The organism is Rudaea sp. (assembly GCF_047601565.1).
Lineage (GTDB): Bacteria > Pseudomonadota > Gammaproteobacteria > Xanthomonadales > Rhodanobacteraceae > Rudaea.
Genome location: NZ_JASGIY010000001.1, coordinates 114,279 through 229,621, shown reverse-complemented (window position 1 = coordinate 229,621; position 115,343 = coordinate 114,279). Strand labels below are relative to the sequence as shown.

97 protein-coding genes, 1 tRNA gene, 1 other RNA gene and 1 pseudogene (1 of these 100 only partly in view) are annotated in these 115,343 nt (G+C 66.1%); 42 read left to right on the top strand and 58 right to left on the bottom strand.

The features are described from left to right. On the bottom strand, positions 1-119 hold the 5' end (the start) of the coding sequence (locus tag QM741_RS00970; protein ID WP_415205894.1) for an outer membrane protein. 535 nt of this gene lie to the left of the window's left edge; only the first 119 of its 654 coding nucleotides appear in the window; its start codon is at positions 117-119; its stop codon lies beyond the left edge, outside the window. A gap of 363 nt (positions 120-482) precedes the next feature. On the opposite strand from QM741_RS00970, the gene QM741_RS00965 reads away from it, so the two are divergent. The 11 genes from QM741_RS00965 to QM741_RS00915 all read left to right on the top strand — a co-directional run bounded on the left by QM741_RS00965 (position 483) and on the right by QM741_RS00915 (position 16,866). Beyond that, entirely contained in the window at positions 483-1,724 is a 1,242-nt protein-coding gene (locus tag QM741_RS00965; protein WP_415205893.1) for a lipoprotein-releasing ABC transporter permease subunit, read from the top strand. A gap of 4 nt (positions 1,725-1,728) precedes the next feature. Continuing rightward, positions 1,729-2,418: a lipoprotein-releasing ABC transporter ATP-binding protein LolD gene (gene lolD, locus QM741_RS00960; RefSeq protein WP_415205892.1), complete on the top strand. Its 690-nt coding sequence runs from the start codon at positions 1,729-1,731 to the stop codon at positions 2,416-2,418. Positions 2,419-2,603: 185 nt separating this feature from the next. After that, positions 2,604-4,898 carry a DNA internalization-related competence protein ComEC/Rec2 gene (locus tag QM741_RS00955; protein ID WP_415205891.1) on the top strand — a complete coding sequence of 765 codons (2,295 nt, stop codon included), beginning with the start codon at positions 2,604-2,606 and terminating at the stop codon, positions 4,896-4,898. Between the two features lie 200 nt (positions 4,899-5,098). After that, positions 5,099-6,103, top strand: coding sequence for an aldo/keto reductase (locus QM741_RS00950; RefSeq protein ID WP_415205890.1), 1,005 nt, complete (start codon positions 5,099-5,101; stop codon positions 6,101-6,103). Further along, a complete protein-coding gene (locus QM741_RS00945) occupies positions 6,100-6,966 on the top strand; it encodes an amidohydrolase family protein (RefSeq protein ID WP_415205889.1) in 867 nt (288 codons plus the stop codon). The genes QM741_RS00950 and QM741_RS00945 overlap by 4 nt, the downstream gene beginning before the upstream one ends. Beyond that, positions 6,963-7,709 (top strand): SDR family oxidoreductase, encoded by a 747-nt coding sequence (locus tag QM741_RS00940; protein WP_415205888.1) that lies wholly within the window; start codon positions 6,963-6,965, stop codon positions 7,707-7,709. The genes QM741_RS00945 and QM741_RS00940 overlap by 4 nt, the downstream gene beginning before the upstream one ends. A 10-nt stretch (positions 7,710-7,719) precedes the next feature. Next, positions 7,720-8,568, top strand: coding sequence for a fumarylacetoacetate hydrolase family protein (locus QM741_RS00935; protein ID WP_415205887.1), 849 nt, complete (start codon positions 7,720-7,722; stop codon positions 8,566-8,568). A 53-nt stretch (positions 8,569-8,621) separates the two neighbouring features. Then, complete coding sequence (locus QM741_RS00930) at positions 8,622-9,920, top strand: L-fuconate dehydratase (RefSeq protein WP_415205886.1); 1,299 nt, start codon at positions 8,622-8,624, stop codon at positions 9,918-9,920. Positions 9,921-9,971: 51 nt separating this feature from the next. Further along, on the top strand, positions 9,972-11,420 hold the full coding sequence (locus QM741_RS00925; RefSeq protein ID WP_415209050.1) for an alpha-L-fucosidase: 1,449 nt from the start codon (positions 9,972-9,974) through the stop codon (positions 11,418-11,420). A gap of 28 nt (positions 11,421-11,448) precedes the next feature. Then, on the top strand, positions 11,449-13,857 hold the full coding sequence (locus QM741_RS00920; RefSeq protein ID WP_415205885.1) for a hypothetical protein: 2,409 nt from the start codon (positions 11,449-11,451) through the stop codon (positions 13,855-13,857). A 174-nt stretch (positions 13,858-14,031) separates the two neighbouring features. Next, entirely contained in the window at positions 14,032-16,866 is a 2,835-nt protein-coding gene (locus tag QM741_RS00915) for a TonB-dependent receptor (RefSeq protein WP_415205884.1), read from the top strand. A gap of 128 nt (positions 16,867-16,994) precedes the next feature. On the opposite strand, the gene QM741_RS00910 is transcribed toward QM741_RS00915, so the two are convergent. Then, positions 16,995-17,360, bottom strand: coding sequence for an L-rhamnose mutarotase (locus QM741_RS00910; RefSeq protein ID WP_415205883.1), 366 nt, complete (start codon positions 17,358-17,360; stop codon positions 16,995-16,997). 4 nt (positions 17,361-17,364) lie between these two features. Then, positions 17,365-18,654: an L-fucose:H+ symporter permease gene (fucP, locus tag QM741_RS00905; RefSeq protein WP_415205882.1), complete on the bottom strand. Its 1,290-nt coding sequence runs from the start codon at positions 18,652-18,654 to the stop codon at positions 17,365-17,367. Positions 18,655-18,820: 166 nt separating this feature from the next. Between fucP and QM741_RS00900 the strand changes: the two genes are divergently transcribed. From QM741_RS00900 to mgtA, 6 genes are all read left to right on the top strand, one after another. After that, complete coding sequence (locus QM741_RS00900; RefSeq protein WP_415205881.1) at positions 18,821-19,573, top strand: IclR family transcriptional regulator; 753 nt, start codon at positions 18,821-18,823, stop codon at positions 19,571-19,573. Between the two features lie 97 nt (positions 19,574-19,670). Further along, positions 19,671-20,330 carry a MotA/TolQ/ExbB proton channel family protein gene (locus tag QM741_RS00895; protein WP_415205880.1) on the top strand — a complete coding sequence of 220 codons (660 nt, stop codon included), beginning with the start codon at positions 19,671-19,673 and terminating at the stop codon, positions 20,328-20,330. 1 nt (position 20,331) lies between these two features. After that, positions 20,332-20,772, top strand: coding sequence for an ExbD/TolR family protein (locus QM741_RS00890; RefSeq protein ID WP_415205879.1), 441 nt, complete (start codon positions 20,332-20,334; stop codon positions 20,770-20,772). Beyond that, on the top strand, positions 20,769-22,550 hold the full coding sequence (gene msbA / locus QM741_RS00885) for a lipid A export permease/ATP-binding protein MsbA (protein ID WP_415205878.1): 1,782 nt from the start codon (positions 20,769-20,771) through the stop codon (positions 22,548-22,550). Before QM741_RS00890 ends, msbA begins: the two co-directional genes overlap by 4 nt. Positions 22,551-22,688: 138 nt before the next feature. Continuing rightward, a complete protein-coding gene (lpxK, locus tag QM741_RS00880; RefSeq protein WP_415205877.1) occupies positions 22,689-23,681 on the top strand; it encodes a tetraacyldisaccharide 4'-kinase in 993 nt (330 codons plus the stop codon). A gap of 267 nt (positions 23,682-23,948) precedes the next feature. Further along, positions 23,949-26,666, top strand: coding sequence for a magnesium-translocating P-type ATPase (gene mgtA / locus QM741_RS00875; protein WP_415205876.1), 2,718 nt, complete (start codon positions 23,949-23,951; stop codon positions 26,664-26,666). A gap of 147 nt (positions 26,667-26,813) precedes the next feature. Here the strand turns inward: mgtA and QM741_RS00870 are convergent, their stop codons facing one another. Together QM741_RS00870 and QM741_RS00865 are read right to left on the bottom strand one after the other, a co-directional pair. Then, positions 26,814-27,962, bottom strand: coding sequence for an alpha-hydroxy acid oxidase (locus tag QM741_RS00870; protein WP_415205875.1), 1,149 nt, complete (start codon positions 27,960-27,962; stop codon positions 26,814-26,816). Positions 27,963-28,183: 221 nt separating this feature from the next. After that, positions 28,184-28,726: a hypothetical protein gene (locus tag QM741_RS00865; protein ID WP_415205874.1), complete on the bottom strand. Its 543-nt coding sequence runs from the start codon at positions 28,724-28,726 to the stop codon at positions 28,184-28,186. Between the two features lie 311 nt (positions 28,727-29,037). Here QM741_RS00865 and QM741_RS00860 point away from each other — a divergent pair, with 311 nt between their 5' ends. Both QM741_RS00860 and QM741_RS00855 read left to right on the top strand, forming a co-directional pair. Beyond that, complete coding sequence (locus QM741_RS00860; protein ID WP_415205873.1) at positions 29,038-29,322, top strand: type II toxin-antitoxin system RelE/ParE family toxin; 285 nt, start codon at positions 29,038-29,040, stop codon at positions 29,320-29,322. Positions 29,323-29,334: 12 nt separating this feature from the next. Beyond that, complete coding sequence (locus QM741_RS00855; protein WP_415205872.1) at positions 29,335-29,697, top strand: HigA family addiction module antitoxin; 363 nt, start codon at positions 29,335-29,337, stop codon at positions 29,695-29,697. Between the two features lie 23 nt (positions 29,698-29,720). Here QM741_RS00855 and QM741_RS00850 read toward each other — a convergent pair whose 3' ends face one another. The 15 genes and pseudogenes from QM741_RS00850 to smpB form a co-directional block, all read right to left on the bottom strand. Further along, positions 29,721-30,065: a hypothetical protein gene (locus QM741_RS00850; protein WP_415205871.1), complete on the bottom strand. Its 345-nt coding sequence runs from the start codon at positions 30,063-30,065 to the stop codon at positions 29,721-29,723. Further along, positions 30,062-31,477 carry a replicative DNA helicase gene (locus tag QM741_RS00845; protein WP_415205870.1) on the bottom strand — a complete coding sequence of 472 codons (1,416 nt, stop codon included), beginning with the start codon at positions 31,475-31,477 and terminating at the stop codon, positions 30,062-30,064. Before QM741_RS00845 ends, QM741_RS00850 begins: the two co-directional genes overlap by 4 nt. Continuing rightward, positions 31,474-32,079 (bottom strand): hypothetical protein, encoded by a 606-nt coding sequence (locus QM741_RS00840; protein WP_415205869.1) that lies wholly within the window; start codon positions 32,077-32,079, stop codon positions 31,474-31,476. The genes QM741_RS00845 and QM741_RS00840 overlap by 4 nt, the downstream gene beginning before the upstream one ends. Positions 32,080-32,151: 72 nt before the next feature. Continuing rightward, positions 32,152-32,337, bottom strand: coding sequence for a hypothetical protein (locus QM741_RS00835; RefSeq protein WP_415205868.1), 186 nt, complete (start codon positions 32,335-32,337; stop codon positions 32,152-32,154). Next, complete coding sequence (locus QM741_RS00830) at positions 32,330-32,623, bottom strand: hypothetical protein (protein ID WP_415205867.1); 294 nt, start codon at positions 32,621-32,623, stop codon at positions 32,330-32,332. The genes QM741_RS00835 and QM741_RS00830 overlap by 8 nt, the downstream gene beginning before the upstream one ends. Positions 32,624-32,724: 101 nt before the next feature. Continuing rightward, the gene (locus QM741_RS00825; RefSeq protein ID WP_415205866.1) at positions 32,725-32,946 is read right to left on the bottom strand and encodes a hypothetical protein; all 222 of its coding nucleotides are present in this window, start codon (positions 32,944-32,946) and stop codon (positions 32,725-32,727) included. Next, a complete protein-coding gene (locus tag QM741_RS00820) occupies positions 32,946-33,200 on the bottom strand; it encodes a hypothetical protein (RefSeq protein WP_415205865.1) in 255 nt (84 codons plus the stop codon). Before QM741_RS00820 ends, QM741_RS00825 begins: the two co-directional genes overlap by 1 nt. Before the next feature lie 92 nt (positions 33,201-33,292). Beyond that, on the bottom strand, positions 33,293-33,598 hold the full coding sequence (locus QM741_RS00815) for a hypothetical protein (protein ID WP_415205864.1): 306 nt from the start codon (positions 33,596-33,598) through the stop codon (positions 33,293-33,295). Positions 33,599-33,745: 147 nt separating this feature from the next. Next, positions 33,746-34,159, bottom strand: coding sequence for a DUF6387 family protein (locus tag QM741_RS00810; RefSeq protein ID WP_415205863.1), 414 nt, complete (start codon positions 34,157-34,159; stop codon positions 33,746-33,748). Positions 34,160-34,425: 266 nt separating this feature from the next. Further along, positions 34,426-35,589: a Fic family protein gene (locus QM741_RS00805; RefSeq protein WP_415205862.1), complete on the bottom strand. Its 1,164-nt coding sequence runs from the start codon at positions 35,587-35,589 to the stop codon at positions 34,426-34,428. A 40-nt stretch (positions 35,590-35,629) separates the two neighbouring features. Next, positions 35,630-36,334, bottom strand: a complete 705-nt coding sequence (locus tag QM741_RS00800) for a tyrosine-type recombinase/integrase (RefSeq protein ID WP_415209049.1) — start codon at positions 36,332-36,334, stop codon at positions 35,630-35,632. Further along, positions 36,335-36,499 (bottom strand): annotated as a pseudogene (locus QM741_RS00795) (phage integrase central domain-containing protein); the annotation flags it as partial. Beyond that, entirely contained in the window at positions 36,468-36,800 is a 333-nt protein-coding gene (locus QM741_RS00790) for an Arm DNA-binding domain-containing protein (protein ID WP_415209048.1), read from the bottom strand. The pseudogene QM741_RS00795 and the gene QM741_RS00790, both read right to left, overlap by 32 nt. Positions 36,801-37,016: 216 nt before the next feature. Further along, positions 37,017-37,370: a transfer-messenger RNA gene (ssrA, locus tag QM741_RS00785) on the bottom strand. A 72-nt stretch (positions 37,371-37,442) separates the two neighbouring features. Then, positions 37,443-37,925: an SsrA-binding protein SmpB gene (gene smpB / locus QM741_RS00780; RefSeq protein ID WP_415205861.1), complete on the bottom strand. Its 483-nt coding sequence runs from the start codon at positions 37,923-37,925 to the stop codon at positions 37,443-37,445. Between the two features lie 144 nt (positions 37,926-38,069). Here smpB and QM741_RS00775 point away from each other — a divergent pair, with 144 nt between their 5' ends. After that, positions 38,070-38,501 (top strand): type II toxin-antitoxin system RatA family toxin, encoded by a 432-nt coding sequence (locus tag QM741_RS00775; protein WP_415205860.1) that lies wholly within the window; start codon positions 38,070-38,072, stop codon positions 38,499-38,501. A 25-nt stretch (positions 38,502-38,526) separates the two neighbouring features. Next, complete coding sequence (locus tag QM741_RS00770) at positions 38,527-38,796, top strand: RnfH family protein (RefSeq protein WP_415205859.1); 270 nt, start codon at positions 38,527-38,529, stop codon at positions 38,794-38,796. A 122-nt stretch (positions 38,797-38,918) separates the two neighbouring features. On the opposite strand, the gene QM741_RS00765 is transcribed toward QM741_RS00770, so the two are convergent. Next, positions 38,919-39,326, bottom strand: a complete 408-nt coding sequence (locus QM741_RS00765) for an outer membrane protein assembly factor BamE (protein ID WP_415205858.1) — start codon at positions 39,324-39,326, stop codon at positions 38,919-38,921. A gap of 149 nt (positions 39,327-39,475) precedes the next feature. Here QM741_RS00765 and fur point away from each other — a divergent pair, with 149 nt between their 5' ends. Continuing rightward, on the top strand, positions 39,476-39,886 hold the full coding sequence (gene fur, locus QM741_RS00760) for a ferric iron uptake transcriptional regulator (RefSeq protein WP_415205857.1): 411 nt from the start codon (positions 39,476-39,478) through the stop codon (positions 39,884-39,886). Positions 39,887-40,055: 169 nt separating this feature from the next. Continuing rightward, a complete protein-coding gene (gene tnpA, locus QM741_RS00755; protein ID WP_415205856.1) occupies positions 40,056-40,487 on the top strand; it encodes an IS200/IS605 family transposase in 432 nt (143 codons plus the stop codon). A gap of 106 nt (positions 40,488-40,593) precedes the next feature. Here the strand turns inward: tnpA and recN are convergent, their stop codons facing one another. Continuing rightward, positions 40,594-42,285, bottom strand: a complete 1,692-nt coding sequence (gene recN / locus QM741_RS00750; RefSeq protein WP_415205855.1) for a DNA repair protein RecN — start codon at positions 42,283-42,285, stop codon at positions 40,594-40,596. Positions 42,286-42,504: 219 nt separating this feature from the next. Here recN and hrcA point away from each other — a divergent pair, with 219 nt between their 5' ends. The 5 genes from hrcA to dnaJ all read left to right on the top strand — a co-directional run bounded on the left by hrcA (position 42,505) and on the right by dnaJ (position 48,192). Then, positions 42,505-43,566: a heat-inducible transcriptional repressor HrcA gene (gene hrcA, locus QM741_RS00745; protein WP_415205854.1), complete on the top strand. Its 1,062-nt coding sequence runs from the start codon at positions 42,505-42,507 to the stop codon at positions 43,564-43,566. 241 nt (positions 43,567-43,807) lie between these two features. Beyond that, a complete protein-coding gene (grpE, locus tag QM741_RS00740; RefSeq protein WP_415205853.1) occupies positions 43,808-44,347 on the top strand; it encodes a nucleotide exchange factor GrpE in 540 nt (179 codons plus the stop codon). Positions 44,348-44,433: 86 nt separating this feature from the next. After that, entirely contained in the window at positions 44,434-46,356 is a 1,923-nt protein-coding gene (gene dnaK, locus QM741_RS00735) for a molecular chaperone DnaK (RefSeq protein WP_415205852.1), read from the top strand. Between the two features lie 73 nt (positions 46,357-46,429). Then, positions 46,430-47,080: a TMEM175 family protein gene (locus tag QM741_RS00730; RefSeq protein ID WP_415205851.1), complete on the top strand. Its 651-nt coding sequence runs from the start codon at positions 46,430-46,432 to the stop codon at positions 47,078-47,080. After that, positions 47,077-48,192 (top strand): molecular chaperone DnaJ, encoded by a 1,116-nt coding sequence (gene dnaJ / locus QM741_RS00725; RefSeq protein ID WP_415205850.1) that lies wholly within the window; start codon positions 47,077-47,079, stop codon positions 48,190-48,192. The genes QM741_RS00730 and dnaJ overlap by 4 nt, the downstream gene beginning before the upstream one ends. 71 nt (positions 48,193-48,263) lie before the next feature. Here the strand turns inward: dnaJ and murB are convergent, their stop codons facing one another. The 5 genes from murB to QM741_RS00700 all read right to left on the bottom strand — a co-directional run bounded on the left by murB (position 48,264) and on the right by QM741_RS00700 (position 51,301). Further along, positions 48,264-49,331 (bottom strand): UDP-N-acetylmuramate dehydrogenase, encoded by a 1,068-nt coding sequence (murB, locus tag QM741_RS00720; RefSeq protein ID WP_415205849.1) that lies wholly within the window; start codon positions 49,329-49,331, stop codon positions 48,264-48,266. Continuing rightward, entirely contained in the window at positions 49,328-50,359 is a 1,032-nt protein-coding gene (locus tag QM741_RS00715; RefSeq protein ID WP_415205848.1) for a quinone-dependent dihydroorotate dehydrogenase, read from the bottom strand. The genes murB and QM741_RS00715 overlap by 4 nt, the downstream gene beginning before the upstream one ends. Before the next feature lie 51 nt (positions 50,360-50,410). Continuing rightward, positions 50,411-50,617, bottom strand: a complete 207-nt coding sequence (locus QM741_RS00710) for a hypothetical protein (RefSeq protein ID WP_415205847.1) — start codon at positions 50,615-50,617, stop codon at positions 50,411-50,413. Beyond that, a complete protein-coding gene (locus QM741_RS00705; RefSeq protein ID WP_415205846.1) occupies positions 50,614-50,910 on the bottom strand; it encodes a hypothetical protein in 297 nt (98 codons plus the stop codon). Before QM741_RS00705 ends, QM741_RS00710 begins: the two co-directional genes overlap by 4 nt. Positions 50,911-51,010: 100 nt before the next feature. Continuing rightward, positions 51,011-51,301 (bottom strand): DUF4190 domain-containing protein, encoded by a 291-nt coding sequence (locus QM741_RS00700; RefSeq protein WP_415205845.1) that lies wholly within the window; start codon positions 51,299-51,301, stop codon positions 51,011-51,013. Between the two features lie 456 nt (positions 51,302-51,757). On the opposite strand from QM741_RS00700, the gene QM741_RS00695 reads away from it, so the two are divergent. Next, entirely contained in the window at positions 51,758-54,007 is a 2,250-nt protein-coding gene (locus QM741_RS00695) for a heavy metal translocating P-type ATPase (RefSeq protein ID WP_415209047.1), read from the top strand. A 99-nt stretch (positions 54,008-54,106) separates the two neighbouring features. On the opposite strand, the gene QM741_RS00690 is transcribed toward QM741_RS00695, so the two are convergent. From QM741_RS00690 to QM741_RS00680, 3 genes are all read right to left on the bottom strand, one after another. After that, the gene (locus QM741_RS00690) at positions 54,107-54,877 is read right to left on the bottom strand and encodes a class I SAM-dependent methyltransferase (RefSeq protein ID WP_415205844.1); all 771 of its coding nucleotides are present in this window, start codon (positions 54,875-54,877) and stop codon (positions 54,107-54,109) included. Positions 54,878-54,911: 34 nt separating this feature from the next. Continuing rightward, the gene (locus tag QM741_RS00685; RefSeq protein ID WP_415205843.1) at positions 54,912-56,444 is read right to left on the bottom strand and encodes an aldehyde dehydrogenase family protein; all 1,533 of its coding nucleotides are present in this window, start codon (positions 56,442-56,444) and stop codon (positions 54,912-54,914) included. 201 nt (positions 56,445-56,645) lie between these two features. Then, complete coding sequence (locus QM741_RS00680) at positions 56,646-57,515, bottom strand: LytR/AlgR family response regulator transcription factor (RefSeq protein ID WP_415205842.1); 870 nt, start codon at positions 57,513-57,515, stop codon at positions 56,646-56,648. A gap of 156 nt (positions 57,516-57,671) precedes the next feature. On the opposite strand from QM741_RS00680, the gene QM741_RS00675 reads away from it, so the two are divergent. Both QM741_RS00675 and QM741_RS00670 read left to right on the top strand, forming a co-directional pair. Next, positions 57,672-59,234, top strand: coding sequence for a carboxylesterase/lipase family protein (locus QM741_RS00675; protein ID WP_415205841.1), 1,563 nt, complete (start codon positions 57,672-57,674; stop codon positions 59,232-59,234). 124 nt (positions 59,235-59,358) lie between these two features. Then, entirely contained in the window at positions 59,359-60,882 is a 1,524-nt protein-coding gene (locus QM741_RS00670; RefSeq protein ID WP_415205840.1) for a glycosyltransferase family 39 protein, read from the top strand. A 94-nt stretch (positions 60,883-60,976) separates the two neighbouring features. Here QM741_RS00670 and QM741_RS00665 read toward each other — a convergent pair whose 3' ends face one another. The 12 genes from QM741_RS00665 to kdpF form a co-directional block, all read right to left on the bottom strand. Next, positions 60,977-63,340: a DUF559 domain-containing protein gene (locus QM741_RS00665; RefSeq protein WP_415205839.1), complete on the bottom strand. Its 2,364-nt coding sequence runs from the start codon at positions 63,338-63,340 to the stop codon at positions 60,977-60,979. Positions 63,341-63,347: 7 nt separating this feature from the next. Continuing rightward, positions 63,348-66,140 (bottom strand): cyanophycin synthetase, encoded by a 2,793-nt coding sequence (gene cphA, locus QM741_RS00660; RefSeq protein WP_415205838.1) that lies wholly within the window; start codon positions 66,138-66,140, stop codon positions 63,348-63,350. Between the two features lie 85 nt (positions 66,141-66,225). Next, positions 66,226-67,074, bottom strand: a complete 849-nt coding sequence (locus QM741_RS00655) for a cyanophycinase (protein ID WP_415205837.1) — start codon at positions 67,072-67,074, stop codon at positions 66,226-66,228. Between the two features lie 20 nt (positions 67,075-67,094). Continuing rightward, a tRNA-Arg gene (locus QM741_RS00650) sits at positions 67,095-67,171 on the bottom strand. Between the two features lie 65 nt (positions 67,172-67,236). Then, the gene (locus tag QM741_RS00645) at positions 67,237-67,968 is read right to left on the bottom strand and encodes a YebC/PmpR family DNA-binding transcriptional regulator (protein WP_415205836.1); all 732 of its coding nucleotides are present in this window, start codon (positions 67,966-67,968) and stop codon (positions 67,237-67,239) included. Positions 67,969-68,110: 142 nt separating this feature from the next. Then, entirely contained in the window at positions 68,111-70,255 is a 2,145-nt protein-coding gene (fusA, locus tag QM741_RS00640; protein ID WP_415205835.1) for an elongation factor G, read from the bottom strand. 211 nt (positions 70,256-70,466) lie between these two features. Next, entirely contained in the window at positions 70,467-71,165 is a 699-nt protein-coding gene (locus QM741_RS00635; RefSeq protein ID WP_415205834.1) for a response regulator, read from the bottom strand. Then, complete coding sequence (locus QM741_RS00630; protein WP_415205833.1) at positions 71,162-73,885, bottom strand: DUF4118 domain-containing protein; 2,724 nt, start codon at positions 73,883-73,885, stop codon at positions 71,162-71,164. The genes QM741_RS00635 and QM741_RS00630 overlap by 4 nt, the downstream gene beginning before the upstream one ends. 32 nt (positions 73,886-73,917) lie before the next feature. Beyond that, positions 73,918-74,487 carry a potassium-transporting ATPase subunit KdpC gene (gene kdpC, locus QM741_RS00625; protein ID WP_415205832.1) on the bottom strand — a complete coding sequence of 190 codons (570 nt, stop codon included), beginning with the start codon at positions 74,485-74,487 and terminating at the stop codon, positions 73,918-73,920. A gap of 76 nt (positions 74,488-74,563) precedes the next feature. Next, a complete protein-coding gene (gene kdpB, locus QM741_RS00620) occupies positions 74,564-76,642 on the bottom strand; it encodes a potassium-transporting ATPase subunit KdpB (protein WP_415205831.1) in 2,079 nt (692 codons plus the stop codon). 171 nt (positions 76,643-76,813) lie between these two features. Further along, positions 76,814-78,619 (bottom strand): potassium-transporting ATPase subunit KdpA, encoded by a 1,806-nt coding sequence (gene kdpA, locus QM741_RS00615; protein WP_415205830.1) that lies wholly within the window; start codon positions 78,617-78,619, stop codon positions 76,814-76,816. Continuing rightward, on the bottom strand, positions 78,616-78,708 hold the full coding sequence (gene kdpF, locus QM741_RS00610; RefSeq protein ID WP_415205829.1) for a K(+)-transporting ATPase subunit F: 93 nt from the start codon (positions 78,706-78,708) through the stop codon (positions 78,616-78,618). The genes kdpA and kdpF overlap by 4 nt, the downstream gene beginning before the upstream one ends. Before the next feature lie 512 nt (positions 78,709-79,220). Here kdpF and QM741_RS00605 point away from each other — a divergent pair. Next, positions 79,221-81,992 carry a DUF1631 family protein gene (locus QM741_RS00605; protein WP_415205828.1) on the top strand — a complete coding sequence of 924 codons (2,772 nt, stop codon included), beginning with the start codon at positions 79,221-79,223 and terminating at the stop codon, positions 81,990-81,992. Between the two features lie 33 nt (positions 81,993-82,025). Here QM741_RS00605 and QM741_RS00600 read toward each other — a convergent pair whose 3' ends face one another. The 7 genes from QM741_RS00600 to ssb all read right to left on the bottom strand — a co-directional run bounded on the left by QM741_RS00600 (position 82,026) and on the right by ssb (position 88,064). Beyond that, positions 82,026-82,715, bottom strand: a complete 690-nt coding sequence (locus tag QM741_RS00600) for a UDP-2,3-diacylglucosamine diphosphatase (protein WP_415205827.1) — start codon at positions 82,713-82,715, stop codon at positions 82,026-82,028. 16 nt (positions 82,716-82,731) lie between these two features. Beyond that, positions 82,732-83,370, bottom strand: coding sequence for a peptidylprolyl isomerase (locus QM741_RS00595; protein WP_415205826.1), 639 nt, complete (start codon positions 83,368-83,370; stop codon positions 82,732-82,734). A 100-nt stretch (positions 83,371-83,470) separates the two neighbouring features. Continuing rightward, positions 83,471-84,229, bottom strand: a complete 759-nt coding sequence (locus QM741_RS00590) for a pseudouridine synthase (RefSeq protein ID WP_415205825.1) — start codon at positions 84,227-84,229, stop codon at positions 83,471-83,473. Positions 84,230-84,314: 85 nt separating this feature from the next. Continuing rightward, positions 84,315-85,331, bottom strand: coding sequence for a DUF4105 domain-containing protein (locus tag QM741_RS00585; protein ID WP_415205824.1), 1,017 nt, complete (start codon positions 85,329-85,331; stop codon positions 84,315-84,317). Further along, positions 85,328-86,203, bottom strand: a complete 876-nt coding sequence (locus QM741_RS00580; RefSeq protein WP_415205823.1) for a VacJ family lipoprotein — start codon at positions 86,201-86,203, stop codon at positions 85,328-85,330. Before QM741_RS00580 ends, QM741_RS00585 begins: the two co-directional genes overlap by 4 nt. Further along, entirely contained in the window at positions 86,200-87,528 is a 1,329-nt protein-coding gene (locus QM741_RS00575; RefSeq protein ID WP_415205822.1) for a hypothetical protein, read from the bottom strand. Before QM741_RS00575 ends, QM741_RS00580 begins: the two co-directional genes overlap by 4 nt. Positions 87,529-87,575: 47 nt before the next feature. Further along, the gene (ssb, locus tag QM741_RS00570) at positions 87,576-88,064 is read right to left on the bottom strand and encodes a single-stranded DNA-binding protein (RefSeq protein ID WP_415205821.1); all 489 of its coding nucleotides are present in this window, start codon (positions 88,062-88,064) and stop codon (positions 87,576-87,578) included. 186 nt (positions 88,065-88,250) lie between these two features. Between ssb and QM741_RS00565 the strand changes: the two genes are divergently transcribed. Further along, positions 88,251-88,823, top strand: coding sequence for an ECF-type sigma factor (locus tag QM741_RS00565; RefSeq protein ID WP_415205820.1), 573 nt, complete (start codon positions 88,251-88,253; stop codon positions 88,821-88,823). 257 nt (positions 88,824-89,080) lie between these two features. Here the strand turns inward: QM741_RS00565 and QM741_RS00560 are convergent, their stop codons facing one another. Then, on the bottom strand, positions 89,081-92,089 hold the full coding sequence (locus QM741_RS00560) for a protein kinase domain-containing protein (protein ID WP_415205819.1): 3,009 nt from the start codon (positions 92,087-92,089) through the stop codon (positions 89,081-89,083). Between the two features lie 155 nt (positions 92,090-92,244). Here QM741_RS00560 and QM741_RS00555 point away from each other — a divergent pair, with 155 nt between their 5' ends. The 6 genes from QM741_RS00555 to QM741_RS00530 all read left to right on the top strand — a co-directional run bounded on the left by QM741_RS00555 (position 92,245) and on the right by QM741_RS00530 (position 99,542). Then, positions 92,245-92,976: a hypothetical protein gene (locus QM741_RS00555; RefSeq protein WP_415205818.1), complete on the top strand. Its 732-nt coding sequence runs from the start codon at positions 92,245-92,247 to the stop codon at positions 92,974-92,976. Positions 92,977-93,127: 151 nt separating this feature from the next. Next, complete coding sequence (locus QM741_RS00550; protein ID WP_415205817.1) at positions 93,128-94,153, top strand: hypothetical protein; 1,026 nt, start codon at positions 93,128-93,130, stop codon at positions 94,151-94,153. A 12-nt stretch (positions 94,154-94,165) separates the two neighbouring features. Next, complete coding sequence (locus QM741_RS00545; protein WP_415205816.1) at positions 94,166-94,624, top strand: hypothetical protein; 459 nt, start codon at positions 94,166-94,168, stop codon at positions 94,622-94,624. Continuing rightward, positions 94,621-95,445: a hypothetical protein gene (locus QM741_RS00540; RefSeq protein ID WP_415205815.1), complete on the top strand. Its 825-nt coding sequence runs from the start codon at positions 94,621-94,623 to the stop codon at positions 95,443-95,445. Before QM741_RS00545 ends, QM741_RS00540 begins: the two co-directional genes overlap by 4 nt. A 58-nt stretch (positions 95,446-95,503) precedes the next feature. Then, entirely contained in the window at positions 95,504-97,051 is a 1,548-nt protein-coding gene (locus QM741_RS00535; RefSeq protein ID WP_415205814.1) for a tail fiber domain-containing protein, read from the top strand. Positions 97,052-97,469: 418 nt separating this feature from the next. Continuing rightward, complete coding sequence (locus QM741_RS00530) at positions 97,470-99,542, top strand: Ig-like domain repeat protein (RefSeq protein ID WP_415205813.1); 2,073 nt, start codon at positions 97,470-97,472, stop codon at positions 99,540-99,542. Positions 99,543-99,618: 76 nt separating this feature from the next. Here QM741_RS00530 and QM741_RS00525 read toward each other — a convergent pair whose 3' ends face one another. The 3 genes from QM741_RS00525 to QM741_RS00515 all read right to left on the bottom strand — a co-directional run bounded on the left by QM741_RS00525 (position 99,619) and on the right by QM741_RS00515 (position 104,592). Beyond that, a complete protein-coding gene (locus QM741_RS00525) occupies positions 99,619-101,535 on the bottom strand; it encodes a CocE/NonD family hydrolase (protein WP_415205812.1) in 1,917 nt (638 codons plus the stop codon). A 197-nt stretch (positions 101,536-101,732) separates the two neighbouring features. Beyond that, positions 101,733-102,671: a pseudouridine-5'-phosphate glycosidase gene (locus QM741_RS00520; protein ID WP_415205811.1), complete on the bottom strand. Its 939-nt coding sequence runs from the start codon at positions 102,669-102,671 to the stop codon at positions 101,733-101,735. Between the two features lie 22 nt (positions 102,672-102,693). Continuing rightward, positions 102,694-104,592, bottom strand: a complete 1,899-nt coding sequence (locus tag QM741_RS00515; protein ID WP_415209046.1) for an ABC transporter ATP-binding protein — start codon at positions 104,590-104,592, stop codon at positions 102,694-102,696. A gap of 100 nt (positions 104,593-104,692) precedes the next feature. Here QM741_RS00515 and QM741_RS00510 point away from each other — a divergent pair, with 100 nt between their 5' ends. The 3 genes from QM741_RS00510 (at position 104,693) to phbB (ending at position 107,153) form a co-directional block, all read left to right on the top strand. Then, on the top strand, positions 104,693-105,700 hold the full coding sequence (locus tag QM741_RS00510) for a polyprenyl synthetase family protein (RefSeq protein WP_415205810.1): 1,008 nt from the start codon (positions 104,693-104,695) through the stop codon (positions 105,698-105,700). A gap of 115 nt (positions 105,701-105,815) precedes the next feature. Beyond that, complete coding sequence (gene phaR, locus QM741_RS00505) at positions 105,816-106,307, top strand: polyhydroxyalkanoate synthesis repressor PhaR (RefSeq protein WP_415205809.1); 492 nt, start codon at positions 105,816-105,818, stop codon at positions 106,305-106,307. Positions 106,308-106,406: 99 nt separating this feature from the next. Next, positions 106,407-107,153 carry an acetoacetyl-CoA reductase gene (gene phbB / locus QM741_RS00500; RefSeq protein ID WP_415205808.1) on the top strand — a complete coding sequence of 249 codons (747 nt, stop codon included), beginning with the start codon at positions 106,407-106,409 and terminating at the stop codon, positions 107,151-107,153. Between the two features lie 23 nt (positions 107,154-107,176). Here the strand turns inward: phbB and QM741_RS00495 are convergent, their stop codons facing one another. Genes QM741_RS00495 through QM741_RS00475 form a run of 5 tightly spaced genes read right to left on the bottom strand, consistent with a single transcriptional unit; the run spans position 107,177 to position 115,240 of the window. Further along, complete coding sequence (locus tag QM741_RS00495) at positions 107,177-108,790, bottom strand: type I restriction-modification system subunit M (RefSeq protein ID WP_415205807.1); 1,614 nt, start codon at positions 108,788-108,790, stop codon at positions 107,177-107,179. Then, a complete protein-coding gene (locus QM741_RS00490; protein WP_415205806.1) occupies positions 108,787-109,887 on the bottom strand; it encodes an AAA family ATPase in 1,101 nt (366 codons plus the stop codon). The genes QM741_RS00495 and QM741_RS00490 overlap by 4 nt, the downstream gene beginning before the upstream one ends. Before the next feature lie 39 nt (positions 109,888-109,926). Continuing rightward, the gene (locus QM741_RS00485; protein ID WP_415205805.1) at positions 109,927-110,937 is read right to left on the bottom strand and encodes a virulence RhuM family protein; all 1,011 of its coding nucleotides are present in this window, start codon (positions 110,935-110,937) and stop codon (positions 109,927-109,929) included. Then, positions 110,934-112,229, bottom strand: coding sequence for a restriction endonuclease subunit S (locus QM741_RS00480; RefSeq protein ID WP_415205804.1), 1,296 nt, complete (start codon positions 112,227-112,229; stop codon positions 110,934-110,936). The genes QM741_RS00485 and QM741_RS00480 overlap by 4 nt, the downstream gene beginning before the upstream one ends. A gap of 2 nt (positions 112,230-112,231) precedes the next feature. Next, on the bottom strand, positions 112,232-115,240 hold the full coding sequence (locus tag QM741_RS00475; RefSeq protein ID WP_415205803.1) for a type I restriction endonuclease subunit R: 3,009 nt from the start codon (positions 115,238-115,240) through the stop codon (positions 112,232-112,234). Between the last annotated feature and the right edge of the window lie 103 nt (positions 115,241-115,343).

The window sequence follows — 115,343 nt, the reverse complement described above, 5'->3', positions numbered from 1 at the left end:
CCGCCGGCGTTGTTCGTGATGCCGGCATTGGGCGCGGGCGAAGTGTCGTCGGCGAAAGCACAAGGCGCGACAGCGGCGCCGACGGAGACGAGGGCGAGAACCAACAGCGTATTTTTCATCGTGTACTCCAATTGCTCATGGGTGTTGCCGTATCGAACGGCGCGGGTTTTTTCGGGACCTTGCGCCGTCCTGCGACGGTGACGTCGCCTGGATACGGACGAGGAGAAGGGACGGAAGGTTTCTTTCCAACACCAATTGGTTCTGTAATAGTTCACCTAGGTGAAGCGGCGTACAGGAACCTGTATGTCTTCGCGTGTGGCGAACTGACTCGCGTGCGTGCAGCACGTACAATTCGCGTTATTGCTGGCGCTGCGCGCAGCAATAACTGTCGCCGTTCAAGCGACCAGTGAACTGGTCGCTTAACGCCGACGAGGCGATTCTTTCGCGAGTTCGAGGTGTTTTCGTAAACGGATTTCCATTGCATGTTTTATCCGCTGCAACTGTTCATCGGCCTGCGCTATACGCGCGCGAAGCGCCGCAACCACTTCATCTCGTTCATCTCGCTGGTCTCGATGCTCGGCATCGCGGTCGGCGTGGCGGCGCTGATCGCGGTGATGAGCGTGATGAACGGTTTCCAGGGCGACATGCAGGAGCGCATCCTCGGCATGGTCGCGCACGCGTCGATCGAGAGCGTTGACGGCGGCGTCCCCGACTGGCGCGACACGGTGAACAAGGTCGACGCAAGCCCGCACGTCGTCGGCGCGGCGCCGTATCTCGACGCGCAGGCGCTGCTGCGCGGCAGGCGCACGAGCGCCGCCGTCGTGCACGGCCTCGTGCCCGAAGAGGAGCCGAAGGTGTCGAACGTCGGCGACAAGCTGCTCAGGGGCTCGCTTGCGGACCTCAAGCCCGGCAGCTTCAACGTCATCCTCGGCAACGAGCTGGCGATGCAGCTCGGCGTGCGCGTCGGCGACAAGGTCACGGTGATGGTGCCCGAGTTCAGCGTCACGCCGGTCGGCGCGGTGCCGCGTTCGAAGAACTGCGAGGTCGTCGGCGTGTTCGCGGTCGGCTTCGCCGAGTACGACACCGGCGTCGCGCTGATGAACCTCGACGATGCGGTGACGCTGTTGCGCGCCGACGGGCCGGGCGGTATCCGCCTCAAGCTCGACGACATGTTCGATGCGTACAAGATCGCCGTCGGCCTGCGCGACCGTCTCGGCCAGTACTTCAAGATCACCACGTGGGAGCAGAGCCACCAGAACTTCTTCAGCGCGGTGAAGATGGAGAAGACGGTGATGTTCATCATCCTATCGCTCATCGTCGGTGTCGCCGCGTTCAATCTCGTCTCGACGCTGATCATGCTCGTCACCGACAAGCAGGCCGATATCGCCATCCTGCGCACGCTCGGCATCTCGCCGAGCAAGGTCATGGGCATCTTCACCGTGCAGGGCGTAATCGTCGGCAGTTTTGGCATTCTGCTCGGCCTCGTCGGCGGCGTGCTGCTCGCATGGAACATCCCGGCCGTGGCGAAGTGGCTCGAGCACACGTTCCACTTCGAGATCCTGCCCGCCGACATCTACTACATCAACGAAGTGCCATCCGACCTGCACTGGGGCGACGTCGGCTGGGTTGCGGCGATCGCGTGGGTGTTCTGCCTGCTCGCGACTTTGTATCCCGCCTGGCGCGCGGCACGCACGCAGCCGGCAGCGGCGCTGCGCTATGAGTAACGCGATGAACAGCGATATCGTTCTGCGCGCGAGCCACGTCGCCAAGACCTATGCCGAGGGCAAACTGCGCACGCCGGTGCTGAACAACGTCAGCTTCGAGCTCGCGCGTGCGTCGACGCTCGCGATCGTCGGCGCGTCGGGCGCGGGCAAGAGCACGCTGCTGCACATCCTCGGCGGGCTCGATACCTTGAGTTCCGGCGAGGTCGAGGTCGAGGGCCGCGCAATGTCGAAGCTGTCCGACCGCGAGCGCGGCGAAGTGCGCAACCGCTCGCTCGGCTTCATCTATCAATTCCACCACTTGCTGCCCGAATTCACCGCGCTGGAAAACGTGGCGATGCCGCTGTTGATCCGCGGTACCAAGGTGGCCGAGGCGAAGCGGCAGGCGAACGAGTTGCTCGATCGCGTCGGCCTCGCGCACCGCACCGCGCACAAGTCGGGCGAGCTGTCGGGCGGCGAGCGCCAGCGCTGCGCGGTCGCGCGCGCGCTCGTCACGCGTCCGGCCTGCGTGCTCGGCGACGAGCCGACCGGCAACCTCGACGAGAAGAACGCAGCGCAGGTCTACGCGCTCATGCTCGAACTCAACCGCGAGATCGGCACGAGCTTCGTCCTCGTCACCCACGACCGTGCGCTTGCGCGGCGTATGGATCGCGTGCTCGAACTGCATGGCGGCGGTTTGGCCGAACCCGCGCCATAGCTCTTGATTTCCTTCTCCCGCCGGGAGAAGGTGGCGCGCAGCGCCGGATGAGGGAGAGGTTCTGCACGATGCAATCTCGTTTCATTCTGGCATGCTTCTCCCTCATCCGCCCCTTCGGGGAACCTTCTCCCGATGGGAGAAGGGAAGAAAAACGTGTCTGTTTCCTGCCGGGCGACCTTTTCAGCGTGGCGACGGCCGTTGCCCTGCTCGCGGGAGCCGTCGCGGTACAGGCGATGAGCGCGCTGCCTTCGCCGTGGATCACCGCGGGCCTGGCGGCCGTCGGCATCGGCATGGTTTTCCTGCGCAGCCGCTGGCGCTGGGCCGGTTTCGTCCTGCTTGGCATGGCATGGACGATCTGGCGCGCCGATCATGCGCTGTCGGCGCGGCTGCCTTCTTCGCTCGAAGGCGAGGACATCGTCGTCAGCGGCGAGGTGCTCGGGCTGCCACGCGCGCAGGATGAAGCGACGCGATTCGATCTGGCCGTCCATACGGCCGAACGCAACGGCGAGCCCGCACCGATTTTCGGCACGCTGCGCCTGCATTGGTACGCCAGCGAAAAGACCGTCGTTCCCGATATCGCGCCGTGCTCGCAGTGGCGCCTGCACGTGCGCTTGAAGCGGCCGCGCGGGCTGGTCGATCCGGGCGGTTTCGATTTCGAGCGCTACGCGCTCTCAGAAGGCATCACGGCGACGGGCTACGTGCGCGAGGATGCGATCGATCGAACCACCGGAACGCGGCGGTTCTGCGTCGAGGGATTGCGGCAGCGGCTCTCGCAGGGCATTGCCGACGCGCTTGGCCCGGGCGCGCAAAGCGACGTGCTGCGCGCGCTCGCGTTCGGCGACCAGCAGGCGATGGACGAGGGCGAGTGGAACGTCGCGCGCGCGACCGGCATTCCGCATCTGATCGCGATCTCCGGCCTGCATATCGCGCTGTTCGCCGGTTTCGGCGTGCTGCTGGTGCGGGAGTTATGGAAGATCGCGCCGCGACTGACTTTGCGCTGGCCGGCGCCGCTGATCGAGGCGTTGGTGAGCATCGTGTCCGGCCTCGCGTATGCGGCCATCTCCGGACTGGGCCTGCCGACCCGACGTGCGTTGGTGATGATCGGCATCCTGCTTGCGGCGAATCTCATTCGCCGCGCGCGTGCGCCCGTGCACGGGCTTGCGTTCGCCGTGATCGTCCTGCTTGCGCTCGATCCGCTGTGCGTGTTGAGCGCGGGATTCTGGCTGTCCTTCGTCGGTGTCGCGTGGCTGATGTTCTGCCTTGGCGGCCGCGGTGAACGCCGGCGCTGGTGGCAGGAGATGGGCAGCGCGCAATGGGCCGCGAGCCTGGGTCTGTTGCCGCTGACGATCTGGTTCTTCGGCCAGAGTTCGTTGATCGGGCCCGTCGCCAATCTGATCGCCGTGCCCGCAATCTGTTTTTTCATCCTGCCGGTGGCGGTGTGCGGGGCGTTGCTGCAACTCGCCTTGCCCCTCATCGGCGTGCCGTTGTTGAAGGCAGCGGGACTGGCCATGCAGGCGCTGTGGTGGCTGCTCGAACGCATGGCGAACTGGCCCGGCGCGCTCTGGTATTTCCCCGAGCCGAGCACGTGGGCGTTCGCGCTGGCCATGCTCGGCGCGGTGTGGCTGCTGATGCCGCGCGGCTTGCCGGCGCGCGGGCTGGGCCTTGCGTTGTTTCTCCCGCTGCTGGCTCCGGCGCGGCATACGCTCGCGGAGGGCGAATTCGAAGCGCTGATGCTCGACGTGGGGCAGGGGCTGTCGCTGGTCGTGCGCACGCGCGATCACGCTCTCGTCTACGATGCCGGCGCGCGGTTCCCGTCGGGTTTCGATCTCGGCGAGGCTGCCGTCGTGCCGGCCTTGAGAGCGCTTGGTATTGAAGATATCGACAGACTCGTCATCAGCCACGGCGACAACGATCATGCCGGCGGCGCGGCGGCGGTGCTTGCAGCGTTTCCGCATGCACGGGTGGCCAGCGGCGAGCCGGAACGATTGACGGTCCCGGCGTCGCAATGCCTTGCGGGCGAGGCATGGAACTGGAACGGTGTCGCCTTCCGCATCGTCCATCCGCACGAACCACTCGCGGCGAAGGACAATGACCGCTGTTGCGTGCTCGAAGTGCGCAGCGGCGACAGCGCGCTGCTGCTCACTGGCGACATCACCGCGGCCGTCGAAGGCGACGTCGCTGCCGCACTCGCACCGCCGGCGCCGCACACGATCGTGCAAGCCGCGCACCACGGCAGCAAGACCTCGTCGAGCGAGGCTTTCCTTGCCGCGGCGAAACCCGAGTGGATGCTGGTCTCGGCCGGCTATCGCAACCGCTTCGGCCATCCCGCACCGACGGTCGTGGCGCGCTATCGTGACGATGGGATCGGCATGTTCGACACCGCGCAATCGGGATTTGCCGACCTGCGTTTTACGCCCGATGCGCCGCCGCGCTTCATCGAGAAGGGAAGGGTGGACCGGCATCCGTACTGGCGCGAATAAAGCCGAACGGCATTTCCAGCCCTGCCCTGACGGCGTGCTTTCGCGCAGCGGCGGTAACGGGAGTGCCAATGGCCAGGCGGCAGGCGGACTCGAGCTTCAAACCGGATACTTACAAAGTTTTGCATGCACAATTGAAGTCCATATATGATACATTTCGGTTGGTGCCCTGATCGAACCGTCCGCTGTAGATAGCTGCAAAGATGTCGCGACCCCAAAGCACGGAATTCCCCGACCTGGGGCCTCTCGGTTTCGGCACGGCCCCGTTGGGGAATCTTTATGCCGCGGTCGATGAGAGAGAGGCGCACGCGACGCTCGCGGCGGCCTGGCAGCGCGGCATCCGCTATTTCGATACCGCGCCGTTCTACGGCCACGGCCTTTCCGAACAACGCCTCGGCGACGCCTTCGCGACGCGGCCGCGCGGGGAATTCGCCGTATCGACCAAGGTCGGCCGCCTGATCGAAGCCGATGCAGGGCGGAGCGGTCGGATCAACGACGGGTTTGCGGTGTCGGGCAGTCGCGCGGTCTTCGATTACAGCCGCGACGGCGTGCGCCGTTCGTTCGAGGCGAGCCTGCGGCGCCTGCGCCTCGACCGCGTGGACATCCTTCTGCTGCATGACGTCGGCCGGCTGACGCACGGCGAGCGCCACGCGACGATGCTCGCGCAGGCGCTGGCCGAAGCCTTGCCTGAGATGGCGCGGCTGCGCGAGGAAGGCCTGGTCGGCGCGATCGGACTCGGCGTCAACGAGCAGGAAGTGTGCCTCGAGATCCTGCCGCGCTTCCCGCTCGACTGCGTCATGCTCGCGGGCCGTTATACGCTGCTCGAGCAGCAGGCGTCGCGCGAGCTGATGCGCGAGGCGCAGGCGCGGCGCGTGAAGATTCTCGTCGCCGGCCCGTACAACTCGGGCCTGCTCGCCGATGCGCGCGGACCCGGCGCGACGTACGACTATGCGCCGGTCGATGCAGCCACGCTCGAACGCGCACGGACGATCTACGCGATCTGCGCGCAGGCGAGCGTGGACGTCGGCGCCGCGGCATTGCGGTTTCCGCTGGCGCATCCGGCCGTGGCGACCGTCGTTGCCGGCATGCGTTCGGTCGATGAAGTCGAAAGCGCGGCGGCGCGGCGCGATGCGGTCGTCCCCGCCGCGCTCTGGCAGCGCCTGCAGGATGCCGGCCTCCTTCCGTCCGACGTGGCGCTGCCGTCGTGACCCTCGTCGACGCCCACCAGCATTTCTGGCGCCTGTCGCGCGGCGACTACGCGTGGCTGACGTCCGGGCTCGGCGCGCTGTATCGCGATTTCGAACCGGCGGACCTCGCCTCGCTGCTTGTGCAGAGGAACATCGATGCGACCGTTCTGGTGCAGGCGGCGGCGACCGAGGCGGAAACCCGTTTCCTGTTCGACCTGGCGGACAAGCATGCGTTCATCAAGGGCGTGGTCGGCTGGACCGACTTCGCGGCCCCCGCCGCCGCACGGCGCATCGCCGCACTCGTCGAAGCCGGCAGGGGCAAGTTGAGAGGCCTGCGGCCGATGATCCAGGATCTCGCCGATCCGCAGTGGGTGTCGCGCCGCGAACTCGATGCCGCGTTCGTGGCGATGATCGAGCACGATCTGGCCTTCGATGCCCTCGTGAGGCCGCAGCACTTCCCCGCGCTGCTCGTCCGCTTGCGGCGGCATCCGCGGCTGCGCGCGGTGATCGATCACGCCGGCAAACCCGATATCGCGCAGGGCGAGTACGAAGCCTGGGCGCGGCAGCTCGAAACGCTCGCCGCTGAGTCGAACGCGAACTGCAAGCTGTCGGGATTGTTGACCGAAGCGAGAACCGGTGCCGCGATGGAGGATTTGGCGCCCTATGTCGAGCACATCTTCCATTGCTTCGGTGGCGGGCGCGTGATCTGGGGCAGCGACTGGCCGGTGCTGACTCTCGCATCCGGCTACGCGGCATGGTTCGACATGGCCCGCGACCTGGTCGCCCGTTGCGCGCGCGGCCATGAGTCGGCGGTATTCGGCGGCACGGCGACGAGAATATACCGGCTGGAATACCAGTCATTCGAAGGCGAGAGAACGACATGAGCGGAAGGCTGCAAGGAAAACATTGTCTGGTCACGGCGGCGGCGGCAGGCATCGGCCGCGCGAGCGCGCTCGCCTGCGCGCGCGAGGGCGCGCGCGTGCTCGCGACCGACGTCGACAAAGCGGCGCTCGACGCGCTGGCCGCGGACAAGCCGGCGATCCGCACGGCCGCGCTCGACGTGACCGACCCGGCGCAGATCGCCGCGCTCGTCGCGGCGAATCCCGACATCGACGTGTTGTTCAACTGCGCGGGCTACGTGCACGCGGGCAGCATCCTCGACTGCGACGAGGCTGCCTGGAAGCGCTCGTTTGCGATCAACGTCGACGCGATGTTCCACACCTGCAGGGCGGTCTTGCCGGGCATGCTCGAACGCGGGCGCGGCAGCATCGTCAACATGGCCTCGGTCGCGTCGAGCATCAAGGGCGTGCCGAACCGCTTCGCCTACGGTACGACCAAGGCGGCCGTGATCGGCCTGACCAAGGCGATCGCCGCCGACTACGTCGCGCGCGGCGTGCGCTGCAACGCGATCTGTCCCGGCACGGTGAAGACGCCGTCGCTCGCTCAGCGCGTCAAGGCGCTGGGCGGCGACGAGCGGCAGGCCTGGAAAAGCTTCGCCGACCGCCAGCCGATGGGCCGGCTCGGCGAGGCCGACGAGATCGCCGCGCTCGTCGTCTATCTCGCTTCGGACGAATCTTCGTTCACCACGGGCACCACGCACGTCATCGACGGCGGCTGGGCCAACTGAGGAGTACACGATGAAGCTGTTTCGATACGGCGAGCCCGGGTGCGAGAAGCCGGGCCTGCTCGATGCGCAGGGCACGCTGCGCGATCTGTCCGGCGTCGTCGACGACATCGCGGGCGATGTGCTCACGCACGCCGGGCTCGCGAAATTGCGCGCGCTCGATCCGGCGGCGCTTCCGGCCGTGGCCGGCAGTCCGCGCTACGGCGCCGCGGTCGGCTGCGTCGGCAAGATGGTCTGCGTCGGCCTCAACTACTCCGACCACGCGGCCGAGACGAACGCGAAAGTGCCCGAGATGCCGATTCTTTTCATGAAGGCGACGACCGCGATCGTCGGCCCGAACGACGACGTCATGATCCCGCGCGACTCGGTCAAGACCGACTGGGAAGTCGAACTCGGCATCGTCATCGGCGACGTCGCGCGCGACGTGTCGCGCGAACAGGCGCTCGACCACGTCGCCGGCTATCTCGTCGTCAACGACGTTTCCGAGCGCGAGTTCCAGCTCGAGCATTGCGGGCAGTGGGTCAAGGGCAAGAGCTGCGACACGTTCGGCCCGATCGGGCCCTACCTCGTCACGCGCGACGACGTGCCCGACGCGCAGAACCTGTCGATGTGGCTCGAAGTGAACGGCCACCGCTACCAGAACGGCAGCACGCGCACGATGGTGTTCGACGTGCCGACCCTGGTCAGCCACGTCAGCCGCTACATGACCCTGATGCCGGGCGACGTGATCTCGACCGGCACGCCGCCGGGCGTCGGCCTCGGCCAGAAGCCGCCCGTCTACCTGAAACCCGGCGACGTGATGGAGCTGGAAATCGAAGGCCTCGGCAGGCAGCGCCAGAACGTAGTTGCGTATCGCCGATGAATCGCGAAGCGAACGCGCCGCCGCGGCGCGAAATGGAACAAGGGAGAAAGGACGTGAGCAAGATCGTTGCCCTGGACGCGCTCGACGTGCGCTTTCCGACCTCGCGCCAGCTCGACGGATCGGACGCGATGAACCCGGACCCGGACTATTCCGCGGCGTACGTCGTGCTGCGCACCGACGCGGACGACGGTCTCGCCGGCTACGGGCTGGTGTTCACGATCGGCCGCGGCAACGACGTGCAGACCGCGGCGATCCATGCGCTTTCGCACCTCGTCGTCGGCCGCGACGTGGACGAGATCGTCGCCGACCTCGGCGCGTTCGCGCGCAGCCTCAGCGCGGATTCGCAGTTGCGCTGGCTCGGCCCCGAGAAGGGCGTGATCCACATGGCGATCGGCGGCGTGATCAACGCGGCTTGGGACCTCGCCGCGCGCCGCGTGGGCAAACCGCTGTGGCGATTCGTCGCCGAGATGAGTCCGGAGCGGCTCGTCGCGCAGATCGATTTCCGTTATCTCACCGATGCGCTGACGGCGGATGAGGCGCTCGATATCCTGCGCCGTGCGGAAGCCGGCAAGGCCGCACGCATCGACGAACTGGTCGAGAAGGGCTATCCCGCGTACACGACCTCACCGGGCTGGCTCGGCTACAGCGACGAGAAGCTCGTGCGCCTGGCGACGCAGGCCGTCGCCGACGGCTTCCGCACGATCAAGCTCAAGGTCGGCGCGAACGTCGAGGACGACGTGCGCCGTTGCGGCCTCGCGCGTGAAACCGTCGGCCGCGACGTCGCGATCGCGATCGACGCGAACCAGCGCTGGGACGTCGGCCCCGCGATCGACTGGCTGCGCCGCCTGGTCGAGTTCGACATCGCCTGGATCGAGGAACCGACGAGCCCCGACGACGTGCTCGGCCATGCCGCGATCCGCCGGGGCGTGGCGCCGATGCCGGTGTCGACCGGCGAGCACACGCACAACCGCGTGATGTTCAAACAGCTGCTGCAGGCGCAGGCCGTCGACCTGATCCAGATCGACGCGGCGCGCGTGGGAGGCGTCAACGAGAATCTCGCAATCCTGCTGCTCGCGGCGAAATTCGGCGTGCGCGTGTTTCCGCACGCGGGCGGCGTCGGCCTGTGCGAGCTCGTGCAGCATCTGGCGATGGCCGACTTCGTCGCGATCAGCGGCAGGATGGAGGATCGTGCGATCGAGTTCGTCGATCACCTGCACGAGCACTTTCTCGATCCGGTCCGCATCCGCAACGGCCGCTATCTCGCGCCGTCCGCGCCGGGCATGTCGGCGCAGATGAAGGACGCGTCGGTGCGCGATCACCTGTTCCCGGGCGGCGGCGTCTGGGCGAAATAGCTCTTCGTTGCCGTCGCAAACGATAACCAAGATGGGAGTGGAGCCGTGAAAATGACGACCAAGCTCGTATGCCGCGCAATCCTGATGTCGTTGATTGCGGGCTGCGCGACGATGCAGACGCAAGCCGCGGAACCCGCCGTGGCGCATTCCGCGGCCAAGGCCCAAAGCGCTGAAACGCCGGCGCAGCGCGACGCGCGCATGGCCTGGTGGCGCGAAGCGCGCTTCGGCATGTTCGTCCACTGGGGCCTGTACGCGGTGCCGGCCGGCGAGTGGAACGGGCGCAAGGATCTCGCCGAGTGGTTCATGGACGAGACCGGCATCTCGCGCGAGCAGTACGAAAAATTCGCCGCGCAATTCAACCCGACGAAATACGATCCCGACGAGTGGGTGCGCATCGCCAAGGATGCGGGGATGAAATACATCGTGATCACCTCCAAGCACCACGAAGGCTTCGCGATGTGGGACACGCAAGGCACCGACTACAACATCGCCAGGCGCACGCCGTATGCCAAGGGCGCGCTCAAGCCGCTGGCCGACGCGGCGCGCCGTGCGGGCCTGCATTTCGGCACGTATTACTCGATCATGGACTGGCACGATCCGTCGCAGTCGCCCGCGCAGCCCGGCAAGCACTACAACCCGACCAAGATGGACCCTTTGAGGAAGCGCGCCTACATCGAGGAGATGAAGACCGAGCTCGCGGAGCTGATCCGCGAGACGCACACCGAGGTGCTGTGGTTCGACGGCGAGTGGGTGGACTGGTGGACCGACGAGGACGGCCGCGAGCTGTACGCGTATCTGCATCGACTCGATCCGAACCTCATCGTCAACAGCCGCATCGGGCACACGCGCAACGACGGCGACGGAGAGAACAAGGGCAAAAGCCTCGGCGACTTCGGCACGCCCGAACAGAACATCCCGGCACGTGGCCTGGGTCCGGGCAGGTATTGGGAAACCTGCATGACTCTGAACGACCACTGGGGCTACAACAAGAACGACGACCACTGGAAATCGCCCGAACTCGTCGTGCGCAACCTCGTCGACATCGCGAGCAAGGGCGGCAATTACCTGCTCAACGTCGGCCCCGATGCGACCGGAACGATTCCCGCGCCGGCCGTGGCGATCCTCGGCGACGTCGGCAACTGGCTCAAGATCAACGGCGAATCGATCTACGGCACGGGGGGCACCCCGTTCGACGACGAGCACGGCGGCTACTCGACGAGCGAAAAGACGGTCGGCGCCAACAAGCCCAAGTGGATTCCGAAGTGGGATTGGCGCGCGACGAGCAAGAGCGGAAAAGTATACGTCCACTTGTTCGAATGGCCTGGCAGGAACTTCCGCATCGATGCGGGCGACGTCCGGGTGAAATCGGCGTACCTGCTCGCCGATCCGACGCATGCGCCGCTCGCGTTCTCGCAGCACGGCAAGACGCTCGAAGTGCAACTGCCGCAGGAGCCGCTCGATCCGATCGACACGGTGCTCGTGCTCGACACGGGAGCCTGAGGTGAAGCGCATGTGGCGCGATGCCGCCATGCGTGCACGGAGCGCCCGCATCGTCCTCGTTCTGGCGATGTCGGCGCCGGCGCTTCCCGCCCCGGCATCCGCTGCGGAAACGGCGTCGCAAGCAGCCGTCTATCGCGAATTCAGCGTGAGCGCGGCGAGCGAGTCCAGCGGCTTGCAGGCGGCGCTGCGCGAAGCGGCGGCGTTCCGCCGCGAACGGGCCTCGGTGCCGATCCGCATCCGCGTCGCGCCGGGCGACTACTATCTCGACGCGCCGCTCAGGATCGGGCCGGAGCTCTCGGGCACGCCGGCCGCGCCGACCGAAATCGTCGCCGCCGATGCGGACAGGCCGCCGCAGATCTTTGCCGGCCGCCGCTTGGACGTGCGCTGGAAGCCATACCGCAACGGCATCTGGCAAGCGACCGTGACGGGCCCCGCGTTCGACCAGATCTATCTCGACGGCAAGGCGCAGATCCGCGCGCGCTATCCGAACTTCGATCCGAACGCGACCGTGCTCGGCGGCTATGCGGCCGACGCGCTTTCGCCAGCGCGCGTCGCGCACTGGAAAAATCCGTCGGGTGCCGTCGTCCAGGCCCTGCACGAGAATCGCTGGGGCGGCATGCAGGTTCCGATCCTCGGCAAGAACCGCGAAGGCAGCCTGGTCTTCGGCAAAGCCGTCGGCAACAACCGGCCGTCGCCGCCGCACGCGACCTATCGCTACGTCGAGAACGTGTTCGAGGAACTCGATGCGCCCGGCGAATGGTTCTACGACGCGCCGCGCTCGATGCTGTATTTCCTGCCGCCCGCGGGCGTCGATTTGAATCGCAGCAGGATCGAGGTTTCCGGTCCCGCGCGGATCTTCGACCTGCAAGGCGCGCCGAATGCGCCGCTGCATCATCTGCGCATCGCTGGACTCGTATTGCAGCACGCCGGTGCGTCGTTCCTGCGCAACACCGAGCCGCTGCTGCGCAGCGACTGGATGATCGCGCGCGAAGGCGCGGTCTTTCTCGAACGCACCGAGGACGTGCGCATCGAAGACGACGAAATCCGCGACTCGGGCGGCAACGCCGTCTTCGTCAGCGGCTACAACCGGCGCGTGGCGATCGCCGGCAACCATCTCCACGATCTGGGCGGCGGCGGCATCGATTTCGTCGGCTCGGCCGACGCGGTGCGCTCGCCGAGCTTCCGCTACGAGGAATCGGTGGCGTTCGACCAGCTCGATCTCGCGCCGGGACCGAAGTCGGACAACTATCCGGCCGATTCGGCGGCCGAGGACAACTTGATCCAACGCATCGGCCGCATCGAGAAGCAGGTCGCCGGCGTCGACGTCGACATGGCGAGGAACATCCGCATCGCGCACAACAGCATCTACGACGTCCCGCGCGCCGGCATCAACATCGGCGACGGCACCTGGGGCGGCCACGTGGTCGAGTACAACGACGTGTTCGACACCGTGCTCGAAACCGGCGACCACGGCGCGTTCAACAGCTGGGGCCGCGACCGCTTCTGGCATCCCGAGCGCAAGACCATGGACGCGCTCGACGCCGCGCACCCGGATCTGTGGAAGCTCGACGTGCTCGCGCCGATCACGCTGCGCCACAACCGCTTCCGCTGCGACCACGGCTGGGACATCGACCTCGACGACGGCTCGTCGAACTACCGCATTTACGACAACGTGCTGCTCAACGGTGGCCTGAAATTCCGCGAGGGCTTCGATCGCGAAGCCTGGAACAACGTCCTCGTCAACAACAGCTTCCATCCGCACGTCTGGTTCGCCGGCTCGCGCGACCGCTTCGAGCGCAACATCGTGATGGCGGCGTACCAGCCGATCCTGCTCGATCACCGCGACGCGACGATCGACCGCAACCTGTTCCCCACGCCGCGCGCGCTCGCGGCGGCGCAGGCGCTCGGATTCGACGCGCATTCCGCGCAGGGCGATCCGCAGTTCCTCGATGCCGCGCGCGGCGACTACCGCGTGCGCGCGACGAGCCCCGCGCTGAAGCTCGGCTTCGAGAACTTTCCGATGGGCGAGTTCGGCGTCCGGCGCCCCGCTCTGAAGCGCATCGCGCGCCAGCCCGCGTTTCCCGGACTGCTGCCGCTCGACGGCGCCGCAGAGACGGACAAGACTTATCCGTTCCTCGGCGCGATGGTCAAGTCGGTGACGACAATGGGCGAGCAATCCGCGGCGGGGCTGGAGCGCGTCGCCGGCGTGCTCGTGCTCGCGGTGCCTGCGGATAGCGCCGCCGCCCAGGCCGGTCTGCTGCCGCGCGACGTCATCGTCGCCGCATCCGACGTGGAACGCCGCTCCGAGGGACCGGTCGACGGCGTCGCCGATCTCCTCGGCCTGACCTCGGCGCGCGCCTGGACGGGCGAACTCGAGGTCGTCGTGGTCCGCGACCAGCGCCGCCGCAAGATCGTATTGCCGCTGGGGACGCGATGATCGCGGCCGCCGCCAATTTCAAATTGCCATCGGCTTGATCCCGGTCCGTTCGAGCGGGCCGCGGAGAAGTGCTGTCTATTGACAAGTTTCAAATATGGTTCTAGTTTTCATATAAACAACTATAACTCGCGATGCCTCGGGCATCCGCCATTGCGCAACGTTTGGGAGGAGAGCATGAACAAGTCACTCTTGGTACGTTCGATCCGCGCCGTACTGTGGGTCGCCGCCTACGGCGCCTCGGGCCTGTGCGCCGCCGCCGCCGAGGCGACGCAGGAAAGTCAGCCGCCGGCCGATTCGCAGCCGGCCGCCAAGCCGGCGAAGAGCCAGGAGGATTCGGCGAAGCCGAAGGCTTCCGCCGCGCAGAAGCCTTCGGAACTGTCCGCGATCACGGTGACCGGCTACGCGGCCAGCCTCGGCCGCGCGATCGCGTTGAAGCAGAGCACGGACCAGGTCGTCGACGCGATTTCCGCCGAGGACGCCGGCAAGTTTCCCGACATCAACCTCGCCGAATCCCTGCAGCGCGTCACCGGCGTGCAGATCAGCCGGCTCAGCGCCGACGGCAGCACCGCGAACGAAGGCAAGTACATCAGCGTGCGCGGCCTGCCGACCGAGTTCAACTACGTCAGCCTCAACGGCTCGAGCATCGCCAGCGCGAGCGATAGCCTGATCAACCAGACCGCGAGCCGCAATTTCGACTTCGGCGTGCTCGCGCCCGACTTCATCTCCACGCTCGCGGTCTACAAGACGCCGAAGGCGGACCTGACCGAGGGCGGCGTCGCGGCGACGGTCGACGTGCGGACGATCACGCCGCTCGACCTCGGCAAGGAAGTATTCAAGGCCTCGTTCGGCGCGCAGCAGACGAGCGGGCTCGACAAGAAGACGCCGAACATCTCGCTGCTCTACAGCAACGCGTTCGCCGACAACACCTTCGGGGTCACCGCGGGCTTCGCCTGGAACCGGCGCCAGTATCTCAACTCGTCGTGGACCTCGGCCCAGCTCGATCCGCAGACGATCGACGACAAACCGTACTATGTGCTCGACAGCCTCGGCATCTCGCAGGTCAAGAACACGCTCGACACCAAGACCGGCTACGGCGCGCTGCAATTCCGCCCCGGCCCCAGCGTCGACGTGACCCTGACCGGGCTGCATGCGGAAACGCGCGATTCGCAGATCCAGTCGTCGTTCGACCTGCGCCCGCAATACGCCTCCGGCTACACCGATCTCGTCGCCGACGCGAACAACGTGCTGACGACGCAGATCGGCCAGGGCATCTACTACGAAGACCAGACCTTCCACACCTGGAACACGAACAAGCTCGACGTGCTCGCGCTCAAGCTGCAATGGCGCCCGGGCAACTGGGAGATCGGCGGCGGCCTCGACTACAGCCGCTCGCGCACCGCGTCGCGCCAGTTCGGCATCGACACGCTCGAGGCCGGCGTGTTCGACGTCGGCCCGTCCTACAGCGGCGGCTACCGCATCCTGCCGGGCGATCCGATCGCCAGCTTCGTGCTCGATCCGACGTTCAACGTCGCCGATCCGGCGAACTACTTTCTGAACTACGCGGGTGGCAATGTGCTGAACCGCGCGGACACGGTGCGCGCGGCGCGTGCGGACGCGACGTACCGCTTCGACGGCGGCATCGTCGAGGCGGTGAAGGTCGGCGTGCGCTACCAAGAGGAGACCAACGCGAACGCGAGCGCGTTCTACCAGGCGTTCGGCGAGTCCGGCACGTCGCCCGGCCGGATCACGATGGGACCGTACGTATCGCCCTGGTCGCTCGGCTCCATGCTCGGCGGCTACGACGGCGGCGCGTTCGTGCCGACGAATTTCCCGTTCATCGATCCGCAGCGCTTCCTCAACTATTACTACGGCGGAACGTTCGACGCATTCCTGCACAACGCCGCGACCACGGTCAGCGCGGACCCGACCAACCAATATTCGATCAAGGAAAAAGCGACCGCGGCCTACGCGATGGCCGAATTCCGCTTCGACGCCGGCATGCCCGTCCACGGCAACGCCGGCGTGCGCCTGGTGCGCACGCAGGAGAACGTGCTCGACAACACCTACGATGCGAACGACGTCGTCCTCGTCAACCCGCCGCCGCCGCAGGGTTCGCCGCTGCCTTCGGTGATCTATCCGCCGTTCGCGCCGATGCATTTCCACCACGACTACGACGACGTGCTGCCGAGCTTCAACGCGACGGCCGACCTGCGCGACGACCTGTTCCTGCGCTTCGCCGTCGCCGAGGTCATGACCCGGCCGACGCTCGACGCGATGGTGCCGCGCTATGCCTTCAGTTACACCGGGCCGACGGCGTCGAACGCGTTCAGCTCGGGCAATCCCTATCTCGATCCGTTCAAGGCGACCCAGTACGACCTTTCGCTCGAGTGGTACTACGCGCCGGGCTCGATGCTCTCGGCGGCCTATTTCTACAAGGACATCGCGAGCTTCATCCAGACCCGGCATTCGGCCTGCACGATCCAGAACATTGCGTTCGACTGCGCGATGCCGGTCAACAGCCCCGGCGGCCACGTCAAGGGCATCGAGGCGAACTATATCCAACTGTTCGATTTCCTGCCGGGACTCTGGTCGGGCTTCGGCGCGCAGATCAACGCGACCTGGGCGCTCGGTGTGGCCGATGCCGATCCGGTCGACAACATTCCCGCGCACACGTTCCAGAACCTGTCCAAGTGGACGGCGAACGCGACCGTGTTCTGGGAGAAGTACGACTGGAGCCTGCGCCTCGCCTACAACTACCGCGGACCGTACCTGGCCGATCCCAACGTGCGCGGCCAGGGCACCCAGGCCTTCGGCAACCAGTTCGCCACGCTCGATTTCCAGGCCAGCTACGCGCTCAATCCGCACGTGAGCTTGTTCCTCGAGGGAACGAACCTGCTCGCGCGCGAACAGACGTTCTCGATGAAGACCGCGAACGGCACGACGGCCTATCCGCAGACCTGGATCAGCGGCGACCGCCGCGTCTCGGTCGGCGCGAGGCTCAACTTCTAGGCACGGGACGGCTTGGCCGATCGTCCGCAGCAAGGATCCGTGCGAACTCGCTCATCGCCGCGTGCCGCACGGAGTCCCGCCAGGTCGCAATGATGCGCCACGCAGGCGCGCCCGCCGCGGCGGGCGAATCAACGGCGATTTTCGCGCGCGGCCAGGGCGGCGCTCAGCGAAAAGACCGGGTGCATCGCGAGCCACTTCTCGCCCGGCTTGGCGAACGGCAGCGCCTGCTGGAACTTCCACATCAGCGCTTCCCATTCCTGCACGCGCGGATTCGCCGCGTCGCTCGCGGCCTTGCGCTCGGCGGAAAAATCGTCGTCCACGTCGAGCACGAGGACGAGGCGGTTGCCGGCGCGGAAGATGTCGAGGTCGCGCACGCCCGCGCCGCGGATCGAATCGACGATGTCCGGCCAGACGTTCTCGGGCCGGTGCCAGCGCTCGTACTCGGCGATGAGCGCGGGGTCGTCCTTGAGGTCGAGCGCGTAGTAGAGGCGCACGGCGTCAGCCCACCGCGAGCCTGCGCGTGCGCAGCGCGTAGCCGAGGATCACGGCGAAGCAGACCGCCGGCACGGCCATCGCGCCATGGATGCCGAAACGGTCGGAGACCGCGCCCATCAGCGCGGTCAGCACCGCGCCGCCGATGATCGCCATCACGAGGAAGGAAGAAGCGAGCTTGCGGTCGTCGTCGCCGAGGCCGCCGAGGCCGAGGCTGAAGATCGTCGGGAACATCACCGACATGAAGAAGCTCGCGGCGACGAGCGCGTAGACCCCGGACTGGCCCGGGAACCCGATCGCGTAGGCGGGCAGCGCGATGTTGACCGCGGCGAACAGGGCGAGGAGGCGCGACGGCGCGAGCGCGCGCATCGCGGCGGTGCCGGCGAAGCGGCCGAGCATGAACACGACCAGCGAAGCGGTCAGGTAGTCGGCCGCGCTCTTCTCGGGCGTGCCCGGCACGGTGCCCTGGACGTAGCGGATCAAATAGCTCCAGATGCCGACCTGCGCGCCGACGTAAAAGAACTGCGCGACCACGGCAAGCAGGAAATTCGCGTTGCGGAACAGCTTGCCGAGATGCGCTGCCCCGCCGGCATGGTCGGACTCCTGCGCCGCCGTCGCCGGAAACCGCGTCAGCGCGATCAGCACCGCCCAGACGACCACGACGAGGCCGATCACGAGATATGGTGTCTGTACCGCGGCCGACTCCGCGGCGTAATAGGCCTGGCGCGCCGCGGCCGTCATCGCGCCGAGTTCGGCCGGCGTGTGCTCGATGCCGGAGAAGATGAAGTGCTGGCCGACGAGGACGCCGGTGATCGAGCCGAGCGGGTTGAACGACTGGGCGAGATTGAGCCGCCGCGTCGCGCCGTCGGCCGGGCCGAGCACGGTGACGAGCGGATTGGCCGAGGTTTCGAGGAACGCGAGGCCGCTGGCGATCACGAACAGCGCGGCGAGGAACAGGCTGTAGGCGTGCTGCGCGGCGGCCGGGTAGAACAGGAATGCGCCGGCCGCGTACAGCGCCAGGCCGATCAGCAGCGCGCCCTTGTAGCCGAAACGGCGCATGCAGACGCCGGCCGGGATCGCGAGCAGGAAGTAGCCGAGGTAGAACGCGCTCTGCACGAGGCCGGCCTGGAAATCGGACAGTTCGAACGCCTTCTTGAACTGCTTGATCAGGATGTCGTTGAGGTTGTTCGCCATGCCCCAGAGGAAGAACAGGCTGACGATCAGGGCGAAGGCGGCGAGGGCGGTGCGCGCGGCCCCTTCGCCGCGTGCCGCCGAGCCGCTGTCCACGTACTGCATGATGTCCCTCCCGGCGCGCTTGGATTGTGTTTCGGTACCGCGCGGATAGAATTTTTCCGGAAGTCTAGCAGCGACGTTCCCGATGTTGCAAATATAAAACGAAGTTTTTTCTTTTCTTCGTGGCAACATTCCGTCGATCCCGGCCCGGCCGCTCCAAGGAATACCCGTGACGAAAACGACCAAATACCGCGCTCCGGCGCTGGACAAGGGACTCGACATCCTCGAACTGCTCGCGCGCACGCCCGGCTCGCTCAACCTCACCGAGGTCGCGCAGGGCATCGGCTACTCCAAGAGCGAGATCTTCCGCATGCTGCAGGTTCTCGAAGCGCGCGGCTACCTCGCGCGCGGCGAGAACGACTCCTCGTACGTGCTGACCAACCGGCTGTTCCTGCTCGGCATGGAGCGGCCGCCGATCAAGGACCTGACCGAAGCGGCGCTGCCGGTGATGCATCGGCTGGCCGAGCAGACGCGCCATCCGTGCCATCTCGTCGTCAACTCGGAGGACCAGATCGTCGTCATCGCGCGCGTCGACGCGCCGAGCGACCTCGGCTTCGTCGTCCGCGTCGGCCACCGGCGTCCGCTCGCGCATTCGACCTCGGGCCTCGTGCTGTTCGCGTTCCAGGGCGGAGAGACGCAGGAACGCTGGCTGACGACGATGGAAGCGAGCGAGGCGCGCTTCAAGCGCAAGCCGTTCCTCGCCAGCGCCGCGCAGGTCCGCGAGCAGGGCTATGCGAGCCTGCCGAGCGAAGCGGTCGACGCGGTGACGGATTTGTCGGCGCCGATCCTGCAGCGCGAGCACGCGGTCGGCGCGCTGACCATTCCGTTCGTCGAGCGCCATCCGGCCACGGTGCAGGCCAAGCAGGCGATCGCCTATCTTTGCGCGGCAGTCGAAGGCATTTCGGCGGCATTGCTCGGATGATCCGCCCGCATCGGGCGGTGGCCGCATCCGGGAGCGATGCGCAGTCCGCCTCGCCGCGGCCTGTTATGATTGCGCGGACGAAACACGGAGATTGAGTGTGCTGGAAATCCTGATGGCCGGCGGCTGGGCGATGGTGCCCATCCTGATCTGCTCGGCGATCGCGATCGCGATCATCCTCGAGCGCTTCTGGACCCTGCGGCGCGGTTCCGTGATTCCGCCCGGCCTCGCCGCGCAGGTGCGCGAATGGGCGCGCAACCGCCAGCTCGACCCGCAGCACGTGGAGACGCTGCGCGAGAACTCGCCGCTCGGCGAGATCCTCGCTGCCGCGCTCGGGGTGCGCCTGCGCCCGCGCGAGATCATGAAGGAGCGCGTCGAGGACACCGGCCGCCACGTCGTGCACCGGCTCGAACGCTTCCTCAACACGCTCGGCACGATCGCGCTGATTTCGCCGCTGCTCGGCCTGCTCGGCACGGTGTTCGGCCTGATCCGCATGTTCTTCGCGGTGATGGTGTCCGGCGTCGGCGATCCGCTCAAGATGGCCGGCGGCATCGGCGAGGCGCTGGTATGTACGGCCGCGGGCCTGTGCGTGGCGATCCCGGCGTATTTTTTCCATCGCTATTTCCGCGGCCTCGTCGCCGATTACGTCGTCGACATGGAGAAGGACGTGATCGTGTTGATGGACGAACTCGCCGCGCATTCCGAAACCGCCGCGCCGGTGCGCGTCGCGCGTTCGCGCGCCGCTCAGGAAACCGCCTGAGATGCGGCTCGGCTCCGCCCGCCAGGACGACTTCGAGATCAACGTGATCTCGCTGATCGACGTGCTGCTGACGTTGCTGATGTTTTTCGTCATGACGACCACTTTCGTCCAGCATTCGGCGATGAAGGTGACGCTGCCCGAAGCCTCGGAGACCGCCGGCGAACCGCAGCGCGAGGCGCTCGTCGTCATGGTCGACGCGGACGGCCGTTACTTCGTGGACAACAACGAAGTGCTCAATCCCGCGCTCGACACGCTCAAGGAAGCGATCGCGCGCGTCGCCGGCGCCGACCGCGAGCGTCCGGTCGTGCTGCGCGCCGACGCGGCGAGCCGGCACCAGGCCGTCGTCACCGCGATGGACGCGCTCGGCCAGCTCGGCTTCACTCGCCTGTCGATCGCGACGACGCGCGCCAAGGATGCAGCGGGCAAGCCTGCCGGCCCATGAGCGACGCCGCGAAACCGTCGTTCCTCGCAACCTATCGGCGTTTGCTCGGCTATCTGTGGCCGTCGCGGCGCGTGGTCGCATTCGCGCTGTTCGGCATGACGCTCGACGCGGCCTGCTCGGCGCTGTTCGCCGATTCGATCCAGAAAATCGTCGACCAGGTGTTCACCGAACACGACGAGTTCTGGGTGTTCTGGATGCCGTTTTTCATCATCGCGATTTTCGCGGTGCGTGGCATCGGCACGTATCTCACCGACTATGGCATGGCGCGCGTCGCGCGGGGTATCGTGCATCGCCTGCGCAACGAGGTGTTCGCGCGCTATCTCGACCTGTCCGCCGCGCACTTCGCGAGCGAAACCTCCGGACATATGGTTTCGCGCCTGACCTTCACGGTCGAGCAGGTCGCGTCGGCCTGCACCGACTCGCTGAAAATCCTGATCCTGCATTCGCTGACGGTCATCGGTTACGTTGTCGTAATGCTCACGAAGAGCGTGCGCCTGACCGCCGCACTGTTCGTGCTCGCGCCGATCATCGCGCTGATCGTCTCCACCGTCAGCAAGCGCTACCGTCGCATCGCGCCGCGCATCCAGCACTCGATGGGCGAGGTCACCGGCACGGTGGACGAGGTCGTCAGCGCCCAGCGCGAGGTGAAAATCTATGGCGGCCAAGCCTACGAGCGCGAGCGCTTCGACCGCGTGGCGAACGAGAATCGCCGGCTCAACCTCAAGATTGCCGCAACGAATGCGCTGTCGACGTCGACGGTGCAGATCGTCGCCGCGTTCGCGATCGCGGCGGTGATCTTCGTCGCCACCCGCCCCGGCATCATCAAGCACATCACGGCCGGCGAATTCATGTCCATCATCGTCGCGATGAGCGTGATGCTGACTTCGATCAAGCAGCTCACCACGGTGCAGGCCAACATGCAACGCGGCATCGTCGCGGCGGAAGACCTGTTCGGCGTACTCGATGCGCCGGGCGAGCGCGATACCGGCACGCAACCGCTGGCGCTGTGCCGCGGCGAGATCGGTCTGCGCGGCGTTTCGCTGCGCTACGCGGGCCAGCATGCCGACGCGCTCGACGGCGTCGACCTGCATTGCGCGCCGGGCACGGTCACCGCACTGGTCGGACGCTCGGGCAGCGGCAAGTCCAGCCTGGTCGCCCTGGTGCCGCGATTCCATGAGCCGACGTCCGGCGAGATCCGCCTCGATGGAACGCCGCTCGCCGACTATCGCCTCGCCGACCTGCGTGCGCAGATCGCCTGGGTCGGCCAGCACGTCGTGCTGTTCAACGACACGATCGCGCGCAACATCGCCTACGGCGCGCTCGCCGACGCCTCGCGCGAGGCGATCGAGGCGGCGGCGCGCGCGGCGAACGCGATGGAGTTCATCGAACGCCTGCCGCTCGGGCTCGACTCGCCGGTGGGCGAGGGCGGCGCACAGTTGTCGGGCGGCCAGCGCCAGCGCATCGCGATCGCGCGCGCGATCCTCAAGGATGCGCCGATCCTGATCCTCGACGAGGCGACGAGCGCGCTCGACACCGAATCCGAGCGCCTGATCCAGGACGCGCTCGGGCGTCTGATGGCCCGGCGTACCGTGCTCGTCATCGCCCATCGTCTGTCGACGATCGAACATGCGGACCGGATCGCCGTGCTCGACGAGGGCCGCATCGTCGAGCGCGGCACGCACGCGGAGCTGATCGCGCGCAACGGCCGCTACGCAGCGCTGCATCGGTTGCAGTTCCACGAATCCTCTGCGGCAGCGGCACAGGAATCCTCGCCGTGACGCCTGTGCAGCATTGCCTTGCTCGTCATTCCAGCGAAAGCTGGAATCCAGCTTTTGCTCTTCCGTTGAAGAAGACAAAAGAAAGGGCTGGATTCCAGCTTTCGCTGGAATGACGATGAAACCGGGGCTCTGGATCGAATGAGTCTCTCGCAGCGCCTGCCCGAAATCTGGTACGGCGACGAGCCCCCGCCGCTCTGGCTGCGCGCGCTCGTGCCGGTTTATCGCGGTCTGCGCACCCTGCATCGCGCACCGTACACGTTCGGTTGGAAAACGCCGCAGCGTCTTGCCGTGCCGGTGATCGTCGTCGGCAATCTCACGGTCGGCGGCACCGGCAAGACGCCGCTCGTGATCGCACTCGTCGAGGCGCTGCGCGAACGCGGGCGCCGTGCCGGCGTGATCAGCCGCGGCTACGGCGGCGGCGTGTCGGCGCCGGAATTGCTCGGCGCGGACAGCGACGCCGCGTGCGTCGGCGACGAGCCCGTGCTGATCCATGCCGCGACGGGCGTACCGGTCGCGGTCGGCCGCGACCGGGTCGCGGCGGGGCGCCTGCTGCTCGGGCATCACGATTGCGACGTCCTCGTCGCGGACGACGGCCTGCAGCATCCCGGACTTTTCCGCGACGTGGAAATCTGCGTGATCGACGGCGAGCGCCACTTCGGCAACGGTCTGCTGCTGCCGGCCGGGCCGTTGCGTGAACCGCCGTCGCGTCTGGATTCGGTCGATTTCCGCGTCCGCAACGGCGGCGTCGCGCAGGTGGGCGAGGCGGCGATGCGGCTCGCCGGCGATACGGCGGTGTCGTTGTCCGATCCGACGTTGCAAAAACCGCTGCGCGATTTCGCCAGCCGCCGCGTCCACGCCGTCGCCGGCATCGGCAACCCCGCACGCTTCTTCGCGATGCTGCGCGCCGCGGGCATCGAGGTCGTCGAGCATGCGTTCGCCGACCACCATGTCTTCACCGCGTCCGACATCGATTTCGGCGACGACGCGCCCGTGCTGATGACCGCGAAGGATGCGGTCAAATGCCGCGCCTTCGCGCGCCCGGATTGCTGGCAGGTGCCGGTGCGGGCGGATTTGCCGGAAGCCTTTTTCGATGCGGTGCGTACGCGCATCGACGGTTTCAGAAAACCCTAACGATTTTTCCGTTGACAAGGGCCGGCTGCGCGACTAACTTGCGCGCACCTTTCCAGCCGAGGACGTCCGTCCGTGGACCCTTGCAGTAGAAACTCCACTGCAGCCAACCCGACTTTTCCACGCGGATAGTTCCCCTTGCGGTGCGCTATCCCGTTGCGGATAGCTTGCCGACGCCAGCGCCCTTTGCGGGCATCCCCGTCGCCGATCTGTCATGAAGTCGGGCCATGTTGCCTGATTTCGTGCGATTTGTTTGACGGGAAGCCCTTCATGCTGAAATTCTCGATCGCAGCGGTGTTGATCGGCGGCAACGGCCGCAACGGTGCCAAGAACGAAGCGGCGGCGCGCATCGCCGCCGAACTGACCGCGCTCGCTCATCTGAGCCCCGACGATGCTTTGAACAGGCTCAATCCGGGCGGGCAGCCGCTCAATGCGGAGCAGGTCGCCGAGCGGCTGGAGAAATACGGGCCCAACGTCGTCGCGCAGGAAAAGAAAAAACCTTTTCTGCTCGAAATCGGCGAACGCTTCGTCACCAATCCGATCAATATCCTGCTGACCGCGCTCGCGCTGATCACCTGGTTCACGGGCGAGGAGGCCAGCGACCGCATCGGCGCGGCGATCATGTTCGCGATGGTCGTCATGGCCGTGTTCGTCGCCTATTTTCAGGAAGCGCGCTCGGGCAACGCGGTCGAGCAGTTGCGCAAGATGGTCAGCAACACGGCGACGGCGAAACGCGAAGTCGAGGAAGCGCCGAACGATGGCGTGGTCGCGGACAGCGACGACGACATCGAGATGGTGCGCGCGGTCAGGAAGGTCGAAGTGCCGATCGACGGCCTCGTGCCCGGCGACATCGTGTTCCTCTCGGCAGGCGACATGGTGCCGGCCGACCTGCGCCTGATCGGCGCAAAGGATCTGTTCGTCAACCAGTCGGCGCTGACCGGCGAGTCGATGCCGGTCGAGAAGTTCGCTGCCGCCGACCCGAACGCGCCGAATGCGCTCGAGGCGAAGTCGCTGTGCTTCATGGGTTCGAACGTGGTCTCGGGCAGCGCGACGGCGGTCGTCGCCGCGACCGGCGCGAACACCTATTTCGGCGCGCTCGCGGGCTCGCTCGTCGGCCAGCGCGTGCAGACGAGTTTCGACAAGGGCGTGTCGCGCTTCGCCTGGCTGATGATCCGCTTCATGGCGGTGATGGTGCCGGTGGTGTTCCTGATCAACGGCGTCACCAAGGGCAACTGGTTCGAGGCGTTCATGTTCGCGGTCGCGGTGGCCGTGGGCCTGACGCCGGAAATGCTGCCGATGATCGTCGCGATCAACCTCGCCAAGGGCGCGCTGAAGATGGCGAAGAAGGACGTCATCGTCAAGCGCCTCAATGCGATCCAGAATTTCGGCGCGATCGACGTGCTGTGCACCGACAAGACCGGCACGCTCACGCAGGACAAGGTCATCCTCGAACGCCACACCGACATCTATGGTGACGAGAACACGCGCGTGCTCGAATACGCCTGGCTCAACAGCTACCATCAGACCGGCCTGCGCAACCTGCTCGACGAGGCGGTGCTCGACGCGGTCGATGCCGACACCGTGCAGCACCTGCACGCCGAGTACACGCTGGTCGACGAGGTGCCGTTCGACTTCACGCGCCGGCGCATGTCGGTGATCGTCAAGGACAAAGCCGGCAAGCACTTCATCATCTCCAAAGGCGCGGTCGCAGAAATGCTGGCCGTGTGTTCGAGTCTGGCGTTCGAAGACGACTACAAGCCGCTCACATCGCAGCACCTCGGCGAGGTGAAGGCCGTCGCGCAGGAAATGAACGAGGACGGCTTCCGCGCGCTCGCGCTCGGCGTGCGCGAGATCGAGGTGAAGGCCGCCTATTCGCGCGACGACGAGAAGGACCTGACGATGATGGGCTTCGTCGCCTTCCTCGACCCGCCGAAGGACTCGGCCGCGGCGGCGATCGAGGCGCTCAGCGCGAACGGCGTCGCCGTGAAGATTCTCACCGGCGACAACGACACGGTCACGCGCAACGTCTGCCGCCAGGTCGGCATACACGTGGACAAATGGCTGACCGGGCCCGCGATCGAGGCGATGAGCGACGAGGAGCTCATGCTTGCCACGCGCGACACGCCCGTGTTCGCGCGCCTCAACCCACAGCAGAAAGTGCGCGTGGTCGAGGCGCTGCATCGCGACGGCCACGTCGTCGGCTTCATGGGCGACGGCATCAACGACGGCCCGGCGCTGCGCGCGGCCGACATTGGCATCAGCGTCGACACGGCGGTCGACATCGCCAAGGAATCGGCCGACATCATCCTGCTCGAAAAGAGCCTGCTCGTGCTCGAGGAGGGCGTGCTCGAAGGCCGCAAGGTGTTCGGCAACATCCTCAAGTACATCAAGATGACCGCGTCGTCGAACTTCGGCAACATGTTCTCGATGATCGGCGCGTCGATCCTGCTGCCGTTCCTGCCGATGCTGCCGGTGCAGATTCTGCTCAACAATCTTCTGTACGATTTTTCGCAAACGGCGGTCGCGTCCGACGAGGTCGACCAGGAATATCTCGCCAAGCCGCGCCAGTGGGACTTGAAGGGCATCGCGCGCTTCATGTTCGGCATCGGCCCGATCTCGTCGATCTTCGACTACGTCACCTTCGCCGCGCTCTGGTTCGTGATCGGCGCGAACACGACCGCGCATGCGGGCCTGTTCCAGACCGGCTGGTTCATCGAATCGCTGCTCTCGCAGACCTTGATCGTGCACGTGATCCGCACCGGCAGAATCCCGATCCTGCAAAGCTGCGCGAGCCTGCCGCTCACCGTCGCCGGCGCGGTGATCTGTCTCGTCGGCATCCTGCTCACAGCGCTGCCGATCGGTGCGTGGTTCGGTTTCTCGCCGCTGCCGACGTTCTGGTGGCCGATCCTCGCCGCGATTCTCGTCGCTTATGTGTTGTTGACGCAGTTCGTGAAGAGCTGGATGGTGCGGCGCTACGGATTGCTGTAGAACGACCTTCAGAAGACGTCTCATTCCCGCGAAAGCGGGAATCCGTTTTCGCTTTTGCAGGAGCGGCGAAGATCAAGATGGATTCCCGCTTTCGCGGGAATGACGTCAAACGGGAATGACGTCGAAAGTAGGTCTTTCGGAGAGCCTTCAGCGAAAGCGCAGGTTCGCGCGCGACAACTGCGCGATAGAAGTGCAGCCCATCAGCTTCATGTCGCGCTCGAGTTCGGCGCGCATCAGTTCGAGTGCGCGCTCGACGCCGGGTTGGCCCGCAGCGGCGAGCGGAAAAAGATAATAGCGGCCGAGGCCGACCGCCTTGGCGCCGAGCGAGAGCGCCTTGAGCACGTGCGTGCCGCGCTGGAAGCCGCCGTCGACCATCACGTCGACACGATCGCCGACCGCGTCGACCACTTCGGCAAGCTGGTCGAACGCCGTGCGCGAACCGTCGAGCTGGCGACCGCCGTGGTTCGACAGCACGATGCCGGTACAGCCGATGTCGGCAGCGCGTTCGGCGTCGGCCACCGACATGATGCCCTTGAGGCAAAACTGGCCGCCCCATTCGCGCACCATCTGCGCCACGTCGTCCCAGTTCATCGCCGGATCGAGCATGTCGGTGAAATACCGGCTGATCGACATCGCGCCGCCGCCCATGTCGACGTGTTCGGCGAGTTGCGGCAACTTGAACGATTCGTGGGTGACGTAGTTGATGCCCCAGGCCGGCTTCAGCGCGAACTGCGCCATGCCGCCGGGCGTGAGCCGGAACGGAATCGAGAAGCCCGTGCGTTTGTCGCGCTCGCGGTTGCCGCCGGTGATGCTGTCCACGGTCAGCAGCATCATCTCGATCCCGGCCGCCTTCGCGCGCGCCATCATCGCGCGGTTGAGGCCGCGGTCCTTGTGGAAATAGAACTGGTAGCACTGCGGACCGCCGCCGCCGAGCCGGCGCGCTTCCTCCAGACTCACGGTGCCGAGCGAGGAGACGCCGAACAGCGTGCCGAACTTGCCCGCCGCCGCCGCGACCGCGCGCTCGCCCTCGTGGTGGAACAACCGCTGCAACGCGGTTGGCGAACAGTACACCGGCAGCGCGAGTTTCTGCCCCATGACGCTGACCGACAGATCGACGTGCTCGACGCCGCGCAGCACGCTCGGCACCAGATCGCACTGCTCGAAGCTCGCAGTGTTGCGCCGATAGGTCGCCTCGTCGTCGGCCGCGCCGTCGATGTAGTCGAAGATCGGGCCGGGCAGACGGCGTTTGGCCATGCGGCGGAAGTCGTGGAAGTTGTGGCAGTCGCGCAGGCGCATAGTGGCTTTCGTTCCGGACGGATGCAGCCCGAAAGCGGGCAGTTGCGAAGTCTGAACGAGGCGTGCCCGTGCGTGCAAATCCGCTTTGCGTCCGGGCATCCACATGGCCGGGTGTTCGGCTGGCCGCCGAAGCCGGTGTATTCGATCGCGCTATCGCCATCGGCTTCGCGCTCGATCACGGGTCGTGCGATTGCGATCCGAAGGATGCGGGGAAATCCCCCTCAAACGATGCCCGATATAGCCGATCCATGCCCAAGGCACGAAAAAGCCGCCTGGCTGAACCGATAAGCCCAGGCGGCTTGATTGGGGCACAACGCCTCGTCCACCTCTGTCCAGCAGGTCATCAGCGTATCGTCGAGAGCTTTCATCGCGTCCTTGACGACCTTCGCCTGTTCCGCGGTCAAGTTCTGCTGCGCCCATTCTTGGGTCGCCTGGATCAACCTGCGGGCATGCGGGTGCGTCTGGCCCTGGGTTGCGGGCGCGCCCTGCTGCTGCACTTTGACGGTATAGGCGATGCCGTTGAGGCTGTCGCAGTGGGCGCGTGCTTCTTCCCACGCTTTGTCCGCGTCGGAGAAAGTCCCGACGCACAACTCCCCGACGCGCGCGGCCAGGGTTCCCTGGTGTTGCCGGACGTACACGATTGCCGAGCAGCGGTATTCCTGCGGCTCGTGGTTGGGGAGCGGCGCAAGCGGGACATTCGCGCCTGGTATGGCGAGGGCTTTCTGTTGCGCGGTTGAGGCACGCGCGGCCTTGGTGGTGCTCATGGGCAAACTCCTGTGCGAGGTTGTGAGAACCACACGGGAGCGTTTCTAGGCGCGGCCCGCATGGCGGCGGGGAGGCTAGAAACCGAGCACAGTCGGCGGGCGGATTTTCCCTTACGGGTATTGCATGGCCGCCGCCCTCCCCGCCATGACGAAAAGACGGGCACAAAAAAACCGCAAGGCTGACGGGTGCGGGTACCGCTGTGCTCGGAGTTTCTAGGCTCCTTGAAGCGCACATTACTCCCGCACGAATCGGCTGTCAAGCACTTTTGATAGTTCTTTACACTATTACCGCTACGCACTACTATTTGCGCATGGCAATCAAGACATTCAAGGACAAGGCCACAGCCGCCGCATTCGTCGGCCTGCCGGTGAAGTCCTTGCCGCCCGACTTGCGCAAGCGAGCACGTACCAAGCTGGAGCAGGTGCACCTTGCTCGCACATTGAACGACCTGCGTGTACCTCCCGCGAACCAGCTCGAAGCACTCAAGCGCGATCGCAAGGGACAGCACAGCATCCGGATTAGCCAGCAATGGCGCGTGTGTTTCGTGTGGCGCGACGGCGATGCGTTTGATGTCGAGATTGTCGATTACCACTGAGAGGAACCGAGCATGAGCATCCGAATCCAAGACCTGTCCCGTGTGGATTTCAGCGACGTCATCGAAGCGCGCGCGCGTCGTGTGCCGCACGTCTCGCCGGGCGAAATGCTCGTCGAGGAGTTCTTGAAACCGCTCGGCATGAGCAACTACCGCCTGGCGAAGGAGATCGGCGTACACGCGCAGCGCATCGGCCAGATCATCGAGGGTACGCGGTCGATCACCGCCGACACGGACCTGCGCCTGTGCAAGTTTTTCGGCTTGTCGGACGGCTGGTGGTTGCGCCTGCAGGCCGACTTCGACACCGAGACCGCAAAGCGCGATCGAGACATGAAGAAGACTCTGAAGAAGATCACGCCGTTCGCACAAGCGGCCTGACGCTGGGGGTGTGTATCCGTTGGTCATGCGGCAACGTCCTCCGGGAAACGCACCTTGATCGCCGAGCGCGCGAGGAATTCGCCCATCTCCGGCGTGCAGCGCACTTCCGCGCTGTTGCTCCGGCAGGTCGAGTTCGACCAGTTGAACTTGGGCGGCCCGCTGACCCGCACGCGCGTCGGCGGTGCCGACACGGCACCTGGCTCGCGCATCTGGTGGCACTCGAAGCACGTCGCGTACTGCGCCACGAAGGAACCACCGAGCGGCGTGAACACGAACTCGTGCACGTCCTCGCTCGGTGCGAACGAATGCCCGCAGGCGTCACAGAAGCCGGGGAGCGGCGTCGCGATCCTGGCCGTCTTCGTGCTCACGCTCGGTGACTGCTGTATTCGAGGCCGCGCGAACGCACGGCCCGCTGCGCGTTCGGCGCGACTGCCGGTTTCTCGGGAAACGGTCCCTGCCAGTCGTCAAGGCGCATCTGGTCGAAGCGGTTGGCGAGGTAGATGATCTTGTCGAGCCGCAGATTGCGACCCTTCGCGGGAATCAGTTCCACGACGCCGCGCAGGTGCGTGTCGCGGTCGTAGTAGTCCTCGCGATGCAGGAAGAAAATCACGTCGGCCTTTTGCTCGATTTCGCCGGACTCGCGCAGGTCGGTCAGCGTCGGCCGCTTGTCCGTGCGCCCGGCCACTTGGCGATTGAGCTGCGCCAGCACCACGACGGGAATGCTCAGTTCCTTCGCCAGCGTCTTCGCGCCCTGCATCGCCAGGCCGATTTCGATGCGCAGGTTGTCGCCGCGGCCGAAGCCGAGGTCGTGCAGGTGGTCGATCACGATCAGCCTCAGCGGCGCTTGCAAGTGCGCACGGCGCGCGCGAGCCATGATCTGCGCAATGGTCGGCGCCGGCGTGTCGTCGATGTGCAAGTGGTTCTGGGCGAGGCGCGTGGAAATGGCGGTCAACCGCGACCAGTGGATCTCCTTGTCGGCGTCGGCCTTGTTCGGCGCGTCCAGCCAGGTATGCGGAATCTGGCCGTGCGCGGCGATCATGCGCGTCAGCATCTCGCCCGCCGTCATCTCCGCCGAGAACAGTGCCACGCGCTCGCCACGCAGCGCGTTGAACGCGGCGACGTTCGCGCCGAAGATCGACTTGCCCATGCTCGGGCGCGCGCCGACGACGTACGCCACGCCGGGCCGCAGGCCACCCGTCACGCGGTTGAACTCGGCCCACGGCGTCGGCAGGCCGCGCAGGCCGGGGCTGGCGTTGTACCGCTCGGCGAGGTCCGTCATCACGCCGCGCAGCAGCGCCTTTGCCGGTTGCAATCCGCCGCGCGCCCGCGTCGCCTGCATCTCGCTCAGCGCGTGCATCGCGGTCGCAGCCACGTCGCCCGCATTCGCGCCGCGTGTGCCGGCGGCGTCGATCAGGCGCGAGCCGATGTCCTGCACCTGCCGCAGCCTGGACTTCTCGCGCACGATCTCGGCGTAGGCGACGATGTTCGCCGCGCTCGGCGTCGAGTTGGCGAGTTCGATCACGTAGCTCGAGCCGCCAGCCTGCTCGGAGAGGCCGTTCGATTCGAACCAGTCGGCGAGCGTCACCGCGTCGCACGGCTGGCCCTTGCCGGCGAGGTCGGCGATTGCCCGAAAAATCAGGCGATGGTTCTCGCGCGCGAAGTCGGACTCGGTCAGCCAGTCGGCGATTTGCGAAAGCGACTCCGGCACGAGCATCAACCCGCCGAGCACGGCTCGCTCGGCGTCGATCGCGACAGTCGCTTGGGTGGTGGTCGGCATCATGCGCGCGCCGCCTCCACGGACTCCGAGTTCTCGTACTTCCCCTCGATGACCTTCACGAAATTCGCAGGCCGCAGCAGCCATTCGAGGTCGCATTCCCACGATCGACCGCCTCGGTTCTGCGTGCGCCCCGTGAGGAAATCCGATGCGGCGACGTAGCCGAAGAAATTCCGCCACCAGTCCAGCGAGCGGTGTTCGGCCTTCTCGCGCCATCGAGCTCGCAGGAGCTTCTGACGAGCCGCCGTCCAGTCCCGAACGCGGCGAAGCGCCGGCAAGGCCTCGTGGTACAGGTCGATGATCGCCTGGTGCGGGCAGTCGTCCGCAGGCGAGGGCTTGCCCGAGCTTGTGGACGAGTCACCGTCAGGTGACTCTTCTTTTCTTTTCTCCTGTTCCTGATCTTGGCTTCGATGGGGCTTGGAAGGGGCTTTCAAGGTGCTTGCGATTTTCGGGGCCGATTCGAGGCAAAACTTCCCACCGTAGACATCGAGAAAACGGCGTCGCAATGCGGTCGGCGCCATCTTCTCGACTTCCTTGCGCAGCCCGATGACGCGCTTGTCGTTCGGCGCCAGTCGGTCACCGATCTGGAACTCGGCCATCTTGACCACGAAAACAGTCTCGGAATCCTCGTCGTACTCGCAAAATCCCTCTTCGATGAGGCATCGAAGCCCCTTGGATGCTCATTCCGCGTCGAGCCCTGTTTCGTGCGCGATCGACACCAACGGGCAGTAGTAGACGCCCGTCATCGAAGCGGCTGGCGCAGTCATCAGGTACATCGCCACGATTTGAGCCTCGAGGTTCCCGCGAAGGCGCTTGCCGGTCTTGCCGATCCAGAACTGCGGAGAAACCTTGCCGTAGTCACGCATTGGCGGCCTCGCTCTGCGCGAACAGGTCATTCGTCGGCGCCGGCCGCTCGCGCTTGCCGCGCAAGCGCTTGAGCAGCTCGACGGCGGCAGTCAGCGCTGCGGTTTCGCGGCGCGCTTGGGCACCGTCGATCGTGCCGCTCAGGATGCGGTGGCAGATTGCTGCGCCGGCTTGCGCGACGAGGCTCTGGCGAGTATATTTTTCCGCACCCGAAAGGGTGCCCGTGTCATCGATCTTGGCGCCATCCGCTCGCACCGGATGGCGTTGTCGTTTCGGGGATTCGTACATGAGGCGCCTTCTGTTGTCGGGGCGATGCCCCACGGCACTTATGCGCCTCACGGTGGGAGCCGCGCACTCAAGCGCGCAGCCAGGGAAATGGGAGGCCGGCATCACGGCTCGCCCCCGAGCAGGGTGGCGGCGTCATCGAGCAGCTTGGCGCCGTGGTACACGCGCATGTCGAGCGTGTCGTCGTCATCCGCCAGGATGAGCTTGTCGACTTCCGCGCGCGCCGCAGCTAGGTACTCGAGCGCTCGCTGGAGCGGCGTCGACGCGACCGCACTTGCGCCGGCCGCAAGCGCCATGAACTGCAGCGTGGGCGAGGAGGCTGCCATTACGTTGACAGTGCCTTCGTCTCGATGCGGCAGGACGCCAGGTGCGTCCGCAGATCGCCGACGCGATAACGAACTAGGCGGCGGCGACCTGCGCCAATCCGGAAAAACGGCGGTCCGCACTTCTGGACACGCCAGTTGCGAAGTGTGTTAATCCCGATCTTGCCGAGGAGGTGCGATGCCTCCGTCTCGTCGACGAGGTCGTCGTCGAGAAGATCGACGATCTTGTCGTTGACCTGCTTTGCGTTGCTGCCCATTGCTTCACCTCAAGTTGGCCGGCGGGGTGCTGCGGTGACTTGGGGTGACTTTGGGGTGTTCGGCTGACTAAGTCACGCCAAAATTGGAATGTTCAATTTTGGTCCGAAAGCACCGCTTTGAGCATAGAAGTTTTCAATCCTGTAGAGAGGGATATCGATCCTTCTTTTACAGGAGGCTGAGCGAGCATCAGGCGTCTGTGGGTTTCCCATGACAGCCATTCACGCATCATTTTCTTGATGCGATCACTTCTAACATCTTTGCTACTGGTCGCGAAAAACTTCGATACCAATGCCTTGAATTGATTGATCTCGCTGTGTTTCCACTTGGCCCACTGACAAAGATCGACTGCAGGAAGCACAGCCAATTCAACCCAATTTTTCACCTCTATATCGGTCAAGCCTCTCTTCTCTTTCAACGAATTTGCACCAGGCTTTTTTTCATCAAGCCATTTCCCGAAATCTCTTATTAACTCCGCGCGGGTGCGTGACAGGTCGACGCTGAGATAGCCTTTATTGTTGTCCGTGATTTTTTCGTAGAATACCCCCTAATCCTCTGGTGTAGAAGATTCACCTTGTTTGATCGCGGAGAAGGAGGATGCAGCCAATGGAATTTTTAATGAAACTAAGTGTGCCAAATGCAGCACTTCCAAGACCGTCATGTCGTGGACAATCGCCGCTGTACCAGATAGCAGCGAAGGCGAAACTGCAAACATTTCATTAACGAAGTAAAAAGGTCCTTTCTCAAGATTATCGAACGCGCTGAAGTGATCTTGCAATTTCTTGTCGCACACCTCTGCATTGCTACTGACTTCACGCTGATTCAGCAACTCAGAGATGTGTAATCTCTTTCTCAACTCACGATTCCATTGCGCAAATGAAAATTTGCTTAAACCCATGTATCGATCTGGGCAAAACCATGTAGGTAATTCACCACCGGTCTGAAGGTTTTTAGCGCGCACGTTCCTACACCTCCAAATGACTGCAATGCGGCGTCGGCCACATACCACCGAAACAAGTCACTGCGATTGGCGCCGCCTCACTTCTGCACCTTCCGCATATCGGCCAGATTGGCTTTCAACTCGCTATCAGTCGAAACGTCTGGCCGCGGTCGAGTAATTGAGATCGAGCCCATCGCGTACACCTTCAGCGCCCTTCAAGAGGACACCACGGCAGCGGGTGAAGGTTTCCCGCGTTCGGCTGGCCGGCCTAGCCGTGGCGATTCGGGTCACAAGGGCTGCGTGCCCTCGTTGAGGATGTCGAGATAGCGCCCGTAGGCGAACACGCGCTCACGCTTGCGGCCGGTGATTTCGCGCACCAGGCCGAGCTTTTCCAGCGATTCGATCGCGCGCGCGACGGTGGGATAGCTCGTGCCCGTGCGCTCGACCAGGGCGTTCAGCGTCGTCAACGGTCGCGCGCGCAGCGCATCGAACACACGCAGGGCATTGGCGGCGGCGCGACCGAGCGACTGCACGCGCGCGGCGTCGTCGCGGAACAGGGCCAGTAGCCGGTGCGCCGTGTCGACGGCGGATTGCGCAGTCGTTGCCACGCCTTCGAGGAAGAAGTCGAGCCAAGCTTCCCAATCGCCGTCGACGCGCACGGCGTCGAGCAGCCGGTAATACTCGGCGCGGTGCTGCTTGAGGTACAGGGACAGGTACAGCAGCGGTTGCGCGAGCACCTGGGCGTCGAACAGCATCAGCGCGATCAGCAGTCGGCCGACGCGGCCGTTGCCGTCGAGGAACGGGTGGATGGTCTCGAACTGCACGTGCGCCAGGCCCGCGCGTACCAGCGCCGGCAGGCCGTCGTCGGTGGCGTGGACGAATACTTCGAGCGCGGCCATGCAGCTCTCGACCTGTTGCGGTGGGGGCGGCACGTACTGCGCGTTGCCGGGCCTTGTGCCGCCGATCCAGTTCTGGCTGGTGCGGAACGTGCCCGGCAGCTTGTTCGCGCCGCGCCCACGTGCGAGCAGGTGTTCGTGTACCTCGCGCAATAGGCGGTTCGACAGCGGGAAGCCGCCGCGCATGCGCGCCATGCCGTGTTCCAACGCGGCGACGTAGTTGGACACCTCGACCACGTCATCGAATGGCACGCCGGGCGCTTCGTTCAACTCGAACAGCAGCAGGTCGGACAGCGACGATTGCGTGCCCTCGATCTGGCTGGACAGCACCGCCTCGCGGCGCATATAGGCGTACAGGAACAGGTCGGGGTCGGGCAGCAGGGCCGTGACGCCATCCAGCCGGCCGCAGGCGAGCAGCGCCCTTTCCAGCAGGCGTTGCCGGCCACCGGTGAGGTCGAGGGCCGGCAGCGGCGGCAGCGGCGCGGGAACGAACGCACGGACGGTTTCCCCGCTCGTGCTCGAGACTTCGTACTGCCCGGTCGATCCGCGGTTCATGGTTGCTTGTTCTCAGTCGCGTGAATAGCTCAGCTAATTATTAACGAAACGCGCGCCTTTCGTTAATAACGATCACGTTCGCGCCCATGCGCAAGCTGTCGAGGTAGTCGGCCCAGGCCTGCATCATCTTGCGGCGCGCGGGCAGGTGAGCAGTGCGATTGTAGGCGCGCCCATTGGCGTCTTTGACGGCGTGCGCGAGCTGGTGCTCGATGTGGTCGATCGGGTAGTTCAGTACTTCGTCCAAGATCGTGCGCGCGGCGGCACGGAAGCCGTGAGCCGTGAAGGTACTCTTGTCGAATCCGAGGCGGCGCAGGCCGGCATTCAATGCCATGTCGGAGAGCGGCTTCTTCGAGCTTCGAGCGCCGGGGAACACGTAGCGGCCGCGGCCGGTCAGTGGGTGCAGCTCGCGCAGGATCGCCACGGCTTGCGGCGCGAGCGGGACGACGTGCGGCAGGCGCAGCTTCATGCGCTCGGCAGGGATGTTCCACACCGCTTCATCCAGATCGAATTCGGCCCACTCGGCGGCGCACAGTTCGCCGGGGCGAGTGAACACCAGCGGCAACAGCCGCAGGGCGCACCTCACGGGAAGCGTTCCGGTAAAGCCGTCGATCGCGCGCAATAGCTCGGCGTACTTCTTCGGATCCGTGATGCTGGCGTAGTGCTCGGGCTTCCACGGCGTGAGTGAGCCGCGCAGGCTCGGCGTGGGGTCAAGTGGCGCGCGTCCGGTAGCTACGGCGTAGCGCATGACCTGGCCGCAGTTCTGGCTGGCGCGGCGTGCGGTTTCGATGGCGCCGCGCGCTTCGATCCTTTTCAGGACGCCCAAGAAGTCTAGTGCGATGATCTTGGCGATGGGCTTGCCGCCCAGCCACGGGAACACGTCATTCTCGAGTCGGGCGAGTACCTTGTCGGCGTGGCTCCTGACCCACTTGGTCGAGAACTTGGCAAACCACTCGCGCGCGACGGCCTCGAAGGTATCCGCGTTCGCAAGTGCTTCGGCTTTCCGCTTGTCGCCGGGGTCGATTCCATCGGCGATCGGCGAGCAGCCTACGTGCTTCGTCGCGCTTCTCTCGCGCGCGCTTGAGGCTCACGTCAGGATATCTACCAAGGCTCAACTGATTTTGCTTTCCGCTGCCGGGGCGACGGTACGCAAACCGCCACAACTTACCGCCCGACGGCGTGACGAGCAGGAACATGCTGCGCTCGTCGGCCATCTTGTACGGCGTGGCGCGCGGCTTAGCATTCTGGACGGCGGATGGTGTGAGCATTGTTGGTACGCCCCGTTTGCGGGTATCGGATACCGACAAACGTACCAACAGAATTGAGTGATGACAAGTGATGTTCCGGTATGTTCACGGAACTTCGAGCAACAAAAAACCGCGCCGTAGCGCGGTTTCTTGGATGTTGCGTGATATCCAGTGATATCAAATTGGTGGAGGTGGGGGGAATTGAACCCCCGTCCGAAGACACTACGTCCCTGGCTCTACATGCATAGCTCGCCGTTTGGTCTCGTCCCGCGGCAACACGACGTGCGAAGCACACCGTGGGACCAGCCAGTTAGGAGTTAGCCGAGGGCCGACTGGCGGCGATCATCAGCGATTCCGTGATAGTGACCCTACACCGGCGAGCACGGACACAAGCGGGTTCGGGGCTAGGCCTTAAGCGGCCAGAGCGTAGTTGTCGTCGTTGGCAACTAAGAGTTTGCGGCTGGATTAACGAGGAAAGCTGCCCCCTCGGCATGCACCAGGCGATTTCGATATCCCCGTCGAAGCCATGTCACCCCCGGGAAGAAACGCTGGTCGCTCGATTATATTGGGTCGCGGGCCGCGTATTCAACGGCACGCGTGAGCGCCTGTTCAGGCGAAACGGTTTTTCGACCGCATCGCCTGCTGTTTTTCGCGCGCGAAATCGCGGTCCTTTTCCGCGGCGCGCTTGTCGTGATCCTGCTTGCCCTTGGCGAGGCCCAGTTCGACCTTGACGCGGTTGCCTTTCCAGTACATCGCCGTCGGCACGAGCGTGTAGCCCTTGCGTTCGACGGCGCCGACGAGCTTGTCGATCTCGGCACGGTTGAGCAGGAGTTTGCGCGTGCGCTTGTCCTCGGCGACAACGTGGGTCGAAGCGGAGAGCAGCGGCGGAATCGACGCGCCGAACAGGAAGATCTCGCCGTTGCGCGCGATCGCGTAGGCCTCGACGATGCTGATGCGTCCGGCGCGCAGGCTCTTCACTTCCCAGCCCTGCAAGGCGATGCCGGCCTCGTAGCGCTCGTCGATATGGTATTCGTGTCGCGCGCGCTTGTTCAGCGCGATGGTCGAATCGGTTTTCTTGTTGTCTTTTGCCATGATTTTCGTATTGCGCTCCGGTGCGGAAGTGAGCGCCACGCATTAGAATCGTCGAATGCGAAAACGCGCATTGTATACAGTTATTGAAAAATGCGGCCAGGAACGGCCGCTTTTCGACTTTTGCGATCAGGGACGCGTGCGAGGATGACGATCCGGATCCGCCGCAGCGCGATCGTGCGCCACAGTTGCGCGCGCATGTTCGACCTCGTCAACGAGGTCGAGGCGTATCCGCGCCGCTTCGACTGGTGTGCCGGTGCGCGGGTGCTCGCGCGCGAGGCCGACGCCCTGATTGCGCGCCTCGATCTGCGCCTCGGCGCGATGACGCAAAGCTTCACCACGCGCAATACGCTCGAGCCGCCACGGCGGATCGCGATGCAGCTCGTCGAAGGTCCGTTCCGCGCGTTGCAGGGCGCGTGGACGTTCGTGCCGCTCGGCGACGCCGGCTGCAAGATCGCGCTCGCGCTCGACTTCGATTATTCCGGCCTGATGAGCCCGGTGTTGCGCGCGGGATTCCAGAAGCTCGCCGACCGCATGGTCGACGAATTCTGCCGCGAGGCGGACCGCGAACATGTGTGAGTCGCCCGCATCCGCGACGATCCGCGTGGAAGTGGTCTATGCCGATGCTGTGCGGTCCGTCGCGCGCCACGCCATCGTTTCCTGCGGGGCGACAGTCGGGGAGGCGATCCGCGCCTGCGGCATTCGCGATGCGCTGCCTGCGGATTTCGAACCGGCGTCGATAGGCATATTCGGCCGCATCGTCACGCCCGATGCGCCGCTGCGCAATGGCGACCGCATCGAACTCTACCGTCCGCTCAGAATCGACCCCAGACAGGCACGTCGCCGCCGCGCCGAAAAGCAAAAATCCATTTGAGAAGTGTGGCCAAGGACGGCCGCTTTTTGATCTTCGCGATCATGGACGATCGCAAAGACAACTTAAAGTGCGGCCAGAGACGGTCGCTTTTTGATCTTCGCGATCAAGGGCGACCGCAAAAATCACGTCCCGGAGTCGTCCCCGCCGCCTTCCTGCTTCTTCTTGTCTTCGTCGGAGCGCTTGTCGTCCGGATACTGGCGCTTGTACTTGGTCGCGAGCCGGATCAGTTCTACCGGGTCTTCGGAAAAGTAGTCGCCGTCGGTCTTCGTCAGGCTGTCGCCGTCGAAGTAGAGGACCAGGTCCTTGGTCTCCATGCGGCCGTTGCCGCGGCGGAACGTGGAGATGTAGTCCCAGCGGTTCTGCTGGAACGGATTGACCACCGAGGGACTGCCCATGGTCAGCATCACCTGGCGCTTGCTCATGCCGGGCTTGAGCGATTCGACCTGGGTCTTGCTGAACAGATTGCCCTGCTGGATGTCGAGCTGGTAGATCGGATTGCAGGCGCCGAGCCCGAATGCGAGAGCGGCCAACGCGAGTGCGCGCGGCCATTGGGGAAGGATTCGGTTTGTGCTGGCCTGGTTCATCGGCATGCGGGTCGGAGCGGAAACCCGGCGATGATACACTAGGACCCGGTTCTCGAGGGCGCGCGCGTCGTGTCCGGCATTCAGGTGGTACTCATATGGAAACCCAAGATCTGCGCAAGGCCGGCCTCAAGGTGACGCATCCGCGCATGCGCATCCTCGAAATCCTCGAAGCTTCCGACGGCAAGCACCTCACCGCCGAGGACATCTATCGTCGCCTGATCGAGCACGACGACGAGATCGGCCTGGCGACGGTCTATCGCGTGCTGACCCAGTTCGAGTCGGCCGGGCTGGTCAGCAAGCACAACTTCGAGGGCGGCCAGGCCGTCTACGAGATCGACCGCGGCAAACATCATGACCACATGGTCGACCTCGATACCGGAAAAGTGATCGAATTCGTCAGCGACGAGATCGAGCGCCTGCAGCGCGAGATCGCCGACAAGCACGGTTACGCGATCGAGGAGCACTCGCTGGTGCTGTACGTGCGGGCGAAGAAAAAGAAGCCCTGATTCGGGATTCGGAATCGGGGGGAACGGCTTTGCCAAAACTCCGTGCCCCTAAACAACTATAGGAGTTCCCCCGGCTTTGCCGGGGTGGCAGTGACAGTTTGACATTTACGGGAGTCCATCGGAAACACTCCGGGCGTGAGCCGCCAAGCACACGAAACGGAGAGTCCCGATGGACGGGTATGAGAGTTTGAGCCACACAAAATGGGAGTGCAAATACCACGTGGTATTCATCCCGAAGTGTCGAAGAAAGAGTTTGTACGCGGAGCTACGCAAGCATCTTGGAGAGGTGTTCCGGCAGTTGGCGAGGCAAAGAGAGAGCCGGATAGAAGAAGGCCATCTGATGTCGGATCACGTCCACATGCTTTTGGCGATACCGCCGAAGTACGCGGTGTCGGAAGTGGTGGGATACATCAAGGGCAAGAGCGCGATTCATCTGGCGCGTACGTACGCAGAGCGGAAGCGGAATTTTCAGGGCCAGCACTTTTGGGCGAGAGGGTATTTCGTTTCGACGGTAGGTCGGGATGAAACGCAGATACGAGCCTACATTCAAAATCAGGAGCACGAGGACAAGCGCATGGATCGGTTGAATCTGTGGCGCTGAGTTGGCACCGACAGGTGCCAAAGAACGCGGGGCCGCGTTAGCGTCCCCGCACAAGCCGCTTTGAGCGGCTCACATCAATAAAGCCCCCGGCTTTGCCGGGGGATACTTACTCTCCAGTGCCCGCGCTTTCCAGCATCTGCCCGGCATGCGCGAGCGTTTCACGCGTGATCGTCAGGCCGCCGAGCATGCGCGCGATTTCGTCGCGGCGCGCTTTCCCGTCCAGCGGGTCGATCTGCGTTTGCGTGCTCTTGCCGTCGCTCGACTTGGCCACGCGCAGATGGCGGTGACCCTGCGCGGCCACCTGCGGCAGGTGGGTCACGCAGAGAACCTGGCGATGTGCGCCGAGCCGGCGCAGTTTCCGGCCGACGGCTTCGGCGACCGCGCCGCCGATGCCGGTGTCGACCTCGTCGAACACCATGGTTGCGACCGCATCGGCGCTCGCGCCATCCTTGCCGAGCGCGGCGACCTCGATCGCGAGGCCGATGCGCGACAGCTCGCCGCCCGACGCGACGCGGCGCAGTGCGCGCACCGGTTGGCCCGGATTGGCGCTGACGAGGAATTCGACGCGCTCCGCGCCCTGCGCATCGGGCGCGATCTTTTCCAGCCGCTCGATCTGCACGTCGAAGCGGCCGTCGGCCATGCCGAGTTCGCCCATCAACGCGCTCACGTTCGCGCCCAGCGTTTTCGCGGTCGCGGCGCGCGCCGCCGACAGTTTCGCCGCGGCCGTGGCGTAGTCGCGCTCGACGGCGATGCGTTCGCGTTCAAGTTTTGCGAGCGCGGCGCCGGCACCCTGCAACGTTTCGAGTTCCTCGCGCAGCGTTTGCGCGTGGGCCTTCAGTCCTGCGGTGGGCACGCGATGCTTGCGGCTCAGTTCGTGCAGCTTGCCGATCTGCGCCTCGGTTTCGGCAAGCCTGTCCGGGTCGAGGTCGAGCGCGTCGCGATAGCGCGCGAGCGCGGCGCTCGCCTCGTCGAGTTGCACGGCGGCGGCATCGAGCAAGTCGCCGGTCGCGGCGAGTCCGGCGTCGGTTTGCGCGAGGCGAGCAAGCTCGCCTCGCGCGCGGTGCGTCAGACGCAGCAGGCTGAATTCGCCGTCGCCGTCGAGCAGTTCGGCGAGCGCGCTCGTCCCTTGGATCAGGCTGCCTGCGTTGGACAGTCGCGTGTGCGTCTCGTCGAGCGCGTCGAGCTCGGCGGGCCCCAGCGCATGGCGATCGAGTTCCTCGACCTGGTGCGACAGCAGCGCGATGCGTTCGGAATGATCGTGTTCCCCCTGCAACTCACGCGTGCGCGCGTCGATCGCGCGCCAGCGCGCGGCCAGCGCGGCGACCGGCTGCAACAGTGCGGCGTGCCCGCCGAACGCGTCGAGCAGGGCGAGTTGGCTGGCCTTGTCGAGCAACGCCTGGTGCTCGTGCTGGCCGTGGATTTCGATGAGCCGCTCCGCCAGCGCCTGCATTTGCGCCAGCGTCGCCGGGCGGCCGTTGATCCAGGCGCGCGAGGCGCCCTCGGCGCGGATCACACGGCGCAACCGGCAGCCGTCGCCCTCGTCGAATTCCTCGTCGGTCAGCCACTGCTTCGCCGCCGGCGCGTCGCCCAGGTCGAAGTCGGCGATCAGTTCGGCGCGCTCGCAGCCCGCGCGCACCACGCCCGCATCCGCGCGCTGGCCCGCCAGCAGCAGCAGCGCGTCGACCATGAGCGACTTGCCCGCGCCCGTTTCGCCGGTGACCACGGTAAGGCCCGCGTCGAAGCCGATTTCGGCCTCGCCGACGATGGCGAAATCCTTGACGAACAGCGTTTGCAGCATGGCAGAGGCGCGGGTGACTCGGCGCGCGCACGCTATCACGCGAAATCCTCCCAGCCAAGACAGCCGCGTTGAAAATGCCGGCGGGAAAGACGGCGTTTACCGCTCTCCCCCCGTGGCCGGCTGCGAAAAGCGGACGGCTTGAACGGCGCTGGGGGAAATCCATATTGACCAAGAGAATTTCCATTGCTAGCGTCGGCATCTCTTCCCACGCCACCGTCCATGTCCGCGTATTTCGGCCCTCGTTCCGCAGGTCAACAGCTCGACCCGCGCGCGCGCCAGTTGCTGCGCGCGCTGATCGCGCAGTACATCGCGGACGGCCAGCCGGTCGGTTCGCGCACGCTGGCGAAGAATTCGGGCCTCGACGTCAGCCCGGCGACGATCCGCAACGTCATGGCCGATCTCGAGGAACTCGGCCTGCTCGCCGCGCCGCACACCTCGGCCGGGCGCGTGCCGACGGTGCAGGGCTACCGCGTCTTCGTCGACAGCCTGCTCGAAGTGAAGCCGCTCGACGAGCCGCAGATCGACGCGCTGCGCCGCGAGTTGCCGACGCAAGGAGCGACGCAGGACCTCCTCAACGGCGTATCCTCGCTGCTTTCCGAGGTGACGCATTTCGTCGGCGTCGTCACCGTGCCCAAGCGCGAGGAATTCCCGTTCCGGCACATCGATTTCGTCGCGGTCGGCGGCAATCGCGTGCTCGTCATCCTCGTGTTCGCCGACAACGAAGTGCAGAACCGGGTGATCGCGACGCAGCATGTCTATTCGCCGAGCGAGCTCGAACAGGTGTCGAACTTCCTCAATGCGAACTATGCCGGCTTGCGCATGAGCGAGATCCGCGAGCGGCTCAAGCGCGAGATGCGCGAGACCAGCGCGCGCCTGCACCAGCTGATGGTGGCTGCCGCCGACGTCACGAGTCAGGCTTTCCCCGACCGGGCCAATGCGGACATGCTCGTCGCCGGCCAGGTCAACCTGATGGGTGCGCAGGCGGGAACCGACATCGACAGCCTGCGCGAGCTGTTCGAAGCGTTCCAGCGCAAGCGCGATCTGTTGAGCCTGCTCGAAAGCTGCTCGCGCGCGGAAGGCGTGCGCCTGTTCATCGGCGAAGAATCGGGCTTCAACCCGCTCGGCGCCTACAGCCTCGTCACCGCGCCGTACGGCGTCGAGGGGCGCGTGCTCGGCGTGCTCGGCGTGATCGGGCCGACGCGCATGGCCTACCAGCGCGTGATCCCGGTCGTGCAGGCGACGGCGCAGATTCTTTCGGGGGCGCTTTCGACGTCGGCATGAATCCACGGATTCGTGTTGATCCCAAGTTCGTCATTCCCGCGAAAGCGGGAATCCATTTTGCTTTGTCTCAAACCGCCGAAGATCAAGAGGGATTCCCGCTTTCGCGGGAATGACGTCGATGGGGGTTGCTCGGCTTCCCTTGAATCGACGGTGGCAGACCCCATAACCCCGCCGGGGTAGAATGTTTGATTGCGGCAAGCAGTTTCGGGCTGCGGGCGGCGCATTGCTTAACGGAGTGAATGTGAGCACCGAAAACACACGACCGAATGAGTCGAATCCGCCCGGCGAGGAAGCGACCGTCGACGCGGCCACTCAGCAGAACGAGGGCGACGAACTCGGCAAACTCGTCAACGAATACGAGGCCAAGCTCGGCGAGATGCGCGACCTGTTGCTGCGCGAGCGCGCCGAGATCGAGAACCAGCGCAAGCGCCTGCAGCGCGACCTCGAGCAGGCGCGCAAGTTCGCCAACGAGCGTCTGCTCGGCGACCTGCTGCCGGTATGCGACGGCCTCGAACGCGGTTTGGCCATCCAGACGGCCGACGTCAACGGGCTGCGCGAAGGCATGGAATTGACGTTGAAGGCGCTGCTCAAGGTGGCCGAAACCAATGGCCTCAAGGCCGTCGATCCGGTCGGCCAGCCGTTCAATCCGGAGCAGCACCAGGCCGTCAGCATGATCGATGCGCCGGGTAAAGCGTCGAATACGGTGGTCGCCGTGGTGCAGAAGGGCTACGTGCTGAACGAGCGGCTGTTGCGGCCGGCGCTGGTCACCGTCGCCAAATAAAACGGCGCTTGAATTGAACTGACGAATCCCTCATCTAGCTGACATCCGCGGCCGTCGCGCCGCCCAAATTTTCTGGAGATTTAGACATGGGTAAAATCATCGGCATCGACCTCGGCACGACCAACTCGTGCGTGGCGGTCATGGAAGGCGCGACGGCGCGCGTGATCGAGAATTCCGAAGGCGATCGCACCACGCCGTCGATCGTCGCCTACAAGGACAACGAGATCCTCGTCGGTGCCACCGCCAAGCGCCAGGCGGTGACCAATCCGAAGAACACCTTCTACGCGGTGAAGCGCCTGATCGGGCGCAAGTTCACCGACGCCGAGGTGCAGAAGGACATCGGCCTCGTGCCGTACAAGATCCTCGCGCACGACAACGGCGACGCCTGGGTGGCGACCGCGGGCGGCAAGCAGATGGCGCCGCCGGAAGTCTCCGCGCAGGTGCTCATGAAGATGAAGAAGACGGCCGAGGACTTCCTCGGCGAGCCGGTCACCGAGGCCGTCATCACCGTGCCCGCGTACTTCAACGACTCGCAGCGCCAGGCAACCAAGGACGCCGGCCGCATCGCCGGCCTCGACGTCAAGCGCATCATCAACGAGCCGACCGCGGCCGCGCTCGCCTACGGCATCGACAAGCAGGGCGGCGACCGCAAGGTCGCGGTCTACGACTTGGGCGGCGGCACGTTCGACGTGTCGATCATCGAGATCGCGAACGTCGACGGCGAGAAGCAGTTCGAGGTGCTGGCGACGAACGGCGACACGTTCCTCGGCGGCGAGGACTTCGACAAGCGCCTGATCGACTTCCTCGTCGAGGAGTTCAAGAAGGAATCGGGCGTCGACCTCAAGAACGACTCGCTCGCGCTGCAGCGCCTGAAGGACGCGGCCGAGCGCGCGAAGATCGAGCTGTCGAGCGCGCACCAGACCGAAGTGAACCTGCCGTACATCACGGCGGACGCGTCGGGTCCGAAGCATCTCAACATCAAGCTGACGCGCGCCAAGCTCGAAGCGCTCGTGGCCGACCTGATCGAGAAGACGATCGCGCCGTGCCGCACGGCGATCAACGACGCCGGTCTGAAGGTCGCGGACATCAGCGAGGTCATCCTCGTTGGCGGCCAGACGCGCATGCCCAAGGTGCAGGAGGCGGTGAAGACCTTCTTCGGCAAGGAGCCGCGCAAGGACGTCAATCCGGACGAAGCCGTCGCCGTGGGCGCTGCGATCCAGGGCGGCGTGCTCGGCGGCTCGGTCAAGGACGTGCTGCTGCTCGACGTCACCCCGCTTTCGCTCGGCATCGAGACGCTCGGTGGCGTGATGACCAAGCTGATCGAGAAGAACACGACGATCCCGACCAAAGCCTCGCAGACGTTCTCGACCGCCGAGGACAACCAGACTGCGGTCACCGTACACGTGCTGCAGGGCGAGCGCGAGCGCGCGAGCGCGAACAAGTCGCTTGCAAAATTCGATCTGGCAGGCATCGAGGCGGCGCCGCGCGGCATGCCGCAGGTCGAAGTCTCGTTCGACATCGACGCGAACGGCATCCTGCATGTCTCGGCCAAGGACAAGAAGACCGGCAAGGAGCAGCGCATCGAGATCAAGGCCGGTTCGGGCCTGAACGAGGACGAGATCCAGCGGATGGTGCGCGACGCCGAGGCGAACAAGGAAGAGGACAAGAAGTTCCACGAACTCGTCGCCACGCGCAACAAGGCCGACCAGCTCGTCCATGCGACGCGCGCGGCGGTCAAGGAGCACGGCGGCAAGGTCGACGGCGGCCAGATCGGCGCGATCGAAACCGCGCTCGCCGACCTCGAGAAGGTCATGAAGAGCGAGGACAAGGATGCGATCGAGTCGAAGATCGCCGCGCTCGAGTCTGCCGCGCAGTCGCTGGCGGCCGCCGCGGCTGCGGCGGGTCAGGGCGGTCCAACCGGCGATGCCGGCGCGCAGGCCGGTGGCGGTTCGGCGCCGAAGGACGACGTCGTCGACGCCGAGTTCACCGAAGTGAAAGACAAGAAGTAAAATCACGCCGTCATCGGAGCGAATCGGGGCTGTCATGGCCCCGATTTGCTATATGCAGTTTGGGGATGGGGCTATGGAAAAAAACAGACTGGAAGCCTTCACCGATGGCGTGATCGCCGTGATCATCACGATCATGGTGCTCGAACTGAAGCCGCCGCACGAGGCGACGTTCGCCGCATTGCTCGACAACTGGCCGGTGTTCCTGAGTTACGTGCTCAGCTTCGTCTACGTCGGCATCTATTGGAACAACCACCACCATCTCATGCACGCCGTCGAGAAGATCGATGGCAAGGTGATGTGGGCGAACTTGTTCCTGCTGTTCTGGCTGTCGCTGATTCCGTTTACCACGGCGTGGCTCAACGAGGCGCATGGCGAAGTCGGACGCGAATTTCCGGCCGCGGCGCCCGCGGCGGCGTACGGATTCGTGCTGCTGATGGCCGCGATCGCGTGGATTCCGCTGAGCCGCTCGCTGATCGCCTGCAACGGTGGCATGAACAGCCGCCTGGCGCAGGCGCTCGGCGGCGATGCCGGCGACTGGAAGGCCAAGGTTTCGCCCGCGTTGTACGTCGCGGGTATTGCATCGGCGCTTTCCGCACTCATAGTCGATTCGGCGGCGAAGGCGTTCTGGATGCCCAAGGCATCCTGCCTGCTGTACGCTGTCGTCGCCGCACTCTGGCTGATTCCGGACCGGCGCATCGAAAAGCATCTTTCCGAAAACCCATGAGCAAGCGTTGCTACTACGAAGTCCTTTCCGTCGAGCGCACCGCCAGCGACGGTGAGCTGAAGACCGCATTCCGTCGCCTCGCGATGAAATATCACCCGGACCGCAACCCGGGTGACAAGGACTGCGAAGCGCATTTCAAGGCGGTCAAGGAAGCCTACGACGTCCTCGGCGATCCGCAGAAGCGCGCGCTGTACGATCGCCACGGCCATGCCGCGTTCGAGCACGGCATGGGTGGCGACGGCGGCTTTCACGCCGACGTCGGCGACATCTTCGGCGACATCTTCTCCGACATCTTCGGCGGCGGCCGCGGTGCCCGCCAGCGGCGCGGTTCCGACCTGCGCTACCTGCTCGACCTCGAGCTCGAGGAAGCGGTGTTCGGCATCGAAAAGACGATAGTCGTGCCGACGCTCGCCGCGTGCGAGAAATGCGACGGCTCGGGTTCGGCCGACGGCAAGCTTTCCGCCTGCGCCACCTGCCAGGGCCACGGCCGCGTGCGCATGCAGAACGGCATCTTCTCGATCCAGCAGACCTGTCCGCACTGCGGCGGCAGCGGCAAGGCGATCGCCAATCCGTGCAAGACCTGTCGCGGCGAGGGCCGCGTGCGCCGCGAGAAACATCTCGAAGTGAAGATTCCGGCCGGCGTCGACACCGGCGACCGCATCCGGCTCACGGGCGAGGGCGAAGCCGGCCCGGCCGGTGCGCCCGCAGGCGATCTCTACGTCGAAGTGCAGGTGCGCGAGCATGCGATCTTCCAGCGCCAGCAGGACGATCTCCATTGCGAAGTGCCGATCCGCTTCTCGCAGGCCGCGCTCGGCGCCGAACTGGAGGTGCCCACGCTCGGCGGCGAGGCCACGATCAAGATTCCGCCCGAGACCCAGACCGGCAAGCTGTTCAAGCTGCGCGGCAAGGGCGTGCGCAACGTGCGCACCGGTCACGTCGGCGACCTGCTCTGCCGCGTCGTCGTCGAGACGCCGGTCAAGCTCAGCAAGCAGCAGAAGGAATTGCTGCAGCAGTTCGACGACAGCTTCGGCGACGACCACGCCGCGCACACGCCGCGTGCGTCGTCGTGGCTCGACAGCGTCAAGCAGTTCTGGGACCGGGTGACGACCTGATTCCGTCCAGCCCGCATTTCTCGCAGAGCGCTGCGGGAAATGCAGGGCGGCCATCGTCAGGCGGCGCGCCGTCAGACGATCAGCGGTTCGGCTTCGAGACGCACGCCGAAGCGCGCCTGCACGGCATCCATCACGTGCCGGGCGAGCGCCCATATCTGTGCGCCGCTGGCATTGCCGTGGTTGATCAGCACGAGCGCGTGCTGGCTGGAGACGCCGGCGTTGCCGTCGCGGAAACCTTTCAGCCCGCAGGCTTCGATCAGCCATGCGGCGGACAGTTTCGCGTGTCCGTCGTTGACCGGCCAGACGGGCATCTTCGCGTTTTCGTGCCTGAGCGCGTCGGCCACGCCCGCCGCGACGATGGGATTCTTGAAGAAGCTGCCGGCGTTGCCGGTGGTGACCGGGTCGGGCAGCTTGCGCGTGCGCACGCGCGAGATCGCGTGCGCGACGGCGCGGGCATCGGGGTCGGTCGCGCCCATCGCAGCCAGTTCTTCGCGCACACCGTCGTAATCCAGACGCAGCGCGCGTTCGCGCGGCAGCAGGAAATCGACCGCGGCGATCAGATACCTGCCGGCTTCGCGCTTGAACAGCGAATCGCGATAGGCGAAGGCGCAGGCGGCGCGGTCGAGGCGCACGATCGAATTCGTCGTCCGGTCGAACGCCTGCACGGCGTGCACGAACTCGCCGACCTCGACGCCGTAGGCGCCGATGTTCTGGATCGGCGCCGCGCCGACGCTGCCGGGAATCAGCGCGAGGTTCTCGAGGCCGCGCAGGCCGTGGGCCAGCGTCCAGTGCACGAAGTCGTCCCAGGTTTCGCCTGCCGCCGCTCGCACGATCGCGGCGTCGCCGGGCGCGCCTGGCACGTGTTGTTCGACGATATCCAGGCCGCGCGTGCGCAGGGCGAGCACGATGCCGGGCCAGTCGCGCGTGAACAGCACGTTGCTGCCGCCGCCGAGGACAAGCACTTCGCGGTTCTGCGCGCCAGCCTGTTCGAGCAGACGCGGCACCGCGTCGAATTCGTGCACGTCGATCAGCGTCGCCGCGCGCGCGGGCACGCGGAACGTCGTGCGGTCGAGTAGCGAGGCGTTCTCGTGGACCGTGTAGCCGAAGTTCGCGGCGGCGGACGCGCGGCTGTCGTTCATGCCGTTTCGCCGCCGCGCGCGCGCAGCGCTTCGACGCAGTCGCCGATCAGCGCCGGCCCGCGAAAGACCAGGCCCGAATAGAACTGCACGAGGCTCGCGCCCGCGGCGAATTTTTCCGCCGCGTCCGCACCGCGCGTGATGCCGCCGACGCCGACGAGCGGAATCCGGTTGCCAAGCCGCCGGGCCATGCCGCGCAGCACCGCCGTCGCCTTGGCCATCAGCGGTTTGCCGGAAAGGCCGCCGGCTTCGTGCGCATGCGCGGCGCCCGCGATCGCCTCGCGCGCGATCGTCGTGTTCGTGCAGATCAGGCCGTCGATCTTCGCGGCCAGCAGCACCGCGGCGATGCCGTCGAGTTTGGTTTCGCCGAGGTCCGGCGCGATCTTGAGCAGCATCGGCTTGCGCGCGCCGTGCTGTGCGGCGAGTCGCTCCTGGCGTTCGCGCAGGGTGCCGACGAAGCGCTTGAGCGTTTCCTCTTCCTGCAGGTCGCGCAGGCCTTGCGTGTTCGGCGAGGAAATATTGACGGTGACGTAGCTTGCGCGTGCGTAGACGCGTTCGAGGCAGTGCAGGTAATCGTCGACCGCGCGTTCGTTCGGCGTGTCCTTGTTCTTGCCGATGTTGATGCCGAGCGGGCCTGCGAACTTCGCCCGTTCGACGTTGCGCACGAGCGCGTCGACGCCGCCGTTGTTGAAACCGAGCCGGTTGATCACGGCCTCGTGTTCCGGCAGGCGGAACATGCGCGGCCTGGGGTTTCCTTCTTGCGCGCGAGGTGTGGTCGTGCCGACTTCGATGAAGCCGAAGCCGAGCGCGGCGAGGGCGTCGACATGGGCGCCGTTCTTGTCGAGGCCGGCGGCGAGCCCGACCGGATTGGCGAAATCGATGCCGAACACGCGCGTCGGCAGCGGCACGGGTTTCGGCGCGAGCAGCGGGTTGAGGCCCGTGCGATACGCGGCCTCGATCGACGTCAGCGCGAGATCGTGCGCGCGCTCGGCGTCGAGACAGAAAAGGAAGGGGCGGGCGAGGGCGTACAAGATCGCTATCCGGTCACGCCGCCCGGCACAGGCGTCCGTCGCTGCGGCAAGTCATTCGTCCTTGCCGAGTCGGCGCGCGTTGCGCAAGGCGGTGAGCTGCATCGCCGTCTCCCATCGTGCCTCGAGGCGGGTGATGCGGCGGTCGTGCTCGCGCAACTCCTGGGTGATCAGCTTCAACGCTTCGCCGGCCGCCTTCACGTCGTCGGCCATCTTCAGCGCATCGCGGATCGTCTTGATGCTGTCGGAAAACAGGCTCATGCGCGCCCGCGGCGGACCGCCGCACGCTTGCGTTGCTTCGCCGGCGCGCCGTTCTTCTCGGCGAGCCAGGCGTGAAACTCCGCAAGGCCCTCGTTCAATGTGGTGCGCGCTTCCTTCAGGCGCGCCGCGAGTTCCGCCGTCAGTGTTTCGATCATCGCGGCTTCGGCCGACGGCTGCGGTTCGAAACGATTGCGCACCAGTTCGGCGACGCTGATTCCTTCGCGCTTGGCTTCGCTGCCCAGGAACGCCTTGAACTTGGGCGTGGTCAGCAAGGTTACCCGTTCGGTTTTCATGGCGTTCGCCCGACTGCACGATATGTGCATGTTCATGCTAATGTCCATATCGGGCGGAGTCAAGCCGCAGGCCGCCGGACGGCACGGCGCCGCGCCGGCGTCAGTGCAGGTGCGCGGCGAACCAGGCGATGCCGCCGAGGAACGTGAACGCGAACACGACGAAGCAGACGACGATGAGGATGTGCAGATAGCCGAGGATCAGGCCGCCGACGGCGAGGCCGTCGCCGTGCAGCGTGCCCGGCGGCGCGCGGCGTATTTCGCCGCGGGCGAGATGCCCGCAGACGATGGCGACGATCGCGCCGATGAACGGAATCGCGATCCAGCTCAGGATGCCGAAGACGAGGCTGGCGATCGCCGTCGGGCTGGTGGGTGCCGATACGTTGGAATTCATCGCGGCGATTCCGGATTGGGTTGTGCCGGATCATACCCAAACCGGTTCGCCCGCGCTGGCGGACGCAATGCTCCGAACTCGAGCCCTCTCCCCCCAAGCAAAGCTTGGGGGGAGAGGGTTGGGTGGGGGCGCTCTTGATCTTTGCGGCAAGATGCGATGGCATCGCGAAGCAGAAGCGCCCCCTCACCCAACCCTCTCCCCCGCGTAAAGCATGCGGGGGAGAGGGCTTGCGTTCGGAGCATTGCTGCCGTATGCGGGCCGGTAGGCGCCGCGGCATGCGGAATCCGCCGGTTGACTCCGGACATGCTGGCCCGGACTTTGGAATGAAGAGGAGCGGAACTGATGTCGGCACACGAACATTCGCACGAACACGCTCCTGCGCCCGCGGCGCCGGGTTGCTGCGGCGCGCACGGGCCGGCGTGTGCGCCGGCGAGCGCGATCGATCCGGTCTGCGGCATGAAGGTCGAAGCCGACACGCCGCATCGCGCCGCGCATGCCGGCCGGGAATACCTGTTCTGTTCGGCCGGCTGCCGGACGAAATTCCTCGCCGACCCGCAGCGCCATCCGGCGCCGACGAAATCCGCGCCGGCGGCGTCCGTCTCCGCGGGCACGACGTACGTGTGCCCGATGCATCCCGAGATCGTGCGCGACGCGCCCGGCACATGCCCGATCTGCGGCATGGCGCTGGAACCCGCGATGCCGAGCCTGGACGAACGCGAGAATCCCGAACTGACCGATTTCCGCCGCCGCTTCCTGTGGACCTTGCCGCTGTCGGCTGCGGTGTTCGCGCTCGCGATGTTCGGCCATTGGTTCGCGGCGGGGTCGGCGAGCGCGCGCACCTGGCTCGAATTCGCGCTCGCGGCGCCGGTCGTGCTCTGGGCGGGCTGGCCGTTCCTCGAGCGCTGGGCGCAGTCGATCGCGAACGGGCGGCCGAACATGTGGACGCTGATCGGCACCGGCGTGCTCGCCGCGTTCGGCTACAGCGTTGTCGCGACCATGGCGCCGCAGGCGTTTCCGGACTCGTTCCGCGAGCACGGCCGCGTCGGCGTCTATTTCGAGGCCGCGGCGATCATCATCTCGTTGACTCTGCTCGGCCAGATTCTCGAGCTCAAGGCGCGTTCGAGCACCTCGGCGGCGATCAAGGCGCTGCTCGGGCTCGCGCCGAAGACGGCGCGGCGCCTGCGCGACGACGGCGCCGAAGAAGACGTGCCGCTCGACCGGGTGCAGGCCGGCGATCGTCTGCGCGTGCGCCCGGGCGAGAAGGTGCCGGTCGACGGCGTCGTCGTAGACGGGCGTTCGAGCGTCGACGAATCGATGCTGAGCGGAGAGCCCGTTCCGGTCGAGAAGAAACCGGGCGACGCCGTGATCGGCGCGACGCTCAACGGCACCGGCAGCCTCGTCGTCCGCGCGCAGAAAGTCGGCGCGGAAACCGCGCTCGCCCGGATCGTGAACCTCGTCGCGCAGGCGCAGCGCACGCGCGCGCCGATGCAGCGCCTCGCCGACAAGGTCAGCGTCTGGTTCGTGCTCGCCGTGCTCGCGGCGGCGGTCGCGACGTTCTTCGGCTGGGGCCTGTACGGCCCGCAGCCGTCGTGGACCTACGCGATCGTCAACGCCGTCGCGGTGCTGATCATCGCCTGTCCGTGCGCGCTCGGTCTCGCCACGCCGATGACGGTCATGGTTGCAAGCGGGCGCGCCGCGCAGGCGGGGGTGCTGTTCCGCGACGCCGAGGCGATCGAGCGCCTGCGCACGATCGATACGCTGGTCGTCGACAAGACCGGCACGCTGACGCAGGGCAAGCCGGCATTCCGCGAAATCGTCGCGACCGCCGGCGCGAACACGGACGACGTGCTGTGCCTTGGCGCGAGCCTCGAGCAGGGCAGCGAGCATCCGCTCGCGGCAGCGATCGTCGCTGAAGCGCGGTGGCGCGGCCTCGCGCTGCAAGCCGCCGCCGACTTCGAGTCGGCGACGGGCAGCGGCGTGCGCGGACGCGTCGGCACGCAGGTCGTCGCGCTCGGCAGCGCCGCGCTGATGAGCGAAGCGGGCGCCGACGTCGCGGCCTTGCGCGACGAGGCGGAACGGCTGCGCCGGGACGGCGCCAGCGTGGTCTTCCTCGCCGCCGACGGACGTGCGCTCGGCCTGATCGCCGTGGCCGATCCGATCAAGGAGTCGACTCCCGAGGCGGTCGCCGCGCTGCACGCCGCGGGCTGGCGCCTGATCATGGCGACCGGCGACGGCAAAGCGACGGCGCAGGCCATCGCCGCGCGGCTCGGCATCGACGAAGTGCACGGTGAAGTGCGGCCGCAGGACAAGGCGGAGCTCGTCGCGGCGCTCAAGGCGCAAGGCTGCCGCGTCGCGATGGCCGGCGACGGCATCAACGACGCGCCCGCGCTGGCTGCGGCCGACGTCGGCATCGCGATGGGCACGGGCACCGACGTGGCGATGACCAGCGCGCAGGTGACGCTGGTCAAGGGCGATCTGCGCGGCATCGTGCGCGCGCTCGCGATCTCGCGCGGCGCGGTCGCGAACATGCGCCAGAACCTCGGCCTCGCCTTCGTCTACAACGCGCTCGGCGTGCCGATCGCCGCGGGTGTGCTGTATCCGTTCACGGGATGGCTGCTGAATCCGATGATCGCTGCACTGGCAATGAGCCTGTCGTCAGTATCGGTGATCGGCAACGCGCTGCGCTTGCGCTCGGCGCGTTCCTGATGGAGCCAGTCATTGGCCGGCGCGGCAGATGGTTTCCGGAGGTCGGCGCGTGTCGGCTGTCATGACGGCTGGCGATTCCGCCGGACGCGAAAGCCGGAATTATGCGGCCACGCTGCCGACGTAGATGCGCGTGCGGTAGTCGAAATCGACGATCCCGTCATGTTCGGTCGCATCGAACAATCGGCGCAAGGCGGCCAGCATGGGCTCGTGTTGCGGATGGCCCGCTCTCGGCGCATAGGACGACGACAGAAGGCGGCCGCGCAAGGTGTCGAAGTCGAGCCGCTGGCGGTACGGAAAACTCGTCATGCCGCGAAAGCCGGCGCCGAACCAGCGCCGCATCTCCGCATCGCCTTCGTAGCGTTCGGCAACCTGGGCGTAGTCCGTGCCGTAGTCGCGCAGCAACTGCTCGAAGCCTTCGAGAAAGGACGAGCCGGTCAGCGTGCGCGAATTCCAGTAGACGGCGGCGAGTCCATCGGGGCGCAGGATGCGCGACCATTCGCTGCGCACCGCGTCGGCATCGAACCAGTGGAACGCCTGCGCGGCCGAAACCAGGTCGACGCTTGCGCCGCCCAAAGTGGTCGCTTCGGCCGTTCCATCGATCGCGCGGAATCGGGGATTTCCGCCGAGCCATCGCACTGCCGCCGCGCGCATCGGCGCGTTCGGTTCGACGGCGACGACCTCGTGCCCGGCATCGAGAAACATGTTTGCCGAGATGCCGGTGCCTGCGCCGATGTCGGCGACGAGCCAATTCGGCGAGACGCCGTGCTCGTCGCGTAGCCAAGCCATCAGCGCGGGCGGGTAGTCGGGCCGGTAGCGCACGTAGTCGGCAACGCGATCGCCGAAACGTCGGGTCGAATCGGTGTTAGGCATTTCCTAGGTCATCGGTCGGGACGAAACGAAGGAATCAAAGATCGAACTTGATGCCCTGCGCCAGCGGCAGCGAATCCGAATAGTTGATCGTGTTGGTCTGGCGGCGCATGTACGTCTTCCATGCGTCGCTGCCCGATTCGCGGCCGCCGCCGGTTTCCTTCTCGCCGCCGAATGCGCCGCCGATCTCGGCGCCCGAGGTGCCGATGTTGACGTTGGCGATGCCGCAGTCCGAACCTGCCGCCGAGAGATACTTCTCCGCCGTCTGCATGTCGCGCGTGAAGATCGAGCTCGACAGGCCCTGCGGCACGCCGTTCTGCAGCTCGATCGCTTCGGTCAGCGTATCGAACGGCATCGCGTAGAGGATCGGCGCGAAGGTTTCGGTCTGCACGACCGCGTCGGAATTCTTCACGCCGCTGACGATCGTCGGCAGGACGAAATTGCCCTTGCCCTCGATCGCCGCGCCGCCGGTCTCGATCTTGCCGCCGGCCGCCTTGGCCTTCTCGATCGCGCCGAGAAAACCGTCGACCGCGGCGTTCGAGTTGAGCGGGCCCATCAGCGTCGTCGCCAGGGTCGGATCGCCGATCTTCTTCTCGACCTGCTTGTAGGCGGCGACGAGCTTGCCGACCACGTCGGAAAAAATGGATTTGTGGATAAATACACGCCGCGTCGTCGTGCAGCGCTGGCCGGCCGTGCCGACCGCGCCGAACACGATCGCCGGGATCGCGAGCTTCAGGTCGGCGCTGGCGTCGACGATGATCGCATTGTTGCCGCCGAGTTCGAGCAGCGAGCGGCCCATGCGGCGCGCGACGCGTTCGCCGACCGTGCGCCCGACCGCGGTCGAGCCGGTGAAGCTGATCAGCGGGATGCGGTGGTCGTCGACGAAGGTCTGCGCGAGTTCGACGCCAGCATCGTTGAACAGGAAGAACAGGTCGGGGAAGCTGCCGGCTTTGAGCGCCTCGTTGCAGATCTTCATCGACGTGATCGCGGACAGCGGCGTCTTCGGCGACGGCTTCCAGATCGAAATGTCGCCGCAGACCGCGGCGATGAACGAGTTCCACGCCCACACCGCGACCGGGAAGTTGAACGCGCTGATGATGCCGACGAGGCCGAGTGGATGCCATTGCTCGCCCATGCGGTGGCCCGGGCGCTCGCTGTGCATCGAATTGCCGTAGAGCATGCGCGACTGGCCGACGGCGAAGTCGGCGATGTCGATCATTTCCTGCACTTCGCCATCGCCCTCGGGCTTGATCTTGCCCATTTCGAGCGCGACGAGCGAGCCGAGCGCATCCTTGTGCTTGCGCAGCGCTTCGCCGCAGAGGCGGATCGCCTCGCCGCGACGTGGCGCCGGCGTCGTGCGCCACACCGCGAACGCGGCCTGCGCGCGCTGCACGATCGTCTCGTAGTCGCTGGCCGAGGCCGAATGCACGCGGCCGATGACTTCGTGCGTGCTCGGGTTGATCACTTCGAGCAGGCCGGCGTCGGCGGTCTTGGACCATTCGCCGTTGCCGAGGTAGGTGCCGGAAACGGTTCCGGTCAAGCCGAGCGCCGCGAGAATCTTGTCGGACATGGGTGTTCCAGTGTGGCTGAAGACAGCCGCCAATTATAAACCGGCGATTGGTCTTTCGCGGAGCCGGGAAGGTGGAATCGAATGGGGCCAATATCCCCAAGACTTTTGCAAAGGTTTGGCGTATCGCCACGGAGCCATCGCCGCCGTTGCGGTATTTCGCCTGAAATCAGGGGGCGGGAACTCACCGAACAATCATGCAGGTTACTCTTCATTCGGCGTGGGCGGCAGCGCATGCCATTTCTCGGCAAGCGTTCTGCGATAGCTGCGACTGACGCGCAGTTCCTGCCCGCCCGCAAGGCGCAACAGCGCGTCGCCGTTCGCGATCGGGCGCAGATCGCGAATGCGGCTGACGGCGACGATCATGCGCCGATGGATGCGGACGAAAGCGGCCGGGTCGAGCTGGCTCTCCAATGCGGTCAGCGTTTCACGGATCAGGTGCGACGATGATCCCGCGTGCAGGGCGAGATAGTTGCCTTGACTCTCGATCCAGTCGACCGCGGCGAGATCGGCAAAGCCGTGGCGTCCGCGCGTCTTGACCGCGATGCGTGCGCGATATGGCGCGCGCATGGGGGCATCGCGTGTTTCCGGCAGTGGGCGAAGGTGGCGCGCGGCGTGTGCGGCGGCCATGAAGGCCAGCAAGGCATAGATCAGCAACGGCCAGTTGGCGACGAGTTCTTCGCGCACATGGGTGAGGCTCGGCAGCCATCGATTCTGGAATCCCCAGGCGACGAGCAGGCACGAAATCAGGATCAGCACGAAGCCGAGTCCGGTCGCAATGCCGATTTGCGCCAACGCATGGCCGGTGCGCTGCGTGCCCGCGACCGGGAAGCGCCGCGTCGCGGCCACGACGAACGGGGTAATCGCGGCGCCGAGCAATGCGGCGACTGCGATGCGCGGCACCTCGTGACCGAATTGCAGCGGGTGTCCGGCATGGATCGCTCGCTGTACGTTGTCCGGTTCCAGCACGAGCAGGAAAAGCAGCCAATACAGCAATCCTGCGCTGCCTTCCCGCAACCAGCCGGGAGTGGTGCGCCAAGACGAGGGGAACTCGAAAGGATGCGTGACGTTCATGCCATTATTTTGCCTTGCCGCGCGGGGCGGCAGCCAGTGCGGTGACCGGTGGCGGAATTTTGTGACGGGACGCGCCGCGCTTGTGATGAAGCGGATTGTCCGGTGGGGCGTCTCCTGCCCACACTGTCGTCTGATTTTTCAGCGACGGAGTCGTCGATGCGGACACGTCTATGTGGATGGGTCGGGTTTGCCGTCGTCTGGTTTGCAGCGGCAGGCGCGGCATGGGCGAAACCGGCAGTCACCGAAACCGGCGCGATCGAAGGCGTGAGCACGGATGGCGTGACCGTCTACAAGGGCGTGCCGTTTGCCGCACCGCCGGTTGGAGCTCTGCGCTGGCGTCCGCCGCAGCGCGTCGCCGCCTGGACCGGCGTGCGCAGAGCGGACAAATTTGCGCCGGCCTGCATGCAGAAGGGCGTATCGATGCCGGGCGAGACGCCGCCGTCCGTGAGCGAGGACTGTCTGTATCTCAACCTGTGGAAGCCGGGACGCATCTCGGGCGAGCGGTTGCCGGTTCTGGTCTGGATCCACGGTGGCGGTTACGCCAACGGTTCGGCGTCGATGCCGCTCTACGCCGGCGACCGGCTTGCGCGCCGCGGCATCATCGTCGTAACCGTGGCGTACCGGCTTGGTCCGTTCGGTTTCCTCGCGCATCCCGAACTGACCGCCGAATCGCCGAATCGTTCCTCCGGCAACTATGGACTCATGGATCAGATCGCAGCCCTGCGATGGATTCAGCGCAACATAGCCGCCTTCGGCGGCGATGCGGCGCGCGTGACCGTGGCCGGCCAGTCTGCCGGCGCGATGTCGGTGAGCATGCTGATCGCCTCGCCGCTCGCGCACGGGCTATTCGCGCGCGCAATCGCTGAAAGCGGCGGCTTGTTCGAGCCGGTACAACTCGCGCCCAATTATCTATTGGCGAATGCCGAACACGACGGCGAGGAATATGCGGCCTCGCTTGGCGTCAAGTCGATCCGCGAGTTGCGCGAGTTGACCCCGGCCGTATTGCTCTCGGGCCGTGCGCATGCCGTGACGCATCCGGTCGCGGAGCCCCAGGTGCTGCCGCTTGGGCCATACGACGCCTACGTTTCCGCCCGGCAGGGCGACGTGCCCGTGCTGCTCGGCGCGAATGCCGACGAGGCGCGGTCGCTGACGGACGTGGGCGGCGTGACCGCAAAAGGATTCGAGGCGGACATCGAAAAGACTTTCGGTGTCTTGCCGTCGCCGTTGATGACCGCGTATCCGCATGCGACCGATGCGCAGGCGAAGCGGGCCCGGCTCGACTTCGAGCGCGATCTGCGCTTCGGCTGGGACATGTGGACCTGGGCGCGGCTGCAGGTCGCGCAGGGGAAGAGTCGGGTTTTTTACTATTCATTCGATCGTCGTCCGCCGTTTCCCGCAAACTCGATCCAGGCCGGATGGGGCGCCAGCCATTTCGCCGAGCTGTGGTACGTGTTCGATCATCTCGATCAAGCAGGCTTGCAACGCAGCGCGCCGGATCGCGAGCTTGCCGATCGCATCGTTGGCTACTGGACGAACTTCATCGCGACCGGCGATCCGAACGGTGCGGGTCTGCCCGCATGGCCCGCGTTCGATGGCGAGAGGGGGCAGGTGCTGCATCTCGACAGCCCTGTCACGGTCGGCGGCGTGGAATCGGTCGATACGCTGAAAGTCTTTGATGTCGTCTATGCGAGTGTGCGCGGCAAACCATTCGGCAAATAGCGAAGGCGCCGCGAAGTGCATGATACCGGCATGGGCGTGACCATCGGCACGCGCCGCGGATTCGGTATCGTATACATTTTGCGGGATGACTCATCACCTGGAACCGCCGCGAGTGTACGACCCCATGCCGACCCCGAGACCGCCGCGTGCGTCTGAACGCGACCTGTGGATTCTCGTCGCGCTGGCCGCGGCAAAGCTGGCGTTCCACGTCGCAACGGACGGCCAGTACGGCTTTCATCGCGACGAATTGCAGTTTCTCAGCGACGCGCGTCGGCTCGATTGGGGCTACGTCGCCTACCCGCCGTTGACGCCGTTCCTCGGACGCGTCGAGTGGGAGTTGTTCGGTGCCTCGCTGGCCGGGTTCCGGTTTTTCCCGGCGCTGGCGCAGAGCATCGTCTTCGTCGTCGCCGGGTTGACGGCGCGCCGGCTCGGCGGGAGAGGAGCGGCCATGCTGCTCGCGGCGTTCGCCGTCGCGCTTGCGCCGGTGTCGTTGTCGGGCAGCGCGCTGTTCATGTATGTCACGTTCGATTATCTCTGGTACGTGTTGCTCGCTTACTTCGTCGTCTGCCGCATCGAGTCGGGCGACGCGCGCTGGTGGCTCGCGATCGGCGCAATGGTGGGCCTGGGCATGATGACCAAGTACACGGCGGCGTTCTTCGCCGCGGGGCTGGTCGCGGGCGTCGTGCTCACTCCGCTGCGCGCCGATCTGCGCAGCAAGTGGCTGTGGTGCGGCGTCGCATTGGCATTGCTGATTTTCCTGCCGAACCTGATCTGGCAATACCGGCACGATTTCGTCACGCTCGACATGCTGCGGCAGATTCATGCGCGCGACGTGCGCATCGGTCGCGCGGACGGATTCCTCGGGCAGCAGTTCTACATCGCGACGAATCCATTCAGCGTGCCGCTGTGGCTGCTCGGACTCTGCTCGGTGTTCGCGCGCGGGCACGGCGGGCGTTGGCGCATCCTCGGTTGGATGGCGCTCGTGCCGCTCGCGATTTTCGTCGCCGCGCAAGGCCGCGGCTACTACGCGGCGCCGTTGTATCCGATGCTGATCGCGGCCGGTGCGATCCAGTTGCAGATCCTGGTCGAGCGTCTGCGCAGCATGAAATGGCAGCGCGCCGCCTGGATCGCATCGTTCGCGATCGTGTTGTCCGGCGCGCTCGCGCTGCGTGTCTGCCTTCCGCTCGTGCCGGTGAATTCGCCCGCATGGGCGCGCGTCAACGAACTCAACGGCGACTTCCGCGAACAGTTCGGCTGGCCGGAGCTCGCGCGCGAGGTCGCGCGCATCCGCGACGGCCTGACCGCGGAGGAACGCGCGCAGACCGGCATCTGGGCGAGCAACTACGGCGAAGCCGGCGCGCTCGATCTGTACGGCCCGCAATACGGCCTGCCGCAGGCGTGGAGCGCGGCCAACTCGTTCTGGCTGCGCGGGCCGTACGGGCGGACGCCGCAGAACATGATCGTCGTCGGCTCCGATGGCAAGAAGGACCTCGAGCAGCCGTGCACGACGTTCGAGCTCGTCGGCCACACCGGCAACGATGCCAAGGTCGAGAACGAAGAGACGAAATGGCACCCGGACATCTTTCTCTGCCGCGGCGTGCGCAAGCCGCTTGCGCAACTGTGGCCGAAGCTGGCCGAGTTCATGTGATCCTCGACGGATTGTTGACCGTAGGGGCGCAATTCATTGCGCCCGGCTCTTCGCGATTCACGGAATCAAAAGCCGGGCTCGATGAATCGCGCCCCTACGAGGGCAAGGGATTCCCGGGTTGCCAATTCGTCGCGGCGAGTCGGTCGAGCAGGGCGACGACGTCGGCGCGCCCTTCCTTGGTGTGGATCGGCAGCACGACGAGATCGCCATCGCGCGCCCATTCCAGAGCGGTGCGCGCGGCATCGATTTCTTCGACGGCATCGACGATGTTGTCAGCGACGATACCGCGCGCGATCAGTTCGCCGCGCAGGATCGCGATGACGTCGCCGGGCGGGCGGCCGCGCAGGTGCATCCGCAGATGTTTGAGCGCGACGAGGTCCGGGCGCTGGTGCGCCGCGACCGTCGCCAGTTGGCGGACGTCGGCGTCCTCCCGGTTGCCGGCCTGGCCGAGCACGATGGCGAGGCGCCCGGACGGCGACAGGCTGCGCGCGACGTCGAGCAGCCCGCGCAGTCCGTCGGGGTTGTGCGCATAGTCCATCAGCACGGTCGCGGTGCCGAAGGTCCAGCGCATCAGTCTTCCGGGGTTGTCGCCGTTGCGCGCGCCGAACGAGGCGAACACCTGCGCGATGAGCGCCGCGTCGATGCCAAGCGCGTGTGCGAGCAGGGCGGCCCCGGCGAGATTGGCGATGTTGTACTTCGCCGCGCCGCGCGCGCTGAGCGGCATGTCGGCGACGCGGCCGAGCGAGCGTTCGGTTCCGTTCGCGTGCAGGATCAGTTCGCCGCCGCGCACGCCGCAGGTCGTACCGCCTTGGGCGCGATACGTGGCGAGCAAAGGGTGATCCGCGTCGAGTGCGAACCACGCCAGGCGTTTTGTTTTTTCCGAGTCGCGAATCGCGAATCCCGGACTCCGGCTTTTCCGCACGAGCACGTCGTCGTCGGCATTGAGTACGAGCGTACCGTTGGCGCGGAGTGCATGCGCGACGACTAACTTGGCATCGGCGAGGTCGTCGAGCGTGTGCACGCCGTATTCGCCGAAATGGTCCGCGCTGATGTTGGTGACGATCGCCGCCTGCACGCGCTCGACCGCGAGTCCGCGGCGCAGGATGCCGCCGCGCGCGGTCTCGAGGACCGCCGCTTCGCTGCGCGCGTCGCGCAACGCGGTGCGCGCGCCGGCGGGGCCGGAATAGTCGCCGGCGGCAGCGAGTTCGCCGCCGATGACGACGCCGTCGGTGCTGCTGAACGCCGTGCGCCGCCCGGCGCGCTCGCTGATCGCGGCGACGAGGCGCGTCGTCGTCGTCTTGCCGTTCGAGCCGGTGACGAGCGCGACCGGAATGGCGTGCAGCGATTTCCAATTGACCGAATCGGGCGAGGGCAGGGCGTCGAGCGGCCAGGTGTGCGCGCCGTCGCCTTCGCCGAGGGTCAGCGCGTCGTCGTCGAGCAGCAGCGGAAGATCGTGCCGGTGCGCTGCGTCGATCAGTGCAGTCAACTCAGGTTGCCGTTCCGCGACTGACGCAAGTTTGAGCGTGTGCAGCGCAAGCTCTTCGTCCCAGATCGCGGGATAGGCCGGGGCGTGGAAAAAATCTTCCCTTCTCCCACCGGGAGAAGGTGGCGCGTCAGCGCCGGATGAGGGAAGCGCGTCGCGGGTTGGGAGAGCCGTCGAAATAAACGGAGATGCCTTTCCCTCATCCGCCCTTCGGGCACCTTCTCCCGATGGGAGAAGGTAAGCATTCGACAGCGTGGCGACGCGGTTCCAAATGTTCGTCAGAACACTTTCGAGGTCGTCTGAAACTTCATTGTTCCAATAGCGCAGCGTCTCGATGCCGCGGCCGGCAAGGAAGTCGTTGCGGCGCGCATCATGCACCCGAGCTTCAGATTCGCCGTGCTGACCCCCATCAAGTTCGATCGCGAGCTTCAATTCGTGGCAATAGAAATCGAGCGCATAGGGGCCGATGGCATGTTGCCTGCGGAATTTCGCACCACGCAGTCGCCGGTTGCGCACGAACGACCAGATCAGGTGTTCGGGATTGGTCGAAGTGCGGCGCAACTCGCGGATGAAGGCGAGTGTTTCGTTGTCGAAAGGGAGTTTTTGGGTTCCGATGTTGCGCTGCTGCAGCGTACCAGGCGCTTCCCTCATCCGGCGCTGCCGCGCCACCTTCTCCCGGTGGGAGAAGGGCAGCAGGGCGCGTTCGAGCGCCCACTCGTTGACTTCGGTGGCGGTGAAAAGCTGGTCGATCGGGGCGGTGATCGCGAGCGAACCGGCGCCGCTGCGCAGTCGTGTTGCGGTTTCGATTTCGGGCCAGCCGAGTTCGCGGCGCAGGCGTTCGACCTCGGTGCGCCAGTGCTCGACAGCGGCATTGTCCACAAATATACCCTGCGCGGTTTCGAGCACGGCGCCGGGCGCGGGGAAGTAGAGATTGGCGCCGGTCAACCGGCGCGAATCCTCGAACGGAAGCGGCATGGCTTGGTCAGTCTTCGGTGTCGCGCGCGAAGCGTATGCCGCGCTCGTCGCGGATCAGGCCGTCCATCTCGACCACGGCACGCTCCTCGATCGCGGGTTCGATCGCCGCGACCGGTTCGACGCGCTTGACCGCGGGCGCCGGCGTGCCTTCGGCATGGAACTTGGTGATCTGCTTCCACGAGCGCGCGAGCGCGTCGGCGAAGACCAGCAGCAGGTCGCCCGGCTTGCCCATCTTGAGCGCGGCGTCGATCGCTTCCTGTTCGTCGGGGATGATCGTGATCGCGGAGGCCGGCACGCCTTTTTCCTGCAACGCCTTGGCGATGATGCGCGGCACCTCGTCGCCGTCGCGGCCGCGCAGCGCGTCGTCACGGCGCACGATGTAGTGGTCGAACTTGCCGGCGACCGCGGCCGCGATCTCGACGAGGTCCTCGTCGCGGCGGTCGCCTGGGCCGGCGACGACGACGATGCGGCGTCCGCCCACGTCGAGGCGCCCGGCGAGGTCGGCCATGACGCCGACCGCGTGCGCATTGTGACCGTAGTCCATCAGCACCTTGAACGGATGCTCGCTGAACACGTTCATGCGGCCGGGCGCCTGGAAGAAGGTCGTGTCGAACGTGCGTAGGCCCTGGCGGATCGCGTCGAGCTTGATGCCGAGCGCGAAGGCCGCGCTCGCGGCGACCATCGCGTTCTGCACGTTGTGCAGCGCGCGGCCTTCGAGCGTGGCCGGAATCAGGTGCGTCCACATCAGCGGGATATGGCTGCCCTTGTCGTACAGCGTGATCATCGAACCGTTGACGCCGGCCTCGAGCGCGCAGGCGCGCCCGCCCGCGCGCACGTGCTCGCGCACGAGCGCGTGCGAGGGGTTCATCGTCACGTAGCAGATGACTTTCGCTTCGGTATACGCCGACATTTTCAGAACGTGCGGATCGTCGGCGTTGAGCACGGCGCAATCCTTGGCGACCTCGACCGGGATGCGCTTCACTTCGGCGAGCTGTTCGAGCGTGTCGATGCCCTTGAGTCCGAGATGGTCGTTCTGCACGTTGAGCACGGCGGCGACGTTCACCTCGGGCACGCCCATGCCCGCGCGCAGCAGGCCGCCGCGCGCAACTTCCAGGACCGCGATATCGATGTTCGGATCGGCCAGCACCATGCGCGTCGACACCGGCCCGGTCATGTCGCCCTCGACCGTGCGCTGGCCGTCGATGTAGACGCCGTCGGTCGTGGTCAGGCCCGGCGTGTAGCCGGCCATCTTGGCGATGTGCGCGAGCATGCGCGAAGTCGTGGTCTTGCCGTTCGTGCCGGTGATCGCGGCGATCGGCACGCGCGCGGGCGTGCCCTGCGGGAACAGCATGTCGATGACCGGTCCGGCCGCGTCGCGCGGCGTGCCTTCGCTCGGCGACACGTGCATGCGGAAGCCCGGCGCCGCGTTGATCTCGCAGATGCCGCCGCCGACGCTCTTGTAGCTTTCGGCGATGTTCGGCGAAAGGAAGTCGACGCCGCCGACGTCGAGCCCGATCGCGCGCACCGCACGCACGGCCATGTCGCGGTTGTCGGGGTGGATGACGTCGGTGACGTCGGTCGCAGTGCCGCCGGTCGAGAGGTTGGCGGTCTTGCGCAGCGGCACGACGCGATCTTTCTCGGGCACCGAATCGAAGCTGAGGCCGGCGCCTTCGAGCATGACTGTCGCCTCGCGGTCGAGCTGCAGCTTGGTCAACACCTTTTCGTGGCCGACGCCGCGGCGCGGATCGGAGTTCACGATGTCGACGAGTTCGCGCACCGTGCGCGTGCCGTCGCCGACGACATGGCCCGGCGTACGCTTGGTCGCGGCGACGAGTTCGCCGTTGACGACGAGCAGGCGATGGTCGTCGCCGGCGAGATAGGTCTCGACGATGACCGAGTTCGAATGTTCCTGCGCGGCCTTGAAGCCGGCGATCACGTCTTCGTCCTTCGTGATCGCGATCGTGATGCCGCGGCCGTGGTTGCCGTTGTACGGTTTGGTGACCACGGGGCCGCCGAGGCGGCGCGCAGCGCGCAGCGCGCCTTCCTCGCTGCGCACGAGTTCCTGCTTCGGCACCGGCAGGCCGAGCGAGGCGAGGATCTTGTTCGTTTCCTCCTTGTCGCTCGCGAGTTCCACGGCGATGTGCGAGGTGCGGCCGGTCACCGTCGCCTGGATGCGCTGCTGGTACTTGCCGTGGCCGAGCTGCACGAGCGACTGCTCGTTGAGCCGCAGCCACGGGATGTCGCGCTGTTCGGCGGCGCGCACGAGCGAGGCGGTCGACGGCCCGAGCGCGCGCCGCTGCGCGTAGCGGATGAACTGGTCGCGCGCCTCGGCGAAGTTCCAGCCTGCGGGCACGCTGTCCTTCGGCCGCAGGTTCTCCGGCAGCAGCGAGCAGAGCAGGCGCAGGGCGAGGTCGCCCGCGGCGATGCCTTCCTCGCGCTGCGCGTATTCGTAGACGACCGTGTACACGCCGGGCCGCGCGTCGCTGAGGCTGCGCGTCTTGCCGAAGGTGACGTCTTCGCCGGCGACGTTCTGCAGTTCGATCGCGACGTGTTCGAGCACGTGGCCGAGCCAGGTGCCTTCGCCCTCGCGCATGCGGCGGATGAAACCGCCCGGTTCGCGGTACGAGCAGCCGTGTTCCTTCAGGCCGGGCAGGGCAGCGACGAGGCCGTCGATGAACGCATCGCCGAGCTTCGCCGTCGGCCAATTTTCCAGCTCGCCGAGGTCGAGCTCGAGCTTGATGACCGGGAAGTGCGCGTACAGCGAGGGGCCGACGTAGACGGAACGGTCGAGTATGCGCATTTCAAATCCCCGCGGTCAGGGCAACCGGCCCCATGCCTCCAAGGAAAACACAAAATGCGCAATTCGCCAATCGGCGGGAAAACGCTCAGTGCGTCTGCTTCGGCGACACCAGTGATCCGGCCGACGCCGTGCGCGTAGCGAGGTTGTAGGTCGCGCCGGCGACGAGGATGTGCACCTTGAGGCCGAGTAGGCAGACCGGCTCGTTCTCGCTGACCTGGTCCATCGAGGAGAACTGCATTTCGCCCGCGTCGACCACGGTCACCGCGCCGGAGCCTTCGACTTCGAGCGTGTTGTCCGGATTGATGAAGGCAGCCGTGTCCTCGTCGAGACCGATGCCGACGAGGAACGGGTTGTAGGCCAGCGCGGCGAGCAGGCGGCCGAGGCGGTCGCGCTGGCGGAAATGCTGGTCGATGACGAAGCGATTGGTCAGGCCGAGGCCGGGCGCGAGGCGTACGCTGCCCGCGGTCGGCGAGGAGCCTTCCTTGCCGAACGCGATCATGTGCTCGGAAAGGATGCTCGCGCCGGCACTCGTGCCGCCGACGGTGACGCCGCGCGCGTTGCAGGAGCGGATCGCCTGCGCGATCGGCGTGCCGCCGAGCAGGGTCGAGATACGCAGCTGGTTGCCGCCGGTGAAGAAGATGCCGCTCGCCTGTTCGATGCGCCGCAGGCGGTTTTTCTCCTCCGCGTCGCGGCGCGTGTCGAAGTCGATCGCGGTCACGCGCGCGGCGCCGAGGTCGGAGAAGATGCCCTCGTAGCGCGCGCCGGTGTCGGCGAGCTGGCTCGCGGTCGGGATGACGACGATGTCCGCATCGTGGCCGCCGCACAGCGCGACGAAGCGTTCGAGGATGCGCGCGTCGTTGTGCTTGGCTTCGGCGCCGCCGATCGGCACGATCCAGCCGCGTTCGGCGCCTTCGCTGACTTTGCTGGGACTCATTGGAATCGGTTAGTAAAAAATGGCGACCCGGACAGGAGTCGAACCTGTGACCTCGCCCTTAGGAGGGGCGCGCTCTATCCAACTGAGCTACCGGGCCGAAGCGAGTTCAGGGAAAGGATACCGTCATTCCCGCTTGCGCGGGGATGGCGGCCTAAAAAGCTTTCACGCGTCGCTCAGCGCCGCGTTGTGGTAGACCTCCTGCACGTCGTCGAGGTCTTCGAGGCGGTCGAGCAGGTCGAGCAGGGTTTCCTCGGTCTCGCCCGAAACGGCGACGCGGTTCTCCGGCCGCCATACGATATCGGCGCGCACGGGCTCGAGTTTGGCCTCGACCAATGCCTTCTTCACCGCTTCGTAGTTCTCCGGCGCGCACAGCACGGTGCTCTGGCCCCGATTGGATCCGGAACCGTCCGCCTGCACGTCGTCGGCGCCGGCTTCGAGCGCGACTTCGAGGACTTTCTCTTCGCTCGCCGCGTCCGGTGTCGCGAACACGAGTTCGCCGAGATGCTTGAACTGGAACGCGACCGAGCCCGAGGTGCCGAGATTGCCGCCGTGCTTGGTCAGCGCGCTGCGCACATCGGCGACCGTGCGCTGCTGGTTGTCGGTCATGCAGTCGATGATGATCGCGATGCCGCCCGGGCCGTAGCCTTCGTAGCGCAGCTCGTGCATGTCGGCGGCGTCGGCGCCGGTCGCACGCTTGAGCGCGCGCTCGATCGTGTCGTTCGGCATGCTCACCGCCTTCGCCTTGTCGATGCCGGCGCGCAGGCGCGCGTTGCTGGCGGGGTCGGCGCCCTGGCGCGCGGCGATCGTGATCTCGCGGATCAGTTTGGTGAAGAGCTTGCCGCGGCGCGCGTCCTCGGCGTTCTTGCGGCCTTCGATGCTGGGGCCTCTGCCCATGGGAATACCTGCGAATCGTTGCGTTTGACGAGGGGCGTATTTTATCGCGCCGCCCGCTGCGTGGCGCACCACGCACGGCGGGCGGCGGGAAAAAAGAAAGGCCGAGCGGGGCTCGGCCTTGTCTTTCGAACCCGGCCGGAAATCAGGCGGCCTTGTTGTCCTTCTTCTCGTCTTCCATCAGCTTGTCGACCATGCTGGCCGGCACTTCGGAGTAGTGGTCGAACTCCATCGTAAAGTTGCCGCGGCCGCGCGTCGCCGAGCGCAGGTAGTTGATGTAGCCGAACATCTCGACCAGCGGCACGAAGCCCTGGACGAACGCCTGCGGACCCTTCTGGCCCTGGTCGCTGACCTGGCCGCGGCGGCGGTTGATGTCGCCGATCACGTCGCCGAGGAACTCGGCTTCGGTGACGACCTCGATCTTCATCATCGGCTCGAGCAGCTTCGGCTTCGACATCTTGTGCGCTTCGCGGAAGCAGGCCTTGCCGGCGATTTCGAACGCGAGCGCCGAGGAGTCGACGTCGTGGAACTTGCCGTCGAGCAGGGTGAACTTGAAGTCGACGACCTCGTAGCCGGCGATCTGGCCCTTCTTCGACTCGGTCTTGACCGCGAAGTCGACCGACGGAATGTACTCGCGCGGAATGCGGCCGCCGACGATCTCGTCGACGAACTCGACGCCCGTGCCCGGCTCGGTTGGCTCGAAGCGGACCTTCACCTCGGCGAACTGGCCCGAACCGCCGGACTGCTTCTTGTGCGTGTAGACGTGCTCGACCGTCTGGCCGAACTTCTCCTTGAAGCTGACCTTGGGCTTGCCCATGATCGCCTCGACGCCGAGCTCGGTGCGCATGCGGTCGATCGTGACTTCGAGATGCAGCTCGCCCATGCCCTTGAGCACGGTCTGGCCGGTGGCCTGGTCGACTTCGAGGCGCAGCGACGGGTCGGCCTTGGCCATCTTGTAGAGCGCGGTCGACATCTTGTCGATGTCGTTGCGGCTCTTCGGCTCGACCGACACCGAGATCACCGGATCCGGGAAGCGCATGCGCTCGAGCAGGGCCGGATGGGCCGGGTCGCTGAGCGAGTCGCCGGTCTCCGTGTCCTTCATCGAGACGAAGGCGCAGATGTCGCCGGCGCGGACCTCGTCGATGTCCTTGGTCGCGTTCGCCTGCACTTCGACGATGCGGCCGATGCGCTCCTTCTTGTCGCGGGTGACGTTGAGCAGCGTGTCGCCCTTCTTGATCACGCCCGAGTAGACGCGCACGAAGGTGAGCGTGCCGAACTGGTCGTTGATGACCTTGAACGCGAGCGCGCGCGCGGGCGCGTCGTCCTTCACTTCCTGGACGCCGATCTGCTTGCCGTCTTCGTCGACCATGGCGATGCCGCCGTTCTCGCCCGGCGCCGGCATGTAATCGATGACGCCGTCGAGCAGCTGCTGCACGCCCTTGTTGCGGTAGGACGAACCGCAGAACACCGGCACGAGCTTGCCTTCGATGCAGCCCTTGCGGATGCAGGCCTTGAGCACGGCCGGGTCGAACTCGCCGGTCTCGAGCAGCTTCTCGAACGCCTCGTCGTCGAGCGCGAGCGCGGTCTCGAGCAGGTCCTGGCGCAGCTTCGGCAGGTTCGCGACCCACTCGTTGTCGGCGGTCGCGGCGAACTTCACCTTGTCCTTGACCTGGTCGAGCGGAATCGTTTCCCAGGTCGAATCCTTGTCGTGCGAATCCCACTTGTAGCCGACGCCGGCGACGAGGTCGACCATGCCGCAGAATTCGTCGTGGCTGCCGAGCGGCACCTGGCAGAGCAGCGCGTTTGCGCCGAGGCGCTCGCGGATGCCCTTGACGCAGTGGCCGAAGTTCGCGCCGATGCGGTCCATCTTGTTGACGTAGCACATGCGCGGCACGCGGTACTGGTCGGCGAGGCGCCAGTTGGTTTCGGTCTGCGGCTCGACGCCGGCGACGCCGTCGAACACGACGACCGCGCCGTCGAGCACGCGCAGCGAGCGGTTCACCTCGATCGTGAAGTCGACGTGTCCCGGGGTGTCGATGACGTTGATCTGGTAGCCCTTCCACTCGGTCGACACGGCGGCGGACTGGATCGTGATGCCGCGCTTGCGCTCCTGCTCGAGGTAGTCGGTCGTGGTCGAGCCCTTGCCGTCCTTGGTGTCGTGCACGTCGACGATCTGGTGCTTCTTGCCGGTGTAGTAGAGCACGCGCTCGGTCGTCGTCGTCTTGCCGGCGTCGATGTGGGCGATGATGCCGATGTTGCGGTAGAACTTGAGGGCTTTGGTACGGGCCATGGTGGTAGCTCTGAAGGTTTGAACCTGGTATGGATCGGGGCTTTCGCAAAATGCAATCGCCCGCGGCAACCGGTCAAGGCTGCCGAAGGCGGATATCAAAGTCGTTTCGACGTGGCGCGGCGGGCCGGTGATGCGAGTCGTCGCTGCGGGTCGCTTAACATCCTGATTATACCCGATTCCGTGGAATTTTGTGCGGCCGGGTGCCGCGCGTTCAGTCGGCGGCAAAGCGGTAGCCCACGCCGACTTCGGTCAAGAGATGCTTCGGCTGAGTCGGGTCGGCCTCGATCTTATGGCGCAGCGCGCGCAGGTAGATGCGCAGGTAGTGCGGCGACTCGACGTGCGCCGCGCCCCAGACTTCGGCGAGCAGTTGCCGGTGGGTCAGCACCTTGCCGCGGTGGCGCGCGAGAGCGGCGAGCAGGCGGAATTCGATCGGCGTCAGGTGCACGTCGGCGCCGCCGCGCCGCACGCGGTGCGCGGCGAGGTCGACGACGAGGTCGCCCGCCTCGATGCGCGCCTCCGGTTCCGCGCTCTCGCCGCGCGCGCGGTGGCGTTCGGCGACGCGCAGGCGCGCGAGCAGTTCGCCGATGCCGAACGGCTTGGTCAGGTAGTCGTCGGCGCCGAGGTCGAGCGCGCCGACCTTGTCGGCTTCGCGGCTGCGCGCCGAAAGCACGAGGATCGGCCGCGTGAACCACTCGCGCAGGCGCGCGATCACCTCGAGGCCGGAGATGTCCGGCAGGCCGAGGTCGACGATGGCGACGTCGGGCTGGCGCAGCGCCGCCTCGCGCAGGCCATCGCCGCCGGTCGCGGCGACGTGCACCGCGTAGCCGTGCGCGTCGAGCGCAGTGGCGAGGAAGCGCGCGATCTGCGGATCGTCCTCGATCACGAGCACGCTGGCGCGCAGCGCGTTCATTCGCGCGGCTCCTGCTCGATCGGCAAGGTGAAGAGGAATTCCGCGCCGCCGCCCTGGTCGGCCGGATGGTTGCGCGCGCGGATGTCGCCGCCGTGCGCCTCGACGATCGCGCGGGCGATGCTGAGCCCGAGTCCGAAGCCGCTCTGCGCCGCCTCGTCGCGGCCGCGGTGGAATTTTTCGAACACCTGCGTTTCTTCGCCGGGCGGCAGGCCGGGGCCGTGGTCGCGCACCTGGACGACGATCTCGTCGCGTACGGTGCTCGCCGCGATTTCGATCGCGCTGCTGGCTGGAGTATACTTTTGCACATTGTCGAGCAGGTTGAACAGCAACTGCTCGATCATCACTTCGTCGACGTGCAGCAGCGGCAGGTCGGGCGGCAGCGCGACGTCGATCTTGCGCCCGTCGAGCGCGTCGTGCAGCCGGCGCAGAACGGCGCCGACGATTTCCTCGAGTGGTACCCATTGGCGCTTGAGCGCGAGTTTGCCGGCGCCGAGCCGGGTCAGGTCGAGCAGGTTGCCGACGAGGCGGTGCAGGCGGTTGGCCTCGTCGAGCACGGTGTGCAGCAGCGCCTTGCGCTGTGCCGGTTCGAGCGCGTGGCCCGATTCGTCGAGCAGCGTCGACGCCGCGCCGACGATGCTCGCGAGCGGCGTGCGGAAATCGTGCGAGATCGACGACAGCAGCGCGTTGCGCATCTTCTCCGACTCGATCTCGACGTCGGCGGCCTGCGCGGTCTGCGCGAGCTGCACGCGTTCCATCGCGACCGCGGCCTGGTTGACGAAGGATTCGATCAATTGCATCTGCTCCGGCACGTCGAGCCGGGCCGGATCGTTCGGCCGCAGGCCGACCACGCCGATGCAGCGCTTGAGCGCATTGAGCGGCAGATAGAGCGCGTCGGCGCTGGCCAGCGTGTCGGTGTTGCGACCGGCTTTCTGGCGATAATCGTAGGCCCACTGCGCGATGCCGAGATCGTTGCCCGGCACGGGGTAGCGCGGCGCATGCGCGGCCGCCGCGCCACGCGTGCAGAAACGGGCCGGGTCGAGCAGGCGGCCCTCGGCGTCGGGCAGCAGCATGGCCGCTTCGCCGTCGATGTCGGCAAGGATATGGCGGATCACGATGCGGCCGAGTTCGTCGACGTTGCGCGACTGCGCCAGCTCGCGGCTCAGCGCGTAGAGTTCGTTCGTGCGCCGTTCGCGCGCACGCGCGACCGCGGCCTGGCGCTTGCCGCGCGCGGCGAAATGGCTGATGACGAAGCCGGTGGCGAGCATCACTCCGAACGTGATCAGGTACTGCGCGTCGGAGACGGCGAACGAGTAGATCGGCGGCACGAACAGGAAATCGAACAACAGCACGGACAGCACCGCCGCGAGCGCCGACGGCCCGCGGCCGATGCGCGCGGCGACGTAGACGGTGCCGAGCAGGTAGAGCATGACCAGGTTGGTCAGCTCGACGTGCGGATACAACAGTTCGCAGACCAGGGTGATCGCGGCGACGACGGCGGCGCTGCGCGCATACGCCTGCCACGGACTCGTGCGCCGCGGCAGGCGCCGCGACTGCGCGGCCTGTTCGCCGGCCTCGCCGGAGATGACGTAGACGTCGATCGCGCCGCTGCGCCGCGCGATCTCGTCGACAAGCGAGGGCCGTAGCCGGTCGCGCCAGCGCGGGCGGCTCGGCTTGCCGAGGATGATCTTGCTGACGTTGCGCCGGCGCGCGTAGGCGAGCAGTTCGCTCGCGACCGATTCGCCGGACAGGTTTGCCGTTTCCGCGCCGAGCGCTTCGGCCAGCTTCAGATTGGCGAGGACGCGGTCGCGCGCCGCGCGCGGCAGCCGCGTCAGCGCCGGCGTCTCGACGTAGACCGCGATCCAGCCCGCGTGCAACGCGGTCGCGAGCCGGCGCGCGGCGCGCACTACGCGTTCGGACAGCGGATCGGGGCCGATGCAGACGAGCACGAACTCGCCCGCGGCCCAGGTCTGCGCGATCGCGTGGTCTTCGCGATAGGCGCGCAGCGCCGCGTCGACGCGGTCGGCCGTCGTGCGCAGCGCGAGTTCGCGCAGCGCGATCAAATTGCCCTTGCGGAAGAACGAGGTCAGTGCCTGGCCGGTTTTTTCGCTCGCATAGACCTTGCCTTCGCGCAAACGCTGCAGCAGCTCGTCGGGCGGCAGGTCGACGAGTTCCACTTCGTCGGCCGCGTCGAACACGCGATCCGGCACGGTTTCGCGCACCTGCACGCCGGTGATCTGCGCGACCACATCGTTGAGGCTATCGAGGTGCTGCACGTTGACCGTCGTGTAGACGTCGATGCCGGCACCGAGCAGTTCCTCCACATCCATCCATCGCCGCGGATGGCGCGCCCCGAGGTGGTTGCTGTGGGCCAATTCGTCGACGCAAATGACGCGCGGACGGCGTTTCAGCGCCGCATCGACATCGAACTCGGTCAATTGAACGCCGCGGTGTTCCAGTTTTTGCGGCGGAAGAACCTCAAGTCCTTCGAGCAGTTTTTCCGTATCGGGGCGTCCGTGCAGTTCGACGTAGCCGATGACGACATCGACGTTCTCGGCCTCGAGCTTGCGTGCAGCTTCGAGCATCGCGTAGCTCTTGCCGACGCCGGGCGCGGCGCCGAAGAAGATCTTCAGCCGTCCGCGCTGCGCACGCGCCTCTTCGCGGCGCATGCGCGCGAGCAGTTCGTCCGGAGCCGGCCGTCGTTCCTCGGGCTGCGATGCCATGCGCTATTGTCGCATGCGCCGCCCCGCGGATATCAGCGCGCGTCCAGCGCGAGATTGAGCTTCAGCACGTTGACGCGCGGTTCGCCGAGCAGGCCGAACTGGCGCCCCTCGGTCGCCTGCGCGACGAGTGTTGCGACCGCGTCGGCGGCGATGTCGCGCACGCGCGCGACGCGCGCGATCTGGTATCGCGCGGCGGCCGGCGAGATGTGCGGATCGAGGCCCGAGCCCGAGTCGGTGACGAGATCGACCGGCACGGGAGCGGTATTGCCGGGGTCGGCCGCACGCAGCGCGTCGATGCGTTGCCGCACCGCATCGGTCAGCGCGGCGTTGGTCGGGCCGAGGTTGGAGCCGCCGGAGGAGGCCGAATTGTTCGCGAACGGCGTCGTTGCCGAAGGCCGGCCCCAGAAATACTTCGGATCGGCGAACGCTTGGCCGATCAGCTCCGAGCCGAGTGGCTTTCCGTCACGGACGATCATGCTGCCGTTGGCCCGGTTCGGAAAAACCACCTGCGCGACGGCGGTGACCGCGAGCGGATAGAGCACGCCGGTCACGCCGGTCAGCGCGAGCAGTAGCGAAAGGGCGGGGCGGATCAGGATTGTCATGTCGAAGTCCGGATTGTGTTGAAAAGTGCGGCCACGCCGGCGGATTTGCGGCTTTTGCGGTCGCGGATCGATTGCATCAAAAGCTGCCTTGCAGATGGACGAATGCGACGAGGATCATGTCGATGAGCTTGATGCCGACGAACGGCACGATCAGGCCGGTGACGCCGTAGACGAGCAGGTTGCGGCGCAGCAGCTCGCCGGCGCCGACGGCGCGGTACTGCACGCCTTTGAGCGCGAGCGGAATCAGGAAGACGATGATCAGCGCGTTGAAGATCACGGCCGAGAGGATCGCGCTCTGCGGCGTGGCCAGGTGCATGACGTTGAGCGCGTTGAGCGCCGGGTAGGTCGAGGCGAACGCAGCCGGAATGATCGCGAAGTACTTGGCCACGTCGTTCGCGATCGAAAACGTGGTCAGCGCACCGCGCGTGACCAGCAGCTGCTTGCCGATCTCGACGACCTCGATCAGCTTGGTCGGGTTCGAGTCGAGGTCGACCATGTTGCCGGCTTCCTTCGCCGCCTGCGTGCCGCTGTTCATCGCCACGGCGACGTCGGCCTGGGCGAGCGCGGGCGCGTCGTTGGTGCCGTCGCCGCACATCGCGACGAGGCGGCCTTCCGCCTGGATGTCGCGGATCAGCTTGAGCTTCGCTTCGGGCGTCGCTTCGGCGAGGTAGTCGTCGACGCCCGCTTCGGCGGCGATCGACGCCGCGGTCAGCGGATTGTCGCCGGTGATCATGATCGTCTTGATGCCCATGCGGCGCAGTTCGGCAAAACGTTCCTTGATGCCGCCTTTGACGATGTCCTTCAGCTCGATCACGCCGAGCGCTTGATTGTTCTCGGCGACGACGAGCGGCGTGCCGCCCTTGCGCGCGATGTCCTCGGCGGCGCGCGTCACCGCCGCGGGCAGCTGGCCGCCGAGCGACTCGACGTATTTCTTCACCGCATCGAGCGCGCCTTTCCGGACTTGTTGCGTGCCGATGTCGACGCCGCTCATGCGCGTCTGTGCGGTGAACGGCACGAAGACGACGCCGTTGCCGCCGACTTCGCGTTCGCGCAGGCCGAACTTCTCCTTCGCCAACACGACGATGCTGCGGCCTTCGGGCGTCTCGTCGGCGAGCGAGGCGAGCTGCGCGGCATTCGCGAGCGCATTGTCGTCGACGCCCGGCGCGGCGTGGAACGCGACCGCCTGGCGGTTGCCGAGCGTGATCGTGCCGGTCTTGTCGAGCAGCAGCACGTCGACGTCGCCGGCCGCTTCGACGGCGCGGCCCGACATCGCGATCACGTTGGCCTGGATCATGCGGTCCATGCCGGCGATGCCGATCGCCGAGAGCAGGCCGCCGATCGTGGTCGGGATCAGGCAGACGAGCAGGGCGACGAGCACGGTGATCGTCACCGGCTCGCCATGGCCCGAACTCTGTACCGCATAGAGCGAGTAGGGCAGCAGCGTCGCGCAGGCAAGCAGGAAGATCAGCGAGAACTTGGCGAGCAGGATCGTCAGCGCGATCTCGTTCGGCGTCTTGCGCCGGCTCGCGCCTTCGACCATCGCGATCATGCGGTCGAGAAAGCTCTCGCCGGGGTTGCTCGTGATGCGCACGACGATCCAGTCGGAGAGCACGCGCGTGCCGCCGGTCACCGAGCTGCGGTCGCCGCCCGACTCGCGGATCACGGGCGCCGATTCGCCGGTGACGGCGGATTCGTCGATGGTCGCCGCGCCCTCGACGATTTCGCCGTCGCCGGGGACGAATTCGCCGGCCTTGACGATGACGAAGTCGCCCTTGCGCAGGTCGTGCGCCGCGCCGACGGTGACGCGGTCGCGCTGATCGGGCGAGGGAATCTTGTTCGCGACGACGTCGCGCCGCGCGCCGCGCAGCGAGGCCGCCTGCGCTTTGCCGCGGCCTTCGGCGATCGCCTCGGCAAAGTTCGCGAACAGCAGCGTGAACCACAGCCACAGCGCGACGCCGAGGATGAAGCCGGCCGGCGCTTCGCCGTTGCCGCGCAACGCCTGCAGCCAGAGCAGCGTGGTCAGGATGCTGCAGACGAAGACGACGAACATCACCGGATTGCGGAACTGCACGCGCGGCGCGAGCTTGCGGAACGCGTCGCCGATTGCGGGGATCAGCAGGCGTTTGTCGAGGGCGCTGGTTTGGAGGGTTGTCATGATTGTTTTGCGAACAGGTTCGTTGGAATTCTTTTGCTCGTCTTTAGTTTTTGGCTCGTCATTCCCGCGAAGGCGGGAATCCAGTGCCTTTTCTGCTTGTCGCGCTGAGGCATCAAAGGCAAAAGTCGCTGGATTCCCGCTGAAAGCACGCGGGAATGACGAGCAAGGGCATCAATGGCCAAGCGCCATCAACTGCTCCGCAATCGGCCCGAGCGCGAGCGCGGGCAGGAAGGTCAGCGCGCCGATCACGATCACCGTGCTCGCGAGCAGCACGACGAACAGCGGCGTGTGCGTGGGCAGCGTGCCGGCGGATTGCGGCACGTGCTTCTTCGCCGCGAGCGAGCCGGCGATCGCGAGCATGCCGATCGCGAGCGGGAAGCGCGCGAAGAACATGCAGATGCCGAGCAGCACGTTCCAGAACGGCGCGTTCGCGGACAGGCCGCCGAACGCGCTGCCGTTGTTGTTCGACGCCGACGACAGCGCGTAAAGGATCTCGCTGAAGCCGTGGATGCCCGGATTGGCGATGCCGGCGACGCCGGCCGGCGCAAGCACGGCGATCGCGGTGCCGACGACGACGAGCGCGCACGGAATCAGCACGACGAGGCTCGCCATCTTCATTTCGTAGGCTTCGATCTTCTTGCCCAGGTACTCGGGCGTGCGTCCGACCATCAAGCCGGCGATAAACACGGCGACCACGGCGAACGCGAGCATGCCGTACAGGCCCGAGCCGGCGCCGCCGAAGATCACCTCGCCGAGCTGCATCAGCCACATCGGCACGAGTCCGCCGAGCGGGGTGAACGAATCGTGCATCGCGTTGACCGAGCCGTTCGATGCGGCGGTCGTCGCCGTCGCCCAGATCGCGGAATTGGCGATGCCGAAACGCGTCTCCTTGCCTTCCATGTTGCCGCCGGCCTGCAAGGCGCTTGCATGCTGGTCGAGGCTCAGGCCGGCGAGAGCCGGATTGCCGGACTGTTCGGCCAGCGCGCAACCGATCAGCAGCGGCACGAAGATCACGAGCATTGCCGCGAGCAGCGCCCAACCCTGGCGGCGGTCGCCGACCATTGTGCCGAAGGTGTAGCAGAGCGCCGCGGGAAGCAACAGGATCGCCAGCACTTCGAGGAAGTTCGACAACGGCGTCGGGTTCTCGTACGGATGTGCCGAATTCGCGTTGTAGTAGCCGCCGCCGTTCGTGCCGAGCTGCTTGATCGCGATCTGCGACGCCGCCGGTCCGAGCGGCAGGGATTGTTCGGCGACCTGCGACTCTTTGGTCATGTCCTTGCCTGCAGCGTCCTTCTGCACGTTGCCGTCGGCATCCTTGACCGTTTCCGTCGCCGTCGTCGCTTGCAGTAGCGACACCGTTGCGTACGGCTTGAAATCCTGCGGCACGCCTTGCGAGACGAGAACCAAGGCGAGCACGAACGACAGCGGCAGCAGGACATAGAGCGTGCTGCGCGTCAGATCGACCCAGAAATTGCCGATACCTTGCGCGGTCTTGCGCAAGAAGCCGCGGATCAGCGCGATCAGCACGGCGATGCCGGTCGCGGCCGAAAGAAAGTTTTGCACGGCGAGACCCAGCATCTGCGTGAGATAGCTCATCGTCGATTCGCCGCCGTAGCCCTGCCAGTTCGTATTCGTGGCGAAGCTGATCGCGGTATTCATCGCCGAATCCGGCGTCACCGCGTCGAACTGCTGCGGGTTGAGCGGCAGCCATTGCTGCACGCGCTGCAGCAGATAGACCACAAGCAGGCCGAGCACGTTGAACGCGAGCATCACAACGGCGTAGCGTTTCCAGCCCATGTCCTCGTCGGCGCGGATGCCGCAGAGGCGGTAGAGGAAGCGCTCGACCGGTGCGCCGAGGCGCGTCACGTGGTTCGGCGCGTCGGAGAAGACCGCGGCCATGTACGCGCCGAGCGGCTTGACGGTGATCAGAAGGACGGCCAGATAGAGGCCGATCTGCATCCAGGCATTCGCGGTCATTCGAACCACTCCGGCTTGAGCAGGGCGACGGTGAGATAGACGCTCAGCGCGAGCGCGACGAGGCCGGCGATCCAGTAGAGGGCGCTCATCGTTCCGCTCCGCTCTTGCACAGGGCGAAGCGGGGCCCGATCAGGGTGAGCGCCATCGCGGCGCCGGCGACGAAAACGCAGGTCACGGCTTGTCCTCCAGGTACGCGCACAGGCGCAGGAAGGCGGCGGTCGAGCCGACCAATGCGATCAATAGCAGCAGATACAGAGAATCCATGACGGCAGTCCGTAAGGGAACGACCGCCAATCTAGGTTTGCGCGCATAGAGAAGGTGTAGAAATTCGGCGCAGTCGCATAAAGACCACGTAAAGAACATTGTCCAGTCGGATGGAGGATGTCGACTCATCCAGTCCGGATCGCCAAACGCAGCGCGGTGCCGGCGATGGCCGCTTCGTCGCGTAAACTGCCAAGTCCGTCAATTCTTGTTGAAAAGAACGGCCAACGTCGTCACGAACCGCGGTATGCCGTTTGCCTATGATCGGGGCAAAGTCTCCTGATCGTCGCTTGGCCCGAGGGCAAGGCACGGTCCTTCTTTCGAAGAAGCGGTCATGGCCATGTCGACCTCCGTGTACACCACGCACTCATCCGCCTCTTCGCCGGGAGCGGCGCACGATTCCGGGCACGGGCAGGATTGGTGGAGCCGGTTGAGCAGAACGCAGATCGACCTGCTCAGGCCGCTGGTGTCCTCGCTGTTCGAAAAACTCGACGACGCGCTGTTCGATCGTTCCGGTTCCTCGTTCCAGCAATTCTTTGAAGGCATGCGCATCCTGCGCCGGAGCCGCGAGGCGTTGGTCCAGGCTTGGTTCGACAGGCTGGACGAGGGCTGGAACGCGCTGCGGCCGCTGGCTCCCGGCGCATTCAAGCCGCGCCTTGTCTCCCGGCGCGACGAAACCGCGGCCGCGGATGCGAGCTTCGCGGATTTGGCGCTGATCGACGAGAAGACGCTGGAACGCAAGCTTGCCGTGGAAACCGCCGTGGCGCGCGGCGCCGCATTGTGCCGCATGGAATTACCGCCTTTGGTGCACCGCCTGACCTTGCTGCGCAAGGGCGCCGAAGTGGAGGAGGGCGAAGTACCGGCCGCGCCGTCGTTGTTGATGAAGACGTTCGCGCAGTCGATGGATGACGTTCCGGGCCTGCCCGTCGAAGTGACGCTGGTCGCGTTCAAACTGTTCGATCGCGTGGTGATGGGCACGATCGGCGTGATCTGCCAGGAGCTCAACCGCCTGCTGATGCAGGGTGGCGTCGCGCCGCAATGGAACTGGTCTCCAATGGCGGCGTCGCGGCCCGCGGCCGCGCGGTCGCCGGCGCCGCGGAACGATTCCGCTGCCGCTGCCGCAGAATGGGGCGACCGCGCCTGGTTGGAAACCGTGCCTGCGTTCGATTCCCAGGCGCGCGTGGCCCACGATCTTGCCGATGCGGCCGCAGGCGGCTTGTTCGACGCCCACGGTCACGCCCATGCGCTGAACGGCTTCGCCAGCGAAATGGATCCAGCGCGCCTGACCGCGTCGGTACGCGCGCTGCTCGAGCATCGCCGGCTGGCGCGCTACGTTGCCAGCGGTGCCGCGGCGCTCGCCCACGCCGGTGCTTCCGCGTGGAACGTGCCTGCGGCGCCCGCCGTTCCGCGGGCACTCGATCTGCGCACGCTCATGGAGGTGCTGGCCTCGCTACCGCCGCCCGAATTGCCCGCGTCCTGGGTCGGCGATGCGGAGGAGGAGAGCTGGAATCCGGGGATGCTCAAGGACGAGTTGCGGCGGTCCCTCGACCATCACATCCGCGGCGGCGCGACGGCGCAGCGCGGTGCACCTCCGGAATCCGCCGACCAGCCGCAAGGCGTGGCATTCGGCGAACACGAGGACGTCATCGACATGGTGGCAATGATGTTCGGTTTCATCCAAAAGGATCGGGCGCTGCCCAGCGCCGTGCAGGCGCTGCTTTCGCGCCTGCAATTGCCGTATCTGCGCCTGGCCCTCGTCGATCCGGCGCTGTTCTCGGACGCGGAGCATCCGGCGCGCGCGTTGATGGATCGCCTCGCCGAAGTCGGCAAGACCTGCACGCCGGACAATCCCATGCTCGCCGAACGCATGCTCAAGATGCATTCGCTGGTCGCGCGCATCGTCGGCAATCACGACATCACGCGCGGCTTTTTCGAAGACGAATGGGTGCGTTTTCGCGCCTGGTCCGACGCGCTCGCGCAACGAGCGGCCGCGCGCGAACAGGAACTTGCGGTGGCGTTGGCCGAGGCCGAGGCACGGGCTCCGGCGGCGAACGAAGCCGCCGCGTCGGAGTCCGAACTGGCCGAATTCCTCGCCAGCGTAAAACAGGCAGCGAGCGGCGTGACCGCCGTCGTTGCGCAGGAAGCGACAGCGGTCGCGAAGCCGGCGCTGGCGGCGCAGCAAGCGGCATCGACACCGGTCGACGCGGCCACCGAGCGCGCGCGCCTGCACCGCATCCGCCTTGCGGCAACCGCAAAAATGCGCGAGCGGCTCGAGGGCAAGGTCATGCCCGACGGCTTGCGCCATGCCTTGTCGCTGCTCTGGGTCAACCATCAGGTGCGCATCGGCCAGGAGCATGGCGAGCGCTCGTACGAAGCGTCTTCGCTGGAACGCAGGCTCGACGCGATCGTCGCCTTGCTCGACGGGCACGCGGATGCCAAGACGCAGGCCGAGTTCGATCGCGACTGGCCGGCCATCGAGCGCGCATGGAACGCGGTGTTGGCCGAGGGGCCGGCACCGGCCGAGGCGCGCACACGCTGGATAGCCACGTTCCGGCGCTGGGCCGAGATCCGCATCGGTCGCGCGGTCGATGATGCGGCGGCGAAATGGGATTGGTACGAAGGCATGACGGCTGCGCCCGTCGCACAGGCTCAGATCGCCGAATCGATGGACACGGCCGCTCGCACCGCGGTCGTACCGCCGATCCCCGAGTCCGCGCCGGCCGAGGCGGCATCGCAACCGGCGTCGTCGTCCCCGGTGCGGTCGGTTCCCGGCAATGCCGCGCCCGCGCGTTGGGCGGTGGGCGACTGGATAGAATTCAAAAGCGAGGCCGGCGAGACGGACGCTGCCGATGCGGCGGCGGGCGCGCCCGTCCGCAACGGCCGCGGCAAGGTGTCGTGGATCGGCTCGTTTACCGGGCGCACGGTTTTGGTCAAGACCGACGGCACCCTATGGCGCGAAGAAAACCGCGCCGACCTCGACGACCTGATCGATCGCGGGCTCGCCTTCGTCGTGCCGCGCGCTCCACTGTTCGGCCGCTCGCTGCAGTCGATGTTCGAACGGCTGCGCGAAGGCGCTGTTCCGACGACGCTGTCCGCCCAAGAGCAGGCCTGAGCATTTTCGATCGCGCCTGCGCAGCGCGCGCGATCAGCCGAGGCGCAGCACGCTGTCCTGCTCGTACCAGTCGCCGAGCACGATGCGTTCGGCCGTTTGGCCGTCCAGTTCGAAACGGTGCGTGGCCGGGCGATGGGTGTGGCCGTGGATCAACTTGCGCACGCCGTGCGCTCGCATCGCGGCCGCGACGGCGGCCTGGTTCACGTCCATGATCTCGGGGCGGGCGACGGACGTGTGCCTGCGACTCTCGCCGCGCGCCTGCGCGGCGAACGCGCGGCGTTCCGCAAGCGGCTTCGACAGGAACTGCGCCTGCCAGCGCGGATCGCGCACGAGCGCGCGGAACTTCAGGTATTCGACGTCGTCGGTGCAGAGCGTGTCGCCGTGCATCAGCAGCGTGCGCTCGCCGCCGAGTTCGATCACGGTCGGATCGGCGAGCAGGGTGATCCCCGCGCGCGCCGCGTAGTCCGCACCGAGCAGGAAATCGCGATTGCCGTGCATGAAGTACACCGGCACGCCGGCGTCGCGCAGCGCGCGCGTGGCCTGCGCGACGCGCGCGGGCAGCGCGGCATCGTCGTCGTCGCCGATCCACGCCTCGAACAAGTCGCCGAGGATGTAGAGGGCGTCCGCGCGCCGCGCTTCGCCGGCGAGCAGCGCGGCGAACAAATCCACGATATGGGGCCGCTGCGGGTCGAGATGCAGGTCGGAGATGAACAGCGCGGTCATCGCGGCGGGGGCGCGGTCACGGCACGAGTTCCGCCTTCTCGATCACGACTTGCGTAGTCGGCACGTCGGACTTGAGCGGGCCGGCCGCGCCGGTGGGAAGGGCCGCGATCTTGTCGATCACGTTCTGGCCCTTGATCACCTTGCCGAACACCGCATAGCCCCAGGTCAGGCCGTTGGTTTCGGCGGTAAAGTCGAGGCGTTTGTTGTCGACGAGGTTGATGAACCAGCCGGAACTTCCGGACAGCGGGTCGTCCTTGTTGCGCGCGACCGCGATCGTGTACTTGAGGTTGGGCAGGCCATTGTTCGCCTCGTTCGCGATCGGCTGGCGTGTGCGCTTCTGCTGCATGTCGCGCGTGAAGCGGCCGCCCTGGACGAGGAATCCCGGAATGACGCGGTCGACGATGGTGCCGTCGTAGAAGCCGTCCTTCACGTAGGCGAGGAAATTGTCGACGCTTTTCGGCGCCTTGTCCGGACGCAGTTCCAGGGTGATCTCGCCCTGCGTCGTGTGCAGCACCACCTGCGGCAGCGCGGCGGGCTCGACCGGTTTGGCGGCAGCCGCAGGAACGGCCGGCTTGGTCACGGGTTTGGTGGCGGGCGCCTGCGCCTGCGCCAAAGGCGCGGCGGCGAGCAGGACGAGGGCAATCAGGGTGCGCATGGTTGTCGTCTGCCGCGAATCGATGCGCAATGATAGCGAAAAATTCCCTCGGCCAACGCGCCGCGGCAATTCGGATCGCACGTCCGGGCATGCACCGCGCCTACCAGTCCGTGCGCTGCGGCAGCAGCCCGCGCAGTTCCTGCTCGGTGAGGTTGCGCCACTGCCCGGGCCTGAGCGCGCCGAGCTTGACGTTGACGATGCGCACGCGACGCAGTTGCGTCACGCGATAGCCGAACGCCTCGCTCATCAGGCGGATCTGCCGGTTCAGGCCCTGCGTGAGCACGATGCGGAAACCGAACTTGGCGATGCGCGCGGTCTTGCACGGCTTCGTCATCTGCCCGTGCACGCGCACGCCTCGCGCGAGCCCTGCGAGAAACTCCGGCGTCACCGGCCGGTTCACGCCGACGAGGTATTCCTTCTCATGGCGGTTTTCCGCGCGCAGGATCTCATTGACGATGTCGCCGTTGCTCGTGAGCAGGATCAGCCCTTCGGAATCCTTGTCGAGCCGGCCGATCGGAAAGATGCGCTCGGCGTGGTCGACGAAATCGACGATGTTGCCCTTGACCTCGCGCTCGGTCGTGCAGGTGATGCCGACCGGCTTGTTGAGCGCGATGTAGACGTGCCTGCGTCCGCGCGTGCCGGTACGCCGTTGCTGCAGGGGCTGGCCGTCGACCCGCACTTCGTCGCCTTCGTTCACCCGGCTGCCGATGCCGCCGGGCTCGCCATTGAGCATGACGCGACGCTCGGCGATGAGCCGGTCGGCTTCGCGCCGCGAGCAGTAGCCGGTCTCGGCGATGAATTTGTTGAGTCGCCGCGATGGCGCTTGCGCCGGCACGGAGCCGGCTTCGTCGTCGATCATGCGTGTCGCAGGTGCGAAGGGAATGCACGAAGTATAGGCCGTCGCAGCGATCCGTCGCGCAAGCCGGCGCCCGTGTCGTTCCGCCTTAGTGCGGCAATTCGGGGATGCCGCGGCGAATGTCGGCGCTGAATTCCGGGCCGCGGTCGGACGCGCGCGCGCGGTCGCCGATGCGGCCGAACGCACGCAGTCGCGCGAGCGGATAGCGCGCGTCGAGCGCGCCGCGCGCGTAGACGTACTCGTCGAGATGGCCGGAGAGCAGCAGGCGCCAGTCCAGCGGCAGGTTGCCGACGATGCTGCGCATCATGTGGTAGATCAGCGTGGTGCAGTTCGTCGTCACGGTGTTGTAGAAGCGCGGCGTCGCGGCGAGCGCGTTGCCCTCGGCGACGTAGGCGCGGAACAGCGCCTGCATCGCCGGCTTGGGCATGTTCACCCGGTACAGATATACGTCCTCGCCGCGCACGTTGGTGCGCAGGCGCACGATGTCGCGCTCGTCGGCGGCGATCAGCACGAGTTCGAATTGCTTGAAGAATCCGCCGATCGTGGAGAATGCCTCGCCGCGTTCGCGCCGGATCTCGGCCGAGAACACGACGTGCGCGCCGTCGGCGAAGCCGAATGACACCAGCGTGTGCGCGATCGCAGGCCCCATCCAATACGACAGGATCAAGTCGGTCGATTCGAGCTGCGCGAGATCGTACCGGCGCGTTTCCCAGCGCGGCGCGTAGTCGTTTTCCGCGCGCCAGTCGAAGTCGCGCACGCCGGCAAGCGTGACCGTGTCGCCATCGACCGTGCCGGTGACGCCGCGCGCGACGTCGTCGGCCCAGGCGCGATCGTTCGACGGAGCGATCGCCTGCCACCGCAGCAGCAGCGCGGCGAACGCCACGACGAAACCCGACGCGGCAACGAGCGCCTGGCCGCGCCAGGCGACCACGAGCAGCACAAGACACAGCACCGCCCACAGGGCGACGCCGACGATGCGCACGGCGGTAGCGCACGGCAACTGGTACCACAGCGTGGCCGCGCCCCAGCAGGCCGGCAATGCGAGCACGAGCGCGGCCAGCACGACCATCACGGAATGCCGCCATCGCCTCGCGGAGCGCGTCATTGGCCGGCCTCCTTGCCGGGTTCACGCGGCAACGGCGCCGCATGCAGGCCCTCGTCCTCGATCAGGCGCTTGCGCACGTAGAGGAAGCGCACCGCCTCGTATTCGAACGCCGAGCCGGTTTCGTAGTAGCGGAAGTCGACGTTCGCGCGCTGGTCGATCGCATTGGCCGTGCCAAGCGCCCAGGAGCGGTTGCTGCTGTCGTACAAGCCGCCTACGTTCACCGCCCAGGACGTGCCGATGTCCCCGAAGAAGCCGACGCCGTCGCGCAGCGTCGACGGTCCGACGAACGGAATCACGAGGTATGGCCCCGGCCGCATGCCCCACTTCGCCAGCGTCGTGCCGAGCCCCGTCGGCGCTGCGGGCAGGCGCAGCTTCGCCGCCACGTCGAACAGGCCGGCGACGCCCACCGTGCTGTTGACCAGGAAACGGCCGATGCTGCGCGCGGCGTGGACGAGGCGTCCTTGCAGCGCGTAGTTGATCACGCTGTCCACTTCGGCCAAATTGGCGAAGAAATTGTGCGCACCCCGCTGCAGGGGCAGCGGCAGGCGCCGATACGCGTTGGCGACCGGGAAGAACACCGCCTCGTCGAAACGCGCGTTGAAGCGGTAGGTGAAACGGTTCATGCGCTCCCACGGATCGTAGGTGCGCAACGAGGGTGCGTCGGCGGGCGTGACCTGTGGCAGCGGCGGCGTTGCTGCATCGTTTCGCGTTTCCGTGGCGGCCTTCGCAGCTTCTGCGAACGCGGCATATCGTTCCGCGGCGGCCGCGTTCGTCTCGGCTGGGCGATCGGGCGCGAGCGTGCGCAACTCGACGCGCTTGGTCGTGCAAGCGGCAAGCGCGACAAGGGCGAGCAAGAACATCGGCGCCTTCATCGCGAGCCTCCGTGCCAGCGCCCGTCGAGCATGGACAGCAGATCGGCGACTTGTCGGCGCTCGCCGAGATTGCCCAGATGCCCGCCATGGTCGTACACGGCGATACGCGTGCCGAGCGTGCGCTCGAGCCAGGCCAATTCTTCGTGGTCGAGGATCAGGTCGTCGCGGTTGGTCATCGCGTAGTAATCGGGATCGTTGCGCAGTTCGTCGCCGATGATGTCGAGCCGGTTCTGCATGACCAGCGATTGCTTCGTCGCGCCGGCGCGGTGCTTGGTGTAGTACGGCACGAACACGCCGTCGAAATACTGCGCGAAGGTCTTGCCGCGCAGATCGCGCGCGTAGTGCTCGAGATCGTCGCCCACCCTGGGCGGATGCGCGGGATCGACGACGATGCCGGTGTGCGCGTAGAGGTCGCCCGCGAAGAACAGGTTGACGAGGGCGACGCGGAACACGAGCGCGATCGCGGCGGAGAATTCCCGGTCCGTCTTCAGCACCGACGCCGCTGTTCCGAGCAGGAAGTTCGCGTCGAGCTGCACCGCGGCGGACGCGCGGTAGGCGTTGGCCAGTTGCGCGTACAGGCGCTGGTACAGGCGCTCGACCGCGCGGTCGTCCGTGCCGATGCTCTGCGCGAACAGTTTGTCGAGCCGGCCGATCGAGGCGATCAGACTGACCGGCGGATTGATCATCACCGCGCGGCGGATGCCGAGCAGGTGCTCGCGTGCGTCGATCGCCTTCACGACCGCGGCGTGCGCGCCGCCGAGGCTGGTGCCGACGATGTCGATCGCGTCGATCTTCACCTCGCGCGGCAGGTTCGCGCGCAGCACCTGGATCACGGCATAGAGATCCTGGCTGTCCTGCCACAGGTCGCCGGCGACGCCGGTATGGGAGGCCGCGACGATGAAACCGGGGAACGTCGGCGACGGCAGCGTGAGCACGTGATAGCCCGCGCCGTAGAGCACCGCGCGCAGCGTCGCGTTGTTCGACGAGTTGCCGCCGCTGCCGGTGCCGGCGATGACGACGGCCAGCGGCGCTGCGTGCGGCTGTGCCGAGAACCACGCGCGCAGGCGGCGGTTGAACCAGAATACGTCGGGAACCGGCAGCCGCCACGGCAGTGCGACGTCGATCTCGGTCAGTGGTACCGTTTCGGGCAGCGGCGCCATCTCCTGCGGCGGCGTACCGAACACGGTTGCGCGCAGCGCGGCCGAATCGGCGAGGCCCGCGGCAGGGTCCGCGTCCGCCGGCGGCATCGAGGGTGCGGCCGAACACAGCGCACCCATGCACACCGCGAGGCCCGCCAGAAAGCCGCGCCAGTTCATGCGGCGCATGCGTGCCGCCCGATTCCGCCCCTGCGCGAAGGCGGCAAGCCCGAACACTAGAAGGGAATGTCGTCGTCGTCGAAATTATCGGCCGGCATCGGCGCCGGCGAACTGCGCGGCGCGGAAGCGGGCGCGGACTGCGGACCGCGCGCGGGACCGCGCTCGCGTTGCGCGCCGCCACCATAACCGCCGCCTTCGCTGCCGCCACCTTCACGGCCGCCGAGCATCTGCATCTCGTCGGCGACGATCTTGGTCGAGTAGCGCTTGATGCCGTCCTTCTCGTATTCGTCGGTGCGCAGGCGGCCTTCGACGTAGACCTGGCGGCCCTTCTTCAGGTACTCGCCGGCGATCTCGGCGAGGCGGCCGAAGAACTCGACGCGATGCCACTCGGTGCGTTCCTGCTGCTCGCCGGTCTGCTTGTCCTTCCACGATTCGCTCGTCGCGATGCGGATCGAGGTGACCGCGTTGCCGCTGGGCATGTAGCGCGTTTCGGGATCGGCGCCGAGGTTGCCCACGAGAATGACCTTGTTGATGCCGCGTGCCATGTGTTCCTGCCTCCGGTCCGGCGCGATTGCGTGAGACGAATCATAGCATGCGCGCGCGCCGCCTTCGTCCGAAAGCGCAGGCGGTGCGCGTAGGAGAACGCGGACGCGCCGGTGCCGGCCGGCGGCGATTTGGCGCTATCATGCGGCGGCCGGGAACGCACGGCGGCGCGGCCGATACGGAATGGCATGAACGACTTGGCGATCGACTTCCTCGACGACTGGAACGCGGCGTTGCCCGCGGACGCGCGCGCGCTCGCCGACCGGCTTTTCCCTCTGTTCTACGACGACCTGCGCCGCCTCGCCCAGCGCGAACGCCATCGCGTCGGCGCCGGCACCACGTTGCAGACGACGGCGCTGGTCAACGAGGCGTACCTGAAGTTGCGCCGCGGACAGCCCTGGGAGACCGATTCCCACTTCCTGCGCGCGGCGGCGCTGGCGATGCGCCACGCGCTGGTCAATCACGCCGCGATGCGCCAGGCCGCCAAGCGCGGCGGCGGCGAGGAAGCGCTGCCGCTGACGACGGCGTTCGACGTCGCGATCGAGACCGACGCGTCGATCCTCGCGCTCAACGACGCGCTGGGTCGGCTCGCGAAGGAGTCGCTGCGTCTCGCGCAAGTCGTCGAATGCCGCTACTTCGCCGGCTACGGCGACGCCGAAACCGCGCGCGCGCTCGGCATTTCCGAGCGCAGCGTGCGCGGCGACTGGGCGCTCGCGCGCGCGTGGCTGCACCGCGAGATGGCCGGCGCGGAGAACGACTGATCCATGCTTATACGATCGGTTGACAAAGCAAGATCGAAAGACGTCGAGACGAAGAAACGCAGGCAAGAGCGTCCCCTTCCACCCTTCGGGCACCCACTCCCCCGCGCTGCGCGCAGGGGAAGGAAAATCTTCGCTTCCTCCGCTTGCGGGGAAAGCTGTCGCGAAGCGACTGAAGGGGGCGCTTTTGCCGATCGATGAATCGAACCAGGCTCAAGAGCTGTTGTCGGCAGATCGTATGAGCATGGACTGATCCAACGTCAACCGCGCTTCTGCGCCGCGAGGCGCGGCGCCGGTTTCGCTGCCGTCTGCAGCCGCGCCTGCAACTCGGCCAACGGACGCCGGTAGCGTTCGCCGAGTTGGGCGTAGTGCGCTTCGATCGCGGCGGCCGACGCGGCGAGTTCGCGCGCTTCCCGCGGCTTGCCCAGTTCCAGATAGCAGGTCGCCAGCAGCGTCTGCGCTTCGGCCAGGCGCGGATTGGGCGCGACCAGCAATTCCTCGCGCACGGCGAGCGCGCGCTGCAACAGCGGCAGCGCCGCAGCCGCATCGTGGCGTTTCAGGCGCGATTCGCCCTCGATCAGGTCGGCGCTGGAGAGATAGAGCTTGCGGTTCGCGACGAGTCCGCTGCGTTCGATTTCGGCGCGCGCGTTCGCCAGCGGCGTCTCCACTTCGCTCGCGACATTGGCTGTTTCCATCGCGATTTCCGCTTCGAGCAGCCACTTGCCGATTTGTTGCGCCGGGGCGTCCTTCGCGGCGGGATCGACGACCATTTCGCCGAGCCGCTGGTGCGCTTCGTCGATGCGGCCCTGCGCCAGGGCCAGCCACAGGCGCGCCTTCGTGACGGCGTTGTAGCGCGGCGTGCCGGGCTTGACGCCTTTCGCTTCGTAGATCCGGGCCGCTTCGTCGAGCGTTCGCCCGACCTCGTCGTAGTGGCCGAGATCGGTCAGGTCGGTCGCGACCCGGCACATCATGTCGGCGACGTGCGGAATGTCGCCGTACTCGCGGCGGCGGACCGGGATGACGGCCTGCAGGTCGGCAAGTCCCTCGGCGACGTCGCCGATGTCCGATTGCCACAATCCGCTGGCGGTGAGCACCTGCGGCGTGTGGAACGGATCGTCCGGGCCGGCCAGTTTCAGCACGCCGCGTTTGGCGAGCGCCAGCAGGTCGAGCCCGTCGCGCACGCGGCCGCTGGCGAGCAGTGCCTCGCCCAGCATCATGCGCGTGCGCACGGCGTCGATGTGGTCCTCGCCGTTGATCGCCAGGGCCATCTGCAGCGCCTGCCGCGCGCTGCGCTCGGCCGCGTCGAAATCCTGCAAAGCCGACTGCGTCTCCGCGAGCTGGTAGTACATGACGATGAGTTTGGGGTTCGGCACGCCCTGCACGGCGCCGGAAATCTCGATCGCGCGGTTCAGCGAGGCCACCGCCTGCGCTGGCTTGTGGTCCTGCGTTTCCGCCAGCCCTTGTACGTACCAGGCTTCGGCGAGGTCCGCGGACGCAGGATGGGTCGCGAGCACACGCACGCTCTGGCGCGCGTAGTCGAGCGCCTTGGCGGGGTCGTGGATCTCGTAGAGTTCGAAGAACTTCTGCAAGAGCCGGCCGCGCAGTTCCGAATCGCGGTCGCCGTTGCGATCGAGGATCGCCAGCGCCTCGCGCAGCAGCGGTTCGCGTTCGCCCGCGGCGTCGGTGCCGTGCATCGCGCCGGCCAGCGCACTCAAGGCACCGACGAGTTCGGCGGAATCGGCGCCGTACAGGCTGCGCGTGAGTTCGACCGCCTGGCGACGCAGGCGTATCTCCTCCTTGCGCAGCGCGAGTTGATCGTAGAGGTCGGCGAGCAGGTTCGATACGCTCAGCTTCGCCGCGGGCGCGTCGCTCATCCCGGCGTCGATCTTGTTCGCGCCGAGATCGAGCAGTTCGCGCGCCGTGGTCGCGCGCGCCTTGACCGGGTCCTTCTGGTTGCCGGAATTGGCGCGGAACAGGTCGGTGACGAACGCCTGCACGGCCATCGCCGTGCGCGCTTGCGTCTCGGCCCGGCGCGCCTGCCAGAGCGTGCCGGCCAGCCCCGCCGCGAGCGCGAGAATCAGCGCGGCGGCCGCGGCGACGGCCCAGCGATAGCGGCGCAGCACGCGCCCGAACACGTACAGGTGCGCACCGTCGCGCGCGAGCACGGGCTCGCGCGCGCGATGGCGCTGCAGGTCGAGCTTGAGGCCGTTGACCGTGTCGTAGCGATGCGCGCTCTCGCGGCGCAGGCATTTGGCCACGATCGCATCGAGATCGCCGGCCAGCGCGCCGGCCGGTACCGGCGCGCCGGCCTTGTCGCGCACCGCGCGGCTGGCCAGCGGCGCCTCGCGGTCGTTGAGCAGCGCGAGCGCCTGCGTGGACGGCAGGCCGCGCAGGCGCAGCGGGCGTTCGCCGGTCAGCAGCTCGAACAGCAGGACGCCGAGCGCGTACACGTCGGTCGCCGTCGTCACCGGCTCGCCGGCCAGCTGTTCGGGCGCGGCGTAGTCGGGCGTGAACGGCGCGATCGTCGCGGGCGAATCGGCGCCGGCCGCCGATGCGCCCGCATCGAGCAGCTTGGCGATGCCGAAGTCGAGCAGCTTGACCTTGCCCTCGGCGTCGACGAGCGTGTTGCCCGGCTTCAGATCGCGGTGGATGACGAGGTTGCGGTGCGCGTAGGCGACCGCGTCGCACACTTGCGCGAACAGATCCAGGCGCTGCTCCAGCGGCGCGCGGCGCGCGTTGCACCAGTCGATCAGCGAGACGCCTTCGACGAATTCCATCACCGTGTACGGGCGCCCGTCGGGCGCGACGCCGCCGTCGAGCAGGCGCGCGATGCCGGCATGATCGAGGCGGGCGAGAATCTGCCGCTCGGCGTGGAAGCGCGCGAGTTCGTCGATCGCCTCGAAGCGCAGCAGCTTGAGCGCGCCGCGCTGGCTGAACCCGGCTTCGGCGCGCGTCGCGGCATAGACCTCGCCCATGCCGCCGCGGCCTACGAGTTTCTCGATGCGCCAGGCGCCGATGCGCGTGCCCGCGGCGAGCGAGGGCGCGATGCCTTCGGCCTCGGCGCCGCCGCCCGCGAGCACGGGCATGTCGAGCACGCCGGTGGTCGCGTCGGCGCGCATCAATGCCTCGACTTCGCCGCGCAGTTCGGCATCGTCGCCGCAGGCGCGCGCGAGCCAGGCCGCGCGTTGCGTCTCCGGCAGCGTCAAACCCTGCGCAAACAACCGTTCCAGCCGCTCCCAGCGCTCGCGTTGCACGTCCGTCCCCCGCAAGAACACTCCGCAGGCCGCGATACTGCGCTTTCCCGCGTGACTTGCAAGTGACCGCGCCGGCGCGCGGCGTTGCCGGATTGCGCGCCGTTTGCTGTATCTCCATTGCAGGCAGGCAATGCGGCGACCGCGCCGCACCATTCCAGGAGCTGACCGACATGTCGAAAACCGGCGTATTGAAGATTGGGCTCGCCATCGCGCTCGCTCTGGCCGTCGCGGCCGGCGCATCGCCACAGAAGACCCGGCGCAGCCAAGCGCCACCGCAGCAAACCGAGCAGGACGACGATGCGCCGACGCCGCAGTCCCGGCAGGCCGCGGATGCGGACGACGACATGCCATCCACGCAGGCCGATGCGTCCGACGACGACTCGTCCGCGCGGGACGAGCCGGCCGACACGCCGCCTGCGCGATCGAACCGATCGCCGCCGCAGCGTCCCCTGCCGCGCGACCCGTTCCGCGGCGACTGGAACGTCAGCGCGGACGACGGCACGGCGTTCGCCGTCAACTTCCATCCGGCCAAGAAGGACCTGGCCAAAAAGCTGCTGGGCAAGCTCGCGGGCGGCCAGAAGGACGACAAGATCGCCGCCACGGTGACGCCGCCCGTACTCAAGATCGTCAACGGCTCCGCCGTCGGCAAGCTCTATCTCCACCTGAGCATTTCGGTGTCGGGCCAGCAGGGCGACATCATGCTGACCCTCGCGCCCGACGGCCGGAGTTTCACCGGCGCGGGCCAACTGGCCGACGGCACGGAACTCGCCTGGACCGGCCGGCAGGCGTCGTCGGGCGCGCGGTCCGCGCAGGCCCGCGCGAGCGACCTGCTGCGCGGCCAAGGCAGCCGCCAGCGCAAGCAGGCAGCGACAGAGCAGGACGATGATTCCGAGGACCCGTGAAATGCCCGTGCCGCCCGACACCCAAACCCGATTCCACTCGATGCGCAGCCAGTGCCGCGACACCAGACATCGTCATTCCAGCGAAAGCCGGAATGACGAATAGATGTTCCGGTAGTTACCGCCAACACCCAGCGAGGCCAACGAAATGACCATGACCAACCGACGAGAATTCCTGCGCGAGAGCGCGCCGCTGCTCGCTGCGCCGCTGCTGTTTTCCCTGTTTACGCGCGAAGCGCTGGCCGACTCCGCATCGCAGGGCGCCTGGCGCTACTGCCGCAAATGCGGCGTCCTGTTCTGGAACGGCATCGCGAACAAGGGGCATTGCCCGGCCGGCGGCGGCCACGAGGCGTCGGGATTCCACTTCGTGCTCGACTACGGCGACCTGCCCGAAATCCCGAAGGCGCAGATCAACTGGCGCTTCTGCGACAAGTGCTTCGAGATGTTCTACGACGGCTCCGCGGACAAGGGCCGCTGCGTGGCCGGCGGCGGGCACCGCGCGCAGGGATTCCGCTTCCGTCTGCCGCACGACGTCGCCGGCGACGGCAACCACCAGGATCTCTGGCGTTTCTGCCAGAAGTGCCATGCGATGTTCTACGACGGTTTTCCGGGCAAGGGCGTTTGCCCGTTCGGCGGCGGCCACTCGGCTTACGGATACCTGTTCGTGCTCGCCCACGACCTGCCGGCCGCCCCCGCCGCGCCGCCGGAAATCCACCTGCGCTCCAACCTGTACACCGACGGCTGGGCGCCGATCGGCGGCTGGGTGGACATCGTGATGAAGCGCAACGGCGACTACGTGTTCGCCGGCCACGTGCACAACTCTGGCGGGTTGAACATCCGCTACAGCCTTGCCGCGGTGGTGACCACGCCGTCGGGGCAGACGTTCGGCTACGGCGTCGCCGGCCATCGCGTGGATGGCACCGAAACCGTGTTCGGGCGCCATCGCGACCACAACTGGAGCGTGGCGAAGAACGATCCGCGCATCGCCGCGAACTGGAATTCGGTCGCCCAGGGCACGCTGAGCTGGCGCCTCGTCGCCTCCTCGACGCTGGTCTCGGGCATCCAGAAATTCATCGAGGACGCAGCTCGCGAGGAGTTCAACAAATTGCGCCAGAGCATGAGCGCCACCGGCGGCGGCCAGATCGCCAATTTCTACCTGAACCTGCTTACGACACTGTGAGGAGTGCGCTTCATGGATTCGTCCATCCATCGTTCCAGAAGAGCCGGCCTGCGCCGCATCGCCGCCATCGCCCTCGCGCTCGCGGCAATCGTCCTCTTCAATGCCGGCGCCGCCGACGAGGGCAAGCCGCACGCGAAGCGGCGCCCCGATCTCGCCGACGCCGCGGCGGGCGTCTACTTCGGCGAGGTCATTTCCGATTCGCACGGCAGCTCGCAGTCCGGCGTCACGATCACGGTCGAGCGCACCGCGCCGAACACCGTGCGCGTGACCAGCAGCTATCCGCGCCTGCCGGCCTTCACCACCCGGCTGACGCGCGCGATGCAGACCATCCAGCAGACCGGCGGTGACGCCACGATCGTGTTCCTGCTCGACCTGTCGAGGACTCCGCGCCACCTCGACGTGACCGTCGACGAAGCCTCGTGGTCCGGCGACAGGCAGCACAGCCTTCCCCCGTCGGGAGACGAGCGATGACCACGAAATCCGCGCGCCGCGGCGCGGCGATCGCCGCGGCGGCGATGCTGTCGACCCTCGCGAGCGCGCCGGCCTTGGCTGCGCTCACGGTCGGCGCGGGCTCGTCGCTCCACGTCGGCGACGGCGCGCTCGACCTCGGCTGTTCGGATTGGATCATCGCCGGTTCCGCCGCAAGCGGCAGCGGCAGCGTCGCCGGGATCGCGAACCTTGCCATCACCGGCGGCAGCCTCACCGCTGGCGCCGGTCGGTTCGCGCTCGGCGGCGATTTTTCCGATGCGGGCGCGTTCGTGCCGGGCGCGAGCCGCGTGTCGATCGTCGATGCCTGCGGCGGCGGCACGAGCACCGTCTCCGGCGCGACGAGCTTCTACGACCTCGTCGTCGCCAGCGCGACCGGCAAGCAGCTCGTGCTGCCGGCCGCTCTGACGCAAAGCGTGGCGCACGCGCTGACCCTGCAAGGCGCGGCCGGCCATCTGCTCGGCGTGCTCAGTTCCGCGGCCGGCCAGCAGGCCTTGCTGAACGTGAGCACGGCCGCGGCGCAGACCATCGCCTGGGTCGACGCGCGCGACGACAAGGCCAGCGGCGCGACCATCGCGCCCGGATCGGCGGCCAGTTTCCAATCGGTCGACGGCGGCAATCTGACCAACTGGTTCGTCACCGCCGTAATCGTCTCCGGCGGCGGCGCGCCCGTGCCCGCGCCGGCGCTGGGCCGCCCTGCTGCTCGCCGCGCTGCTCGGCGCCTTCGCATGGAAACGCCGCAATCCGCCCGCGGGGCCGCGATGAACCGCGCCCCTACGATTCCCGCCAGGAGCGCGCGGGAATGACGGGCAAAAGAAACGACGAACAGACAAGAAATCACGCATCGAACCGAAGGAGCCGCCCATGTCGCCCAACCTCACGAAACTCTGCGCCGCCATCGCCACGACGCTGATCGCCGGCACCGCCGCACGCGGCGCCGACGTCACCGTGCAGCCCGCCGCGGGCAGCGGCTTCGTGGTCAAGGACGCCGCCGGCGCCAACGAGCGCCTGCGCGTGCAGGAGTCCGGTGCGATCACGCTGCCCGGCGTGCCCGCCAGCGCGGCGCAATCCACCGGCCTGTGCATCAGCGGCGCGGGGTTGCTCGGCCCGTGCGCTGGCGGCGGCAGCGGCCCGGCCTATACCGCCTCCACCGGCCTGACCCTGACCGGCACCACGTTCGCCGTCGCGCCGACGTATCGATTACCGCAAACCTGCGACGCGAACCAGATCGCGCAGTGGGACGGCAGCGGCTGGGTCTGCGCGAGCGCCAGCGGCGCGACGCTGCCCGCCGGCACGGTCAACCAGACATTGCGTTACGACAGCACGAATACAGCGGCGGCAAACAATCTGCTGCAAGCCTTTGCCGATGGCGGTCTGCTAGCGAGCGGCACCTTGAGTACGGGCAGCATTCCGGCAGAAGGAACTGGCGCACGCATGATGTGGTATCCGGCCAAGGCGGCGTTTCGCGCTGGATTCGTCGATTCCACGGAATGGAACGACGGAAACATCGGCCCCTACTCGATCGCGATGGGTAGAGTCACGACGGCGAGCAACTCCTATTCGACCGCGATGGGCATTAGCACCATGGCGAGCGGCTTCAATTCGACCGCGATGGGCTTTAACACGAAGGCGAGCGGCGATTCTTCGACCGCGATGGGCGAGTTCACGACGGCGAGTGGACAAGGCTCTGTGGCAATGGGTAACAACGCCCAAACCCACTCCGACGGTGCCGGCAATGAGGCCGATGGCTCGTTCGTCTTCGGCGACGGCACTGCCCCGGTGGTCAATCCATACAAACACCAGTTCATGGTGCTGGCCGACAGCAGCACGACGTTCTACACCGGCAGTACCGCCACCGCGGACCAGAGCGACTGGCCTGGGGTCCACTTGACCCACGGCGCCGGCGCCTGGAGCACGCTCTCCGACCGCACCGCCAAGGATGCGTTCGCGCCGGTCGATACGCGCGCGCTGCTCGACCGCCTCGTCGCCATGCCGATGACGACCTGGCACTACAAGCAGCAGGACCCTTCGATCCGCCACATCGGCGCGATCGCGCAGGATTTCCGCGCGGCGTTCGAGGTCGGCGAGGACGAACGCCACATCAGCACCGTCGATGCCGACGGCGTCGCGCTCGCGGCGATCCAGGGCCTCAATGCCAAACTCGAAGAATCGCTGGCCACGCTCAAGCAATCGAACGCGGCCAAGGACGCGCAGATCGACGCGCTGCGCAGCGAACTCGCGGCGCAGCAGGCGCGCGTCGCCGCGCTGGAATCCGCCGCCGGGGACCTCGCTGCGCTGAACCGCGAATTCGCCGCGATGCGCACGCAGATGCAGGCGCTGCAATCGCGCGAGCGGGCCGCCTGGCCGCGGCGCCGGCACGCCGCGGCGTTCGTCGCGGCGGCGCAGCCGTAACCTGCGCGGCCGTTTTCGTGCGGCAACGCCGGTGTTCCGAACTTGAGCCCTCCCCCGCACGCTTTTCGCGGGCGAGCGGGCTTGAGTGGCGTGCGTTGCCGGATTCGGCGCCGTTTCCTGTATGGGTATGTCGAACAGTTCCTTCGTTCCATGCTTATGCGATCGGTTGACAAAGCAAGACCGAAAGACCTCGACACGAAGAAACGCAGGGAAGAGCGCCCCCTTCCGCCCTGCGGGCCCCTTCCCCTGCGCTGCGCGCAGGGGAAGGAAAATCTTCGCTTCCTCCGCTTGCGGGGGAAGCTGTCGCGAAGCGACTGAAGGGGGCGCTTTTGCAGGTCGATGAATCCAACCAGGCTCAAGAGCTTTTGTCAGCAGATCGTATAAGCATGCTTCGTTCGACATACAGAGGATCGCAATGATGACTACCCCAAACCGCACCGTGCGCGCCGCGCTGTGCTGCGTGCTGTTCCTGGCGATGGCCGCCCCCGTCTTCGCGGCCACGATCACCGTCGACTCGACCGACGACGGCGTCGCCCCGAACGACGGCAAGGTCACGCTGCGCGAGGCGATCACGGCGGTCAACGCGGGCAGCGATCTGGGCGATCCGAACATCATCGCGCAGAGTCCCGGCACGTTCGGCGACAGCGACACCATCGCCTTCAATATCGCCGGCAGTGGCGTGCATACGATCCAGCCGGCGTCGGCGCTGCCGTCGATCGCCAAGGACGTGGCGATCGACGGCTTCACCCAGCCTGGCGCCACGGCAAACACGATCGCGAGTGGCCCGCAGAACAATACGTCGCACACACTCGTCGGCGGCAGCAACGCGGTGCTGCTGATCGAGCTGGACGGCAGCCTGGCCGGCGCAGGCGCGGACGGCCTGGCCTTCGAAAACAGCAGCTCGATCGACGTGACGCTGAGCGGGCTCGTCATCAACCGCTTCGGCGGCAGCGGCATCCGGCTGACCGGCTACATCCTCGCCGACATCGATGGCGATTACATCGGCACCGACGCCAGCGGCACGTCCGCGCTCGGCAACGGCGTCGGCATCCAGGTCAGCCACGACGGATACGTCTATCCCAGAATCGGCGGCGGCGGCCCGGCCAGCCTCACGCTGGTTTCGGGCAATACGGGCGCCGGCGTCCATGCGCAAGGCGCCTCGACGAATGGATCGAGTCCCGATGTCGGCTGCGACTACGCCTACATCGGTGCCGACGCCAGCGGCACGCACGCGCTCGGCAACGGCGGCAACGGCATCGAACTGCGCGGCGGCGCGCGCGCGTCGGTCGGAATCTGCGTCGTCGTCGCCAACGGCGGCAACGGCATCGATGTCGACGACAGCGCCAGCGCCGACCTCACGGGCCTCCTCTGGGTCGGCGTCGGCGTCGGCGGCAGCGCGCTCGGCAACACCGGCCACGGCCTGCGCTACGCCGGTTCCGCGCAGGGCGATCCCGGCCACTGGGACGCGATCCAGCACAACGGCGGCGCCGGCGTCCGCGTCGAGGACAATGCGCTGGTCGACGTCGATGTGCTCGGCAGCATCATCGCCGACAACGTCGGACTCGCGATCGACATCGCGGCCGCGGGGCCGACGCCGAACGATCCCGGCGACGCCGACGGCGGCGCCAACCTCGGCCAGAACTCGCCCGTGATCGCGTCGGCGACCTCGAATGCCACCGATGGCACCACCTTCAGCGGCAGCATCGACACGACCCCGAACACGCTGATCGACATCTACTTCGCGTTCGATTCGCAATGCGACGCGAGCCGCCTCGGCCAGAGCCGCTTCCCCGCTCCGCTCGACCATGCGTATGTCGAGGTGACCACCGATGCGAGCGGCCACGCCGACTGGACCTGGCACAACGCCTTGGCCCTCGACGTATCGACGTACGCCTACGTCAGCGGCGTCGCCCTCGCGCCGATTCCGGCAGGCGGATTCCAGCACCCCGTCTCGGAGTTCTCGCCGTGCGTGCAGATCGTTGGCGGACCGGCGCCGCCCGACAAGGTCGCCACGACCACGACGCTGAGCGCGAGCCCGACCAGCGCCACGTTCGGGCACAGCGTCCAGTTCGTCGCCACCGTCGGCGCTGCGTCGGTTCTCAATGCCGTTCCGGCGAAAGAGCGCGCCGCGGCCGAATCGGGCAAGCCCGGGGCGGCGATCGCCGCCGCCCCCGGCGGCAGCGTCACCTTCTTCGAGGGCGCCACCGCGCTCGGCAGCGCGTCGCTGAACGGCACCACGGCAACGCTCGCCACCAGCAGCCTCGCCGTCGGCACGCACACCGTCATCGCCCGGTATTCGGGCGATGCCGATTACGCCGCGAGCGCGAGCGATCCGGTCAGCGTGGTCGTCTCCGCCGTCGTCGTTCCCGCGAACGGCATAGCCGTCGCGGCGCCGATGCTCGCGCCGATCGGGCTGCTCGCGCTCGCCGCGGCGCTCGGCTGGTTCGGAATGCGCCGCCATCGATCCGGCAGCCGACGAACGGGAACCTGAGCGGTTCGCGCCCGCGCCGACGGGTGGCTCCTGCCTCTCGTTCGCGCGCGCCGCGTGAACGAGGGGGACAACCGAACTACGGCGCCACGGGCAGCTCGACGTAGCTCGCGTTCGCGCCGCCGCGATAGACGCGCTGCGTGGCCTTGACGTAGTCGCCCGGCTTGGCGAAGAACAGGTTCGGCACGAAGGTCTGCGGGTTGCGGTCGTAGAGCGGGAACCAACTCGACTGCACCTGCACCATGATGCGGTGGCCCGGCTCGAACACGTGGTTCGCGGTCGGCAGGCCGAATCGGTAGACCAGCGGCTGGTTCGCGGCGATCGCCTCGGGCTTTTCGAAACCCGTGCGGTAGCGGCCGCGGAAGATGTCCATCGATATGCCGAGTTCGTAGCCGCCCATCTCGGGGCGCGACGGCATAGTGTCGGGATAGACGTCGATCAGCTTGACCACCCAGTCGCTGTCGCTGCCGCTGGTCGAGGCGACGAGGTTGACCTGCGGCGCACCGCCGATGTGCAGCGGCTGCTTGAGCGGCTCGCTGACCCAGGTCAGCACGTCGGGGCGGCCGTCGGCGAAGCGCTGGTCGACGACGAGCCAGCGCGTCCACGCGTCGTGATCGGCGAAGTGCACGGGACGCGGCTGGTACGGCACGGGCTTGGCCGGGTCGGAGACGTATTCGTCGAAGGCGTTCGCGTCCGCGGCCGGCGCGTCGAACGACAGGCCCTGCTTCGCGGCGAGGTACAGCGGCTTCGGCTTCGCCGCGCAGCCGTCGGCGCAGCTCAGCGGCCACGAGGCGTAGCGGTCCCAATGGTTCTCGCCGGTGTTGTAAATGTATACCGGCGGCGTATCGGCTTTCGCCGCGCCGTCGACGAGGTACTGGTCGAAGAACGGCTTGAGCACGTCGCGACGGAACTGCAGCGCGGTGTCGCCGTCCCATTGCAGCGGCCCGAGCGAGGTGCCGTCGTAGTTGACCTGGCTGTGCCGCCACGGGCCCATGACGAGGAAGTTCCTGTCGTTGTGGGTGTCCTTCGATTCCATCGCGGGATAGCTGTGGATCGCGCCCCACATGTCCTCCTGGTCCCACAGGCCTTGCAGCCACATCGTCGGCACCTTGAGCGGCGTGGCCGCCATCGTCTTGTCGAGCGCCTGTTCGCTCCAGAATCCGTCGTAGGCCGGATGCTCGGTGATCTTGCGCCAGAAGCCGAGTTGGTCGAGCCCGGCCGCGCGCGCGAAATCGCCGGCCGAGCCCGCGCGCAGGAAATTGTCGTAGTCGTCGAAGCTTTCGCGCACGATCTTCTTGCCCTCGCCGCGCGCGGTGGTCTGGCCCGAGATGTAGTCGAAATTGGGCTGCCGGAACGCGCCGTAGTGGAACCAGTCGTCGCCCATCCAGCCGTCGACCATCGGGCTTTCCGGCGCGGCGACCTTGAGCGCGGGATGCGGGTTGACCAGCGCCATGACGACGGTGAAGCCCTCGTACGACGAACCGAGCATGCCGACCTTGCCGTTCGACTCCTTCACGTTCTTCACCAGCCAGTCGATCGTGTCCCAGGCGTCGGTGGAATGATCGACCTTGGAATTGTTGAGCGGGCCGATCAGCGGCCGCGTCATCACGTAATCGCCTTCGGAGCCGTGCTTGCCGCGCACGTCCTGGAACACGCGGATGTAGCCGGACTTGACGAACACTTCGTCGCCCTGCGGCAGGGATGCGAGCATGCTGCCGCTGACCTCGCGCTCGGCGCGCTTGGCCGCATTGTACGGCGTGCGCGTCAGGATCATCGGCGCGTTGTGCGCGCCCTTCGGCACCATGATGACCGTATACAGCTTGGTCCCGTCGCGCATCGGAATCATCGCCACGCGCTTGACGTAGTCGTAGTTCTGCGTCGGCACGCTGAAGTTTTTCGGGATGTCGGGCGTCAGCGGCGGCGTGTCGGCCCTGGCCGCGAAAGAAAATACGACAAACGCGGCGGAAAACAGTAAGGCGATGCGGTTCACTTTCATCGAATTTCCCTCGGTACGAATGGAACGGAAAATTTGTGGCGCCCAAGAAACTCCGTCATTCCGGCGAAAGCCGGAATCCAGTGACTTTCACGCCTTTGAAAGACACAGGCGCTGGATCTCGGCTTGACCCGCCCTTCGGCTGGTGAAAGCCACCGGGGTGACGAGCAAAGAAGAATTTTTCGAGGTGGCTTTACAAATCATAATGCGGACCCCGCATCAGCCGTTCGCCGACGCACGATCTCGGCGGCTATTTCTGCTGCCAGACGCGCGTTGTCGAGCACCAGCGCGATGTTGGCCGCAAGCGAGCGCCCCTCGGTCAAATCAAACAGGCGCTGCAGCAGGAACGGCGTCACCGCCTTGGCGGCGATACCCTCGCGCGCGGCATCGGCCAGCGCTTGCTCGATGACCGGCACGATCAGTTCGCGCGGAATCTCGGCCTCGCGCGGAATCGGATTGGCGACGAGTTGGCCGCCGGGCAGGCCCAGGCGCGCGCGCATCAAATGCGCGGCCGCAATCTCGCCCGCGCTGTCCAGCCGCAGCGGCGCGACCAGCCCCGACGAGCGCGACCAGAATGCCGGGAATTCCCGCTGGCCGACCGCGATCGCGGGCACGCCGAGCGTCTCCAGCACTTCCAGCGTCTTCGGCAAGTCGAGGATGGCCTTGGCGCCGGCGCTGACCACGGTCACGCGCGTCTGCGCGAGTTCGTGCAGGTCGGCGGAAACATCGAACGACGACTCTGCGCCGCGATGCACGCCGCCGATGCCGCCGGTGGCGAACACGTCGATGCCGGCGAGCGAGGCGGCGATCATCGTCGCGGCGACCGTGGTCGCGCCGGTGCGGCCGTCGGCCAGGCAAACCGCAAGGTCGGCGCGCGACAGTTTCATCACCTCGCGCGCGCGGCCCAGCGTTTCGAGTTCGGCGTCCGACAGGCCGATGCGGATGCGCCCGCCGATCACCGCGATCGTCGCGGGCACCGCGCCCGCCGCGCGCACCTGTGCCTCGACGCGGCGCGCCGTCTCGAGGTTCTGCGGATACGGCATGCCGTGCGTGATGATCGTCGACTCGAGCGCGACCAGCGGCCGCGCATCGGCGCGTGCACGGCGCACTTCGTCGGAGAAGGCCAGAGGTGCGGTCATGCGGCGGACGCGGCGGGCATGATCAACGATACCCCGCCGCCTGCAGCTCGAACAGCTCGGCGTAGTGCCCCTGGCGCGCGAGCAATTCCGCGTGCGTCCCCGACTCGATGATGCGCCCGTGCTCGAGCACGACGATGCGGTCGGCCATGCGCACGGTCGAGAAGCGGTGCGAGATGATGACCGCGCTCTTGCGTTCAGCCAGATCCTTGAAACGCTGGAACACGGCGAACTCCGCACGCGCATCGAGCGCCGCGGTCGGCTCGTCGAGGATCAACAGCTGCGCATCGCGCATGTAGGCGCGCGCGATCGCGATCTTCTGCCATTCGCCGCCGGACAATTCCACGCCGTCGCGGAACAGTTTTCCGAGCCTCTGCGCGTAGCCCTTGGGCAGCTTCGCGATCACGCCGTCGGCGAGGCCGCTTTGCGCGGCGGCGGCGATGCGTTCCGCATCCTCGCGGCCCTCGATGCGGCCGACGGCGATGTTGTCGGAGGCGGTGAAGTAGTAGCGCACGAAGTCCTGGAAGATCACGCCGACGTTCGCGCGCAGGTCGTCGAGCGCGTACTCGCGCAGATCGCGGCCGTCGAGCAGGATGCGGCCTTCGTCGGGCTCGTACAGGCGCGCGAGCAGTTTCACGATCGTCGTCTTGCCCGCGCCGTTTTCGCCGACCAGCGCGATGACTTCGCCGGCCTTCAGGGTGAAATCGAGATTGCGCACGGCCCAGCGCTCGGCGCCCGGATAGCGGAAACCGACGTTCTCGAAGACGAAGCCGTCGCGGATCGGATGCGGAAACGGCAGCGGATTGTCGGGCGAGACGATCTCGGGTTCGATCTCGAAGAACGAAAACAGGTCGTCGAGGTACAGCGCCTGCCCGGCGACGTTGGAGAATCCGTAGAGCAGGCCTTCGAGCAGGCCGCGCAGGCGGCGGAACGACGCCGAGAGGAAGGTCAGGTCGCCGATCGTGAACGTGCCGTTCACCGTGCGCCAGGCGATCAGCGCGTAGGCCGAGTAGTAGCCGATCGTGCCGACCGTCGTGAACACGCCGCCCCAGCCCGCGCGGCGCAGCGCGATCCGGCGGTTGGCGCGGTAGATCGCCTGCGACAGCGTCCTGTAGCGCTCGACGAGGAACGCGGACAGGCCGAAGCTCTTGACCTCCTTCGCCATCGTCGCGCTGGCGCCGACCATGCGCAGGTAGTCGAGTTCGCGCCGCTCCGGCGTCCACTGATGGTTGACCGCATAGCTTTCCGCGTTGAAATGCAGTTCGCTGACGAACACCGGCACGAGTGCGACGAACAGCAGCGCGATCAGCCACGGCGTGTACACGAGCAGGCCGACGGCGAAGCTGACGATCGTGACCGCGTCCTGCGCCTGGCCGAGCAGCTGCGACATCAGCGCGTTGCGCATCGCGACCTGGCGGCGCGCGCGGTCGAGGCGGTCCTGCAGGTCGGCATCCTCGAAGTCCTCGAGATCGAGCGAGGCCGCGTGCTCCATCAGGCGCACGCTGGTCGCGTTCGTGTACAGCTCGCCGAGCAGCGAATCGACCAGCGAAACGATGCGGCCGAGGATGTCGGCGGCGACCGCGAGCGCGAACTCGCACCCGAGCAGCCACCACAGGCGGTACAGCTCGCCGTTCGCGAAACGCGCGGCCAGATCGGCGTGGCCGCCCGCCTGCACGAACCGGGCGACCTCGTCGACGATCAGCTTGCCGACGTACAGCGTGACCACCGGCAGCAGCGCGCGCAGCAGCCGCAGCGCGATCGTGGCGACGCTGAGCCGCCGGCTCGTCCGCCAGATGCTGCGCAGGTACGGCGGCACGTTGCGCAGGGCCGCCAGACGCTCGCGCAGATTCTGTTTCGGCGGCGGCTCGGCGAATTGCGCGCGCGCCGCGCCGGTGCCCTGACCGCGTCCGGCGCGGCCGCCCATGTCGTATTGCTTCGGCATGCGGCGAGGATAATGCCTGCACGGCTGCACGGACAATCGCGTTCGCCTGCTACAATCCATGCATAATTTTCCTGCCCTGCTCATGTCCAGCGTCCGCGCCCTGCCTCCCGAATCCGCCGTCACTCGCTTCGCCGACGCGCAGGCGCTGGCCGCGCCGGGCATGGCGCGGGTCGACGCGCTGATCCGCGCGCGGCTCGCCTCCGACGTGGTCCTGATCAACCGGATCGCCGAGCACATCGTCGGCGGCGGCGGCAAGCGGCTGCGGCCGATGCTGCACCTGCTCGCCGCGCAGGCCGCCGGCTATTCCGGCAAGGATCAAGTCCAGCTCGCCGCGGTGATCGAGTTCATCCACACGTCCACGCTGCTGCACGACGACGTCGTCGACGAATCCGACCTGCGCCGCGGGCGCGAGACCGCGAACGCGCTCTGGGGCAACGCGGCCAGCGTGCTCGTCGGCGATTTCCTCTATTCGCGCTCGTTCCAGCTCATGGTCGAACTCGACTCGATGCCGGTCATGCGCATCCTCGCCGACACGACCAACCGCATCGCCGAAGGCGAGGTGCTGCAGCTGCTCAACATCCGCAATCCCGACGTCGACGAAGCGGCCTATCTGCGCGTCATCGAACGCAAGACCGCGGTGCTGTTCGCCGCGGCGACGCGCCTCGGCGGCGTGCTCGCCGGCATGCCCGCCGCGCAAGAGCAGGCGCTGTACGACTACGGCCTGAATCTCGGCTACGCCTTCCAGATCGCCGACGACGTGCTCGACTACGTCAGCGACGCCGGCACGCTCGGCAAGAACATCGGCGACGACCTCGCCGAAGGCAAGGCGACGCTGCCGCTGATCTATGCGATCGAGAGCGCGCCGGCCGAACAGGCCGCCAGCCTGCGCCACGCGATCGAAACGGGCGGACTCGATTCGCTCGATAACATCGTCGCCGCGATCCGCGACACCGGCGCGATCGCGCGGGCGCAGGCGAAGGCGCAGCATTATGCCGATGCCGCCAAGGCCGACCTCGCTGCACTGCCGCCATCCGACGCGCGCGACGCGCTCTTCGCCCTCGCCGACTACGCGCTCCAGCGCGACCATTGAGCCCCGGGAATCGCGCTCCGCCGTGCTTTGTCCCCGGCGTCCGCCGCGAGGCGTTTTCGCCATGCTGCGCAGCAATGCACTGGTGCGGCGCATCACAATCTGTTAGTTTTGCGGCATGGCACAAGTCCGCATCATCAAAAAATATCCGAACCGCCGCCTGTACGACACGGAGATTTCGAGCTACATCACGCTCGAGGAAGTCCGCCAGCTCGTGCTCGACGGCGACCATTTCGAAGTCCGCGACGCCAAGACCGGCGAAGACCTGACCCGCACCGTGCTGCTGCAGATCATCGCCGAGCACGAAGGCCACGGCCAGCCGATGTTCACCACGCAGCTGCTGTCGCAGGTGATCCGGTTCTACGGCGACTCGATGCAGGGCTTCATGGGCAGCTATCTCGAGAAGAGCCTGCAAATTTTCCTCGAGCAACAGGGCAAGTTCCGCAGCCAGCTGAGCAACCTCCTCGGGCAGACTCCGTGGTCGATGCTCAACGACATGACCGAACGCAACCTCGATCTGTGGAAATCGGTGCAGGACAATTTTCTCAAGACCGCCGCCGCTTCCGCGCATGCCCAGCCCGGCGCCGCGAAGAAAGACGGCAAGCCCTGAACCCGCATCGCGACATTCGATTCCGCTGCGCAGCAAATTCGGCGCAGCAACGACACCAAACCCATCCCGAGCGATGGGATTTTTTTTGACGAGGCAGGCATGAAGAAACGCATCGCGCTGGTCACCGGTGGCATCGGCGGGCTCGGCACCGAAATCTGCAAGCACCTGGCGGACGCCGGCTGCGTGGCGATCGCCGCCGATCTCGGCAGCCGCCCGGAGCGCCTGACCGAGTTCGAAAAAGAAATCGAGGACTACGCCGGCCGCATCTTCTTCGAGCCGTTCAACGTCGCCGACTTCGACGCCTGCGCCGCTCTGGTCAAGCAGGTCGAAGCAAGGCACGGCCCGGTCGACATCCTCGTCAACGCCGCCGGCATCACGCGCGACACCACGCTGCGCAAGATGTCGCCCCAGCAGTGGGTCGACGTGCTCAAGATCAACCTCGACGGCGTGTTCAACATGTGCCGCAACGTCATCGACGGCATGAGCGAGCGCGGCTTCGGCCGCATCGTCAACATCTCCTCGGTCAACGGCCAGACCGGCCAGTTCGGCCAGACCAACTATTCCGCGGCCAAGGCCGGCATGCACGGCTTCACGATGGCGCTGGCGCGCGAAGTGGCACGCAAGAACGTGACCGTCAACAGCGTGTCGCCCGGCTACTGCAACACCGCGATGGTGCGCGCGATCCCCGAAAACGTGCGCAACCAGATCGTCGCGGGCATCCCGGTCGGCCGCCTCGGCGAGCCGTCCGAAATCGCGCGCGTGGTCGCCTTCCTCGCCGCCGACGAATCGGGTTTCATCACAGGTGCGAATATTCCGGTGAACGGCGGCTATTTCATCGATTTCTGAGAAATCCGAACGAATCGCCGATCTCAAGGCAAAGGACTCAGCTCCAACTCCATGAGAAAAGCGTTGTGGCGCTCCTTCGCACCAGCGATCTCCAATTCGATCGCCGCCAAGTCGGCGTGCACGGCCTTGAGGTCGATCTCCTGCTCGGACTCCGCGGTGCTGACATAGCGCGAGATATTGAGGTTGTAGTCGTTGTCGACTATTTCCCGCATCGGCACGCGGCGTGAATAGCGCTCCTGCTCCGTTCGATTCCGGTAAGTCGAGACAATCCGCTCGATGTGTTCGTCGCTCAGCTGGTTCTGGCGCTTGCCCTTGGTGAAATGCTCGGCGGCGTTGATGAACAGCACGTCGTCGGGCTTCTTGCACTTCTTCAGCACCAGAATGCACACAGGGATGCCGGTGGAATAGAACAGGTTGGCCGGCAGGCCGATCACGGTGTCGATGTGGCCGTCGCTGAGCAGCTTGGTGCGGATGTCCGCCTCCTTGCCGCCGCGGAACAGCACGCCGTGCGGAAGGATGATCGCCATCACGCCGTCGTCCTTGAGGTAATGCAGGCCGTGCAGCAGGAAGGCGAAATCGGCGGCGCTTTTCGGCGCCACGCCGTGATTCTTGAAGCGCGCGTCCTGACTCGCTTCATCCTTCGGCTCCCAGCGGTAGCTGAAAGGTGGATTGGCGACCACGGCGTCGAATTGCGGCTTCTTCGCCGGGTTGGTTTCGCGCAGCCAGTCCCAATCGTTCTTCAGCGTGTCGCCGTGGAAAATTTCGAACTCGGTGTCCTTCACCCCGTGCAGCAGCATGTTCATGCGCGCGAGGTTGTAGGTGGTGACGTTGTATTCCTGCCCGAAAATCTTGCCGATGCTGCCGCCATTTTCCTTGATGCGGTGACGGATGTTGAGCAGCAGCGAACCCGAACCGCAGGCGAAATCGAACACGCCGTCCAGCTTGCTGCGCGGGCCGGTGGCGGGCTCCTGACTGTCCAACGTGACGATCGCGGAGAGAATGTTCGAAATCTGCTGCGGCGTGTAGAACTCGCCGGCCTTCTTGCCGGAGCCGGCGGCGAACTGGCCGATCAGGTATTCGTAGGCGTCGCCCAACGTGTCGGTGTCGGTGGAAAACAGCGCCATGCCCCGCGCGATTTCACTGATGATCGAACACAGCTTGGCATTGCGGTCGGCGTACTTGCGCCCCAGCTTGTCCGAAGCAAGATTGATCTCCGAGAACAAGCCCTGGAATTGGCTTTCGAACGACTCTTCCTCGATGTACTTGAAGCCTTTCTGCAGGGTATTCAGCAGATCGTCGTTCTGCTCCTTCGCCAGTTGGACAATGTTGCCCCACAAGTACTGTGGCTCGATGACGTAATGCACCTTGCGGCGCATCTGTTTCTCGAACTCGCCGACATCGTTCTCGTTCTCCTCGTACCACCGCTGCAACGGCGTGATCGCCTCGCCATCGATGATTTTCGGAAAATCCGCTCCCAGCTCCTTCTTCGCCGCCGCCTCGTAGTTGTCCGAGAGATAGCGCAGGAACAGGAACGACAGCATGTAGTCGCGGAAGTCGTCCGCGTTCATGCTGCCGCGCAGCTGGTCGGCAATGGCCCAGAGAGTTTTGCCGAGTTGTTTCTGGTCGTTCTCTGTCATTCGGCATCCGCCTGTTGGCTTTGATTGAACGGGTTGGGATTGAACGGAAAGGCCTTGCGGAAGTCATCGAGAATTGTGCGGAACAGCGCTTTGTTCTCTTCGAGCATTTCGATTGGCTCGTAAAGGGAATAATTGCCGTGGCTCATGATGTTGACCACCCGCGTATGCAGGGTCTTGTCTGCATCGTCGTCGCTCGGGCGCACACAGTCGCCGAAATTCGCATAGCCGTGAAAACTGGCCGTCTTCTCCATGATCGAACGCAGCATATTGAAGTGGTGCGTGTAAAGTTTTCCGCTTTTCTGCGCATCTTCCAGTTCGGACAAATTGGAAACATGCTGGAAGAACGGTGTGTTACCCGTGTCGCGAAGCACGAAGCCCGCACCTGCCACGTCCCGGCACAGCAGATACTTCTTCGCCTTCTTCTTGAGCTCATTCCCCAGCACGTTGAAGAACAGCGTGTAATGCGAGGAAATCACGGTTGGCGGCGTGTTGCTTCCGGCCTTCAGCAGCATCTGACCAAGATGATTGGCAACAGTGATGGCGTTGTGTTCATCCAACGATGAAATGGGATCGTCAATGTAGACATACTTCACCCACTTGTAGGCCTCAGCTTTGTCCAATACCAGCTGAAGGATGGCCAGGAAGAAACACCATATGAAGATGTTCTCCTCGCCGCGCGAGACTTTAATGTCCTCCACCGTCGTCGTGGTTCCGTTGCTCTCCACCTCTCGCGAGAAACTCACTTCCCAATCGATCGTATCAATGCGGAAATCGAAGTCGGCGTAACGACTCAGCAGCGGGCGGATGCGGTTGTCCATCTCCAGCTCAGCCAGCCCAGCGAAGAAGCGGGAGTCCCGATTGATCTTCAGCACGCGCTCGCGATCGTTGGCAAGATCGTTGTCCCACTGGAAAAGGTCTTCCGTGAATGCGTTGAAGTACAGAGTGTCGCGCTCGTCGCCTTGCTTGCCCAAGTCCTTGAACGCAGTTGAGAGTCGAGTCTTGCCCGTGCCGTTATAGGCATAGAGCAGGACAAACCTCTTCCTGTCCAATTCCTCGCGAAGGTGCTTCGCCAATGCAGAAAGATCAAGGAAGGTCACGACGCACCTCTTTGCCTGGCTGCTTCTGGTTAGCTCGTGTCATGGCTTCCGGCGCCCCTTGATCTTGCTTTCCAACATAGTCAATTCAGCCTCGTCCGCCGCATCAGCCGCCTGCGCTTCCTGCTGTTTGCGTTGCGTGTCGAAAGCGAGATAGCGCTCGGCGGTTTGCGTTTCCATCTGCGTGTGGCTGATGGAGCCAGCATTCGCCAGCAGGGGAAAGCCATTGGAACTGATGATCTGGCCCACATTTTCCATCCAGAACCGCATGGGGATTTTCTGCCGGTTCTTGGCTCGCAGCTCCGCGGTTTCCAGGAAGATCACCACCAGCCGATTGAGGGTGTCGATCTCGTCGATGCTCAGGTAATTCTTGGCGACCACGATGTCCTGCTTGCGCACCTGGCCGCCGCTCCATGCGCGCAGGCCGAAATGCGGGTCGTCGACGTTGGCGCGGGCCACGATGAGTTCCGCCGCGGTTTGCCGAGTCACCGCGTACAGCAGCAGGTTCTGCACGGTGGCGAAAAAAGTCTGCGTGGCGCGGTCGCTCTTGTCGTAGTCCACGCTCAGCGCGAACAGGTCGCGCACCTTCTGGTAGAAGCGCTTTTCCGACGCGCGGATGTCGCGGATGCGCGCCAGCATCTCGTCGAAGTAGTCGGCACGTCCGTCCGGGTTTTTCAGGCGCTCGTCATCCATGACGAAGCCCTTGAGCAGGTATTCCTTGAGCGCAGTGCTGGCCCAGCGGCGGAACTGCACGCCGCGCGGCGAGCGCACGCGATAGCCCACGGCGAGGATGGCGTCGAGGTTGTAGAGCATGACCGGGCGCCGCACCTCGCGGCCGCCTTCGGTTTGAACTGTCAAGGATTCCTTGACAGTTGCCCCCGCCTCCAACTCTTTGTCTTCAATTATGTTTTTCAGGTGCAGCGAGATGCTCTGCTTGCTGGTCTGGAACAACTCGGCCATTTCCAGCTGCGTCAGCCACACGGTCTGGCCGTCGGCGCGCAGCTGGATGCGGCTGGCGCCGTCTTCGCTGGTGTAGAGGATCAGCTCGCTCATGCGGCGACGTCTTCCGGCGACGGGAACAACTGCTGCATCAGGCCCTGCTTGTGGGTCTTGAAGGCGGCGAACTGGCGGGATTCGGCGGTGATTTGGACGTCGAGGAAAGAGAGACAGTCGGCGATGCGTTGTTGCTCGCGCTTGTCTACAGGAAAAGATGCGATTGTCCGCTTTGCATTCTCGATGGTGTATGTCCCAACCGTACCGATACCCGCCATCGTTGCGATCTGGCCCTGCACGTACTCCGACTCAAATAGTCGAAACAAGAAATCACCCGAAAGATCGACTTGGCCATTCTTCAGCCAAATAATGTTCCCGTCCTTGAAGTAGAACCGATCACCACTTTTAACCAGATATGGAATACCGATTGATCCGACACCTGTAACCAGTAGCTGGCCTTCATCAATCTCGCCCGTGAGCCTCGAGAATTCAGCGTAGAGAGCCTCACTGATAAAAAGGGGATTTATAGGCTCGCCCTTGCCAATCGCGACGAGCTCGCGGGCGCGATAGAAAGGAACTCCGGTTGTCACCCAATCGGATTCGTGAACACGCCTTGACGAGCCGATGACCATCAATTCACCGAGAGAACGCGTGATCCACTCCGGTGCGTCGCGGAACTCGGGGAAGCGGAGGCGGGGGCGGGTTTCGCCTTCGCGGGGGAAAAGCTGCTGCATCAGGCCGCGTTTGTGCGTCTTCAACGCTTCCACTTTTCGCGCCTGCGCGGCAATCACCTCGTCCAGCGACGTCAGGCAGTCGGCGATTTTTTGTTGCTCGGGGCGCGATGGGAAATAGACCGGCAGCGCCTTTATGATGTCTGCATTGAGATTCTGCACCCCACTCCCGGCAGCGTTATCAACAAAGTAGTTTTGGCTGCTGGGTGCCGAGATCGAATAATAGAGGAAATCTCTACCAGCCCTTTGGGCGATGCCGGTAATGGCAATCCAGCCATCGTGAATGCACGTCTTGATCTGAAGGATGTAGGGCCGACCGAAACTCATCGAGTTCGAGAGAATCAAGTCTCCAGGATTTACAACTCGCGTCTTACTCAGCGCTTCAGGCCGGACTTTCTCTGCCGTGTGAGTGACGTATTTGGCCTCCTTGTCCACATCGCCAATCTTAAGCCAGTTGAGGCCGTCTGCGGTATTCGTAAGGAAGCCATCAATCGGACGTGGCGAGCCTCCACGAACAACCTCCGACAAATCCCCCAAGATCGCGTTTTCCCACTCCGGTGCATTCCGAAACTCCGGAAACCGCAGCCTCGGCATCGCCCCCTTCGCGCCCTGCTTCGCCATCGTCATTCCTCGTACGCATTCAGCCCTGCGATCTCGCGCCCGCCGGCGCGCTTCTTCAGCAGCGGCAGCAGATCGCCCATCAGCGCGAGTTCCTTCTGCGCGCGCGCCTTCCAGCCGAGATCGAGCGGCGCGAGCAATTCGGTCAGCGCTTCGCCATCGAAAATGCGGCGCGCAAGAATCGCATCGACGAATGCCTGCAACGCGGCCACGCGCAGGCCGTGTTTCTCCGACAGCGCGGCCATTTCCTTCGCGGCCTTGTCGGCCTTGAACTTCGCATAGCCGGCGCGGATCGCGGCTTCGTCCAGCCCTTCGCCTGCCTTCAAACCGCGCACGTATTCGCTGATGTCATCGCGCTCGTCCATGAACTTGGCATCGCTGGCGATCAGGCCGATCAACTGCTCGCGGCTCATGCTGGCCTTGCCGGGCGTCTTCGCCGAGTAGTCGGCGATCAGCTTCATGATGTAGTCGTAGTCGATGGTGCTGGAGGCGAACAGCACGAATTCGAAATCGAGCTGGTCCACCGCCTCGTCTTTCTGGCCGGACGGCTTGTTCTGCTGCGCGCGCAGGCGCTGCGCGGTTTCCAGATACGCGCCGCGGAACGCGTTGTGCTCGTCGGGCGGCAGCACCTGCTCGATTTCCTGTTCCTGCTCGGGCGTGAGGTCGGTGTACTGGTCGAGCTGGGTCTTGAGTTTCTGCACCTGCTTGAAGTGCTCGACGAAAGCGGCGCGCGCGGCGTCGCCCTTGAGGTTGGCGATGTCGTCCGGCTTGCCGGTGAGGCCTTGCGACCGCATGAAGCTGTCGAGGTCGTCGCGCGCGGTTTTCAATTTCTCGATGACCACGGGCGCGGTGTCCACCAGCCAGATTTCGCGAGCCTTGTCGGCCTTGGCGCCGGAGAACAGCGCGATGGCGGCATCCACCTCTTTCTGCTGGCCGCGGAAGTCGAGGATGTTGCCGTAGGGCTTGGTGTCGTTGAGCACGCGGTTGGTGCGGCTGAACGCCTGGATCAGGCCGTGGTGCTTGAGGTTCTTGTCCACGTAGAGCGTATTGAGGTACTTACTGTCGAAGCCGGTGAGCAGCATGTCCACCACGATCACGATGTCGAGCTTCTCGCGACCCTTTTTCGGCAGGTCGGCATTCGGGAATTGCTGGTCCTTGATGCGCTGCTGCACGTCCTGGTAGTAGGCGTCGAATTCCTCAACGCGGTGATTGGTGCCGAAGCGCGCATTGTAGTCAGTAATGATTTCCTTGAGCGCTGCCTTCTTCTTCTCGGGCTCCTGCTTGTTGTCCTGCTGCTCCTGCGGCAGGTCTTCCTGCAATTGCTTCACATCGGCGCTGACGTCGGCCGGCGGCGAAAACACCGCGGCGATGTTGAGCGGCTGCCAGTCCGGATCGGTCTGCTGCTTCTGCGCCTGCGCTTCTTTGAAAAGCTCGAAGTATTCGATGGCGTCGTTTATGAACGCGGTGGCGAGGATGGCGTTGAAACGGCGCCCGCCGGTAGCGGCATCGTGCTTGGCGAGGATGGCCTCGACCACGGCGCGCTTGGCCAGCGTTTCGCCGGCCTTGGGCGCGTGCTTTCCGTCCGGTTTGTAGTAGTCGACATGGAAGCGCAGGACGTTCCTGTCTTCGATGGCGTGGGTGATGGTGTATTCGTGCAGGGATTGCTGGAACAGGTCTTCGGTGGTCTTGAGCGTCTGCTCGTCGCCCTCGATGCGCTTGGTGCTGGCGTTCTGCTCGAAGATCGGCGTGCCGGTGAAACCGAACAGTTGTGCCTTGGGGAAGAAATCCTTGATGGCCTGATGGTTCTCGCCGAACTGCGAGCGGTGGCATTCGTCGAAGATGAAGACGATGCGCTTGTCGCGCAGCGCTTCGAGCTGCTCGGCGTGACTTGCCTGGCCGCGCCTCTCGCGACTCTTGTTGCGCTTGCTGGTTTCATCCAGCGCCAGGCCGAGTTTCTGGATGGTGCAGACGATGACCTTGTCGGCCGCGTCGTCCGAGAGCATGCGGCGCACCAGCGTGCCGGTGTTGGTGTTTTCCTCGACGCAGCCTTCCTGAAAGCGGTTGAATTCCTCGCGGGTCTGCCGATCGAGGTCCTTGCGATCGACCACGAACAGGCACTTCTCGATGGCCGGATTGGCCTTGAGCAGCGTGGATGCCTTGAAGCTGGTGAGCGTCTTGCCGCTGCCGGTGGTGTGCCAGACGTAGCCGTTGCCGAGGTTCTTGTCGATGCACTCGACGATGTTCTTGACCGCGTAAATCTGGTACGGCCGCATCATCAACAATTTCTGCTCGCTGGCCACCAGCACCATGTAGCGGCTGATCATCTGCCCGAGCGTGCACTTGGCGAGGAATGCGTCGGCGAAGGCGTGGATGCCCTTGATCTTGGTGTTGTCCGGGGTGGCGTATTCGTAGATCGGCAGAAACCGCTCGTCCGCATTGAATGCGAAGTGGCGCGCGTTGTTGTTGGCGAAGTAATAAGTCGAGTCGCGGTTGCTGACCACGAACAACTGGATGAAGCACAGCAGCGTGCGGCTGTAGCCGTTGCCGGCGTCGTTCTTGTATTCGACGATCTGCTCGATCGCGCGGCGCGGATTGATGCCCAGTGTCTTCAGCTCGATCTGCACCGCGGGCACGCCGTTGATGAGCAGGATAACGTCATAGCGGTGGTGGCTGTAGTCGGTGTTGACACGCAACTGACTGGCGACCTCGAAGGTGTTCTTGCACCAGTCGCCGATGTTGACCAGCGTGTAGTTCAGCGGCGTGCCGTCGTCGCGGGTGAAGGCGTTGCGGTTGCGCAGGGTATGGGCGGCGGTGAACACGTCCGGCGTGACGATTTCTTCCAGCAGGCGCTGGAATTCGGCATCGGTCAGGGTGACGCGGTTCAGCTCCTGAAACTTCTCGCGGAAATTGCGTTCGAGTGCCGCGCGGTCGCGGATGTCCGGGCGCAGCGTGTACTTGAGCTCGCCGAGCTTTTCGATCAGCTCCTGCTCGATGGTGCTTTCCCTGACTTGCATGAGACCTCGCTTTCGGAGAGTTGACTAGCCACGCATGGGGTTCGACGAATGGTTTGAAAGTTTACTGCTTACGCCACCACGTCACGACCGGCCGGAAGGAGGT

Coding starts and splice junctions, on each gene's coding strand:
- QM741_RS00940 (WP_415205888.1), top strand. CDS start 6,963: ATGAGCGGAAGGCTGCAAGGAAAACATTGTCTGGTCACGGCGGCGGCG.
- fucP (WP_415205882.1), bottom strand. CDS start 18,654: ATGCAGTACGTGGACAGCGGCTCGGCGGCACGCGGCGAAGGGGCCGCG.
- QM741_RS00585 (WP_415205824.1), bottom strand. CDS start 85,331: ATGACGCGCTCCGCGAGGCGATGGCGGCATTCCGTGATGGTCGTGCTG.
- QM741_RS00535 (WP_415205814.1), top strand. CDS start 95,504: ATGTCGCCCAACCTCACGAAACTCTGCGCCGCCATCGCCACGACGCTG.
- fusA (WP_415205835.1), bottom strand. CDS start 70,255: ATGGCCCGTACCAAAGCCCTCAAGTTCTACCGCAACATCGGCATCATC.
- QM741_RS00825 (WP_415205866.1), bottom strand. CDS start 32,946: ATGGCAGCCTCCTCGCCCACGCTGCAGTTCATGGCGCTTGCGGCCGGC.
- QM741_RS00635 (WP_415205834.1), bottom strand. CDS start 71,165: ATGAACGCGCTGCGCGCCAGCGTGCTCGTGATCGAGGACGATCCGCAG.
- QM741_RS00495 (WP_415205807.1), bottom strand. CDS start 108,790: ATGACAGAGAACGACCAGAAACAACTCGGCAAAACTCTCTGGGCCATT.
- QM741_RS00680 (WP_415205842.1), bottom strand. CDS start 57,515: ATGAACGTCACGCATCCTTTCGAGTTCCCCTCGTCTTGGCGCACCACT.
- mgtA (WP_415205876.1), top strand. CDS start 23,949: ATGCTGAAATTCTCGATCGCAGCGGTGTTGATCGGCGGCAACGGCCGC.
- QM741_RS00645 (WP_415205836.1), bottom strand. CDS start 67,968: ATGGGCAGAGGCCCCAGCATCGAAGGCCGCAAGAACGCCGAGGACGCG.
- QM741_RS00600 (WP_415205827.1), bottom strand. CDS start 82,715: ATGACCGCGCTGTTCATCTCCGACCTGCATCTCGACCCGCAGCGGCCC.
- cphA (WP_415205838.1), bottom strand. CDS start 66,140: ATGCGCATACTCGACCGTTCCGTCTACGTCGGCCCCTCGCTGTACGCG.
- QM741_RS00915 (WP_415205884.1), top strand. CDS start 14,032: ATGAACAAGTCACTCTTGGTACGTTCGATCCGCGCCGTACTGTGGGTC.
- QM741_RS00710 (WP_415205847.1), bottom strand. CDS start 50,617: ATGAGCCTGTTTTCCGACAGCATCAAGACGATCCGCGATGCGCTGAAG.
- kdpC (WP_415205832.1), bottom strand. CDS start 74,487: ATGACAATCCTGATCCGCCCCGCCCTTTCGCTACTGCTCGCGCTGACC.
- QM741_RS00480 (WP_415205804.1), bottom strand. CDS start 112,229: ATGGCGAAGCAGGGCGCGAAGGGGGCGATGCCGAGGCTGCGGTTTCCG.
- QM741_RS00705 (WP_415205846.1), bottom strand. CDS start 50,910: ATGAAAACCGAACGGGTAACCTTGCTGACCACGCCCAAGTTCAAGGCG.
- kdpB (WP_415205831.1), bottom strand. CDS start 76,642: ATGACAACCCTCCAAACCAGCGCCCTCGACAAACGCCTGCTGATCCCC.
- QM741_RS00665 (WP_415205839.1), bottom strand. CDS start 63,340: ATGCCGCTTCCGTTCGAGGATTCGCGCCGGTTGACCGGCGCCAATCTC.
- msbA (WP_415205878.1), top strand. CDS start 20,769: ATGAGCGACGCCGCGAAACCGTCGTTCCTCGCAACCTATCGGCGTTTG.
- QM741_RS00965 (WP_415205893.1), top strand. CDS start 483: ATGTTTTATCCGCTGCAACTGTTCATCGGCCTGCGCTATACGCGCGCG.
- QM741_RS00830 (WP_415205867.1), bottom strand. CDS start 32,623: ATGTACGAATCCCCGAAACGACAACGCCATCCGGTGCGAGCGGATGGC.
- phbB (WP_415205808.1), top strand. CDS start 106,407: ATGAAGAAACGCATCGCGCTGGTCACCGGTGGCATCGGCGGGCTCGGC.
- QM741_RS00580 (WP_415205823.1), bottom strand. CDS start 86,203: ATGAAGGCGCCGATGTTCTTGCTCGCCCTTGTCGCGCTTGCCGCTTGC.
- murB (WP_415205849.1), bottom strand. CDS start 49,331: ATGAACGACAGCCGCGCGTCCGCCGCCGCGAACTTCGGCTACACGGTC.
- QM741_RS00515 (WP_415209046.1), bottom strand. CDS start 104,592: ATGGGCGGCCGCGCCGGACGCGGTCAGGGCACCGGCGCGGCGCGCGCG.
- QM741_RS00870 (WP_415205875.1), bottom strand. CDS start 27,962: ATGCGCCTGCGCGACTGCCACAACTTCCACGACTTCCGCCGCATGGCC.
- kdpF (WP_415205829.1), bottom strand. CDS start 78,708: ATGAGCGCCCTCTACTGGATCGCCGGCCTCGTCGCGCTCGCGCTGAGC.
- lolD (WP_415205892.1), top strand. CDS start 1,729: ATGAACAGCGATATCGTTCTGCGCGCGAGCCACGTCGCCAAGACCTAT.
- phaR (WP_415205809.1), top strand. CDS start 105,816: ATGGCACAAGTCCGCATCATCAAAAAATATCCGAACCGCCGCCTGTAC.
- QM741_RS00950 (WP_415205890.1), top strand. CDS start 5,099: ATGTCGCGACCCCAAAGCACGGAATTCCCCGACCTGGGGCCTCTCGGT.
- QM741_RS00590 (WP_415205825.1), bottom strand. CDS start 84,229: ATGATCGACGACGAAGCCGGCTCCGTGCCGGCGCAAGCGCCATCGCGG.
- QM741_RS00805 (WP_415205862.1), bottom strand. CDS start 35,589: ATGAACCGCGGATCGACCGGGCAGTACGAAGTCTCGAGCACGAGCGGG.
- QM741_RS00820 (WP_415205865.1), bottom strand. CDS start 33,200: ATGGGCAGCAACGCAAAGCAGGTCAACGACAAGATCGTCGATCTTCTC.
- QM741_RS00530 (WP_415205813.1), top strand. CDS start 97,470: ATGACTACCCCAAACCGCACCGTGCGCGCCGCGCTGTGCTGCGTGCTG.
- QM741_RS00475 (WP_415205803.1), bottom strand. CDS start 115,240: ATGCAAGTCAGGGAAAGCACCATCGAGCAGGAGCTGATCGAAAAGCTC.
- QM741_RS00525 (WP_415205812.1), bottom strand. CDS start 101,535: ATGAAAGTGAACCGCATCGCCTTACTGTTTTCCGCCGCGTTTGTCGTA.
- QM741_RS00860 (WP_415205873.1), top strand. CDS start 29,038: ATGGCAATCAAGACATTCAAGGACAAGGCCACAGCCGCCGCATTCGTC.
- QM741_RS00510 (WP_415205810.1), top strand. CDS start 104,693: ATGTCCAGCGTCCGCGCCCTGCCTCCCGAATCCGCCGTCACTCGCTTC.
- QM741_RS00670 (WP_415205840.1), top strand. CDS start 59,359: ATGCCGACCCCGAGACCGCCGCGTGCGTCTGAACGCGACCTGTGGATT.
- QM741_RS00630 (WP_415205833.1), bottom strand. CDS start 73,885: ATGGCATCGCAGCCCGAGGAACGACGGCCGGCTCCGGACGAACTGCTC.
- QM741_RS00540 (WP_415205815.1), top strand. CDS start 94,621: ATGACCACGAAATCCGCGCGCCGCGGCGCGGCGATCGCCGCGGCGGCG.
- QM741_RS00685 (WP_415205843.1), bottom strand. CDS start 56,444: ATGTCCGACAAGATTCTCGCGGCGCTCGGCTTGACCGGAACCGTTTCC.
- QM741_RS00800 (WP_415209049.1), bottom strand. CDS start 36,334: ATGCGCTACGCCGTAGCTACCGGACGCGCGCCACTTGACCCCACGCCG.
- QM741_RS00520 (WP_415205811.1), bottom strand. CDS start 102,671: ATGACCGCACCTCTGGCCTTCTCCGACGAAGTGCGCCGTGCACGCGCC.
- recN (WP_415205855.1), bottom strand. CDS start 42,285: ATGCTGCAAACGCTGTTCGTCAAGGATTTCGCCATCGTCGGCGAGGCC.
- QM741_RS00545 (WP_415205816.1), top strand. CDS start 94,166: ATGGATTCGTCCATCCATCGTTCCAGAAGAGCCGGCCTGCGCCGCATC.
- QM741_RS00485 (WP_415205805.1), bottom strand. CDS start 110,937: ATGAGCGAGCTGATCCTCTACACCAGCGAAGACGGCGCCAGCCGCATC.
- kdpA (WP_415205830.1), bottom strand. CDS start 78,619: ATGACCGCGAATGCCTGGATGCAGATCGGCCTCTATCTGGCCGTCCTT.
- QM741_RS00605 (WP_415205828.1), top strand. CDS start 79,221: ATGTCGACCTCCGTGTACACCACGCACTCATCCGCCTCTTCGCCGGGA.
- QM741_RS00695 (WP_415209047.1), top strand. CDS start 51,758: ATGAAGGTCGAAGCCGACACGCCGCATCGCGCCGCGCATGCCGGCCGG.
- fur (WP_415205857.1), top strand. CDS start 39,476: ATGGAAACCCAAGATCTGCGCAAGGCCGGCCTCAAGGTGACGCATCCG.
- QM741_RS00655 (WP_415205837.1), bottom strand. CDS start 67,074: ATGAGTCCCAGCAAAGTCAGCGAAGGCGCCGAACGCGGCTGGATCGTG.
- lpxK (WP_415205877.1), top strand. CDS start 22,689: ATGAGTCTCTCGCAGCGCCTGCCCGAAATCTGGTACGGCGACGAGCCC.
- QM741_RS00855 (WP_415205872.1), top strand. CDS start 29,335: ATGAGCATCCGAATCCAAGACCTGTCCCGTGTGGATTTCAGCGACGTC.
- dnaJ (WP_415205850.1), top strand. CDS start 47,077: ATGAGCAAGCGTTGCTACTACGAAGTCCTTTCCGTCGAGCGCACCGCC.
- QM741_RS00845 (WP_415205870.1), bottom strand. CDS start 31,477: ATGATGCCGACCACCACCCAAGCGACTGTCGCGATCGACGCCGAGCGA.
- QM741_RS00690 (WP_415205844.1), bottom strand. CDS start 54,877: ATGCCTAACACCGATTCGACCCGACGTTTCGGCGATCGCGTTGCCGAC.
- QM741_RS00925 (WP_415209050.1), top strand. CDS start 9,972: ATGACGACCAAGCTCGTATGCCGCGCAATCCTGATGTCGTTGATTGCG.
- tnpA (WP_415205856.1), top strand. CDS start 40,056: ATGGACGGGTATGAGAGTTTGAGCCACACAAAATGGGAGTGCAAATAC.
- ssb (WP_415205821.1), bottom strand. CDS start 88,064: ATGGCACGCGGCATCAACAAGGTCATTCTCGTGGGCAACCTCGGCGCC.
- QM741_RS00890 (WP_415205879.1), top strand. CDS start 20,332: ATGCGGCTCGGCTCCGCCCGCCAGGACGACTTCGAGATCAACGTGATC.
- dnaK (WP_415205852.1), top strand. CDS start 44,434: ATGGGTAAAATCATCGGCATCGACCTCGGCACGACCAACTCGTGCGTG.
- smpB (WP_415205861.1), bottom strand. CDS start 37,925: ATGGCAAAAGACAACAAGAAAACCGATTCGACCATCGCGCTGAACAAG.
- QM741_RS00555 (WP_415205818.1), top strand. CDS start 92,245: ATGTCGAAAACCGGCGTATTGAAGATTGGGCTCGCCATCGCGCTCGCT.
- QM741_RS00700 (WP_415205845.1), bottom strand. CDS start 51,301: ATGAATTCCAACGTATCGGCACCCACCAGCCCGACGGCGATCGCCAGC.
- QM741_RS00730 (WP_415205851.1), top strand. CDS start 46,430: ATGGAAAAAAACAGACTGGAAGCCTTCACCGATGGCGTGATCGCCGTG.
- QM741_RS00775 (WP_415205860.1), top strand. CDS start 38,070: ATGACGATCCGGATCCGCCGCAGCGCGATCGTGCGCCACAGTTGCGCG.
- hrcA (WP_415205854.1), top strand. CDS start 42,505: ATGTCCGCGTATTTCGGCCCTCGTTCCGCAGGTCAACAGCTCGACCCG.
- QM741_RS00865 (WP_415205874.1), bottom strand. CDS start 28,726: ATGAGCACCACCAAGGCCGCGCGTGCCTCAACCGCGCAACAGAAAGCC.
- QM741_RS00935 (WP_415205887.1), top strand. CDS start 7,720: ATGAAGCTGTTTCGATACGGCGAGCCCGGGTGCGAGAAGCCGGGCCTG.
- QM741_RS00835 (WP_415205868.1), bottom strand. CDS start 32,337: ATGCGTGACTACGGCAAGGTTTCTCCGCAGTTCTGGATCGGCAAGACC.
- QM741_RS00575 (WP_415205822.1), bottom strand. CDS start 87,528: ATGCGCCGCATGAACTGGCGCGGCTTTCTGGCGGGCCTCGCGGTGTGC.
- QM741_RS00675 (WP_415205841.1), top strand. CDS start 57,672: ATGCGGACACGTCTATGTGGATGGGTCGGGTTTGCCGTCGTCTGGTTT.
- QM741_RS00595 (WP_415205826.1), bottom strand. CDS start 83,370: ATGCGCACCCTGATTGCCCTCGTCCTGCTCGCCGCCGCGCCTTTGGCG.
- QM741_RS00920 (WP_415205885.1), top strand. CDS start 11,449: ATGCGTGCACGGAGCGCCCGCATCGTCCTCGTTCTGGCGATGTCGGCG.
- QM741_RS00790 (WP_415209048.1), bottom strand. CDS start 36,800: ATGGCCGACGAGCGCAGCATGTTCCTGCTCGTCACGCCGTCGGGCGGT.
- QM741_RS00550 (WP_415205817.1), top strand. CDS start 93,128: ATGACCAACCGACGAGAATTCCTGCGCGAGAGCGCGCCGCTGCTCGCT.
- QM741_RS00565 (WP_415205820.1), top strand. CDS start 88,251: ATGAACGACTTGGCGATCGACTTCCTCGACGACTGGAACGCGGCGTTG.